Annotated in this window: 119 protein-coding genes, 2 tRNA genes and 1 pseudogene (2 of these 122 cut by a window edge); 46 read left to right on the top strand and 76 right to left on the bottom strand. The window is 68.7% G+C overall.

All coding sequences use genetic code 11. The features are described from left to right. From ACX1D0_RS03565 to ACX1D0_RS03555, 3 genes are all read right to left on the bottom strand, one after another. On the bottom strand, positions 1–818 hold the 5' end (the start) of the coding sequence (locus tag ACX1D0_RS03565) for a vitamin B12-dependent ribonucleotide reductase (RefSeq protein WP_459019527.1). 2,035 nt of this gene lie to the left of the window's left edge; only the first 818 of its 2,853 coding nucleotides appear in the window; it begins with the start codon at positions 816–818; its stop codon lies beyond the left edge, outside the window. A 42-nt stretch (positions 819–860) separates the two neighbouring features. Next, positions 861–1,376 carry a transcriptional regulator NrdR gene (nrdR, locus tag ACX1D0_RS03560; protein WP_459019526.1) on the bottom strand — a complete coding sequence of 172 codons (516 nt, stop codon included), beginning with the start codon at positions 1,374–1,376 and terminating at the stop codon, positions 861–863. Positions 1,377–1,546: 170 nt separating this feature from the next. After that, on the bottom strand, positions 1,547–1,873 hold the full coding sequence (locus ACX1D0_RS03555) for a hypothetical protein (RefSeq protein WP_459019525.1): 327 nt from the start codon (positions 1,871–1,873) through the stop codon (positions 1,547–1,549). Positions 1,874–2,074: 201 nt separating this feature from the next. On the opposite strand from ACX1D0_RS03555, the gene lexA reads away from it, so the two are divergent. Continuing rightward, entirely contained in the window at positions 2,075–2,809 is a 735-nt protein-coding gene (gene lexA, locus ACX1D0_RS03550) for a transcriptional repressor LexA (protein ID WP_459019524.1), read from the top strand. Positions 2,810–2,816: 7 nt separating this feature from the next. On the opposite strand, the gene ACX1D0_RS03545 is transcribed toward lexA, so the two are convergent. The 4 genes from ACX1D0_RS03545 to miaA all read right to left on the bottom strand — a co-directional run bounded on the left by ACX1D0_RS03545 (position 2,817) and on the right by miaA (position 8,038). Then, positions 2,817–4,802: an ATP-dependent DNA helicase gene (locus tag ACX1D0_RS03545; protein WP_459019523.1), complete on the bottom strand. Its 1,986-nt coding sequence runs from the start codon at positions 4,800–4,802 to the stop codon at positions 2,817–2,819. After that, on the bottom strand, positions 4,795–6,198 hold the full coding sequence (hflX, locus tag ACX1D0_RS03540; RefSeq protein WP_459019522.1) for a GTPase HflX: 1,404 nt from the start codon (positions 6,196–6,198) through the stop codon (positions 4,795–4,797). Before hflX ends, ACX1D0_RS03545 begins: the two co-directional genes overlap by 8 nt. Positions 6,199–6,282: 84 nt before the next feature. Further along, positions 6,283–7,098, bottom strand: a complete 816-nt coding sequence (gene dapF / locus ACX1D0_RS03535; RefSeq protein WP_459019521.1) for a diaminopimelate epimerase — start codon at positions 7,096–7,098, stop codon at positions 6,283–6,285. Beyond that, positions 7,076–8,038 (bottom strand): tRNA (adenosine(37)-N6)-dimethylallyltransferase MiaA, encoded by a 963-nt coding sequence (gene miaA, locus ACX1D0_RS03530; protein ID WP_459019520.1) that lies wholly within the window; start codon positions 8,036–8,038, stop codon positions 7,076–7,078. The genes dapF and miaA overlap by 23 nt, the downstream gene beginning before the upstream one ends. Positions 8,039–8,123: 85 nt before the next feature. Here miaA and ACX1D0_RS03525 point away from each other — a divergent pair, with 85 nt between their 5' ends. Continuing rightward, complete coding sequence (locus ACX1D0_RS03525) at positions 8,124–8,333, top strand: antitoxin (protein WP_459019519.1); 210 nt, start codon at positions 8,124–8,126, stop codon at positions 8,331–8,333. Between the two features lie 5 nt (positions 8,334–8,338). Here the strand turns inward: ACX1D0_RS03525 and miaB are convergent, their stop codons facing one another. After that, a complete protein-coding gene (miaB, locus tag ACX1D0_RS03520; RefSeq protein ID WP_459019518.1) occupies positions 8,339–9,835 on the bottom strand; it encodes a tRNA (N6-isopentenyl adenosine(37)-C2)-methylthiotransferase MiaB in 1,497 nt (498 codons plus the stop codon). A gap of 66 nt (positions 9,836–9,901) precedes the next feature. Here miaB and ACX1D0_RS03515 point away from each other — a divergent pair, with 66 nt between their 5' ends. Continuing rightward, the gene (locus tag ACX1D0_RS03515) at positions 9,902–10,780 is read left to right on the top strand and encodes an aldose 1-epimerase family protein (protein WP_459019517.1); all 879 of its coding nucleotides are present in this window, start codon (positions 9,902–9,904) and stop codon (positions 10,778–10,780) included. Here the strand turns inward: ACX1D0_RS03515 and rny are convergent, their stop codons facing one another. The 4 genes from rny to ACX1D0_RS03495 all read right to left on the bottom strand — a co-directional run bounded on the left by rny (position 10,781) and on the right by ACX1D0_RS03495 (position 14,544). Further along, complete coding sequence (gene rny / locus ACX1D0_RS03510; RefSeq protein WP_459019516.1) at positions 10,781–12,388, bottom strand: ribonuclease Y; 1,608 nt, start codon at positions 12,386–12,388, stop codon at positions 10,781–10,783. Positions 12,389–12,640: 252 nt separating this feature from the next. After that, positions 12,641–13,165 (bottom strand): regulatory protein RecX, encoded by a 525-nt coding sequence (locus tag ACX1D0_RS03505; protein WP_459019515.1) that lies wholly within the window; start codon positions 13,163–13,165, stop codon positions 12,641–12,643. Beyond that, positions 13,149–14,192, bottom strand: a complete 1,044-nt coding sequence (recA, locus tag ACX1D0_RS03500; RefSeq protein ID WP_459019514.1) for a recombinase RecA — start codon at positions 14,190–14,192, stop codon at positions 13,149–13,151. Before recA ends, ACX1D0_RS03505 begins: the two co-directional genes overlap by 17 nt. Positions 14,193–14,349: 157 nt before the next feature. Further along, positions 14,350–14,544 (bottom strand): DUF3046 domain-containing protein, encoded by a 195-nt coding sequence (locus tag ACX1D0_RS03495; RefSeq protein WP_459019513.1) that lies wholly within the window; start codon positions 14,542–14,544, stop codon positions 14,350–14,352. Positions 14,545–14,708: 164 nt separating this feature from the next. Here ACX1D0_RS03495 and ACX1D0_RS03490 point away from each other — a divergent pair, with 164 nt between their 5' ends. Continuing rightward, positions 14,709–15,467, top strand: a complete 759-nt coding sequence (locus tag ACX1D0_RS03490; protein WP_459020376.1) for a DeoR/GlpR family DNA-binding transcription regulator — start codon at positions 14,709–14,711, stop codon at positions 15,465–15,467. Positions 15,468–15,496: 29 nt separating this feature from the next. Here the strand turns inward: ACX1D0_RS03490 and ACX1D0_RS03485 are convergent, their stop codons facing one another. The 9 genes from ACX1D0_RS03485 to ACX1D0_RS03445 form a co-directional block, all read right to left on the bottom strand. Continuing rightward, positions 15,497–15,772, bottom strand: coding sequence for a helix-turn-helix domain-containing protein (locus ACX1D0_RS03485; protein ID WP_459019512.1), 276 nt, complete (start codon positions 15,770–15,772; stop codon positions 15,497–15,499). Positions 15,773–15,859: 87 nt separating this feature from the next. Further along, the gene (locus ACX1D0_RS03480; protein ID WP_459019511.1) at positions 15,860–16,339 is read right to left on the bottom strand and encodes a CinA family protein; all 480 of its coding nucleotides are present in this window, start codon (positions 16,337–16,339) and stop codon (positions 15,860–15,862) included. A 29-nt stretch (positions 16,340–16,368) separates the two neighbouring features. Continuing rightward, complete coding sequence (gene pgsA / locus ACX1D0_RS03475) at positions 16,369–16,986, bottom strand: CDP-diacylglycerol--glycerol-3-phosphate 3-phosphatidyltransferase (RefSeq protein WP_459019510.1); 618 nt, start codon at positions 16,984–16,986, stop codon at positions 16,369–16,371. Then, positions 16,983–18,398, bottom strand: a complete 1,416-nt coding sequence (gene rimO, locus ACX1D0_RS03470) for a 30S ribosomal protein S12 methylthiotransferase RimO (protein WP_459019509.1) — start codon at positions 18,396–18,398, stop codon at positions 16,983–16,985. Before rimO ends, pgsA begins: the two co-directional genes overlap by 4 nt. A gap of 16 nt (positions 18,399–18,414) precedes the next feature. Then, positions 18,415–20,925, bottom strand: a complete 2,511-nt coding sequence (locus ACX1D0_RS03465) for an FtsK/SpoIIIE family DNA translocase (RefSeq protein WP_459019508.1) — start codon at positions 20,923–20,925, stop codon at positions 18,415–18,417. A gap of 66 nt (positions 20,926–20,991) precedes the next feature. Next, positions 20,992–21,915 carry a thiamine-phosphate kinase gene (locus ACX1D0_RS03460; protein WP_459019507.1) on the bottom strand — a complete coding sequence of 308 codons (924 nt, stop codon included), beginning with the start codon at positions 21,913–21,915 and terminating at the stop codon, positions 20,992–20,994. A 1-nt stretch (position 21,916) separates the two neighbouring features. Further along, positions 21,917–23,032 carry a D-alanine--D-alanine ligase family protein gene (locus tag ACX1D0_RS03455; RefSeq protein WP_459019506.1) on the bottom strand — a complete coding sequence of 372 codons (1,116 nt, stop codon included), beginning with the start codon at positions 23,030–23,032 and terminating at the stop codon, positions 21,917–21,919. A gap of 31 nt (positions 23,033–23,063) precedes the next feature. Beyond that, positions 23,064–23,858, bottom strand: a complete 795-nt coding sequence (locus ACX1D0_RS03450; protein ID WP_459019505.1) for a lysophospholipid acyltransferase family protein — start codon at positions 23,856–23,858, stop codon at positions 23,064–23,066. Positions 23,859–23,884: 26 nt separating this feature from the next. Beyond that, the gene (locus ACX1D0_RS03445; RefSeq protein WP_459019504.1) at positions 23,885–25,099 is read right to left on the bottom strand and encodes a cytochrome P450; all 1,215 of its coding nucleotides are present in this window, start codon (positions 25,097–25,099) and stop codon (positions 23,885–23,887) included. A 425-nt stretch (positions 25,100–25,524) separates the two neighbouring features. On the opposite strand from ACX1D0_RS03445, the gene ACX1D0_RS03440 reads away from it, so the two are divergent. Then, positions 25,525–25,911, top strand: a complete 387-nt coding sequence (locus ACX1D0_RS03440) for a YchJ family protein (protein WP_459019503.1) — start codon at positions 25,525–25,527, stop codon at positions 25,909–25,911. Here ACX1D0_RS03440 and ACX1D0_RS03435 read toward each other — a convergent pair. Beyond that, positions 25,908–26,564 carry a metalloregulator ArsR/SmtB family transcription factor gene (locus tag ACX1D0_RS03435; protein WP_459019502.1) on the bottom strand — a complete coding sequence of 219 codons (657 nt, stop codon included), beginning with the start codon at positions 26,562–26,564 and terminating at the stop codon, positions 25,908–25,910. The genes ACX1D0_RS03440 and ACX1D0_RS03435 overlap by 4 nt on opposite strands. Positions 26,565–26,673: 109 nt before the next feature. Here ACX1D0_RS03435 and ACX1D0_RS03430 point away from each other — a divergent pair, with 109 nt between their 5' ends. Together ACX1D0_RS03430 and ACX1D0_RS03425 are read left to right on the top strand one after the other, a co-directional pair. Beyond that, the gene (locus tag ACX1D0_RS03430) at positions 26,674–27,024 is read left to right on the top strand and encodes a DsrE/DsrF/TusD sulfur relay family protein (protein ID WP_459019501.1); all 351 of its coding nucleotides are present in this window, start codon (positions 26,674–26,676) and stop codon (positions 27,022–27,024) included. A gap of 4 nt (positions 27,025–27,028) precedes the next feature. Next, the gene (locus tag ACX1D0_RS03425; protein ID WP_459019500.1) at positions 27,029–28,201 is read left to right on the top strand and encodes a cysteine desulfurase family protein; all 1,173 of its coding nucleotides are present in this window, start codon (positions 27,029–27,031) and stop codon (positions 28,199–28,201) included. Positions 28,202–28,233: 32 nt separating this feature from the next. On the opposite strand, the gene ACX1D0_RS03420 is transcribed toward ACX1D0_RS03425, so the two are convergent. Continuing rightward, the gene (locus ACX1D0_RS03420) at positions 28,234–28,569 is read right to left on the bottom strand and encodes a YnfA family protein (protein WP_459019499.1); all 336 of its coding nucleotides are present in this window, start codon (positions 28,567–28,569) and stop codon (positions 28,234–28,236) included. A 138-nt stretch (positions 28,570–28,707) separates the two neighbouring features. On the opposite strand from ACX1D0_RS03420, the gene ACX1D0_RS03415 reads away from it, so the two are divergent. The 6 genes from ACX1D0_RS03415 to ACX1D0_RS03390 all read left to right on the top strand — a co-directional run bounded on the left by ACX1D0_RS03415 (position 28,708) and on the right by ACX1D0_RS03390 (position 32,860). After that, entirely contained in the window at positions 28,708–29,238 is a 531-nt protein-coding gene (locus tag ACX1D0_RS03415) for a dihydrofolate reductase family protein (protein ID WP_459019498.1), read from the top strand. A 33-nt stretch (positions 29,239–29,271) separates the two neighbouring features. Beyond that, positions 29,272–29,511, top strand: a complete 240-nt coding sequence (locus ACX1D0_RS03410) for a ribbon-helix-helix protein, CopG family (RefSeq protein WP_459019497.1) — start codon at positions 29,272–29,274, stop codon at positions 29,509–29,511. Beyond that, positions 29,498–29,845 (top strand): type II toxin-antitoxin system PemK/MazF family toxin, encoded by a 348-nt coding sequence (locus ACX1D0_RS03405; protein WP_459019496.1) that lies wholly within the window; start codon positions 29,498–29,500, stop codon positions 29,843–29,845. Before ACX1D0_RS03410 ends, ACX1D0_RS03405 begins: the two co-directional genes overlap by 14 nt. Positions 29,846–29,980: 135 nt before the next feature. Then, entirely contained in the window at positions 29,981–30,877 is an 897-nt protein-coding gene (locus ACX1D0_RS03400; RefSeq protein ID WP_459019495.1) for an alpha/beta hydrolase fold domain-containing protein, read from the top strand. Positions 30,878–30,951: 74 nt separating this feature from the next. Further along, entirely contained in the window at positions 30,952–31,848 is an 897-nt protein-coding gene (locus ACX1D0_RS03395) for an aldo/keto reductase (RefSeq protein ID WP_459019494.1), read from the top strand. 325 nt (positions 31,849–32,173) lie between these two features. After that, positions 32,174–32,860 carry a class I SAM-dependent methyltransferase gene (locus ACX1D0_RS03390; RefSeq protein ID WP_459019493.1) on the top strand — a complete coding sequence of 229 codons (687 nt, stop codon included), beginning with the start codon at positions 32,174–32,176 and terminating at the stop codon, positions 32,858–32,860. Between the two features lie 20 nt (positions 32,861–32,880). Here ACX1D0_RS03390 and ACX1D0_RS03385 read toward each other — a convergent pair whose 3' ends face one another. Further along, entirely contained in the window at positions 32,881–33,042 is a 162-nt protein-coding gene (locus ACX1D0_RS03385) for a dihydrofolate reductase family protein (protein ID WP_459019492.1), read from the bottom strand. A gap of 107 nt (positions 33,043–33,149) precedes the next feature. Between ACX1D0_RS03385 and ACX1D0_RS03380 the strand changes: the two genes are divergently transcribed. After that, positions 33,150–33,488, top strand: a complete 339-nt coding sequence (locus ACX1D0_RS03380; RefSeq protein ID WP_459019491.1) for a DUF1294 domain-containing protein — start codon at positions 33,150–33,152, stop codon at positions 33,486–33,488. 52 nt (positions 33,489–33,540) lie between these two features. On the opposite strand, the gene ACX1D0_RS03375 is transcribed toward ACX1D0_RS03380, so the two are convergent. Then, positions 33,541–34,191 (bottom strand): GNAT family N-acetyltransferase, encoded by a 651-nt coding sequence (locus ACX1D0_RS03375; protein ID WP_459019490.1) that lies wholly within the window; start codon positions 34,189–34,191, stop codon positions 33,541–33,543. An 85-nt stretch (positions 34,192–34,276) separates the two neighbouring features. Further along, positions 34,277–35,281 (bottom strand): NADP-dependent oxidoreductase, encoded by a 1,005-nt coding sequence (locus tag ACX1D0_RS03370; RefSeq protein WP_459019489.1) that lies wholly within the window; start codon positions 35,279–35,281, stop codon positions 34,277–34,279. Positions 35,282–35,380: 99 nt separating this feature from the next. On the opposite strand from ACX1D0_RS03370, the gene ACX1D0_RS03365 reads away from it, so the two are divergent. Then, entirely contained in the window at positions 35,381–35,800 is a 420-nt protein-coding gene (locus tag ACX1D0_RS03365) for a winged helix-turn-helix transcriptional regulator (RefSeq protein WP_459019488.1), read from the top strand. 451 nt (positions 35,801–36,251) lie between these two features. Here ACX1D0_RS03365 and ACX1D0_RS03360 read toward each other — a convergent pair whose 3' ends face one another. Beyond that, positions 36,252–36,851 (bottom strand): malonic semialdehyde reductase, encoded by a 600-nt coding sequence (locus ACX1D0_RS03360; protein WP_459019487.1) that lies wholly within the window; start codon positions 36,849–36,851, stop codon positions 36,252–36,254. Between the two features lie 210 nt (positions 36,852–37,061). On the opposite strand from ACX1D0_RS03360, the gene ACX1D0_RS03355 reads away from it, so the two are divergent. From ACX1D0_RS03355 to ACX1D0_RS03345, 3 genes are all read left to right on the top strand, one after another. Further along, on the top strand, positions 37,062–37,826 hold the full coding sequence (locus tag ACX1D0_RS03355; RefSeq protein ID WP_459019486.1) for an SDR family oxidoreductase: 765 nt from the start codon (positions 37,062–37,064) through the stop codon (positions 37,824–37,826). A 114-nt stretch (positions 37,827–37,940) separates the two neighbouring features. Further along, on the top strand, positions 37,941–38,186 hold the full coding sequence (locus tag ACX1D0_RS03350; RefSeq protein ID WP_459019485.1) for a type II toxin-antitoxin system Phd/YefM family antitoxin: 246 nt from the start codon (positions 37,941–37,943) through the stop codon (positions 38,184–38,186). After that, positions 38,183–38,587 (top strand): type II toxin-antitoxin system VapC family toxin, encoded by a 405-nt coding sequence (locus ACX1D0_RS03345; protein ID WP_459019484.1) that lies wholly within the window; start codon positions 38,183–38,185, stop codon positions 38,585–38,587. The genes ACX1D0_RS03350 and ACX1D0_RS03345 overlap by 4 nt, the downstream gene beginning before the upstream one ends. Positions 38,588–38,640: 53 nt before the next feature. Here ACX1D0_RS03345 and ACX1D0_RS03340 read toward each other — a convergent pair whose 3' ends face one another. From ACX1D0_RS03340 to ACX1D0_RS03315, 6 genes are all read right to left on the bottom strand, one after another. Next, positions 38,641–39,459 carry a GntR family transcriptional regulator gene (locus tag ACX1D0_RS03340; protein ID WP_459019483.1) on the bottom strand — a complete coding sequence of 273 codons (819 nt, stop codon included), beginning with the start codon at positions 39,457–39,459 and terminating at the stop codon, positions 38,641–38,643. Between the two features lie 106 nt (positions 39,460–39,565). Then, complete coding sequence (locus tag ACX1D0_RS03335; RefSeq protein ID WP_459019482.1) at positions 39,566–40,540, bottom strand: substrate-binding domain-containing protein; 975 nt, start codon at positions 40,538–40,540, stop codon at positions 39,566–39,568. A gap of 81 nt (positions 40,541–40,621) precedes the next feature. Then, positions 40,622–41,644, bottom strand: coding sequence for an ABC transporter permease (locus tag ACX1D0_RS03330; protein WP_459019481.1), 1,023 nt, complete (start codon positions 41,642–41,644; stop codon positions 40,622–40,624). Between the two features lie 3 nt (positions 41,645–41,647). Further along, positions 41,648–43,216, bottom strand: coding sequence for a sugar ABC transporter ATP-binding protein (locus ACX1D0_RS03325; protein WP_459019480.1), 1,569 nt, complete (start codon positions 43,214–43,216; stop codon positions 41,648–41,650). A gap of 223 nt (positions 43,217–43,439) precedes the next feature. Continuing rightward, positions 43,440–44,213, bottom strand: coding sequence for a TIM barrel protein (locus ACX1D0_RS03320; RefSeq protein ID WP_459019479.1), 774 nt, complete (start codon positions 44,211–44,213; stop codon positions 43,440–43,442). Further along, a complete protein-coding gene (locus ACX1D0_RS03315) occupies positions 44,210–45,265 on the bottom strand; it encodes a Gfo/Idh/MocA family oxidoreductase (RefSeq protein WP_459019478.1) in 1,056 nt (351 codons plus the stop codon). Before ACX1D0_RS03315 ends, ACX1D0_RS03320 begins: the two co-directional genes overlap by 4 nt. A 171-nt stretch (positions 45,266–45,436) precedes the next feature. On the opposite strand from ACX1D0_RS03315, the gene ACX1D0_RS03310 reads away from it, so the two are divergent. The 3 genes from ACX1D0_RS03310 to ACX1D0_RS03300 all read left to right on the top strand — a co-directional run bounded on the left by ACX1D0_RS03310 (position 45,437) and on the right by ACX1D0_RS03300 (position 47,503). Then, positions 45,437–46,549: a LacI family DNA-binding transcriptional regulator gene (locus ACX1D0_RS03310; protein WP_459019477.1), complete on the top strand. Its 1,113-nt coding sequence runs from the start codon at positions 45,437–45,439 to the stop codon at positions 46,547–46,549. A 383-nt stretch (positions 46,550–46,932) separates the two neighbouring features. Further along, complete coding sequence (locus ACX1D0_RS03305) at positions 46,933–47,067, top strand: hypothetical protein (protein ID WP_459019476.1); 135 nt, start codon at positions 46,933–46,935, stop codon at positions 47,065–47,067. Between the two features lie 40 nt (positions 47,068–47,107). Continuing rightward, positions 47,108–47,503 (top strand): hypothetical protein, encoded by a 396-nt coding sequence (locus ACX1D0_RS03300; RefSeq protein ID WP_459019475.1) that lies wholly within the window; start codon positions 47,108–47,110, stop codon positions 47,501–47,503. 70 nt (positions 47,504–47,573) lie between these two features. On the opposite strand, the gene ACX1D0_RS03295 is transcribed toward ACX1D0_RS03300, so the two are convergent. Further along, positions 47,574–48,143, bottom strand: a complete 570-nt coding sequence (locus ACX1D0_RS03295) for a P-loop NTPase family protein (RefSeq protein WP_459019474.1) — start codon at positions 48,141–48,143, stop codon at positions 47,574–47,576. A gap of 114 nt (positions 48,144–48,257) precedes the next feature. Here ACX1D0_RS03295 and ACX1D0_RS03290 point away from each other — a divergent pair, with 114 nt between their 5' ends. Both ACX1D0_RS03290 and ACX1D0_RS03285 read left to right on the top strand, forming a co-directional pair. Then, complete coding sequence (locus tag ACX1D0_RS03290) at positions 48,258–48,797, top strand: DUF1697 domain-containing protein (RefSeq protein ID WP_459019473.1); 540 nt, start codon at positions 48,258–48,260, stop codon at positions 48,795–48,797. 357 nt (positions 48,798–49,154) lie between these two features. Next, positions 49,155–49,382, top strand: coding sequence for a hypothetical protein (locus tag ACX1D0_RS03285; protein WP_459019472.1), 228 nt, complete (start codon positions 49,155–49,157; stop codon positions 49,380–49,382). A gap of 29 nt (positions 49,383–49,411) precedes the next feature. Here the strand turns inward: ACX1D0_RS03285 and ACX1D0_RS03280 are convergent, their stop codons facing one another. Both ACX1D0_RS03280 and ACX1D0_RS03275 read right to left on the bottom strand, forming a co-directional pair. Then, positions 49,412–50,005, bottom strand: coding sequence for a hypothetical protein (locus ACX1D0_RS03280; protein WP_459019471.1), 594 nt, complete (start codon positions 50,003–50,005; stop codon positions 49,412–49,414). A 60-nt stretch (positions 50,006–50,065) separates the two neighbouring features. Beyond that, entirely contained in the window at positions 50,066–51,019 is a 954-nt protein-coding gene (locus ACX1D0_RS03275; RefSeq protein ID WP_459019470.1) for a GlxA family transcriptional regulator, read from the bottom strand. Between the two features lie 104 nt (positions 51,020–51,123). Between ACX1D0_RS03275 and ACX1D0_RS03270 the strand changes: the two genes are divergently transcribed. The 3 genes from ACX1D0_RS03270 (at position 51,124) to ACX1D0_RS03260 (ending at position 53,030) form a co-directional block, all read left to right on the top strand. Further along, complete coding sequence (locus ACX1D0_RS03270; protein ID WP_459019469.1) at positions 51,124–51,759, top strand: isochorismatase family protein; 636 nt, start codon at positions 51,124–51,126, stop codon at positions 51,757–51,759. A gap of 184 nt (positions 51,760–51,943) precedes the next feature. Continuing rightward, positions 51,944–52,246: a HigA family addiction module antitoxin gene (locus ACX1D0_RS03265; RefSeq protein WP_459019468.1), complete on the top strand. Its 303-nt coding sequence runs from the start codon at positions 51,944–51,946 to the stop codon at positions 52,244–52,246. A 274-nt stretch (positions 52,247–52,520) separates the two neighbouring features. Next, positions 52,521–53,030 (top strand): hypothetical protein, encoded by a 510-nt coding sequence (locus ACX1D0_RS03260; RefSeq protein ID WP_459019467.1) that lies wholly within the window; start codon positions 52,521–52,523, stop codon positions 53,028–53,030. A gap of 233 nt (positions 53,031–53,263) precedes the next feature. Here ACX1D0_RS03260 and ACX1D0_RS03255 read toward each other — a convergent pair whose 3' ends face one another. The 3 genes and pseudogenes from ACX1D0_RS03255 to ACX1D0_RS03245 all read right to left on the bottom strand — a co-directional run. After that, the gene (locus ACX1D0_RS03255) at positions 53,264–53,620 is read right to left on the bottom strand and encodes a nucleotide pyrophosphohydrolase (RefSeq protein ID WP_459019466.1); all 357 of its coding nucleotides are present in this window, start codon (positions 53,618–53,620) and stop codon (positions 53,264–53,266) included. Positions 53,621–53,637: 17 nt separating this feature from the next. Further along, positions 53,638–55,473 (bottom strand): DNA/RNA helicase domain-containing protein, encoded by a 1,836-nt coding sequence (locus tag ACX1D0_RS03250; RefSeq protein WP_459019465.1) that lies wholly within the window; start codon positions 55,471–55,473, stop codon positions 53,638–53,640. 50 nt (positions 55,474–55,523) lie between these two features. Then, a pseudogene (locus tag ACX1D0_RS03245) lies at positions 55,524–56,003 on the bottom strand (helicase); the annotation flags it as partial. A gap of 137 nt (positions 56,004–56,140) precedes the next feature. Between ACX1D0_RS03245 and ACX1D0_RS03240 the strand changes: the two are divergent. Further along, entirely contained in the window at positions 56,141–56,269 is a 129-nt protein-coding gene (locus ACX1D0_RS03240) for a hypothetical protein (protein WP_459019464.1), read from the top strand. A gap of 68 nt (positions 56,270–56,337) precedes the next feature. On the opposite strand, the gene ACX1D0_RS03235 is transcribed toward ACX1D0_RS03240, so the two are convergent. After that, the gene (locus ACX1D0_RS03235) at positions 56,338–56,568 is read right to left on the bottom strand and encodes a ribbon-helix-helix protein, CopG family (RefSeq protein ID WP_077342021.1); all 231 of its coding nucleotides are present in this window, start codon (positions 56,566–56,568) and stop codon (positions 56,338–56,340) included. Between the two features lie 286 nt (positions 56,569–56,854). Between ACX1D0_RS03235 and ACX1D0_RS03230 the strand changes: the two genes are divergently transcribed. From ACX1D0_RS03230 to ACX1D0_RS03190, 9 genes are all read left to right on the top strand, one after another. Beyond that, positions 56,855–58,618 carry a hybrid sensor histidine kinase/response regulator gene (locus tag ACX1D0_RS03230; protein WP_459019463.1) on the top strand — a complete coding sequence of 588 codons (1,764 nt, stop codon included), beginning with the start codon at positions 56,855–56,857 and terminating at the stop codon, positions 58,616–58,618. Positions 58,619–58,719: 101 nt separating this feature from the next. Next, positions 58,720–59,577, top strand: coding sequence for a class II fructose-bisphosphate aldolase (locus ACX1D0_RS03225; RefSeq protein WP_459019462.1), 858 nt, complete (start codon positions 58,720–58,722; stop codon positions 59,575–59,577). Positions 59,578–59,580: 3 nt separating this feature from the next. After that, complete coding sequence (locus ACX1D0_RS03220; RefSeq protein ID WP_459019461.1) at positions 59,581–60,354, top strand: HAD-IA family hydrolase; 774 nt, start codon at positions 59,581–59,583, stop codon at positions 60,352–60,354. Positions 60,355–60,356: 2 nt separating this feature from the next. Then, entirely contained in the window at positions 60,357–60,992 is a 636-nt protein-coding gene (dhaL, locus tag ACX1D0_RS03215; RefSeq protein WP_459019460.1) for a dihydroxyacetone kinase subunit DhaL, read from the top strand. Positions 60,993–61,038: 46 nt separating this feature from the next. After that, the gene (dhaK, locus tag ACX1D0_RS03210; RefSeq protein ID WP_459019459.1) at positions 61,039–62,034 is read left to right on the top strand and encodes a dihydroxyacetone kinase subunit DhaK; all 996 of its coding nucleotides are present in this window, start codon (positions 61,039–61,041) and stop codon (positions 62,032–62,034) included. A 118-nt stretch (positions 62,035–62,152) separates the two neighbouring features. Continuing rightward, a complete protein-coding gene (locus ACX1D0_RS03205; RefSeq protein WP_459019458.1) occupies positions 62,153–63,487 on the top strand; it encodes a transaldolase family protein in 1,335 nt (444 codons plus the stop codon). A 219-nt stretch (positions 63,488–63,706) separates the two neighbouring features. Beyond that, complete coding sequence (locus tag ACX1D0_RS03200; RefSeq protein WP_459019457.1) at positions 63,707–64,615, top strand: metallophosphoesterase family protein; 909 nt, start codon at positions 63,707–63,709, stop codon at positions 64,613–64,615. 604 nt (positions 64,616–65,219) lie between these two features. Beyond that, positions 65,220–65,606, top strand: coding sequence for a bleomycin resistance protein (locus tag ACX1D0_RS03195; protein ID WP_459019456.1), 387 nt, complete (start codon positions 65,220–65,222; stop codon positions 65,604–65,606). Further along, a complete protein-coding gene (locus ACX1D0_RS03190) occupies positions 65,603–65,998 on the top strand; it encodes a (R)-mandelonitrile lyase (RefSeq protein WP_459019455.1) in 396 nt (131 codons plus the stop codon). Before ACX1D0_RS03195 ends, ACX1D0_RS03190 begins: the two co-directional genes overlap by 4 nt. A 152-nt stretch (positions 65,999–66,150) precedes the next feature. On the opposite strand, the gene ACX1D0_RS03185 is transcribed toward ACX1D0_RS03190, so the two are convergent. Further along, positions 66,151–67,071 (bottom strand): LysR family transcriptional regulator, encoded by a 921-nt coding sequence (locus ACX1D0_RS03185; RefSeq protein ID WP_459019454.1) that lies wholly within the window; start codon positions 67,069–67,071, stop codon positions 66,151–66,153. 70 nt (positions 67,072–67,141) lie between these two features. Here ACX1D0_RS03185 and ACX1D0_RS03180 point away from each other — a divergent pair, with 70 nt between their 5' ends. Together ACX1D0_RS03180 and ACX1D0_RS03175 are read left to right on the top strand one after the other, a co-directional pair. Then, positions 67,142–68,140: a YeiH family protein gene (locus tag ACX1D0_RS03180; RefSeq protein ID WP_459019453.1), complete on the top strand. Its 999-nt coding sequence runs from the start codon at positions 67,142–67,144 to the stop codon at positions 68,138–68,140. 93 nt (positions 68,141–68,233) lie between these two features. Continuing rightward, entirely contained in the window at positions 68,234–68,524 is a 291-nt protein-coding gene (locus tag ACX1D0_RS03175; protein ID WP_459019452.1) for a hypothetical protein, read from the top strand. Positions 68,525–68,746: 222 nt separating this feature from the next. On the opposite strand, the gene ACX1D0_RS03170 is transcribed toward ACX1D0_RS03175, so the two are convergent. After that, positions 68,747–70,018, bottom strand: a complete 1,272-nt coding sequence (locus tag ACX1D0_RS03170; protein ID WP_459019451.1) for an MFS transporter — start codon at positions 70,016–70,018, stop codon at positions 68,747–68,749. 138 nt (positions 70,019–70,156) lie between these two features. On the opposite strand from ACX1D0_RS03170, the gene ACX1D0_RS03165 reads away from it, so the two are divergent. Further along, positions 70,157–70,564, top strand: coding sequence for a nuclear transport factor 2 family protein (locus ACX1D0_RS03165; RefSeq protein WP_459019450.1), 408 nt, complete (start codon positions 70,157–70,159; stop codon positions 70,562–70,564). Between the two features lie 45 nt (positions 70,565–70,609). Then, positions 70,610–71,461, top strand: coding sequence for a DUF427 domain-containing protein (locus ACX1D0_RS03160; RefSeq protein ID WP_459019449.1), 852 nt, complete (start codon positions 70,610–70,612; stop codon positions 71,459–71,461). Between the two features lie 537 nt (positions 71,462–71,998). Here the strand turns inward: ACX1D0_RS03160 and ACX1D0_RS03155 are convergent. From ACX1D0_RS03155 to leuC, 3 genes are all read right to left on the bottom strand, one after another. Then, entirely contained in the window at positions 71,999–72,391 is a 393-nt protein-coding gene (locus tag ACX1D0_RS03155) for a hypothetical protein (RefSeq protein WP_459019448.1), read from the bottom strand. Between the two features lie 198 nt (positions 72,392–72,589). Beyond that, the gene (gene leuD, locus ACX1D0_RS03150) at positions 72,590–73,204 is read right to left on the bottom strand and encodes a 3-isopropylmalate dehydratase small subunit (RefSeq protein ID WP_459019447.1); all 615 of its coding nucleotides are present in this window, start codon (positions 73,202–73,204) and stop codon (positions 72,590–72,592) included. Positions 73,205–73,206: 2 nt separating this feature from the next. Continuing rightward, complete coding sequence (gene leuC / locus ACX1D0_RS03145; protein ID WP_459019446.1) at positions 73,207–74,613, bottom strand: 3-isopropylmalate dehydratase large subunit; 1,407 nt, start codon at positions 74,611–74,613, stop codon at positions 73,207–73,209. Positions 74,614–74,723: 110 nt separating this feature from the next. On the opposite strand from leuC, the gene ACX1D0_RS03140 reads away from it, so the two are divergent. Next, positions 74,724–75,449, top strand: coding sequence for an IclR family transcriptional regulator (locus ACX1D0_RS03140; protein ID WP_459019445.1), 726 nt, complete (start codon positions 74,724–74,726; stop codon positions 75,447–75,449). Between the two features lie 59 nt (positions 75,450–75,508). Here the strand turns inward: ACX1D0_RS03140 and ACX1D0_RS03135 are convergent. Next, positions 75,509–75,584, bottom strand: a tRNA-Glu gene (locus ACX1D0_RS03135). 28 nt (positions 75,585–75,612) lie between these two features. Beyond that, positions 75,613–75,684 (bottom strand) — tRNA-Gln (locus ACX1D0_RS03130). Positions 75,685–76,033: 349 nt separating this feature from the next. On the opposite strand from ACX1D0_RS03130, the gene ACX1D0_RS03125 reads away from it, so the two are divergent. Beyond that, positions 76,034–76,885, top strand: a complete 852-nt coding sequence (locus ACX1D0_RS03125) for an endonuclease domain-containing protein (protein WP_459019444.1) — start codon at positions 76,034–76,036, stop codon at positions 76,883–76,885. Between the two features lie 216 nt (positions 76,886–77,101). Here the strand turns inward: ACX1D0_RS03125 and ACX1D0_RS03120 are convergent, their stop codons facing one another. Together ACX1D0_RS03120 and ACX1D0_RS03115 are read right to left on the bottom strand one after the other, a co-directional pair. Beyond that, the gene (locus ACX1D0_RS03120) at positions 77,102–78,028 is read right to left on the bottom strand and encodes a CPBP family intramembrane glutamic endopeptidase (protein WP_459019443.1); all 927 of its coding nucleotides are present in this window, start codon (positions 78,026–78,028) and stop codon (positions 77,102–77,104) included. Further along, complete coding sequence (locus ACX1D0_RS03115; protein ID WP_459019442.1) at positions 78,025–78,828, bottom strand: fumarylacetoacetate hydrolase family protein; 804 nt, start codon at positions 78,826–78,828, stop codon at positions 78,025–78,027. Before ACX1D0_RS03115 ends, ACX1D0_RS03120 begins: the two co-directional genes overlap by 4 nt. Positions 78,829–78,939: 111 nt before the next feature. On the opposite strand from ACX1D0_RS03115, the gene ACX1D0_RS03110 reads away from it, so the two are divergent. Beyond that, positions 78,940–80,349: an IS1380 family transposase gene (locus ACX1D0_RS03110; RefSeq protein ID WP_459020375.1), complete on the top strand. Its 1,410-nt coding sequence runs from the start codon at positions 78,940–78,942 to the stop codon at positions 80,347–80,349. Between the two features lie 163 nt (positions 80,350–80,512). Here the strand turns inward: ACX1D0_RS03110 and cimA are convergent, their stop codons facing one another. Further along, positions 80,513–82,096: a citramalate synthase gene (gene cimA / locus ACX1D0_RS03105; protein WP_459019441.1), complete on the bottom strand. Its 1,584-nt coding sequence runs from the start codon at positions 82,094–82,096 to the stop codon at positions 80,513–80,515. A 129-nt stretch (positions 82,097–82,225) separates the two neighbouring features. On the opposite strand from cimA, the gene ACX1D0_RS03100 reads away from it, so the two are divergent. After that, the gene (locus ACX1D0_RS03100; protein ID WP_459019440.1) at positions 82,226–83,281 is read left to right on the top strand and encodes a 3-isopropylmalate dehydrogenase; all 1,056 of its coding nucleotides are present in this window, start codon (positions 82,226–82,228) and stop codon (positions 83,279–83,281) included. Positions 83,282–83,337: 56 nt separating this feature from the next. Here the strand turns inward: ACX1D0_RS03100 and ACX1D0_RS03095 are convergent, their stop codons facing one another. From ACX1D0_RS03095 to ACX1D0_RS03085, 3 genes are all read right to left on the bottom strand, one after another. Continuing rightward, positions 83,338–83,604, bottom strand: coding sequence for an HPr family phosphocarrier protein (locus ACX1D0_RS03095; RefSeq protein WP_459019439.1), 267 nt, complete (start codon positions 83,602–83,604; stop codon positions 83,338–83,340). Between the two features lie 40 nt (positions 83,605–83,644). Continuing rightward, positions 83,645–84,631, bottom strand: coding sequence for a 1-phosphofructokinase family hexose kinase (locus tag ACX1D0_RS03090; RefSeq protein WP_459019438.1), 987 nt, complete (start codon positions 84,629–84,631; stop codon positions 83,645–83,647). Positions 84,632–84,716: 85 nt separating this feature from the next. Beyond that, on the bottom strand, positions 84,717–85,487 hold the full coding sequence (locus ACX1D0_RS03085) for a DeoR/GlpR family DNA-binding transcription regulator (protein WP_459019437.1): 771 nt from the start codon (positions 85,485–85,487) through the stop codon (positions 84,717–84,719). Between the two features lie 135 nt (positions 85,488–85,622). Between ACX1D0_RS03085 and ptsP the strand changes: the two genes are divergently transcribed. Beyond that, entirely contained in the window at positions 85,623–87,287 is a 1,665-nt protein-coding gene (ptsP, locus tag ACX1D0_RS03080) for a phosphoenolpyruvate--protein phosphotransferase (RefSeq protein WP_459019436.1), read from the top strand. A gap of 68 nt (positions 87,288–87,355) precedes the next feature. Here ptsP and ACX1D0_RS03075 read toward each other — a convergent pair whose 3' ends face one another. From ACX1D0_RS03075 to ACX1D0_RS03005, 15 genes are all read right to left on the bottom strand, one after another. Continuing rightward, entirely contained in the window at positions 87,356–88,402 is a 1,047-nt protein-coding gene (locus ACX1D0_RS03075; protein WP_459019435.1) for a zinc-dependent dehydrogenase, read from the bottom strand. Between the two features lie 4 nt (positions 88,403–88,406). After that, the gene (locus tag ACX1D0_RS03070; RefSeq protein ID WP_459019434.1) at positions 88,407–90,374 is read right to left on the bottom strand and encodes a PTS mannitol transporter subunit IICBA; all 1,968 of its coding nucleotides are present in this window, start codon (positions 90,372–90,374) and stop codon (positions 88,407–88,409) included. Positions 90,375–90,571: 197 nt separating this feature from the next. Further along, on the bottom strand, positions 90,572–91,600 hold the full coding sequence (ilvC, locus tag ACX1D0_RS03065) for a ketol-acid reductoisomerase (RefSeq protein WP_459019433.1): 1,029 nt from the start codon (positions 91,598–91,600) through the stop codon (positions 90,572–90,574). A gap of 23 nt (positions 91,601–91,623) precedes the next feature. Continuing rightward, positions 91,624–92,130 (bottom strand): acetolactate synthase small subunit, encoded by a 507-nt coding sequence (gene ilvN / locus ACX1D0_RS03060; protein ID WP_459019432.1) that lies wholly within the window; start codon positions 92,128–92,130, stop codon positions 91,624–91,626. Then, positions 92,127–93,869, bottom strand: coding sequence for an acetolactate synthase large subunit (locus ACX1D0_RS03055; RefSeq protein WP_459019431.1), 1,743 nt, complete (start codon positions 93,867–93,869; stop codon positions 92,127–92,129). The genes ilvN and ACX1D0_RS03055 overlap by 4 nt, the downstream gene beginning before the upstream one ends. 255 nt (positions 93,870–94,124) lie before the next feature. After that, positions 94,125–94,610: an aromatic ring-opening dioxygenase LigA gene (locus tag ACX1D0_RS03050; RefSeq protein ID WP_458993661.1), complete on the bottom strand. Its 486-nt coding sequence runs from the start codon at positions 94,608–94,610 to the stop codon at positions 94,125–94,127. A 117-nt stretch (positions 94,611–94,727) separates the two neighbouring features. Beyond that, complete coding sequence (locus ACX1D0_RS03045) at positions 94,728–95,141, bottom strand: HIT family protein (RefSeq protein ID WP_459019430.1); 414 nt, start codon at positions 95,139–95,141, stop codon at positions 94,728–94,730. Next, complete coding sequence (gene hisF, locus ACX1D0_RS03040; protein ID WP_459019429.1) at positions 95,138–95,899, bottom strand: imidazole glycerol phosphate synthase subunit HisF; 762 nt, start codon at positions 95,897–95,899, stop codon at positions 95,138–95,140. The genes ACX1D0_RS03045 and hisF overlap by 4 nt, the downstream gene beginning before the upstream one ends. 9 nt (positions 95,900–95,908) lie before the next feature. Further along, positions 95,909–98,656: a DEAD/DEAH box helicase gene (locus tag ACX1D0_RS03035; RefSeq protein WP_459020374.1), complete on the bottom strand. Its 2,748-nt coding sequence runs from the start codon at positions 98,654–98,656 to the stop codon at positions 95,909–95,911. Positions 98,657–98,704: 48 nt separating this feature from the next. After that, positions 98,705–99,619: a diacylglycerol/lipid kinase family protein gene (locus tag ACX1D0_RS03030; RefSeq protein ID WP_459019428.1), complete on the bottom strand. Its 915-nt coding sequence runs from the start codon at positions 99,617–99,619 to the stop codon at positions 98,705–98,707. After that, on the bottom strand, positions 99,616–100,464 hold the full coding sequence (gene tatC / locus ACX1D0_RS03025) for a twin-arginine translocase subunit TatC (RefSeq protein ID WP_459019427.1): 849 nt from the start codon (positions 100,462–100,464) through the stop codon (positions 99,616–99,618). The genes ACX1D0_RS03030 and tatC overlap by 4 nt, the downstream gene beginning before the upstream one ends. A 29-nt stretch (positions 100,465–100,493) precedes the next feature. Next, a complete protein-coding gene (locus ACX1D0_RS03020) occupies positions 100,494–100,727 on the bottom strand; it encodes a Sec-independent protein translocase subunit TatA/TatB (RefSeq protein ID WP_459019426.1) in 234 nt (77 codons plus the stop codon). A gap of 52 nt (positions 100,728–100,779) precedes the next feature. Continuing rightward, complete coding sequence (locus ACX1D0_RS03015; RefSeq protein WP_459019425.1) at positions 100,780–100,965, bottom strand: hypothetical protein; 186 nt, start codon at positions 100,963–100,965, stop codon at positions 100,780–100,782. Between the two features lie 10 nt (positions 100,966–100,975). Continuing rightward, a complete protein-coding gene (locus tag ACX1D0_RS03010) occupies positions 100,976–101,908 on the bottom strand; it encodes a WYL domain-containing transcriptional regulator (protein ID WP_459019424.1) in 933 nt (310 codons plus the stop codon). Continuing rightward, complete coding sequence (locus ACX1D0_RS03005) at positions 101,905–102,837, bottom strand: helix-turn-helix transcriptional regulator (RefSeq protein WP_459019423.1); 933 nt, start codon at positions 102,835–102,837, stop codon at positions 101,905–101,907. Before ACX1D0_RS03005 ends, ACX1D0_RS03010 begins: the two co-directional genes overlap by 4 nt. Positions 102,838–102,905: 68 nt before the next feature. On the opposite strand from ACX1D0_RS03005, the gene gluQRS reads away from it, so the two are divergent. Further along, the gene (gluQRS, locus tag ACX1D0_RS03000; protein ID WP_459019422.1) at positions 102,906–103,823 is read left to right on the top strand and encodes a tRNA glutamyl-Q(34) synthetase GluQRS; all 918 of its coding nucleotides are present in this window, start codon (positions 102,906–102,908) and stop codon (positions 103,821–103,823) included. Here the strand turns inward: gluQRS and ACX1D0_RS02995 are convergent. From ACX1D0_RS02995 to ACX1D0_RS02960, 8 genes are all read right to left on the bottom strand, one after another. Continuing rightward, positions 103,807–104,817 (bottom strand): FKBP-type peptidyl-prolyl cis-trans isomerase, encoded by a 1,011-nt coding sequence (locus ACX1D0_RS02995; protein ID WP_459019421.1) that lies wholly within the window; start codon positions 104,815–104,817, stop codon positions 103,807–103,809. The two genes, gluQRS and ACX1D0_RS02995, sit on opposite strands and share 17 nt — an antisense overlap. 31 nt (positions 104,818–104,848) lie before the next feature. Continuing rightward, complete coding sequence (locus ACX1D0_RS02990; RefSeq protein ID WP_459019420.1) at positions 104,849–105,586, bottom strand: pseudouridine synthase; 738 nt, start codon at positions 105,584–105,586, stop codon at positions 104,849–104,851. Further along, on the bottom strand, positions 105,579–106,172 hold the full coding sequence (gene scpB, locus ACX1D0_RS02985) for an SMC-Scp complex subunit ScpB (protein WP_459019419.1): 594 nt from the start codon (positions 106,170–106,172) through the stop codon (positions 105,579–105,581). The genes ACX1D0_RS02990 and scpB overlap by 8 nt, the downstream gene beginning before the upstream one ends. Continuing rightward, positions 106,169–106,996, bottom strand: a complete 828-nt coding sequence (locus tag ACX1D0_RS02980) for a segregation and condensation protein A (RefSeq protein ID WP_459019418.1) — start codon at positions 106,994–106,996, stop codon at positions 106,169–106,171. The genes scpB and ACX1D0_RS02980 overlap by 4 nt, the downstream gene beginning before the upstream one ends. After that, positions 106,993–107,346: a hypothetical protein gene (locus tag ACX1D0_RS02975; RefSeq protein ID WP_459019417.1), complete on the bottom strand. Its 354-nt coding sequence runs from the start codon at positions 107,344–107,346 to the stop codon at positions 106,993–106,995. Before ACX1D0_RS02975 ends, ACX1D0_RS02980 begins: the two co-directional genes overlap by 4 nt. Then, entirely contained in the window at positions 107,331–108,254 is a 924-nt protein-coding gene (locus ACX1D0_RS02970) for a ParA family protein (RefSeq protein WP_459019416.1), read from the bottom strand. Before ACX1D0_RS02970 ends, ACX1D0_RS02975 begins: the two co-directional genes overlap by 16 nt. A gap of 448 nt (positions 108,255–108,702) precedes the next feature. Further along, the gene (gene xerD, locus ACX1D0_RS02965) at positions 108,703–109,617 is read right to left on the bottom strand and encodes a site-specific tyrosine recombinase XerD (RefSeq protein ID WP_459020373.1); all 915 of its coding nucleotides are present in this window, start codon (positions 109,615–109,617) and stop codon (positions 108,703–108,705) included. Further along, positions 109,614–109,871, bottom strand: the 3' end of a protein-coding gene (locus ACX1D0_RS02960; RefSeq protein WP_459019415.1) for an NUDIX domain-containing protein. 363 nt of this gene lie beyond the right edge of the window; the window shows 258 of its 621 coding nt (coding positions 364–621); its start codon lies off the right edge, out of view — the gene reads right to left on this strand; its stop codon occupies positions 109,614–109,616. The genes xerD and ACX1D0_RS02960 overlap by 4 nt, the downstream gene beginning before the upstream one ends.

Below are 109,871 nucleotides of genomic sequence, written 5' to 3'. Positions count from 1 at the left end.
CCGCCGAGGTCCATGTCGAAGCCGGCGTCGCGCAGGGCGCGGATCTTGTCCTCCTCACGCGCCTTCGTCTCCACGAATTCCACGATGTCCGGGTGGTCGACGTCCAGGACCACCATCTTGGCCGCGCGACGGGTGGCGCCGCCCGACTTGATGGTGCCGGCGGACGCATCGGCGCCCCGCATGAAGGACACGGGCCCGGAGGCGGTGCCGCCGGAGCTCAGGAGTTCCTTCGACGAGCGGATCCGGGACAGGTTGAGGCCGGCACCCGAGCCGCCCTTGAAGATGAAACCCTCCTCCTTGTACCAGTTGAGGATCGAGTCCATCGAGTCATCGACACTGAGGATGAAGCATGCGCTGACCTGCTGCGGCGAGGGGGTGCCGACGTTGAACCAGACCGGGGAGTTGAAGGAGAAGAACTGGTTCATCAGCATCCAGGTGAGCTCGTGCTCGAAAATCTCCGCATCCTGCTCCGAGGCGAAGTATGAGTAGTCCAGGCCGGCCTTCGCGTAGCTCTTGACGACACGGTCGATCAGGGTGCGGAGGCTGTCCTCGCGCTGGGGGGTGCCGAGCGCGCCGCGGAAGTACTTCGTGGTGACGATGGTAGAGGCGTTGACGCTCCACGACGCCGGGAACTCGACGCCACGCTGCTCGAAGACGTTCACGCCGGTCTTCCAGTTGGTCTGGATGACGTCACGGCGATCCCATTCCACCTCGTCGTAGGGATGAACCCCCTGCTTGGTGAAGACGCGCTCGATGACGAGCCCCTTCCCCTGTGCGGCGCCCTTCGTTCGCGTGGCGCGTGCTGCTGTCGCGGTCATGGTTCTTCCCCTCGATCTATTCCTGGTTATTGTGCTGATGCTCTAGCTGATGAGCGGTTGCTGGGCCGACGCGACCCCGATGGCCGCGGACTCACGGCTGAGCTCCTTCTCGGCGGAGCTGAGCCGGAGCAGATCGATCTCGCGCTGGAAATCGTCCACCGAGTCGTAGTTCTTGTACACGCTGGCGAACCGCAGGTAGGCGACCGAATCCAGCTCCTCGAGTGGACCGAGGATGGCCACACCGATCTGCTCGGCGGCGATCTCCGCCTGGCCTGAGGCCCTCAATGATTCCTCGACCCGCTGGGCGAGCGCCGCCAGTTGAGCGGCTGTGACGGGACGACCCTTGCATGCCTTGGACACGCCCTTGATGACCTTGTCCCTGGTGAAGGACTCCACCACTCCGGAACGCTTCACCACGGTGAGGACGATCTGCTCGACGGTGGTGAACTTCCGTTCGCAGACAGGGCACATCCTCCGTCGGCGAATGGCGGACCCGTCCTCGGTGGCGCGCGAGTCAGACACCTTGGTGTCTTCGTTGCGGCAGAACGGGCAGTGCATGACCGGCGGGCCTTCCCTGGTGAACAGCGGAGGGCCAACCTTGCCACGCTATGGCCGGGACCACAACTTATGGGGGAAAGACACCGCTGTAACTACTAGATGTAGGGACAGCCTAGATCTGGGGGCCTCCATGTTCAAGGGCGAATCGCCGATGCACGTCAAGTCGGTCTTCAGGGAGCGGCGACGTGCGCCCAGGCCGGATCCCCCGCCACGTAGCGGGTGGCCGGCTCCTGCGACATGTCCACAAACTGGGCCGCAGAGACGGCCGCACCCACGGACGCCAGCAACCCGACAGCCACCACCTTCAGCGCGAGAAAGGGTAGGACTGGGCGGGTGACTCTGCAGGAGGCGACGCCGCCGACCCGTCCGGGCGAGACGGGGCGGGACGGGCGAGCCAGCGGCCCTCCGAGCTCCGGCCGACCAGCGGGCGAGACCGTGACGACCCGACGGGCGCCGGCGTCGACAACCCGGAAGCTCAGTGCGCGTGAAGCGGTCATGACAACCTCTCTCCTCCGTAGAACGCTTGTTCTAAATAAACTCTAGCGCCTTCGCCTCCGGAATGAAACACCCGTTCGACCCTGGCGTGTCGCGGTAGGCGACACACGTAGTCCATCGGCACCCACTGACAATTTCTCCACAGTGCGCGACACGCCACGTTGATTTCGAACACACGTTCGCGGACCGGCTAATCTTGTTCCATGGTTGAAGAGACGAAACGCCCTCGACGGGGCCGCCCCACCAACGCTTCCATCGAGGCCGAGCTCGGGACCATGGCCTCGTTCCCTGACGGTCCGGAGGACGCGCACGGCCTCACCACGCGCCAGTTGGCCATTCTGCGCGTGGTGAAGCAATCCATCGAAGAACTCGGATATCCGCCCAGCATCCGCGAAGTGGCGACGCGGGCCGGCCTGGCCTCCACATCCAGCGTCACCTACCAGCTCAAGGTCCTGGAGGAGAAGGGATTCCTCCGCCGGGACCCGAACCGCCCCCGAGCTGTGGTGGTCACCATGCCGGGTGAGGAGGGCATGGATTCGGCGCAGGCGTTCGACGAGGCGCCCAGGTCCGTCGCGGCCCCGCTGATCGGCCGCATCGCCGCCGGTGGGCCCATCCTGGCCCAGGAGCAGGTGGAGGACGTGTTCGCGCTTCCGCGCCAGCTCGTGGGAGACGACCAGGTCTTCCTGCTGGAGGTGCGTGGGGATTCGATGATCGACGCCGCCATCTGCAACGGCGACTGGGTGGTGGTGCGCCAGCAGTCGGACGCCCACAACGGAGACATCGTGGCCGCGCTGCTGGACGACGAGGCCACGGTCAAGACCTTCAAGCGCAAGGACGGAAAGGTGTGGCTGCTCCCGCACAACCCCGACTACTCACCCATCGACGGCACCCACGCCACCATCATGGGCAAGGTCGTGGCGGTCCTTCGCAAGCTCTAGTGGTGCGCTAGTCAGCACCCCTGAGGCGGCGCAGTGCCTGCACCGCCACATCGCCGTCGGTGGTCATCCAGAAGTCCGGAAGCGAGGACTTGAGGAACTCGCCGTAGCGCTTCGTGACGAGTCTCGGGTCCAGCACAGCCACGACGCCGCGATCCTCGGTCCGGCGGATCAGCCGCCCGGCGCCCTGCGCCAGCAGGAGAGCCGCGTGCGACGCGGCCACCCGCATGAATCCGTTGCCGCCCGCGTCGTCGACGGCCTTCTTCCGAGCCTGCATAAGCGGATCGTCCGGACGCGGGAAAGGGAGCTTGTCGATGATGACCAGCTGGCACGTCTCCCCCGGCACATCCACGCCCTGCCACAGTGACATGGTGCCGAACAGCGAAGTGGCGGGATCCGCGATGAAGGTGCGTGTCAGCTCGGACAGCTGGGCCTCCCCCTGGCACAAGAGCGTGAGGTCCGGCAGCTCCCGGCGACAGTATTCAGCGGCCTGTTCCGCGGCGCGACGCGAGGCGAAGAGCCCCAGCGTGCGGCCGCCGGCCGCCCACATGAGCTGGGCGATCTCGGCCAGGGTCTCTGGGTTCATGCCGTCCCGGCCGGGGGGCGGAAGCCGCCTGGCCACGTAGAGGATCCCCTGCCTGGAGTAGTCGAACGGTGATCCGACGTCCACCCCACGCCATGCGAACTCGTCGTCCGGCTCCGCGTCCCCCGTGAGCCTGTCGTTGTAGTTGAGCCCCATGGAGCTGGCTGCGGCCTCGAACGAGCCGCCGAGCTCCAGTGTGGCCGAGGTGAGCACCGTGGTGGTCTCGGCGAACACCTGGTTGCGCAGCAGCCCGGCCACGTTCAGCGGCGCCACATACGCGGCGCGGCCGAGAATGTCGGATTCACTCACCCAGACCACGTCCGCCTCGGACAGCTTCGCGATCCGCTCGGCGACGTCGAAGATCTCCTTCACCGCGGAGGACGCCTGGATCCGTTCCGGGTCGTCGGTGACCTTGCCGAGGGCACTCACCACCTTGCGGGCGACGTCGCGCAGTTGAGCCGCGGCATAGGCCAGCGGCGCTGAGCCTGCCGTGATGCGGGTGAGCTCCGACTCCGCAAGAGCCTCGCGCAGCACGTCCGCCTGGTCCAGGAAATCCACTCCGAGGTCGTCGTCGAGCCAGGCCAGCGCGCGGCGGGCCGTGCGCTCGACAATGCCCGGGGTGAGTTCGTCCGTGGCCGCCGTGGTGATGCGGCTCACCAACTCGTGCGCCTCGTCGATGATGACGGCTGAGTGTTCCGGGAGGGCGGTGCCGCCGTGCATGGCGTTGATGGCCAGGAGCGCGTGGTTGGTGACCACCAGCTGCGCGCCGCGGGCCTCCTCGCGGGAGGCCTCGACGAAGCACTCGGACCCGAACGGACAGGTGGCGACGCCCAGGCACTCGCGGGTGGGGATGGAGACCTGCGCCCATCCTCGTGCGGTGTGCGATGGCGCATCGTCGCGATCTGCCAGACCCTTCCGCTCCGCCTCCTCCTCCACCCACTCCCGGAGCGCGAGGACCTCCGCACCCAGCTTGGAGGTTTCGTCGCCGGGGGCGATGGCCTCAGCCAGCGCGGCGCTGCCGACGAGCGAGTCCTGCTCCGGGCGGCCGCCCGAACGGGCCCGATACAGGCAGGCGTAGTTGGTGCGGCCCTTGAGGATGGCTGCCTTGGGACGGGTCCCGGTGACCTCCTCCACCGCGTCCAGAGCGGTGGGGATGTCCTTGGTGGCCAGCTGCGCCTGCAGCGCGAGCGTGGCGGTGGCCACGACGATGCGCTGATCCGAGCCCACACAGCGCGCCAGCGCGGGAGCGAGGTATCCCAGCGATTTACCGGTGCCGGTGCCGGCCTGCACAAGAAGGTGGACACCGGTCTCCAGCGATGCCGCGACCGCGTCCGCCATGGCCTCCTGCCCCGGGCGGGCCTGGCCGTGGATCTCGCCGACGGCGGCCGCCAGGATGCTGGAGTGATCACTCACGGACGAAGGCCGCCAGCTCGTCGGCGAGGTCACCGCGGACCCGGGCGGTGATGAGGGTGCCCTCGCCGGTGTGCTCCAGGGAATCGATCACGGCGGTCTTGTGTACCTTGTCCACCAGGTCACCGCGACCGTAGGGGACGAGCACGGTGAGCGGGATCTCCGGGCGGGGAAGCCGCTCGTCCACCACGGCGCGAAGCTCGTCGAAGCCGCGGCCGGTGCGGGCGGACACCACCAGGGCGTCGGGATGGTTGGCGCGCAACGCGAGGATGGCGGCCTCGTCCGCCGCGTCTGCCTTGTTCAGCACCAGCAGCTCCGGCACCTGCGTGGCACCGATCTCCCCCAGGACGGTCCGCACCGCCGCGATCTGGCCCTCCGGGTCGGGGTCCGAGGCGTCCACCACGTGAAGGAGTAGATCCGCCTGTGCCGACTCCTCGAGGGTGGACCGGAATGCCTCCACCAGATCGTGGGGCAGGTGCCGGACGAAGCCCACCGTGTCCGTGAGCGTGAAAACCCTGCCGTCGGAGGTCTCGGTGCGCCGCGTGGTGGGATCCAACGTCGCGAACAAGGAGTCCTCGACGAGCACGCCCGCCCCGGTGAGGCGGTTGAGCAGCGACGACTTACCGGCGTTGGTGTAGCCCACGATGGCCACCGACGGCACCTGGTTGCGCCGGCGCTCCGCGCGCTTGCCCTCGCGGGTGGCGTCCATGTCCCGCAGCCTGCGCCTCAGGATGGAGATGCGGGTGCGGATCCGTCTGCGGTCCGTCTCGATCTTCGTCTCGCCAGGACCACGGCCGCCGATACCGGCCCCGCCCGCGGCCCGACCGCCGGCCTGACGCGACAGATTGCCGCCCCATCCGCGCAGACGCTGCTTGAGGTACTGCAGCTGCGCCATCTCCACCTGGGCCTTGCCCTCGGCGCTCTTGGCGTGCTGGGCGAAGATGTCCAGGATGAGCGCGGTCCGGTCCACCACCTTGACCTTCACGCGGTCTTCCAGGTTGCGTAGCTGCGCCGGCTCGAGCTCTCCGTCGCAGATCACCGTGTCCGCCCCGGTGGCGCGCACCAGTTCCAGGACCTCCTCCACCTTGCCACTTCCGATGTAGGTGGCAGGATCCGGGTGGCTGCGCCGCTGCACCAGTTCCGCCAGCACCTCGGAGCCGGCGGTCTCGGCGAGGAGCCGCAGCTCGGCCATGGCGTTGTCCGCGTCCTCCTGCGAGCCGGACGTCCAGACGCTCACGAGCACTACGCGCTCAAGGCGAAGCTGCCTGTACTCGACCTCGGTGACGTCCTCGAGCTCGGTGCGCAGGCCGTCGACGCGCCGCAGGGAGTGCCTGGCCGCCAGGTCCTCCTGTTCGCCGTCGTCGAGATCGGGCTGCTGGTCCAGGAATTCGTCATTCATCGTTCAGCCATTCTCCCAGCCGACGCGCAGCCAGCCAAGCCGCGGTGCTAAGCCTGTGGAAAAACCGGAGCCGGAGGATGGGGCTCAGATCCAGAACTCGCCGCGACCGATGATGACGGCGGGACCCGTGAGCCGCGCCCTGTCTCCGGTCAGCTCGACGGACAGCTCGCCGCCGGGCACCGTGACGACGGTGGTGCCGGTGTGCCCGCTGCGGTCCCGGTAGGCGGCGGCCGCAGCCACCACGCCCGTCCCGCAGCTCATCGTCTCCCCCACCCCGCGCTCGTGGACCCGCATGCGCAGCCGGCCTGGTCCGTCGATGTGGACGAACTCCACGTTGACGCCCGCCGGATACGCCTCGGCCGGATCCCATGCGGGCGCATGGTGCAGCTCGAGCTCGTCGAGGACCTGCTCCTCGACGAAGACCACGGCGTGAGGATTGCCGACGTCCACCTTGGTGGCCGGCCACTCACTCCCCTCGTGGACGATGGTGACCTGCTCGTCGGTGACCGTGACCTGGCCGATGTCTGTGCCGATTAGACCGTGGCGAGCCACGTCCACGTGCTTGACGCCAGCTCTCGTGGCCACGTCGAAGGAGCCGGAATCCACCAGTTGTTCGTTGATCAGATGCCGGGCGAACACCCTCAGCCCGTTGCCGCACATCTCCGCGACCGAGCCGTCGGCGTTGTAGTAGTCCATGAACCACAGCGTCGGCTCACCGTCCCACTCCCGCACGCTGCCCGCGCGCACCACGCGGATCACACCGTCGGCCCCGATGCCGGAGTGCCTGTCGCACACTGCCTGGATGAATTGCGGATTCATGTCGTGCATGCCGTAGGAGTCATCGAGCACGATGAAGTCGTTCTTGGTGCCGTGCCCCTTATGGAAGCTGAACCGGCGCATCCTTGCCTCCTCCAGAGTGGTGGGTCAATCCTAGCCCCGCTAAGACTCGTGCCACGTTGGTCCGGTCCGTTGCGTCGAGCCATGTGATGCGCGGATCGCGGCGGTACCAGCCCATCTGCTTGCGGAAGTACCTGCGGGTCGACCGCTTGACCGCGGCTCGCGCCTCGTCCTCCGTGCACAACCCGTCGAGGTGGTCGACCACCTGTCGGTAACCGATGGCGCGCAGCGCGGTCACGCCGTCGCGCAGCCCCAGTGTCAGGAGGTGGCGCACCTCGTCGACGAGGCCCTGAGCCCACATGTCATCGACGCGTTGATCGATGCGTGCGTCGAGCTGGGACCGTTCCAGCGTCAACCCGAACTGGTACACGTCCGTCAGTTCGTAGGTCCACTCGGGCAGGTTCGGACGGTGGCCTCCCGTGAGCTCGGCCACCTCCAGCGCCCGAACGGTCCGGCGGCCGTTGCCCGGTTCGATCTTGGCCGCGGAGTCGGGCGCGAGCTCTGCCAGGCGCCGGTGGAGCTCCAGCGGGCCGACGCGCTCCAACTCCGCTTCCCACCTGGCCCTGACCTCGTCGTCGGAGCCTGGGAAGTCGAAGTGGTCGATGATGGCGCGCACGTAGAGCGCGGAACCGCCCACCACGATGGGAATCACGCCGCGACCCCGCAGCTCCGCGATCAGCTCTCGCGCCAGCACCTGGAAGTCGGCGACGGACGCCCGCTCGGTGACGTCGGCGATGTCGAGGAGGTGGTGGGGAACGCCCGCCCGTTCCTCCGCCGTGGGCTTGGCGGTGCCGATGTCCATGCCGCGGTAGACCAGCATCGAGTCCGCGTTGACCACCTCCGCCGAACGCCCGGAGGCGATGAGCTCGACCGCGAGCTCGACGGCGAGGCGGGACTTCCCCGTCGCCGTGGGACCGACGAGCACGATGAGCGGGAGCGACACTCCGCCAGTGTGCCACCCCGCGTTCCCGGCACATGCGCGGGAGGCCGGGCATGATGGAGCGGTCAACGACAGAAGGAGTTCAATCATGGGACTGTTCGACAACATCGGCGATCTCGCCAAGCAGCACGAGGACACCATCGAGGCGGGCATCGACCAGTCCGGCGACATCCTCGACGAGAAGACCGGCGGCAAGTACGCCGCGCACGTGGATCAGGCGCAGGACTTCGCCAACGACCGGCTCGACAGCGTGACGGGGGACCAGGATCCGCCGGCTCAGCGGGCCACCCAGCAGTAATCGCGTCAGGGGCAGCCGGCGCTCACCTCGAGGGGCGCCGGCTGCCCCATGGCGGGCATGCCGAGCCCCACACCCACGGGCCCGGGCTGCGTGGTGGCGGCCTCCCACGCGTCACCGCCGCGAGTCCGACGCAGCCGCGTGGGGAGTTCGTCCGAGTTGAGGTGGTGCGGCGCGGCGTGGGTGACCCTCACCATCGCGATGTCTCCTGGTCGTGGCCGGGCCCCCGGGTCCGCCGGCACCGCCACGTGCACGAGGCGGTTGTCCCTGGCCCGCCCGCTCATCCTGTTGGTCTCGGCGTCCTTGCGGCCCTCGCCGGTGGCGAACATGACCTCCACCTCCCGGCCCGCGAAGCGCCGGTTCTCCTCCCAGGACGTTTCGTTGACGAGTTCGACGAGGCGCTCATAGCGCTCCTGCGTGACGGCCTTGGGCACCTGGTCCGGCATGGTGGCCGCGGGCGTGCCGGGCCGGATGGAGTACTGGAACGTGAACGCCGCGGAGAACCGGGCACGGCGCACGACGTCCATGGTGGCCAGGAAGTCCTCCTCCGTCTCGCCGGGGAACCCGACGATGATGTCGGTGGTGATGGCCGCCTCGGGCATCACCTGGCGCACCCGGTCCAGGATGCCCAGGAAGCGGTCTGAGCGGTACGAGCGCCGCATGGCGCGCAGCACCCGATCAGAGCCGGACTGCAGCGGCATGTGCAGTTGGGGCATCACGTTGTGAGTCTCGGCCATGGCCTCGATGACGTCGTCGGTGAAGTCCTTGGGGTGGGGGGATGTGAACCGCACCCGCTCAAGGCCCTCGACTCCCCCGCACGCGCGCAGCAGCGTCGCGAACGCGTGCCTGTCGCCGAATTCCACGCCGTAGGCGTTGACGTTCTGACCGAGCAGCGTGATCTCCTGCACGCCCTGGGAGACGAGCATCTCGATCTCGGCGAGGATGTCGCCGGGGCGCCGGTCGGCCTCCTTGCCCCGCAGCGCAGGGACGATGCAGAACGTGCACGTGTTGTTGCAGCCCACAGACACCGACACCCATGCCGAGTACGGCGACTCGCGCCGGCTGGGCAGGTTGCTGGGGAACGTCTCCAGTGCCTCTTTGATCTCGATCTGCGCCTCGCGCTCGACGCGGGCGCGCTCCAGCAGCGTCGGCAGCGCGCCCACGTTGTGTGTGCCGAACACCACGTCCACCCAGGGCGCCTTCCGCAGGATCAGCTCGCGGTCCTTCTGCGCCATGCACCCGCCGACGGCGATCTGGAGCCCCGGGTGCCGCGCCTTGACACTGGCCATGTGGCCGAGGTTGCCGTACAGCCGGTTGTCGGCGTTCTCCCGGACCGCACAGGTGTTGAACACCACCACATCAGCGCCCGCCCCCAGGCCCGCGTCCGCCTCGGCCGCAGCGCGCGACAGGCCGGCCTCTTCGAGCAGGCCGCTGATGCGCTCCGAGTCGTGGACGTTCATCTGACAGCCGTAGGTGATGACGTGATAGGTGCGTGGGTCTGGCATGGTCCCACCATGGTAATGGGCCTCCTGGGGGGCGCCGAATCCTCAGCTGGGCGTAGGCTCGCACCCATGACGATCAACCCCACCGGCACCCAGTTCCCCATCGCGCACGGACGCTACGGCGCCGTCGTCACCGAGGTCGGCGCGACGCTACGCAGCCTGACCTTCGACGGCCAGGAAGTGCTGCACACCTTCGCTGAGGACGAGCCGCCGACGGGGTCGATGGGGCGTCAGCTCCTGCCCTGGCCCAACCGCATCCGCGACGGCCGCTACACCTTCCAGGGAACCGCCTACCAGCTCCCCATCACGGAGGTCCCGCGGCACACCGCCCTCCACGGCCTGGACGAGGGGAAGCCCTGGCAGGTCGTGCGGCACACGGAGGACGAGGTGGTGCTCACGGCCCGCTACTACCCGCAGCGCGGCTGGAACGCCGTGCTCGAGGCCAGCATCGGGCACCGCCTCGGCGACGACGGGCTCACGATCACCGTCGAGGTCACCAACGTAGGCGGCACCAGCGCGCCCTACGGCTACGGCGCCCACCCCTACGTGGCGGCCGACCTGGCCACGGCAGAGCTGACCCTGCCCTTCGCCCAGGAACTGCTGGTCGATCCCGAGAGGCTCCTGCCGGTCGAGATCGCAGAGGTCACACCCCGGCACGACTTCCGTCGGACGAGGGTCATCGGGGACACGGAGTTCGACACGGCGCTGGCCGGAGCGGCCGGGCCGTGGGAGTTGACCCTGACGTCCCGTGGCCGCACGGTCACCCTGTGGGCCGACGAGACCCTCCCCTGGGGCCAGGTGTTCACCCACCCGGAGCGGATCGCCCTGGCCGTGGAGCCGATGACGTGCGGGCCCGACGCGTTCAACGAGGGCCCCACCCACGACGGCCTCATCGTCCTGGAGCCCGGCGGTTCGTCGCGTTCCGTGTGGGGTTTCCGGGTCAGCTGATCAGTGGGCGGTCTCCGTGGCGCGCGACTCGCGCACCACGGTGATCCGGATCTGGCCGGGGTAGCTGAGGTTGTGCTCCACTTCTGAGGCGATGTCGCGTGCCAGAGCGTGCGCGCCTGCGTCGTCGACGTGGTCCGGCGCCACCATGATGCGCACCTCGCGCCCCGCCTGCATGGCGTAGGCGCGCATGACGCCCTCATGGGCCATCGCGATGCCCTCGAGGTTCTCCATGCGCTCCACGTAGGCCTCGAGCGACTCCCGCCGCGCGCCGGGCCGCGACCCGGAGATGGCGTCCGCCGCCTGGGTGAGAACCGCCTCGACGGTGCGGGGCTCCACCTCGTTGTGGTGCGCCTCGACGGCGTGGACGATGTCCTCGTGCTCACCGTGCTTGCGCAGCAGATCGGCCCCGATCAGCGCGTGCGGGCCCTCCACCTCGTGGGTGATCGCCTTGCCGATGTCGTGCAGGAAGGCGGCACGCTTGCACGTGGCCACATCCAGGCCCAACTCCGCCGCCATCACGCCGGCCAGGTGGGCGCACTCCACCAGATGGCGCAGCACGTTCTGTCCGTAGGACGTCCGGTACGCCAGCGAGCCGAGCACGGGGATGAGGTCCGGGTGCAGGTCGACGATCCCCACCTCGGCGAGCGCGTCCTCCGCCTCCCGCTCGATCCGCTCATGGATCCGGCGTTGGCTGCGCTCGAACACCTCCTCGATGCGCGCCGGATGGATGCGGCCATCCGCCACCAGATCGGTCAGCGTGAGGCGCGCCGTCTCCCTGCGCACCGGGTCGAAGCTGCTCAACAGCACCGATTCGGGGGTGTCGTCGATGAGGACGTTGACACCCGTGATCTGTTCGAAGGCCCGGATGTTGCGCCCCTCGCGGCCGATGATCCGGCCCTTCATGTCGTCGCTGGGGAGGTCCACAGTGGAGACCACCGACTCGCTGGTCTGCTCCGATGCCACCCGCTGGATGGCGGTGACGATGATGGTTCGGGCCAGCCTGTCCGCCTCACGCTTGGCCGTGGCCTCGATGTCGCGGGCGAGCGACGTGGCGGTCAGCTTCGCCTGACGCTCCGCCTCCGCGACGACCTCCGCCCGGGCCTCAGCCACCGACAGCCCGGCGACGCGTTCCAGCTCGGCGTCGACCTGCTCGCGCTCGGCCCGGAGCTGTTCGCGGTGCTCACGGAGCTGGGCGCGCTGCGCCTCCATCCGCTGCGAGCGGGCCTCCAGACCCTCGGCGTCCGCCGACACGCGATCCTCACGCTCATGCAGCCTGGATTCCCGGCGCTCCTGCGCCGCTCGGGCCTCGCGGAGCTCCGTGCGTTGAGCCACCAGAGATGCCTCCATCTCGGCCCGTCGGCGCTCGACATCCTCCATGGCCTCGCGGGCACGGTCCTGTGCCTGAGCCAGGAGGCGTTCGGCGTCCTCGCGGATCGAGTTCGCCGCCACCTGGGCGGACTCCCGAATGGACGCCATGTCGGCGCGGGAACGCAGCTCCCAGGAGTCCCGCTCGTCCTTGGACTGCTGCGAGACGCGCCACAGGAGCCACATCAGAACCAGGACGCCGACCAGGAGAAGCCCTGCGATGATCCAACCGAGCTGGGGCACGGCGCCTCCTTCACACTAGACAAACCAGTGGTCTGCGGACACCGCACGAGCTGCAGGCGGACACGACCGTCCAGACAGGACGGCAAGACGTGGAGGGCGCCAGCGCCATCCACGGATGGTGTCAATCGGCGGCAGAGCCGCCGTGGAATGTCAGTTCAGGTTCGCCGGGGTCACCGGCGAGATTCATGCGGGGTCCGAAAACCTTGACCCGAGCCTATGCCTGACCTGTGGAAAACTCAACAGTTGGCACGATCAACGCTCATCGCCGGCGTCCGGTTCCGGATGGTCTGCGAAGACCTCCTCGACGACGGAGACCACCACACCGCTGGCAAACCCACGCCTGGCGAGCACGCCGAACAGGCGACGCTTGCCGACGACCGGATCCAGCCCTGACAGGGAGCGCATCCGCCGCTTCGCGAGGGTGAGCGCGGCCTCCCGCTCGTCCTCGCGGCTCAGGCCCGACAGCGCCTCCTCGGCCGTCTCACGGTCGATGCCCTTGGACGAGAGTTCCTGCTGGATTCTCCTTCTCCCCCGCAACCCGAAGCCGGAACGTGACGCGGTGAGGGCGGCAGCGAAGGCTGCGTCGTCGACGAGGCCGACGTCGGAGAAGCGTTCGAGGATCTCGTCGGCCACCTCCTCCGGAACGTTGCGCTTGGCCATGGCCGCGCGCAACTCATGGGCGGAACGCTGACGCACCGCCAGCTGATCAAGAGCGATCTTGCGGGCCACCTCCACCTGGGTGGCGCGCTCCGCAGACGGGTCAGAAGTCAACTTCACCGGTCTCCGGGTTGACCCCCTCCGGCACCGCTTCCTTGTCCACGCCCAGATGCAGGCGGATGCGCCGCTCGATCTCTGCGGCCACGTCCGGGTGGTTCTTGAGGAAGGTCCGGGCATTCTCCTTGCCCTGGCCCAGCTGGTCCGCCTCGTAGGTGAACCAGGCGCCGGCCTTCCGGATCACGCCCGCCTCCACACCCATGTCGATGAGGCTTCCTTCGCGGGAGATGCCCTCGCCGTAGATGATGTCGAATTCCGCCTGCTTGAAGGGCGGGGCCACCTTGTTCTTGACCACCTTCACGCGGGTGCGGTTACCCACCATCTCCGTGCCGTCCTTCAGTGTCTCGATGCGACGGACGTCGAGGCGGATGGAGGAGTAGAACTTCAACGCCCGGCCGCCCGTGGTGGTCTCCGGGCTGCCGAACATCACGCCGATCTTCTCGCGGAGCTGGTTGATGAAGATCGCGGTGGTGTTGGTGGTCTTCAGGGCGCCGGTCATCTTGCGAAGCGCCTGCGACATGAGGCGGGCCTGCAGCCCCACGTGCGAATCACCCATCTCGCCCTCGATCTCCGCGCGGGGCGTCAACGCGGCCACCGAGTCGATGACGACGAGGGCCAGAGCGCCGGAGCGCACCAGCGTGTCCGCGATCTCCAGGGCCTGCTCCCCGTTGTCCGGCTGGGAGACCAGCAACTCGTCGGTATTGACGCCCAACCGCTGCGCGTAGTCAGGATCCAGGGCATGCTCGGCGTCGATGAAGGCGCAGATGCCGCCCTCGCGTTGCGCGTTGGCGATGGCGTGCAGGGCCACGGTGGTCTTGCCGCTCGACTCCGGGCCGTAGATCTCGACGACGCGCCCGCGGGGCAGGCCGCCGATGCCGAGGGCCACGTCCAGCGCGACCGAGCCCGTGGGAATCACGTCGATGGGTTGACGGTTGTCTTCACCCAGGCGCATGACGGAGCCCTTGCCATGGGCCTTCTCAATTTGGGCGAGGGCTGCCTCGAGTGCCTTATTGCGGTCCGCAACGGCCATGAAATGTTCCTCTCGGGAGTGGACCGCGAACGGCCAGTGGTGGTGTCAGGATCACTGTAGGAAACCCCACTGACGGTTTCTCATCCGTGGCGGCACCTGTGGAGAACTGCTGCGCACAAGTCTAGGCGAACAGGCGTTCTATTGCACCGCGACACGCTCAGCGGTAAGCGTCGGGAAGCTCGAGTTGCGCCCACACTGCGCGCCAGATCCGTTTACACGGCATGCCGGCGCCCAGCGCCTCGCGCACGGTGCGTCCGCCGAGATCCGCCAGCACCACCTGGTCCGCCCAGACGGGCGCATAGCCTCCGGGCAGCACGGTGCCCATCCTCTGCCACAGCTCGACCTCACGCACAGCGCCACGGTACCCCGGAACGCAACCGGTCCACGCACCGCACGGGGCGTGAGCGAACCTTGTAGACTCGCTCAAGTGGCTGAGCACATCGCTCACCCACCGGACGAAGGAGTCCCCAGAAAATGAACCTGCCCGGCATGCCCTCCCACGGGCGCGCGGATCGCATGGTCGCGCTCCTGGCCATGTTGAGCGAGCGCGGCCCTCTCCCGCTCTCCCAGCTTGCGCAGTCCCTCGGCGCCTCGGCCGCCACCATCCGGCGCGACGTCGCGCTGCTCGCGGCCCAGGGGCTACTTGAGCGGACGCACGGCGGGGCGCGTCCGGTCACCGGCAGGGAGCTGCCCGTGCGGCTCCGGGACGGGCGCAATCAGGACGCCAAGCGGCGCATCGCGCTCGCCGTCGCCGCCCTGATTCCCGAGGGGCGCCACGCCATCGGGCTGACCGGCGGCACCACCACCGCCGAGGTGCTGCGCGCCCTCCACCACCGCCGCGACCTGACGATCATCACCAACTCGATCAGCATCGGGCTGGAGGCCGCCGAGCAGGGGCAGGCGCGCGTGCTCATCGCGGGAGGCGTGCTCAGGCCGAGTTCCCTGGAGTTGGTGGGTTCCCTGGCCGAGTCCACCATGAAGCTGGTCAACGTGGGCACCGCCGTGGTGGGCGCCGACGGGGTGAGCGCCACGGGCGGCCTCACCACGCACGACGAGATCGAGGCGCGCACCAACTACGCGATGATCGAGCGCGCAGAACGCGTCGTGGTGGCCGTCGACTCCACGAAGATCGGGCACACCACCCTGGCCAAGATGGCCGACATCTCCGAGATCCACGCACTCGTCACCGACGCCGGCGCCCCGGAGGCCGAACTGCAGCACATCCGCGACGCCGGCGTCGAGGTTCATGTCGTGGACGGCCCGCCCAGCCGCTGAGCGGCCAGGGCCGTCCGACGGGGATCAGGTCAGGCAGCCACCGCCACGCGCGGCATCCGCTGCGCCTCGAGCGCCGCCAGCTTCCCGCTGATCGCGATCATCAACTCGGACAGCGACAAGTCAAGGGCCGAGGCGATGGCGAACAGCACCTCGCTGGAGGCCTCCTTGTGGCCTCGTTCGATCTCGGAGAGGTACCCCAGTGAGACCATGCTGGCCATCGAGACCTCACGCAGGGTCATGCCCGCAGACATCCGGGACTCCCGGAGCGTCTCGCCCATCACCTTGCGAATCAGAATCGTCTTCACGGCTACCTACCCAACCGGCGAACTGTATGCCCGCCCTCGGTGGTGTCAACCGTTACTGGTAGCCGTTTGTTCCCGAATCAGGACAATTCACAGAACTCGCAGCAGCATCTCGAAGGCGTGCTCGACGGCAGCCGCGCGCACCGCCTCCCGATCTCCCTCGAACTGCCTGAGCTCGGTGTACTGGGGTGCGGGCGACATGCCCACCCGCGGCCCGACCACCGCGAACCAGACGGTGCCCACCTTGGCGCCGTCGGTCTCGGTGGGCCCGGCCACTCCCGTGGTGGCCACCGCCCAGTCGGAATCGCACCGCGCCTTGGCCCCGACGGCCATCTGGAGGGCGGTGAGTTCGTTGACGACCCCCTCCGAGTCGATCAGCTGGGGGTCCACCCCCGCGAGGCGGGTCTTGAGGTCACGGGCATAGGTGATGAGGCCACCGCGGTACACCGCCGATGCCCCGGGCACGGAGGTCAGGGCGGCACCGATGCCCCCGCCGGTGAGGGACTCTGCCGTGGCGAGCGTCACCGAGCGGTGGGTCATCTTCTTGATCACATCGGCGGCCAGCGTCATCGCGGCTCCTCCTCGTCCGTTACGTCCCGTCAGCCTACCTGGCCCGCCCTCGCCTGGCGCCGGATGTTCCAGGCATGTCGCAGGTAGTCGGCGCCGGTCACGACGGTGAGGATCAGCGCCGCCCACATCACGATCCAGGCCGCCACCTGCACCGCGCCGGGGAGGAACTGCAACCCGAGGCTGAACGCGATGAGCGCCACGGTCTGGGTGAGGGTCTTCGCCTTGCCCCCCTTGTTGGCGGCCATGATCCCGTACTTGGCGATGGCGGCCCGCACCCAGGTGATGCCCCACTCGCGCACGAGGATGATGATGGTGAAGAACCACGGAAGGCCCACCTGGCCGGAGAATCCGTCCAGGACGCTGAGCGAGACGAAGGCCGCCCCCGTGAGCGCCTTGTCCGCGACGGGGTCCCACAGCTTCCCGAAGTCCGTGATGAGGTTGAATCTCCGGGCGATGTAGCCGTCTGCCAGGTCCGTCAGCATCGCCACGACGAAGATCGCCGTCGCGGCCAGCCGCCAGCCGGAGTCCGCCGGGGCGACGAACAGCACCACCACGTACACCGGGACGAGCAGGATCCGGATCACGGTCAGGACATTGGGCACGTTGAAGTTGCTGGGCCTGTCGAGGGCCCGCTTGGGTTCGCTCACTTCGCCTCCGCGATCAGATCGATTCCGGCCGAGTCGACCACCCGCGCGGCCACAAGATCACCGACAGACGCGTCATGATCGAGCGTGACCACACCGTCGGTCTCGGGGCCCTGGTGCATCGCGCGGCCGACGATCTCGTCGTCGACGCTCTCCACAAGTACGACGATATCCTCACCGATGCGGTCCGCGGCGCGCGCCTCGCAGACTTCCAGGGCGAGATCAGCCAACATCGCCCGTCTGGCCTCGATCTCGTCCTCCGGTAGATGGTCCGCGAGGGTGACGCCCTCGGTGCCCTCTTCGTCGGAGTAGCCGAACACGCCCATGACGTCCAGGTTCGCGTCGATGATGAAGCTGCGCAGGGTCTCGACGTCCGCCTGCGTCTCGCCGGGGAACCCGGCGATCACGTTGCTGCGGATCCCGGCCGCCGGCGCGTGCGCCCGGATGCGGCCGATGAGGTCCAGGAAGCTGTCCGGGTCCCCGAACCGTCGCATGGCCCGCAGTACGGAGCGCGACGCGTGCTGGAAGCTGAGGTCGAAGTACGGCACCACCTTGTCCGTGGTCAGCATGGCCTCCAGCATCCCCGGCCGGATCTCTGCCGGCTGCAGGTAGGACACCCGGATCCACTCCAGCCCGTCAACCCGCGACAGCCGCGACAACAGTGACTCGAGCCGCTGCTCAGCGCCCAGGTCCTTGCCGTAGGAGGAGGTGTTCTCCGACACGAGGAAGATTTCCTTGACGCCCTGTTCGACGAGCCACCGCGCCTCGGCCTCGAGCTCGTCGGCGGGGCGGGAGAGGTAGCTCCCGCGAAACGCGGGGATGGCGCAGAACGCGCAGCGACGGTCGCAGCCGGAGGCGATCTTCAGCGACGCCGAGGGTCCCCCGGCCAGGCGGCGCCGCAGCGTGCGGGGTCCGGTCGACGGCGCCACGCCGTCGGGCAGCGGTGCGTGCCCGGGGACCGCGACCCCACCCGAGGCGGCCGGCCGGGCCGACGGGGTGAGCGGCAGCAGCGTGCGGCGGTCCCGCGGCACGTGAGAGATGTGGCGCTCGCCGTCGAGGATGCCACGCAGCCGGTCCGCGATGTCGGCGTAGTCGTCGAACCCGAGGACGGCGTCCGCCTCGGGCAGCTCGTCGGCCAGTTGGACGCCGTACCGCTCGGCCATGCAGCCCACCGCGACGACGGAGCGGACGGTGCCACCGCCCTTGAGCTCGGCCGCCTCCAGCAGCGTGTTGATGGAGTCCTGCTTGGCCTGCTCGACGAACCCGCAGGTGTTGACCACCACCGTCTCCGCGGCCTCCGGGTCGTCGACGAGGACGAACCCCCCCACCTCGAGCCGGGCGGCGAGCTCCTCGGAGTCGACGTCGTTGCGGGCGCATCCGAGGGAGGCGATGTGGACGGAGTGTGTGGCAGTCATGTCCCGCCCATTATCCCTACGCAGCGGCGAGATTGGCCAATACCTCGTCCAGGTCCTCGGGCTTGACCAGCACGTCGCGCGCCTTGGAGCCCTCTGAGGGGCCGACCACACCCCTGCTCTCCAGGATGTCCATGAGCCGCCCGGCCTTGGCGAAGCCCACACGCAGCTTGCGCTGCAACATGGAGGTGGAGCCGAGCTGCAGCTCCACGACGAGGCGGCACGCGTCGAGCACGAGGTCCAGGTCGTCGCCGATGTCGTCGACCACCTTCTTCTCGCCCCCGCCGGCCACCGTGACGTCGTCGCGGTAGTTGGGCTGCAGCTGCGTGGAGACGAACGTCACCACGTCGCGGATCTCGGATTCGTTGACCCAGGCGCCCTGGACGCGGATCGGTTTGCCGGCGCCCATCGGAAGGAAGAGCCCGTCGCCCTTGCCGACGAGCTTCTCCGCGCCGGGCTGGTCCAGGATGACCCGGGAGTCCGTCATCGACGACGTGGCGAACGCCAGCCGGGACGGCACGTTGGCCTTGATCAGGCCGGTGACCACGTCCGTGGACGGGCGCTGCGTGGCGAGGACCAGGTGGATGCCGGCGGCGCGCGCCAGCTGGGTGATCCGCACCACCGACTCCTCCACGTCCCGCGGCGCCACCATCATGAGGTCGGCGAGCTCGTCGACGACGATCAGCAGGTAGGGGTAGGGCGCCAGGACACGTTCGGAGCCCTCGGGCAGCTTCACCTGCCCGGCCCGCACGGCCTTGTTGAAGTCGTCGACGTGCCGGAAGCCGAAGGCCGCGAGGTCGTCGTAGCGGAGATCCATCTCCCGCACCGCCCAGGCGAGCGCCTCGGCGGCCTTCTTGGGGTTGGTGATGATGGGCGTGACGAGGTGGGGGATGCCCTCGTAGTGGTTGAGCTCCACGCGCTTGGGGTCCACCAGCAGGAGGCGCACCTCGTCCGGCGTGGCCCGCATCATGATGGAGGTGATGAGCGAGTTGATGAAGCTGGACTTGCCGGAGCCGGTTGCGCCGGCCACGAGGAGGTGCGGCATCTTGGCCATGTTGGCCACGACGAAGCCGCCTTCGACGTCCTTGCCGAGCGCGACCGTGAGGGGGTGGTGGTCGTTCTTGGCCTTCGGGGAGCGCAGCACGTCGCCGAGGGAGACCACCTCCTTGTCCAGGTTGGGGATCTCGATGCCGATGGCGGACTTGCCCGGGATGGGGGTGAGGATGCGAATTTCGTTGGAGCCCACCGCGTAGGCGATGTTGTCCGCCAGGCCCGTGACCTTGCTCACCTTGATGGCCGAGCCGAGCTCCACCTCGTAGCGGGTGACGGTGGGGCCGCGGGTGTAGCCGGTGACGCGGGCGTCGATCTCGAACTCGCGCAACACGTCGCCGAGTTGGCGCACCACCTTGTCCGATGCCTCGGTGCGCGCCTTGGGCTTCGACCCCACCGCGAGGGTGCCGTCGTCCGGCAGCGTGTAGACCACGTCTCCGCTCAGCTGCAGCTGCTCGGCCCTGACTGGCGGGGGGGTGTGCGGCGGCGGGTCGAGCTCGCGGGACTTCTCGCCCTTGGGCTTGCCGGGGGCGCGCTCGGGCTGGGGGGCCGCGGGCAGCAGATAGTCGTCGGCGGCGTCCACGTCGTAGGCCTCGGACACGTCGTCCACCGGGTCCTCGATGATCGGGGTGTCGTAGGGCACGTCGACGCCGAGCTTCAGCCTGGGCTGCCTCGACGGCGCGCCACCGTCGGGCTCGACGAGCGCGCCCAGCAGGCCCTTCGCCCCGGCCGCCAGTTCGTGCAGGGGGCGCCCGATGACCACCACGATGCCGAACAAAGTGACCAGGGTGAGGATCGGCACGGTCACCCAGACCGTCAGCAGGTCCACCAGGACGCTTGAGGCCACGTGACCGATGATGCCGCCTGCCTCCCGCAGAGCAGCCATGTCGCTGGGGGCGGGCATGTCCTTGCTGATGTGGATGAGGCCGAGGGCACCCACGGTGATGAGCACCCAGCCGAGCCCGGTGCGCGGGGCCGCGTCGACGTCACGCGGGTGGCGCAGCACCCGCCACGCGCCGTAGAGCAGGACTGCGGGGATGACGACGGAGACCGATCCGAAGACGGTGGAGATGCCGGCATCGAGTGCCTCGCCGACCGTCCCGGGCAAGACGAACCAGAATCGCGCGGCCACGACGATGCCGAGGGCCAGCAGCAGCAGGCCCCACCCGTCGCGGCGGAGCTTGGGATCCACCTCCTGGGCCGCGCCGCCGAAGCTGCGCGCCACCCAGCCGACGCCGGCCGCCAGGCCGCGAAACGCGGATCCGATACCGCGGAGCAGGCCGCTCACGGCCCGGCCGAAGCCGCCCGGTCTCCTCGCGGGCGCCGCCTTGGCGGCTGCGGGACGGCGCGACGACGTGCCGGACCTCGACGGGGAGGCCGGCCTCTTGGTAGCCGTTGTCTTGCTGGAACGCGCAGCAGTGGCCGACGATGTCGACTTCGTGCTGGCGCTCCGCGTGGGGGAAGAACCGCGGGACGCCATGGGCCCAACTTATCCCAGGGCGGGCGGATGGCCCGTATTTGGCCCGGCCGTTCTGCGATCCGCCCGTCAGGCGAAGTGGTCCCAGCCCATGGCGCCGTCGAAGGGGGCGCCGTCGACGAGAATTCCGTGCCCCTCGCGCACCTCACCGACCCGGTACCAGCCGTCCGGCAGGCGTGCGCCCGCCGGGAAGGTCGCGGCGAGGGCGTGGTCCTCCCCGCCGGCCAGGATGTAGCCCAGCGCGGGCTTTCCGGTGGCGGCGGCCACCCGGGCGATGGCGTCGGGGACCTCGATCCGGGACGTGTCGACGTCGATGAGCACTCCGCTCTGATCCGCGATGTGGCCGAGGTCCGCCAGGAGCCCGTCCGAGACGTCCAGCATGGCGGTGGCACCGGCGCGCGCGGCCACCACGCCTTGGCCGTAGGGCACGCTGGGCGTCAGCTGCTCCGCCACCAGTTCCTTGGGTGACCCGAAGCCGCGCTGCAGCACCGCCAGGCCCGCGCCCGCCCAGCCGAGGCGTCCGCAGACCGCGACGACGTCGCCCGGGCGCGCCCCTGCCCTGGTCACCGCGACCCTGCCACCCAGGTCCCCGAGGGCCGTCACGGCGATGGCGATGTGGGCCGACGACGACAGGTCCCCGCCCACCAGGCTCACGCCCGCCCTGGCGCACTCGTCCTTGGCGCCCGCCTCGAACTCGACCACCCACTGCTGATCCAGATCCTTCGGGAAGCCGAGCGCCACCACGATGGCGCTGGGGCGCGCGCCCATGGCCTCCACGTCGGAGATGTTGACCGCCACCGCCTTGCGGCCCACCGCCCGGGGGGGCGACCACTGCCGCCTGAAGTGCACGTTCTCGATCAGCATGTCGGTGGTGACCACCACGTGGCCAGACAGCGCCAGGACCGCGGCGTCGTCGCCTACCGAGAGCACCACGTCGTCGCCGACGTCGAGGTCTGCCGTGATCCGTTCGATGAGCTCGAACTCTCCCGCCACGTCAGCGCAGCCCCACCGGGCGCGTGAGCGCCAGGTCGATGAGCCGGCCCACCAACTCGGGGTAGGTCATGCCGGCCTCCTGCCATAGCGTGGGGTACATGGAGATCCGGGTGAAGCCCGGCATGGTGTTGACTTCATTGATCCACTCCCCCTCGTCGGTGACGAAGAAGTCCGCGCGCACCAGGGCCTCGGCGTCGACGGCTGCGTAGGCCCGGCGCGCCAGTTCCTGAAGCCGGGTGGCGAGCTCCGGGGTGACGTCCGCCGAGGCGTCGAGGGCCGCCCCGGCCTCGTCGATGTACTTGGCCTCGAAGTCGTAGAAGCCGTCGTCGGCCTGGACCCGGATCTCGCCGACGCCAGAGGCGTCGCAGCCCTCCGGGGAGTCCGGGTTGCCCAATACCGCGACCTCGAGCTCCCGCGCCCCCACGAAGCCCTGCTCCACCACGAGCTTGGGGTCGAAGCGCTGGGCCTCGTCGATCGCGGCGTCGAGGTGCGCCGGGTCCGTGACGCGGACGATGCCGAGCGACGAGCCGCCGCGGGCGGGCTTCACGAACAGCGGGTAGCGCAGCTTCTCGTTGATCTCTCGGATCACTGCCGCCCTGTCGTGCCGGAGGCGGTGCCCGGACGCGGCCACGTACGGCCACACCGGCAGCCCGGCCGCTTCGAACGCCACCTTCATGAAGTGCTTGTCCATGCCGACGGCCGACGCCGTGACTCCGCTGCCCACGTACCTGATGCCCATGAGCTCGAACATGCCCTGGATGGTGCCGTCCTCGCCGAAGGGTCCGTGCAGCAGCGCGAACGCGACGTCGACGCCGTTGATGTCCACCAGCTTCTCACCGGTGCGGGTGGCCACCTCGCAGCCGTGCTCACCCACCATCCACACGGCATCGTGGTCCGGGTCCCGCACCTCGGGGACCTGGCCGTCGGCGATCTGGTAGCCCGCGATGACCTCCAGGGGCACCTGCGTCCAGCGGCCCGTCCTGCTGATACCCACGCCCACCACGTCGAAGCGAGCGCGGTCGATGGCGTTGAGCACGCTGGCGGCGGTCAGGCACGAGATGCCGTGCTCCGATGACTGGCCGCCGAAGATCAGGGCAACGCGGATGCGTTCGCTCACGGGTCCTCCTAGGGATGATGCGTGCGCGAGTCTACTGGGCGGGCCGGGGCTTCTTCGGCACGCGCCTGCGCACCCTGATGTCGTAGCGGTCCTCCGGGGGCGTCTCTCCGCGCAGCGTTCCCACCATGCCGGTCAGCACGTCGAGGATCTCGTCGGTGACCGCGTCGAGGACGTCCGGCGTGGGCTTCATGCCCATGTAGCGGCTCAGATCGATGGGTGGGCCGGCGGTGATCGCCACGTCCTTGCGGCGGCCGAAGATGCGGCCCAGTTCGATCTTCTTCTGGCCGAGGATGTGATTGGCCCCCACCTGCGCGACGGGGACGACGGTGGCGCCCGAGGTCAGGGCGAGCCTGGCGGCGCCGCGGCGCCCGGTCATCGGCCAGGCGTCCGGGTCCCCCGTGATGGTGCCCTCCGGGTAGATCGCCACGGCCTTGCCCTTGTCCAGCGCCTCGGCCGCGTAGGTGAGCGAGTCCCCCGCCCGGTAGGTGTTGCGGTAGACGGGGATCTGTTCGCACTGCCGGGCCACCCAGCCCAGCACCGGCGTCTTGAAGATGTCGGACTTGCCCAGGAACCGCGGCCACCGGCCGCTCCAAATGAGGTACTTGCCCAGGATGATGGGGTCGAAGTTGGAGATGTGGTTGGCCACGATGATGACGGCTCCACTGCGCGGGATGTGCTCCTGCCCACCCCACTTCTGGCGTGCGAAGAGCGGCACGCCGGCCCGCGCGAGGCGGCCGATCAGGTGGTAGACCCACGGTGCGGGCTCATGGTTGACCTCGCGCAGCGGGCGGCGCCAGGGCTTCTCGACGGTGACCGGTGTCGTCATTGGGTCATCATGACAGGTGGCCGCCCTCAGCCGTCGACACGCACGCGGAAGCCGCGCAGGAAATATCCGGCGATGAGGTCGTCCCAGCCCACTTCGGGCTCCCGCAGGATGCGGGGGTCGCGTCGGAGCAGGCGGGTGAGGAGCACGTCGGACTCCAGGATGGCCAGCGGCTGACCGGGGCACTTGTGGGCGCCGTCGCCGAAGCTGAGCCCTGCCTCGTTGACGCCGGTGGCGGTGCTGCGGCCCGGGCACAGGCTGAGCGGGTCCTCGCCCACCGCGTCGGGGTCCGCGTTGGCGTGGCGCACGTGGATGTCCACCAGGTCCCCGGGCGCCATGGTGCAGGCCTGGCCGCGGTCGGTGACCTCGATCTCCTCCTGCACCCGCCGGTAGAGGTGTCCGACGACGGGCTCGAGGCGGATGATCTCGTTGAGGATGGCGTGGCGCTCGGCGCGCCCGGCCGCCAGGTAGCGCTCGCGCAACGGCTCGTGGTTGAGCAGGTGCAGGGCGGCCATGCAGATGAACTCGCGCGTGGTCACCATGCCGGCCGTGCCGTAGGTGACGCACTCGATGAGGATCTCGACGTCGGAGTAGCCCTCGGCGATGAGGTGGCTGATGATGTCGTCCTGCGGCTCGCGTCGTCGCGCGCGGATGGCGGGTCGGGCGTCCCTGAGATGGAAGCGCGCGATGGGCAGCAGCCCGTTGAAGGCCGCCTTCGCCCACTGCAGGTTGGTGCGTCCCAGGCCGGGCTTGGTGATATCGAACGGCGGCTGGTTGAAGAAACTCACCAGCCGTTTGGCCATCTTCTTCGGTGGCGCCGCCGTGAGCCCCACCACCTCGGCCGTCACCTCGACTGTGTAGTGGAGCGCGAGCTCGTCGAGCGTGATCTCCGGGCCCGCCTCGTCGAGAAGCCTGTCCGCACACTCCTCCATCTGCGTCTCGTAGCGCCTGGTGACCACCACCGGGGCGAAGAAGCGGGCAACCTTCTTGCGCTGCTCGTCGTGCATCGGCCCGTCCGACATGAGGATGGGGTGGTGCGTGAGGCGCCCCTTGGGGATGGCCTCGGCGGTGAATCCGGCCTGGGTGGTGGCGTGGCGGGCGCGGAGCACCTGCTGTGCCGCGCCGAGTGACCTGATCCGCCACAGCGTGCCCTCGCGCTCGACGCGGGGCCCGTCGGCCTCGCCGGCGCGGACGATGCGACGGGTGGGCGCGGGCTGACCTGCCGTCGGGGCCTGGTCGGTCATCGGGCCTCTCCATCGGCGGAGCGCCCCGGCAGCGAGCTGCAGGCGCAGGGGTGCGGAAACGCCTTGATCTGCCGGGCCGTCGCGGGACGGGAATGGGTCTTGCGCTCGCACATGACGCAGAGGCACCTTTGCAGCGAAATCTTGCATAGCTTCTTCTGCATGAGACTACTGGAGGATCTCGTGGCCTAGCGCCCACCCGATCCACCACCCTGCGGGGTGAAGCCGATTCGCGAGACATGCATCACTGAGGGTCGCGGCTCAGGACGCCCGGCGGGTGCGGGTCACGAAAGTCCGCCACGTCGTCGAGCATCTCGACGAGGTGCTCAGGCTGCCCGGTCCCAGATCTGCCGCGACGTGGGCCCAGGTCCGCCCAGCCGGTCAGCCGAGCCGCCTGGTGCTAGCGTCGCCCGACGGAGGGAACCACGATGACAGATCCGGATCAGTGCCCCTGTGGGAGCGGACCATACGCGCGGTGCTGCGGACCATTCCATCACGGCCGGGCGGAGGCGCCTACAGCGGAGGCCCTCATGCGCTCGCGGTATTCGGCGTTCGCGCTGGGGCTCGAGCTCTACCTGTGGCGCACCTGGCATCCCCGCACGCGGCCGGAGGGGATCACCCTTGACGGATCATCCACCTGGACGGGGCTGGAGATCCTCGAGGTGGTAGACGGCGACGAACACGACCGCGAGGGGATCGTCGAGTTCGCGGCCCGCTTCCAGGACGGCAGACGCCGCGGCAGCCTGCGCGAGCGGTCGCGGTTCGAACGCCGTGCCGGCCGGTGGATGTATGTCGACGGCGACACCTACCCCTAGCGAACAGGGAGCCCAGCGTCCCGCCACTGGGGGTAGCCGCCCTCCAGCCGCACGGCGGCCCGTCCACCCTCGCGAAGCCGGGTCACGGCGGTGGCGGCCATGACGCAGTACGGGCCGCGACAGTAGGCCACGACGGTGGCGTCGTCAGGCAACTCGGACATCCGCGCGGACAGGTCGGCCAGCGGAATGTTGAGGGCGCCGTCGACGTGGCCGGTGGCGAACTCGCTGGCGGGCCGGACGTCGACGAGGACCACGTCGCCGGACCGGGAGAGCGTCTCGAACTCGTCGAACGCGACGGGGCGCGTGCCGTCGGCGGCGTTGAAGAAGGCCTCGCTCAGGGAGGCGACCTCCGCCACGCGGTCCTCGGCCAGTGAGACCAGGGTGCGGTAGGCGGTGTCGACACCAGGATCGGCGAGCCGATAGACCCGTGCGGTGCCCTCGACCCGCCGCGACACCAGACCGGCGGCCGACAGGATCTGCAGGTGGCGCGACGTGTTGGCCACGCTCGCGGAGATCTGCTCTGCCAGTGATTCGACGTTGCGCTCCCCCTGCGAGAGCACGTCGATGATCTCGACGCGCTTCGCGTGCCCGAAGGCGGCCCCCATGCGGGCGAAGTGGCCGAACACCTCGTCCTTGAACTCGCGACCGTCCATCTACCCACCTCCTCAACGATTCCTGCGAATAGTAGAGCAACTCGGGGCCAGACCTGCTAGCCTCCGTATTCAAGCGGATCCTTGAATATCTCCGACCTCAAAGGACACCATGAAGGCCCTCATCATCATCAACGGCTCGGCCTACGGGCTGGACTCCACCTACAACGCCATCCGGCTGGCCGCCTCCATGGCCAAGCGCGACGGCGTCGACACCACCGTCTTCCTCATGGGTGACGGCGTGACCGCCGCCATGGCGGGTCAGAAGACCCCCGACGGGTACTACAAGCTGGACCGAATGCTGGGTTCGCTCACCCGCAACGGCGGCGAGATCCTGTGCTGCGGCACCTGCATGGATGCCCGCGGCATCACCACCGAGATGCTGGTCGACGGCGCCCGTCGTTCCACGATGGAGGAACTCACCGACAACACCCTCGCGGCCGACAAGGTGCTGGTGTTCTAGAACCATGAACACAGTCCACCCGGCCACGGAGGGCCGCCCGGTCTACCTGGACTACAACGGCACCACGCCCATCGACCCGGACGTGCTCGAGGTCATGCTGCCGTTTCTGTCCCGGGAATTCGGCAACCCGTCGAGCAGCCACGCCTACGGCCAGGCCGCACGTGCGGCGGTCGAGGTGGCACGGGCGCAGGTCAGCGACCTCATCGGCGGGCGCCACGGCCGGATGGTGTTCACCGGGAGCGGCTCTGAGGCCGACGCCATGGCCATCAAGGGCGCTGTCCTGGCCAACCGACGCCCGGGTCAGCGCCCGCACGTCATCACCCAGGCCACCGAGCACCCCGCCGTGCTCGCGGCCTGCGCCGACCTCGCGGAGCTCCACGACGCCGATGTGACCATCCTCGGGGTCGACGGGCACGGGCTCGTCGACCCCGAGGCCGTCGCCGCCGCGATCACCGAGGCCACCGTGCTGGTCACCGTCATGCACGCCAACAACGAGACCGGCACCATCCAGCCGGTCGCAGACATCGCCCGCGTGGCCCACGCACGCGGGGTCCTGGTCCACAGCGACGCCGCGCAGTCGGCGGGCAAGGTGCGTATCGACGTCAAGGAGCTGGGCGTCGACCTCCTCACCGTCGTCGGCCACAAGATGTACGCCCCCAAGGGCGTGGCCGCGCTGTGGGTCCGCGACGGCGTCAGGCTGCGTCCCCTCGTCGGCGGTGGCGGACAGGAGGGAGGCCTGCGTGCCGGGACTGAGAACGTCGCCTACATCGCCGGACTCGGGCACGCCGCACTCCTCGCGGGCCGGGCCCTCGGCGACGGCGAGACCGAACGCCTCACCGGTCTCCGCGACCACCTCCAGCGCGCGCTCGAGCAGCTCCTCCCGGGCCGCGTTCAGCTCAACGGGCACCCCACCACACGGCTCCCGAACACGCTCAACGTCAGCCTCGACGACGCCCGAGCCCTCACCGTGCTCAGCGAGGCGACGGGGATCGCGGCCTCCGCCGGCTCGGCGTGTCACGCCGGGCACGACACGCCGTCGCCGGTCCTCAGCGCAATGGGGATCGAGACCGGCCGCGCGCTGAGCGCGATCCGGCTCTCCCTGGGCCGCTGGACCAGCCTTGCCGACGTCGACCACGCTGCCGCAGCCATCGAGGCCGCCACCCAGCGTTCGCGGTGACCGCTACGCGCCCCGCCGGCGGGTGACCCGAGTCAGGCGGCCCTTGGCGCGTACATGATGACGGCCACTCCCAAGAGGCACACGAGCGCCCCCGTAACGTCGTAGCGGTCTGGCCGGAACCCGTCGACCACCATTCCCCAGGCCAGAGAACCGGCGACGAACACCCCGCCGTACGCGGCGAGGATGCGGCCGAAGTTCGCGTCGGGTTGGAGGGTCGCAACGAAGCCGTACAGGCCGAGGGCGACCACCCCGGCCCCCATCCACACCCAGCCCTTGTGTTCCCGGACTCCTTGCCAGATCAGCCACGCGCCGCCGATCTCAGCGACGGCGGCGAGGACGAACAGCACGACGGACCTCAGGGTGATCATGCGCTGATGCTGCCATGCAGCCAGCCTCAGCCGCATCCCACTCGGCAGGTGGATGAAGGTGGGTCTGTTCCGCGCACCGATGCCCAGCCATAGTTGTGGTGTGGACGCCACAGGGGCACACCAGGGAAGGATCCGAGCATGGGCAAGCTTGTCTTCGGGATGAACCAGTCGCTGGACGGCTACGTCGACCACGAGGCGTTCGCACCCGCCCCCGCCCTCTTCCGCCACTTCATCGAGGAGGCGAGGACCCAGGCCGCCTCGATCTACGGCCGGCGCATCTACGAGATCATGAGCTACTGGGACGAGGACGACCCTTCCTGGAACGATGACGAACGAGACTTCGCCACGGCCTACAGAATCCAGCCCAAGTGGGTCGCCTCCCACACATTGACCTCGGTGGGCCCCAACGCCAAGCTCATCGACGGGGACCTGGAGAGCGCCGTACGCCGCCTGAAGTCCGAGTACGACGGCGAGATCGCCGTCGCCGGCCCCCGCCTGGCGAACGCCCTGACCGGTCTGGGCCTCATCGACGAGTACCGGATCTACCTCCACCCCGTCGTGCTGGGTCACGGCGATCCGTACTTCGCCGGCCCTCGTCCTCCGCTACGCCTGCTGAGTGCCGACCGCATGGACGACGACATCCTCCGACTGAGCTACGTGCCGGCCTGAGGGCGAAGCTACCAATAGTGCTACCGTGGTAGCATGACGCAAGTCAAGTTGAGTATCAGCCTCTCCGCGGACGACGTCGCCGCCCTCGACAAGTACAGCGTGAGGGCTGGATTGAAGTCACGCTCCGCTGCTATCCAGCAGGCGATCAGGTTGTTGGGCGACCAGGAACTCGAAGAGGCCTACGCAGCCGCATGGCGCGAATGGGAGGAGTCGGGCGACGCGCGGGACTGGGAGCCCGCATCGTCGGACGGGTTGACCGATGCTGCGCGGTGAGATCCGTCTCACGGACCTCGACCCGGCCTGGGCGGGTGAGGCCAACAAGCGCCGACCCTCCGTTGTGGTGAGCAATGACCACGCCAACGCCGTCGCCGCACGACTGGGCCGCGGAGTCGTCACCGTTGTCCCCCTGACAAGCAACATCGCTCGCGTGTATCCATTCCAGGTGCTACTGCCGGCCGATGACACGGGAACGAGCATCGACTCCAAGGCGCAGGCTGAGCAGGTGCGATCCGTCTCGATCGAGAGGCTCGGTCCTGCGATCGGACGAGTCCCCCTGCACCTCATGGCCGAGCTCGACGAGGCGCTCAGGCTGCACCTCCACCTTTAGGTCGGTCAAGCCTCGCCAACGTGACTGAGGACAACACGACGCCCAACACCCGGGTTGAGGTGCCGGGACAGGGACGCCCGCGCGTGCTGCGCCGGCCGCGCGATGGTGAGCCGCCCGTTGTGGTGGGATGAGTGGGTGAGCGCACCTTGGCCTGCCGGTACCCGAGTGATCCAGGCGGCACCCGACCGCACCAACGTCTACGTGCATCTCGATGTGACATACGCCTCGCGCGCGGACCGCGATCTGCGTCTGCACATCATCCAGCCCAGCGGTGACGCTGCGCTGCTGGGCTGGGAGGCAGCCTTCGCGCGCCGCTATCCGTGCGTGGTCTTCGTCCAGGGCTCCGGATGGCGGGACCAACCCATGGGCAGCGCCATCGCCTTCTGGAGCCGGTTCGCCGAGCGCGGATATGTGGTTGCCCTCGTCGAGTACCGACCCTCCCGCGTGGCCGTTCATCCGGCTCAAGTGCACGACGCCAAGGCCGCGGTGCGTTGGCTTCGACGCAACGCCGACGCGTACGCGATCGATCCGCACCGTCTCGCCATCTCCGGCGACTCCTCGGGTGGCCACGTGGCACTGCTGGTCCACGCGACGGTCGGCATTCCCGAGCTCGATGACGCCCCGGACGCTGATCCGGCAGACGTGCGCGCCGCCGTGGCGTTCTACGCGCCGACCGATCTTGAGCAGATCGGGAACGACGAGGCGGTCCGCCTCCTGTTCGGTGGACGCAGTCCAAGCGAGGTGCCAGACCTGGCGCGCACCGCCAGCCCCGCGCACTACCTGACGCCTGGCCGCGTCCTGAGTCCCGTGCTGCTGGTCCACGGTACTGACGACGACGTGGTCCCGGTTGGGCAGAGCGTCGAGTACGCACGGGCCCTTTCCGAGGCCGGTCAGCGGGTCCAGCTCGTGGTGGTCGAGGGTGGCGGCCACGGCGTGTGGCCGTCGTTCTTCACCGACGACCTCGCCGATGTGGTCGACGATTTCCTCGCCGCGAGCCTGAGCCCGGCCTCAGAATCCCCCGTCACAATCTGACTCCGCCAAGTGAGGGGTGCTCTCCCGGTACCCGTTCCAGCAGGCACTCCCAGGCGCGGCGAACGTCGGGTTTGATGGGATACACACCGCAAACGAAGAGGCGAACCTTGACCACCACACCCATCCCGACCGTGACCCTGAACAACGGCGTGCAGATGCCGATCATCGGCTTCGGCGTCTTCCAGATCCCCGCGGAGCAGACACAGCAGATCGTCGAGGAGGCCCTCGCCGCCGGCTACCGGCACCTCGACACCGCGGCCTCGTACGGCAACGAGGAGGCGGTCGGCCTCGCCATCAAGGCCAGCGGCCTGGCCCGCGATGACCTGTTCGTGACCACGAAGCTGTGGATCCAGGCCAAGCCCGGCGAGGACGTCGTCAAGCGCGCCTTCGACGCCTCCATGCGACGCCTCGGCCTCGACCGGCTGGACCTGTACCTGATTCACCAGCCCTACGGCGACTACTACAGCGCCTGGCGCGCCATGCAGGACCTGAACCGCGAGGGCGCCATCCGCGCCATCGGGGTGTCGAACTTCCACGGCGACCGGCTCGTCGACCTGATCGAGCGCAACGAGATCGCCCCGGCCGTCAATCAGGTGGAGACCCACCCCTTCCATGCCCGGTTCGCCGACCAGGAGCTGATGCGCGAACGCGGCGTGCAGATCGAGTCCTGGGGCCCGTTCGCGGAAGGCAGGAACGATCTGTTCACCAACCCGACCCTGGCCGAGATCGGCGACGCCCACGGCAAGTCGGTCGCGCAGGTTGTGCTGCGGTGGCTGGTGCAACGCGAGGTGGTGGTGATCCCCAAGTCGGTCCGGCCGGAACGGATGGCGCAGAACCTCGACATCTTCGGCTTCGACCTCACCGACGAGCAGATGCAGGCGATCGCGGCGCTCGACACCGGCGCCTCGCTGTTCTTCGACCACCGCGACCCGGCCATGGTCGCCTGGCTCAACGGCCGCGCCGAGGGCTGACCCGGCCCCTCCTGCGACGACTCCGCAGGCTGGGGCGCACGCATGAGAACCACCCTGCTGCGGCCGTCGCGACCTCACGACCGGCCACACAGTCATAGGCCGAGTCCCTCGTGCGGGCAGTGCTCGGCGGCATCCAAGTGTGACGTCTCGATCCCCAGAAGTGCTCCCGGTGGCGCCGATTGACCGTCAGCATGGCGCCGCCGAACCTTCCGAGCCAATCGGCAGATGAGTCACTGAAGGCCCCCGAAGGTGGGGCCAACACCGGCCTGACGGCCGCGTTTGCGCGTTACGCTCGACGCAGACGATCAGACTGGAGCCTGAACCGATGCAGACCGACTATGACGCCTTCGCCGCGCACTACAACGAGGAGAACGAGCGCAGTCTCCTCAACGCCTACTACGAGCGCCCGGCCATGCTGGACCTCGCCGGGGACGTGGCCGACAGGGATGTGCTCGACATCGGCTGCGGCGCAGGCCCATTATCGGAGAAGTTCGTGCAGCGCGGCGCTCGGGTGTCGGGGTTCGACCAGAGCGCAGCGATGGTCGAGATCGCCCGCAGGAGGCTGGGAGACGCCGTCGACCTGCGGGTGGCGGACCTGGCGGATCCCCTCCCCTACGACGACGACAGCTTCGACGTGGCGTGCGCATCCCTGGTGCTGCACTACCTGCGGGACTGGGTGCCCCCGCTGTCCGAGATCCGACGGGTGCTTCGGCCTGGAGGAAGGTTGGTGGCCTCGGTCAATCATCCTCTCGCCTTCGCCATGACTGAGAACAGGTATTTCGGGATCGAGCAGTACGAGTTCACGCACACGTTCGCCGGCCGTGAGGCGAGCCTGTTCATGTGGCATCGCACGCTCGACGACATCTATCAGGCAGTCAACGCGTCCGGGCTGCGCATCGCCTCGCTCCATGAACCGGCCGTGGCCGACGACACCCCCCAGGAACTCCTGCCGCCCTCCGGAACGAGGCGATTCATCAGCTTCCTCTTCCTCGTCATGGAGAGCCGCACGTGATGCAGCCGACGCCGCGCCTTCTACGCGTCGACCCTGCGCGTGAACGTGAGATGGGTGACCCCGCTGGGTGAGGAGACGGCCTCGATGTCGAAGGACTCCTCCAGTCCCTCCAACCCGTCCCAGAGGCGGACGCCGCGGCCCAGAACGACGGGCACCTGGTTGTGCACTCTCGTCAGGGACATCTCGCGCCTCCAGTGGTGATCGCCCTGTGGGCCTGAACTCTACCGGCCGCGTCTCCCCCAAGGGGTAGCCCCAGAACGCACCGCTGCCGCAGGGATCAGTCGCCGCCATGATTGTGGCGACGCTGTTCATCGGGGGTGTGGGTGTCCTCGCGGTCATTGATGTGCTGCCGCGTGTGGCTCCGGGCGTTCTACTTCTTCTGAGCGCCGTCGCCTATTTCATGTATCGGTTCGACAAGTTGGCAGCCGTCCGCGGTGAGCGCAGGGTCCCGGAATCGACCCTCCATCTCGTGTCGCTGATCGGCGGCTGGCCCGGCGCGCTTGTTGCCAGGCATGCGCTGCGTCACAAGACCCGCAAGCAGCCGTTTCGGACTGCGTACTGGCTCACGGTCGTCGCGAACTGCGCCGTGACCGCGTGGATCGGGGTCGTTCAGCCTTTGCCGTTCTGATGGCCTGCCTCCCCAAGCAGGATGACGGGCGGCGGCGACGGGTTCCGCCAGGTCACGCGAGGTCCAGGAAGACCCTGAGTTCAGCGGCGCCATCGACGTGGACCGGGTCTCCACGGACGAAGGTGCTGGGCGTGAGCAGCAGCCGTTCCTGCTCGGCGGCCTTCCCGCGCCGCGACACCCACTGGCGCCCGTTGGGCCGGTAGCCCACCTTGCGACTGACGGCCAGGGACGCCGGGTTGTCGAGGAAGGCGGAGGACGTGATGTGCTCAGCCCCGAGGTGGTCGAACGCGACGGCGCACACAGCCTGACGCATCCGGGTGCCGATGCCTTGGCCATGGAAGCGGCGGCCGAGCCACGAACCGGTTTCCAGAGTCCGGGTCACCGGAAAACCCTGTCCTTCGAGCGCCTGGATCCCGACTACCCGGCCCGACCGTCGGACCACCAGCTGAAGGCTGATGGTCTCGCGTGACTGCCCGGCCAGAGTGCGCCCGAAGTAGCGCACGTAGTTGGCGGGCAACTCGTCTGCCGGTGCGTCTGTCCACGGGAACAGGAACGGCATCTGTGTTGGGTCATGGACGCCGTCCAGGACGAGTTCAAGGAGCTCTGGCAGATCACCCTCGCGGACGACGGTGAGCTGAAGGTCCCCGGCAGTGATCCCGAGCGCGAACGGTGGCCAGATCTGTTCAAGCGACAAACGAGACATGCCCCCAGTCTGGCGCCTGGCGTGCCGATCGCGGAGGAAGGGCGCCGCAACTTCAGACGACGGCAGCCTGACCGCCCAGCGCCCATCAGAGCCGGGTCGTGACGACGACCTTCCCTCTGGTTCCGCCCGCCAGGACCTGCCTCAGCGCCTCGGGTGTCTCGTCGAACGGCAGGACGCGGTCGACGATGGGCCGCAGGACGCCCTCGTCGACCATGCCGGCGATCGTGCGCAGCGCCTGGCCGTCCGGCCGGATGAACAGGAAGCGGTAGGAGACGCCGAGTTTCCTGGCCCGTCGGCGAAGCGGCAGGCTCAAGGCGGCCAGGACCAGCTTGACGAGCTTGCCCGCGCCGGCTTGGTCGGCCAGGTGGGGATCGGGGGTGCCGGCGATCCCGATGACGGTGCCGCCGGGGCGCAGCACCCGAAGCGACTTGGCGGTGGTGTCGCCGCCCTGGGTGTCCAGGACGAGGTCCACGGGGTTGCCCGCGAGGCGGGCGACAAAGTCTTCGGTGCGGTAGTCGATCACCTCATCAGCGCCCAGTTCGCGCACGAACCCGGCATTGCCCGCCGAGGCGGTGGTGATCACGGTTGCGCCGAGGTGCTTGGCCAGTTGGATAGCCACCGATCCGACACCGCCGGATCCGCCGTGCACCAGCACCCGCTGTCCAGGCTGCAGGTGCCCGATCTCGACCAGAGCCTGCCAGGCGGTCAACGCCACCACCGGCAGCGACGCCGCCTCAACCAGATCAGTGGACGCCGGCTTCGGGGCCAAGGCGTCGACATCGACGGCAACAACCTCAGCGAACGTGCCCATCGCGATCACGCCGGTATAGGCGTAGACCTCGTCCCCGACGGTGACCTCCGTCACCTGCTCACCGACCGCGACCACCTCACCGGACAGTTCCCCACCCATCACCTGGGGCAGCGCGAGCCGGAACACGGCCTTGAACTCCCCCGCACGGGTCCGCTCGTCCGCATGGTTGACGCCCGATGCAACCATCCGCACCAGCGCCTGCCGGGGGCCCGGAGCAGGCACTGGGATCGACACCTCCCGCATGGGCGCGCCGTACTTCTCCAGGACGAATGCCTTCACGATCTGCTCCTCGTTGCGAACCAAGTAGTTCTTGTTTGTTACTACTTCGACAGCGTAGACTCACTGATAACAGAACGCAACTACTGAACTGGAGGTGCGATGATCCCCGATCCACGCTCGGACTGCCCCATCAACCGCAGCCTCGAGATGCTTGGCGACCAGTGGAGCCTGCTGATCCTGCGCGACATCGCCGTGCACGACCGTCGCTCGTTCCGGGACCTGCTCACTGGCAGCGGCGAGGGCATCAGCGCCCCCGTACTGTCGCGGCGACTGGCCGACCTGGTCGCATCGGGGTTCCTGACCAAGACGGCGGTTGCGCGCGGCAAGCAGGGCCGCTACTCCCTCACCGAGCTCGGGCTGTCGACGGTGCCGCTCCTGGTGGAGCTCGGCCACCTGGGCGCCCGCATCGACCGCACCACCAGTCGCTTTGCACCCAACCTCGGAGACACTGGCGAGGAGAGACAGGCCCGTCTCGACGCGCTGCGCCAAGCCCACCTTGAGAATGCAACCGCCGGCTAGCCGGCGCGCGCCCAGATGGCGGCGCTGCGCTCGATCAGCTCGTCGAGGCTGTGCTCCGCGTACTTGTCGCGGGCGCCGCGGGCGTCCGGATCATCCCAGCCTGGGGGTCGGGATCATGTGGGCAGAGTGGTGCCCCGACACGGGGTGCGAGTTGCTGGAGCCGGTGGCGTTGATGCCGCCTCGGCCGGCGGGCAGGATCGATGTGACGCGGCGGGGTGAACCACGGCAACCCAGTCACCTCGTCGAGGTGCACCCGCCACTGCGACTCCTCCGACTGCAACGGATCCGGCTCAACCAACCGATAATGGAAGGGACACAGCAAAACGCCGTTGGCTAGGCACGTTGCCCCGCCCTGCCGGCATCAACGCGTCCAACTGCGCCGACAACAACGTGGCACCCGCTACCACCGACGGGAGTCGCGAATGGGTGCGTCGCGGGCCGAGCCAGGGGCTCAGGCCAGAGCAACCGCCTGGTCAAAGGTCAGCCGAGGGTTGCGGGGATAGGTTCCGTCCTCGGCCGCGTGGCCGATGTTGACCACCATGATCGCGCGAAGAGACGAGCCCGCGAAGAACGCCCGATCGATGCCGGCGAGGTCCACCCCACCCATGGGTCCCGCGTCGAGGCCGGCCGCGCGCACGGCGAGGATGAAGCCGCCCGCCTGAAGCCACGCGTTGTTCACCGCCATGGCATGCCGCTGATCGACGTTCGCAGCGAAGCGCTCCCGGGCGCCCGAGTGCTGCGGCGCGACGAGGGCCAGGTGCTCGTGGAAGTCGGTGTCCGCGGCAAGGATCGCCACCACGGGCGCCGAGGCCGACTTGGCCCGATTCCCTTCGGCGATCAACGGCAGCAGCCGCTCCTTGGCCTCCGCCGACCGCACGAACGTCACCCGCAGAGGCTGGCTGTTCATCGCTGTCGGCGTGTACTTCGCCAAGTCGTACACACGGGCCAACTCCTCGTCGGTGACCGGCTCGGAGGTGAACCGGTATGCGGTGTGCATGTCGGTGAAGATGCGGTCGGCGGTGAGGTGCTCGGAGGCAGCCAGCGGAGTCATCAGGGATTCGATCCTTAAAGTAGTTGACGTTTCTACTATATCAGGACCAGGCTACGAGTCCCCCATCGCAGTCGACGCACGGGCGCGACTTGCCATTGCCCTCTACCCGCCTTCCGAGAACGGGCACAAGAGCCGGTCATCGCGGTTCACCAGGGGCCCGGTGATAATGGAATGGCACAGACGTCGTACAGGGTCGGAGGGGTGGGCCACATGGCCAAGGGCACAGTACTGGTGACCGGTGTCGGCCGGGCGCGAGGGATCGGGGCCGGCATCGCGCTGCACCTCGCCGAGCAGGGCTGGGACCTCGCGCTGGGATACCTCTCCGACTACGACGACCGCGTCGGACTCGAGCACGACCCCCAGGACCCGCACGACATCGCCGAACGTTGCCGTGCGGCCGGCGCCACCGTCGACCTGCTGCCGGCGGACCTGGCCGACCCGGACGTGCCCGCTCACCTCATCACCGCGGCCAACCGCCGCGACGACCTGACCGCCCTCATGCTCTCCCACACCGAGAGTGTCGACTCCTCCATCCTCGACACGAGCGTCGCGAGCTGGGACCGGCACTACGCGGTCAACGCCCGGGCGTCGTGGCTCCTCATCAAGGCGTTCGCCGAGCAGCTCCCCGAGCAGGTCCGCGCCGCCCGGGCCGGACGCGTCGTCGCGTTGACCAGCGACCACACCGCCCACAATCTGCCCTACGGCTCAAGCAAGGGCGCCCTTGACCGCGTCGTCATCGCCGCGGCCATCGAGCTCGCCGACCGCGGGATCTCCGCGAACGCCCTCAACCCCGGCCCCATCGACACCGGATGGATGGACGACGAGCTGCGCGACCTCCTCACCCGGCAGACACCGGCAGGCCGCCTGGGCACGCCGCAGGATACCGCCGACTTCGTGGGGTTCCTGCTCTCCCCTGCTGGGGGCTGGCTCACCGGGCAGTTGCTGCACAGCAACGGAGGCTTCGCCGCAAAGTAGCCCATGGTGTCGGCGCAGTCAGCGGGCCTGTGCGTCCAGGACCTCCCGGAGCCGCGCCGCGAACGCTTCGGGCTGCCCACCGCCCGGAAGTAGCACAAGTGCTACCCTGGTTCCATGACGAGAGTGGGCTTGCGGGAACTCCGCCAAGACGCGTCCGACCTGGTACGCCGCGTCCAGACCGGCGAAGAGATCACCATCACGGTGTCCGGCCGGCCCAGCGCCCGGCTCGTCCCAGCACACGCCACACAGTGGCGATCCTGGAGCGACATCGCCGAACTGTTCCGCGGCACTGACAGTGACTGGGAGCAGGATCGGGAACTTCTCGACGGCGACCTGCGCGACCCCTGGGCCCACCGGTGAACGGCAAGAACGATTCGCCCGACCGAGGCATCCTCGACACCAGCGTGATCATTGCCGGCGCTATTGCGCCCATCCCTGGCGTTCTCGCCATCAGCACGATCACACTGGCCGAGTTGCAGTTCGGCGTGCTCGTCGCCAAGACAGCTGGCATTCGCGCTGAACGACTCCGCCGCCTCAGCATCCTGCAGACACATTTCGACGCACTGCCGGTCGACGAAGCAGTAGCGGTCAGCTATGGCCGACTCGCGGCGGCCGTCGTCGATGCCGGCCGCCAACCACGCAGACGGGTGATGGACCTGCTCATCGCAGCCACCGCACATGCCCACGACGCTCGCCTCTACACCCGCAACATCGAGGACTTCGCAGGGCTCGAGGATCTCGTCGACATCGTCGCCCTCTGACGAGTCGGAGAGAGCGCGGTTGTACACGTCGAACGTCAGGGCTACGACTCTAGTCAGAGCGGCTTTCGGAACGGCCCCCGAAGTGGACCCTCATCAGGCCGGCCGGACCCGCCGTCGCCTTGCCCAGCCCAAACGGTCAGGTCGAACTCGTGGCGGTCCGCCCGGTACGTGTGTTCCCCGCATTCGACGGCGCGGCCGATCCTGTCGACGCTCATCCGCATCAGGGTCAGCACCGGGTCCAGTGCGCCGATGTTCAACAGGTCGCGCTCGACCGGAGTGGGGTGCCGGGACCCGATCGTCTGGGTCGCCACGTGCGGTTCGATCCCATGGCGTTGCAGCGAGGCGTACAGGCCCTGGTTCTCCAGGTCCAGGAACCTCATCGAGGAACTCGACGGCGGCAGCCAGTTGCGGAGGATGGCGAGCGGGGCGCCGTCGGCAAGCCGGAGCCGCTCGAGGTAGAGCAGCGGAGTCTTGCTTCCCATCCCCATGCGCCGAGCTATGTCGGCGCGCGTGACGGGGTAGTGCATGGCCAGCAGCGTGGTGGTCGGGGTGTGTCCGGCGGCCGTGAGGTCGCTGTGGAGGCTGGTCAGCCCCCCGGGGCGCTCCTGCTCACGATGGGCCACGACGGTGCCCAGCCCCCGTCCCCTGAGCAGCAGGCCGTGGTTGACGAGCTCGGCCAGGGTGCGGCGGATGGTGAGCCTGGACAGGCCCAGGCGTTCGGCCATGGACAGCTCGGCCTCGACCCGTTCCCCGGGGCTCAGCCTGCCGTCGAGGATGGCGGCGGCCAGCTGGTCGTAGAGCTGTTGGTAGAGAGGGATGGGGCTCTCCCGGTCCAGCGATACCGGAACCTCGAGCGGCTGGATCCGGAGCACTTGGTTCGAATGATTCGACGCGACACTCACGACGGACCGCCTCTCGGATGGCGTGAGGCCCGTCCTGAGCTGACTCTGGCCGGGCCTCACGCGGGGTGGATTCGGGTCAGCCGGTGATCTGCTTGATCTCCGGGTCGTCCATGTTCTCCGCGGTGACCCAGGCCGAAGGAGACACGATCTTGTCCGACGACGGCGTGGTTCCTTCGATGGCCTCGATGAGTGACTTCACCGTCTGGTAGCCCATGTTGTAGGGGTTCTGCGTCACCACACCGTCGATCTTCCCCTCAGCGATGAGAGTGAGGACGTCCGGATTCGAGTCCACTCCGACCACCCTGGTGTCCATGCCCATGGCGGCGACCTGATCGGCGATCGCGATGGTGGGGTACTCACCGGTGCCGACGAGTGCGTCCAGGTCCGGGTTCGCCTGAAGGATGCCCTGGGCCTTGTCGCGGGCCTTTGCCGGATCCGCCTCCCCGTTCTGGATGTCGACGATCTCGATGTCGGGTGCGTTGGCCTCCATCCACTCGACGAATCCGTCGCGACGGAGGGCTGCCGTGCCGACGACGCCGTTGACGACGAGAGCGACCTTGCCCTTGTTGCCGATGAGGGCTGCGGTCTCCTCGGCCGCCAGGGCGCCGATCGCGGTGTTGTCCGACGCGATCGTCACGATCGGGAGTTCAGACGACGACAGAGGCGTGTCGTAGACGGCGATCGGAATGCCGGCCTCCTCAGCCTGTTCGAGAATAGTTGGAGCGCCGTCCTGGGCCCCGTCCTGGGGGGCGAACCCGATGCCGTCGACCTTGTCGTTGACGGCGGTCTGCAGCATGTTGAGCTGGCGGTCGCCTTCGCTTTCGGTGTCGGGGGCGTTCCACGTCACGTCAGCGCCGAATTCCTCGCCGGCGGCCAGTGCCCCGTTCTTGATCAGCGTTCCGAAGTCCGAGATGCCCTTGCCGACGATCGAGATGCGGATCTTGGCTTCGCCCGAGTCGGCCACGCCAGTGGATGCGGTGGAGTCGGCGCATCCGGCCAGGGCGGTCGCCATGAGCGCGGTGGCCGCGCAGTACGTGAACAGCTTCTTCATTGAAGTTCTCCTTCTTGATGTCCCTGAGGGACGGTGAGTTTCCGGGATCGGCGCTTGTCCGATCACGATGGGGGGGATGGGTCACTCTTCTTTGCCGCCGCGGCGCATGATGTCGACGATGACGGCGATGAGGACGACGACGCCGAGGACCACCTTCTGCCATTGGTCGGGGACGCCCATGACGGTGAGTCCGTTGAAGATGGTCTGGATGGTGACGGCGCCGATCACAGCGCCGAAGATGGATGCGCGTCCACCACGCAGCGAGGTGCCGCCGATGACGGCCGCGGCGATCGCGTACATCTCGTAGCCCTGCCCCAGCGTGGGCTGGGCTGCGGAGAGGCGCGACGACATCAGCACGCCGGAGATGCCGGTGAAGACGCCGCAGATCACGTACGCCAGCACCTCGTAGCGCTTGGTGTTGACGCCCGAGATGCGCGTGGCCTCCTTGTTGGAGCCGATGGAGAGCGCGTACCTGCCCACCACGGTCTTGTTCATGACCACGCCGGCAACGATGGCCAGCAGGATCAGGATCACCACACCGTTGGGGATGCCGGGGATGGCCTGGCCCATGGCGATCTGGTCGTAGCCCTCCACGGAGCGCAGCGAGACGGTCTTGCCATCGGCCAGCACCAGGGCGGCCCCGGCGCACACCATCATCATGGCCAGCGTGGCGATCATCGGCTGCATCTTCACGTAGGCCACCAACGAGCCGTTGATGAGGCCCAGAAGTGCGCCGGCAGCCAGACCACCGAGAATGCCCGCCCACATGGGCAGCTGCAGCCCGCTCTCAGCGATGAGGAGGGCGGTGATGACGGAGGTGAACGCCATGCCGAGGCCTGGTGTGAGGTCGATGCCGCCGGTGGCGATGACGAAGCACAGCCCGATCGCCTGGACGCCGGTGACGACGGAGGCCAGCAGCAGGGAGGAGATGTTCGCCCAGCTGGCGAAGTTGGGCTGCATGATCGTGAAGAACACGCCCAGCCCCACCACGACGAGCAGCACCATGCCCTGCTGGATGAACACCTTGTATCTGTCGGGAACCGCCCACTTCGGTGCTGCGGTGGTGGCGGTGGGGACTGTGGGAAGGGTGGTGTCGATGCTCATGGCTCACGCCTCAATCTGGTGTTGGGTCGGGTTGAATCGCGTGGCCAGCTCCATGATCTTTTCCTGGGTGGCCTCGGCGTTGGTGAGGACGCCGGTGATGCGTCCGTCGCACATGACGACGACGCGGTCTGACATGCGCAGGACTTCCTCCATCTCGGAGGAGATCATGATGATCGACTTGCCCTCCTGCTTGGTCAGGCGGTCGAGCAGCTCGTAGATCTCCTGCTTGGCGCCCACGTCGATCCCGCGCGTGGGCTCGTCGAAGATGAGGACGTCGCAGTCCCTGAGCAGCCACTTGGCGAGGACCACCTTCTGCTGGTTGCCACCGGAGAGGTTGCGCACCAGTTGGCGGACGGTGGGGGTCTTCGTCGACAGGGCGGCCGCCCACTTCTCCCCCGCCTTGCGCATGGCTCCGTCCTGCAGCAGGCCGAACCGGCTGAACTTGCCGATGGACGCCAGGACGGTGTTGGCGGCGACGCTCTGCTGGAGGATCAGCCCGTACCGCTTGCGGTCCTCCGAGAGGTAGCCGATGCCTAGGCGCACCGCGTCGCCAGGGTGACCGATGCGGGCGACCCGCCCGTTGATCTTCACGGTTCCGGCCGTCTTGCGGTCGGCGCCGATGAGCGCACGGGCCGTCTCGGTGCGGCCAGCGCCCATGAGCCCGGCGAAGCCGAGGATCTCACCCTTCTCCAGGGTGAAGCTGACGTCCTTCAACAGCTCGGCCGTGGACAGGTGCTCCACCTCCAGGACCGGGGCAGTGGGGGTCCGCGGGCTGGGTCGGATGTCCGTGGCGATCGTGCGGCCCACCATCAGCTGGATGATCTCGTGGATGGTGAGCTCGGCCGCCGGCCTGGTGCCGACGAGCTCACCATCGCGGAGCACCGTGACCTGCGTGGCGAGCCGGCGGATCTCCTCCATGCGGTGGGAAATGTAGACAACCGCGGTCGACGGGGTGATGAAGTTGTCGATGATGCGGAACAGCGTCTCCACTTCGGCGTCGGTCAGGGCCGCGGTGGGCTCGTCCATGATCAGGATGGAGGAGTTGAACGACAGAGCCTTGGCAATCTCGACCATCTGCTGCTGGGCCACGGTCAGCAGCCCGACGGGGACCTTCGGGTCGATGTCGACGCCGAGCCGGTCCAACAGCTCGGCGGCCCTCCGGTTGAGGGCACGGTCGTCGTTGATCACTCCACCGGGCAGCTTCGGCTCACGGCCGATGAAGATGTTCTGCGCCACAGTGAGGTGGTTCATCAGGAAGAACTCCTGGTGGATGACGCTGATGCCCGAGTGGTGCGCGGACAGCGGCGTGGGCAGGGTCACCTTCTCCCCGCGGAGCCGGATCTCGCCGGAATCCGGCTGATACAGGCCTGCGAAGATCTTCATCATGGTCGACTTGCCGGCGCCGTTCTCGCCCACCAGGGCGTGAACCTCACCGCCGCGCAGGGTGAAATCGACGTTGTGCAGGGCCCGGACACCGGGAAACACCTTGCCAACCCCCCGTGCCTCGAGCAGGATCTCGCCTGGCCCGGTGGGCGGGACCGCCCTCACCTCTGTCATGAGGTTCGTCATCATCAGCCTCCTTGCTGTGTGGATGCCCCGCTGAATACTGGGGGCCGTGGTTCGGCGCCTCCACCGCCCTGAGGCGGTGGAGTGCCCGGTGTGTGCTGCGCCTGGCGTCGTTGCCCGGCCGTGGGCCCCTTCTGGGGCGGGGGTGCGGCGGTCACCTCTGTGGGCCGCCAGCCCGGCGGCTCGACCCATCTCGATATTCAGCTTGCAGCGGCCGCCGCACATCCGCTCAGGCGAATGCGGCCTGGAAGGCGTCGAGGGCTGCGTCTGAGTCGCTCTTGGCGAACGCCTCCATGGCGACGACCCCGTCGTATCCGATGGCCTTGAGGGCCGCCGCGACGGCCTCGTAGCGGATCTCACCGGTCCCGGGCTCACAGCGCCCCGGCACGTCGGCCACCTGGATCTCGCCGATCCACGGCTGGCACTCCCTCACCAGCTCGACGAGGTTCCCCTCGCCGATCTGCGCGTGATAGAGGTCCAGGTTCATGCGCAGGTGCGGGGAGTCGACGGCTGCCACGAGGGCGCGGGTGTCGGCCGCCAGCGCGAAGGGGGTGCCTGGATGGTCGACGGGGAGATTGAGGTTCTCCAGGGTGAAGACCTTGTCGTGGCGTGCCCCGAGGTCCGCGAGGCGACGCAGCGTGTCCGCCGCCCGCAGCCACATGGTGGGCGTGACCACCTGGACCGGCTTGACGGGGAGCCCGCCCTCGCCGAGGCCGGTGCCATGCACGTTGAGGCTCGGGCAGCCCAGGCGCTTGGCCACTTCGACAGACTTCTCGGCGGTGGCAAGGAATTGCTCGATGCCGTCGTCGTCGGTCAGCGTTCCGGTCAGGTAGCCCGTCATCGACACGATGGTGGCCCCGCTCTTCGCGAGGGCATCGATGTCCTTGTTGGACCAGTCCCAGATCTCGACCAGCAGACCGCGCTCGTCGATACGCTTGACGCGCTCGAGGAACGGCAGATCCAGGTAGATCATCTCGGCGCTGGCGGCCAGGCGGTAGCTCATCGCTCGACCTCCTCGACGAGCACGGCCCGCTTCTCCTCAACGCTCTTGATCGCGGCCAGGGCGATACCCAGCGCCACGCGTGCCGCAGCGCCCGGCACCGGCGACGGCCCGCCGCTCCGAACAGCCTCGGCGAACGCCTCGAACTCTCCAAGGTAGGCATCGCGCAGCAGGTCGGAGTCCATCCTGGAGGTGTCGACGGAGATGCCGTCGGCGGTGTAGGCGGTCATGTTGGTGGTGCGCACGTCACCGGCGGTGCACATGCCGGCGGAGCCGAACACCTCGCCGCGGACGTCGTAGCCGTACAGGGCTGAGAAGTTGGCCTCCGCCACCGCGATGGCGGCGTTGTCGAACTCGATGGTGACCACGGCAGTGTCCAGGTGGCCGAGCTCCTTGGCGTCGGGCCGCACAAGGGCGTCGGCCAGGGCCGTCACGCGGACCGGCGCAGCACCGGGGTTGAGCCAGCACAGGGTGTCGAAGTCGTGGATCAGAGTCTCGAAGAAGATGGTCCACTGGGGGATCCTCGTCGGGTCCCCCGTGAAGGGGCCGGGATCCCGGGTGAGGGAGCGCAGCAGCTGCGGCGTCCCGATCCGGCCGGCGTCGACGGCGGCCCGCGCAGCGGCGAAGGCGGGTGCGAAGCGGCGGTTGAAGCCCACCTGAAGAACCACCCCGGCCTGTTCAGCGGCGGCGATCGCCCGGTCCGCGTCCTCGAGCGTCACGGCCATCGGCTTCTCCACGAAGACGTGCTTGCCCGCCTGGGCGGCAGCGACGACGAGCTCAGTATGCGAGCGGGCCGGGGCCGCGATGACGACGGCGTCGATGCCGGGGTTGTCCCAGATGTCGTTGACGTTCTGGGTGGCGACGGGGACCCGCAGGGCGGTCGCGAGCCGAGCCGCGGCACCCTCGACGGGGTCGTAGATGGCGGCGAGTTCGACGCCGGGTACCCGGTGGGCGAGAAGCTCGGCGTGGCTGGCGCCGATGCGACCGGCCCCGAGCAGGGCCACCCTCACAGCCCACGGGTCTTCGGTTGTCGTGACTTCGTTGTCAGTGGTCATGGTGTGCAGTCTCCCTTGGCTAACACGTGCTACTTACACGTGCTAGATTGGCACAGTCGCAACCGAGAGTCAAGAATTTGTCCGAACATCTTTCGGAGTCTCGTGGACCGAGTGCCGATAGATTGTCCGTGCAGCACAGACGCTGCTCCGTTAGCCGGGAAGGAGGATGTCGTGAACGAAACGCCCCTGGGCTCCGCCCTCGACGCAGCCCGGCCCTCCGGCGGTCATCGGCCCACCATGGGAGATGTGGCCAAGGCTGCGGGTGTGTCACGGCCCCTGGTCTCCATGGTCATGCGAGACGCACCCGGCGCGAGCGACGCCACACGCGAACGCGTCAAGCGAATCGCCCGAGAGATGGGGTACGTCCCTGATGAGCGGGCGCGCAAGCTGCGCCAGAAGTCGTCGAAGCTGATCGGCATCGCGTTCGAACTGCAGCACCCGTTCCACGGCGATGTCGTGGAGCAGCTCTATCTCGCAGCCGCAGAGCGCGGCTACGACGTCGCCCTGTCGGCTGTCTCGCCGTCGAGGGACGAGGTCAGAGCCGTCGAGTCACTGATTCGTGAACGATGCGAGGCACTGATCGTGCTCAGCCTGCAACCAGACGCCGAGCATCTCTTGGCCATCGCCGAGACGCTCCCTGTGGTGACAGTCGCCCGCCGGCTCAAGACGCCAACCATGGGCATCATCCGCGGCGACGACCGGGCAGGCATGCGGCTCGCCGTCAAGCACATGGCCGAGCTCGGGCATGTGCGCATCGCGCACATCGACGGCGCACGAGCGCCTGGCAGCGCGGATCGCCGCGCCAGCTATCGGAAGTCGATGCAGCACCTCGGCCTGGCCGCGCACATCGACGTGGTGCCGGGCGGCCCCACGGAGGAGGACGGCGCGCAGGGGCTAGAAGAGTTGCTGTCGCGGCCGATCCCACCCACCGCCGTCCTCGCGTTCAACGACCGGTGCGCGGCGGGCGCGCTTGAGTACGCGGTCCGCTCGGGGCTGCGGGTCCCCGACGACATTTCGCTCATGGGCTACGACGATTCCAGGCTGTCGCGCAGGACCCACGTGCAGCTCACCACCATCTCGCAGGACACCCACGAGCAGGCCGCAAGAGCCGTGGAGTTGGCCATCGAGCAGATTCACGGGAAGCCGCCCCGAGAGGTTGTGGTGCAACCCCACCTGGTCGTGCGCAACACGACGAAGGCGCCGCCGGACGCAGGCAAGGACCTTCCAGTCACCCCAGGGCCCGAGAGTAGAGCAGTGAGCACACCGCGACCTGCTCGCCGCTGAGCGATACGTTGATCGCCATGGAGGGAGATTCGGGGGCCGTCATGGACGTCAAGCGGATGCGGCTGCGGTACGCAGGCTGCTGCGCGCTCTGCGGCACGTCGTTGAGCGCCAGCGTCATCGCGGACTACCACCGCGACAGTAAGACTGTGACGTGCGTGACATGCGTGCATCCTCCAATCGGCCGGACGGGACCGCTCGCTCACGATGCAAATGCCGACTCGCCAGCCCGGGAGACTTCGCCCGACCCGGCAGCTCAGCCGGTGGACGCCGAGGGTCCCCCAAACCTGGGAGTTGTCGACGGGCACGGAGGGGCTTCCGCGGCGGCAGAGTACCGACGGCGCCACGATGCCCGCCGCGAGCGCGTCCTCAACAACCATCCGCGCATGGGCCGCTTCCTACTCGCCGTATTCGACGATCCACAGTCCATCCGTGCCTGGTCCGTCGGCGCGGAGGGCGAACGGATGCTCAGCGAGATGCTGGCCTCCATGGCAGGGCACTCGCTGCGCGTCTTTGCATGACCGACGGATCCCGCGCACTCGGGCAAACATCGACCACCTGGTGGTCTGCCCCACCGGCATCGTGGTGGTGGACGCCAAGCGGTACCGCAACGCCCGGCCAGCGCTTCGGGTCGAGGGCGGCCTCCTCCGGCCTCGGGTCGAGTCGCTAATGGTCGGGGGTCGTGATCGCAGCGCCCTGGTGACGGGGATGCAGAAGCAGGTCGCTCTGGTCCGGGCGGCGCTGGCCGATCACCCCGAGGTGCCGGTGCGTGGCGTTCTGTGTTTCGTCGATGCGGACTGGCCGCTCATCGGAGGCTCGTTCGCCATCAACGACGTGGCGGTGGTGTGGCCCAAGAAGCTCAAGGCGATGTTGACCGAGCCCGGACCCTTGGATGAGGCCCAGATCGCCGACCTGCAGTGGGAACTCCACGAGGCGTTCCCTCGAGCCCGGGGGTGACTCGAACAGCAGTACGCGCTGGAGCAGCCGACGTTTGACTCAAGGTGCTTGGAGGCGGTACGCCGCTGCGTCAGCGCGACGACGCCGCGAGCGGCCCCGCGAGCCATGCGCGCACCTCCCGGTGCGACTGCAGTCGGACAACGGGCAGTTCGGGGCGTTGGCCCATCAGAGCGACGATTCGCTCGGCTGTCCGACGACGGGTCTTCCACGCCCAGCGGATGATGTGGTCGGGCTTGGTGAACGCGGTCCATAGCGACGGTTCACGATTGCCGTTCCAGAGCACCTCGCGTCGCAGCTGTCGACGCAGCGTCCTCACCGTGACCTGACGCATCACTGTGGCGACAGGCAAGTCGAGCCAGACCACCAGATCGGCTCGGGCAGCGAGGGCGGCGCGGGCACTGCTGTACTGCCATTCGGTCACCCACTCATCCTCCGCCACGAGCGCAGACACATCGGCCAGAAACGACTCCCGAGGAGTCCAGTTCGGACCGTGATAGAGCGCATCGATCTCGACGTGCGGGATGCCCAGCTGACGTGCGATTCGAAACGCCAAGGTCGTCTTCCCCGATCCGGACGTCCCCGCCACCAGCACGCGGTGCGGGCACGCCTGAAGTGACTGGGTGGAGGTGAGCACAGGCACGCCGACAGCTTGACACACAACCCGGTTCCTACGTCGCGCTGGCTCTGTCCACGGCCACAATGTCAGCGCCATTAGCGGATGTTCGACCGGTGCCCGCATGAGACGATCGGGCACGTGGACATCCAGGTGGCGTTCTTCCGGAACATGAACCTCGGCCAGTCGCGGAGCCGATCACCGCGCAACTCCGAGCTCCTTGACGCATTCGCAGCCGCCGGCGCGACCAGCGCCGTGAACTTCCAGACCAACGGCACCGTGATCTTCACCGGTGATGAACCAGCAGCACTCGCGGAGTCCGTCGTGACCCGCCTCACCACAGCCACCGGCTATGCCGACCTCGTCGTCGTCCGCTCCGCTGCCTTGCTTATCGACACCGTCGGACAGATTGACCCCGGCCTGACCGCAGGGGAGGTCGCCCTCTTCGACGCCCCCCGGCTCCCGGTGCTCGTGCTGCCTCACCTCGAACGCGCTCGTACCGGCGAGCTCGTCGTGCACGCACTCACCTGCCGGCACGCGGTCACGAGTGCCACCGGCGCAGGAGTCTCCGCCGGACCGGTACTGACCCGGCTGATCGGCGTCCCGGTCACCTGCCGCGGGATTCCCACGATGCGGCGACTCGTCGCTCGGCTGACGACGCTCAGCGCGCAGGCTGAGTAGGCCCTGGATCGACCATCACCTGAGACCCGCCCTGCACCGCGGAGACGGGCCCCCAGTGCAGCCCCCCACGCTCAACCGGGTCACAGGCCACCGCCACTACGGGCGCGTTGCCGCGCACGGGCCCTGAGCCAGTCTTAGGTACCGAACCACGCGGCGCGGAAACCTGCCCACAGCGGCACCCTCTGGTCTACCGCCGAGCGTGAACGCCAGGACTAGAGTCCCGCTGCCGCGGACCGTGCTGGGATGTGCGGCCTATGACCTCCGGATACCGGTCACCACCACTGACTACCGCGGTGGATAGCCGCGTGGCTGCAGGTCGCTGCTGAAGGCCGGCGGCCAGTCCACGAAGACGTCGACATGGCCGACTGCGACGGCGGCAAGTTATGCATCTACTCGGATTCCGCGCAGGACTGCACCGGATCGGGCTACGAAGGGGGCGAGCGCGCCACCTACCGAGCGGTCAACCTGAACGGCGAGTGGGCCGTGATCGTGCTGGGCCTACCCGACGAGGCAATCAATCCGGCGCTGGCGAAAGAGGCACGCGTCGTGTTCGACTCGATCGCGTTCCTTGGAACCGGCGAGTGACGATCGGTCACGACCGCATTCTGGACGCCTCACCCGAACTCCGACCGGGGCGGGCGCGAACTACGTCGGCGGAACCGCGCTGCGATGGCGATGACAACGCCGATCGCCAGCAGCATGAAGCTCGCCGATAGGGCCAGCCACTTGCCGGCGGTGAAGAAGGGCGCCAGGTCGGGCAACAGCGGCGTCCGCGCCGGATAGCGTGCCATCACCGTCGCGGTGCAGATGTTTTCGGCATAATCCAGCGCCACCGCGACGACCGGAAGCAGGGCCACCCCTCGCCACCGACTCTCGGGAGCTGCCCCACGCGCCCAGACCCAGGCGAGCGTCGTCACCAGGAACGCCCCGTACACCAGCGGCCAGATGACGTCGAACGTGACGCGCGCGTGGACGTAGGCCGCTCGACCATCCGGCCCCCACGCCTCGGCCGCTGCGTACAGGTCGTCCGCGGAGTACCACAGGGATGTGTCCGGGGCTGGGTAGCGGACCGTGTAGAAAGCCCCGGCCTCTGCCTGGGCTGGCAGCACCATGGCGGTGAACACCGCGAACACCACCACTGCACCTATGGCCATCCACCCCCGCACTCCGCGGGCCAGGGCCGCGGCTACCCGGTCCACCACCTTCATCGCACACCTCGTCCCTTGTGATGCAGCGATGCTATGCGGTTCTCCACGGTCGGAAGCGCGTCACTTCGAGGAAGCTGAGAATCGCTGGCGATAGGAGGTGGGCGTGGTCGCGTAAGTGGCGGTGAAGTTCTGCCTGAACGTCACGGCGCTGGTGAAGCCACAGGCGGCGGCGATGCGCGTGACGGGCCAGGCCGTCGTCTCCAGGAGGCGCCGGGCCTCGTCGAGGCGGCGGGCCAGGACCCAGCGCGCGGGAGTGGTGCCGGTGGCCTCGGCGAACCGTCGGGTGAAGTTGCGGCGGCTCATGCGCGCGTGGGCCGCGAGGTCGTCGACCGCGAGCTCGTGGTCGAGGTGGGCCAGTGCCCAGTCGATGGTCGGTCCGAGATGCCCCACGCCGCCGTGCTGGGGCATCGGGCGATCGATGTACTGGGCTTGGTCCCCGTCGCGGTGCGGTGCGACGACGAGGTTGCGGGCGACCGTCGCTGCGGCGGCGGAGCCCAAGTGGGACCGGACAATGTGCAGGCAGGCGTCGATGGCCGACGCGGTGCCGGCCGAGGTGAGGACGTCCCCGTGGTCGACGTAGAGCGCGGCGGGCTGGACTTTCACGGCGGGGCGACGGCGTGCGAGCTCCCCCGCTGACCCCCAGTGGGTCACGGCCTCGCGTCCGTCGAGCAGGCCGCTGTCCACCACAGGGAAGGCCCCCAGGCACAGGCCGGCGATCCGGCTTCCGCGTGCGTGTGCGGCGCGGATCCTGGCCGCCAGCGGCGCGTCGGTCAGGGGCAGATCGGCGGGCCAGGACGGCAGGACCACCAGGTCCGCGTCCGCCACCGCGTCGGGGCCCCTGACGTCCTCGATGCGGGGCCCTTCGGCGGTCCGGATGCCGCGGCCATCCCCGGTCCACACGACGGGATCCCACCCAGCGGCCAGGCTCTGACGGCCGACCTCACCGAAGACCAACAACGGCGCAGCCAGGTGGAACATCGTGATGCCGTCGAAGGCATGAACGGCAATGCGCATGATTGGCCTGATTCCATCGAAGAACGTCTTTCGCGCCACTCACGATAGCCGCTGCGCGGCACGATGCTGGATTGCGTCAGTTCCGCCAGCACAAGGAGAAAACCATGACCGCCCCCCGCCGAGCACTCATCGTCGTCGACGTCCAGCAGGAGTACTTCACCGGGATCCTCCAGATCCAGGCCCCGCCGCGCGACCAGACGCTCGCCAACATCGTGGCCGCCCTCGAGGTTGCACAGCAGCAGGAACTGCCCGTTGTCGTCGTGCAGCACGAGCTGCCGCAGGGTGCACCCGTCTTCGCCGCCGGCAGCGACAGCTGGTCGCTGCACCCGGAGATCGAGGAGCGCCTGAACCCGTCCTGGAAGCGCGTCAGCAAGGACAAGGGCAGTGTCTTCGCCGGCACCGACGTCGCCCAGTGGTTGGCCGCACGTGAGGTCGACACCATCACGATCGTCGGCTACATGACCAACAACTGCGACATCGCCACGGTCGTGGGCGCCGAGGGGCTCGGCCTGGCGGCAGAGATCCTCTCCGACGCCACCGGTGCCATCCACTTGGCCAACGAGGCCGGCCAGGTCTCCGCGGAACAGCTCCACGAGACCCTGCTCGTGCTCCTGCACTCCAACTTCGCCGCCGTGGCTTCCACCCGGGCATGGGCTACGGCAGTCACCGCCGGCCACGCCCTCCCCAAGAGCGATCTGGGGGCCTCCGCCACACAGGGTCGCGCTGCCTTCGGCGCCTGACCTGACCGCGAGTGCATGGGGTCCCCACGCACGTCCCAGCGCGGGGGCCCCACCCGCCCCACATCCAACGCCGGGCGCCAGCTATGACGCGTCGCGTTATAGTGGAGGCGTGATCAGATCCTTCAGGGACCCGGCAACCGAACTGACGTCGAAATCGTCGACCACCACTGAGGAGGTGCCACCCATGACATCAGCAACAACGATCCCGCCGATCCACCCGGGCGAGATCCTGATGGACGAGTTCCTGGAGCCGCTACAGATCAGCCAGAATCGGCTGGCCGTCGCGATCGGCGTACCCCCACGTCGGATCAACGAGATCGTGCACGGCAAGCGTCGGATCACCGCCGACACAGCGCTCCGGCTGGCTCGCTACTTCAGCACCACCGACAGGTTCTGGCTCAACCTCCAGACCCGCTTCGACCTCGAGGTCGAGAAGGACCACCTCGGCAACGCCCTCGACCGGATCGAACCGCTTCAGGCTGTCTGACTTCCCCGGAAGGGCAGATCCGTGCGCTCAGGCGGAGGCGGGCAGCAGCGGCGACGGCGCCCAGCTGTACGCCACCACCTCACCGCCAGCCACCCAGGACCCGACCAGGTCCGCGGCGAAGTCCAGCTCCGCCGTCAGCGTCAGCAACGAGGCATGGGGATCGATGCTCGTGGTCCTCCGGTGCCTCGCCACCCACCCCCGTATTGATCCACGAGAGAGTTATGCTCCGGTCAGGGCCCCTCAACGGGGCATTCCTCCTGACGAAAGGAAGCCCATGAACCGCAGCATCCTCTCCTCTGTCGTCGCCATGGTGGCCTCCCTCGCCATGACAGCCTGCTCCGGGAGCCCAGCCGACACCGCCTCCACCACACCGGACGACGCGCCGACGACGACGGCGGCAGCCAGCGCGGCACCCGCGACCAGCTCAGATGCGGACACTGGCACGGAGCAGTCAGTCGCCGAGGCATGCATGAGCATGGCTGAGCCGATTGCGGAGGCCGGAGAGAAACTGTCAGAGATCGCGTCAGTGGGCACCGGTGATCCCCAGAGTGCTGTCGACTCGTGGTCCACCCTGGTAGATGCCTATCGCTCGGTCGCTGACACGGTGACCAACCCGGAGGTCAAGGCTGCCGCAATCGCCGTCCGCGACGATCTCGCGACGCTGCGGGACGCCATGGAGAAGGCGTACGTGGATCAGGACATGGGCGCCATGAGCGAGTTCACTGACGCCACGTCTGCCTGGCAGGCCTCACAGACTGAACTGCAGACCCTCTGCGCGAGTTAGCATTGCGATCATCATGCAAAGCCGTGGGCAGAGACACTCGCACGACGCGCACCAACACATCTCCGCTGGTCGCGAGGAACAGTGCCTTCCCACAAGAGTTTCGAGGATGATGACTCCGCCTGCTGGCTGCTGACGGTATTCACTGCGACGCGACAGCAGAGGATAGACCGCTTGGCCGCCCACCGAGCGCGGCCGGCCTATTGGCCTTGCGTTGCTTCTGACGTGGCGCGGCTTCATTGCTTGTCTGGCGCGATCCCTGAGAACTCGCTAGGAGCATAACGTCGTCCGGCGCTCTCCAGCTTCGCAACCGCCGCATCAGCAAGATCGACACCAAGGACGTCAGCGAGTCGCAGGAGATAAATCAACACATCACTGAGTTCCTCCGCAGCTCTTATATTCCGCGCTGGTTCAGCGAATCGTGACGCTGCTTCATCCGCAGGCACCCACTGAAAAAGCTCGGCCAATTCCCCGACCTCCCCGACGAGTGCCAGTATTAGTGACTTCGGATCGTGGAACTGCTCCCAGTTTCTCTCTCGTGCAAAATCGCGAATCGCATCTGTCAGGGTGGTGATCGAATCAGTTCCAGTCATTCCAAGGATTCCTTCAGTCAACTACTGGCGAAGTAGGTTCGTAGGTAACCACGCAACGCGTCGTCGCACACGTAGATATATGTTCCCAGGATTCCCCGAGTCAGCAGGACCACGTAGATATTTCTGACCATCTCAGCGATATCTGCATCCGTGAACTTCCTGCCAAGCAAATTGTTATTGAGGGCCTTCCCCTTCGAGTCGAAGTAGTTCGCTCGGTCGAAGACAATCGACCTGTCTTGAAGGTCGTACCGCAGGTCTTTGCCGATGATCACACCTGCATAGTTGAGGTCGTATCCTTGGACCGTGTGTATCGATCCGACCTCTTCAATAGAGGTTCGGCTGCTTATCCAATCAGTTGGCGTCCTGTTCCAGCACAACCGCACGGCATCTATCTCGATGTCAAATATCTCATCGCCACCCAGGCGTTGCTTAGTGCGCGACACCCACGGCCAAGCATATCCGGCCACGAGCCTCGCCAGACCGCGCTCACGGTCGCGAGCGATGATGTCATTTCGCATCGCGACGAAGCTGTCGTAGAAGCGTAGATCGTAGTCCCCGAAGCCGCGCAGTGGGGCTGGGTCGCGCCCCGACATCACCTCGCGGACATACTGCACGTAGTCATCACCCGCCTGAACCCGCATCTGCGACAGGAGGCGGTAGCCACGCTGCTCTGCGCGGGCGATACCTCGCAGCCGATCAAGGGATGCGGCCGTCACATCTATGGGACGGACGCCCTGTCCCTGGTCCAGCAGGAAGATCTTGTGCCGGCTTCTCCGCATCACCCAGTCGATCTGCGTGAGTTGCTTCCAGTCCTCGTGTCCGAGAGCAAGTCTCATGCTGTTCTCACCAAACCTTTTGGTCAGCGTACCCATCGCTTGGGCCCCATACTGCGTGAGGCGGTGTGTCTCATCCACGACCAAGATGTCGTAGTCACGCGCATCGCTGGCGACATCGTAGGGCGTGAGCACCATGTCTCCCGAGAGACCGGGCGTCTTGTCGAAGACACGCCTGATGGACTGCCGCAGGGACTGCTGGGGCACAACGAGTCCTATGCGAGCTCCGGCGAGCATTTCGGGATGTCCTGGCGTGAAGAAGTCGCTGAAGACAGACTCGGCGTCGGGATTGTCTTGATCGTTTCCGTCGCGGATGTCTACGAGCAGCTTGATGAGGTAGATGGCGACGATCGTCTTGCCAGTCCCCGGGCCTCCCTCTACGACCGACACACTTCCCTTCTGCTTGGCCATGTCATAGAACAGCCCCTCGACAAGATCCTCGATCACCGCGGCCTGATCCTGGTTGAGTGCCTTGAATGGCGAAAGCTTGAAAAGGTCCGAATTCTGGATCTCCGGAATGCTCTTGTTGAAGAGTCCATGTTGGCGCAGTCGTGTGAAAATCTCACTGAACTTGGATTGGTACCGGTCTCGTTGGTAGTATTCGGCATTCGTGACCCCGTCGTTCCTGTTGAGGACCTCATAGCGGCCGTCACCGGAAAACATACGGATGAGAAAAGACTCAAGATCCAAGCAAGCGGACTTGTTAAATGTGTCGTCGATTACGACCCGAGCCACCTCGAGGCCGCGCTTGGCTTCGGACTCTAGATGCTGGTTGAGACGCCCCACAGCGTTGAGCGACTCGCCCACATACACGTTCTTGTTGTTGTTGAGAGTGTAGACGACAGGCCAATTCCGGTGACGCCCCTGCATGTCCTTCCATCCGCCCACACCGTCGGGAGCGAAGCTGAGAATCTCGATCCTGGTATCGCTGCCCAAAGCGACCCTTGGCTCAGAGGAAGCGGCAGCTGTCTCGGCGCGCGAAAAGGGAGACTCGGAGCCGAGGGGATCTGATTCGGGCATGGCTACTGCTCCGGGCTCTAGCTGACCTGGGCTCGGGCGGTGTGCCAGGCGAGGGCGCGTTCGCCTCGGCTGCGGCGGATGAGTTCGGAGAGGATCATGCCGATCTCGAGCGTCTTGCCGAGGCCGACGGCGTCGGCCAGGAGGATGCGGGGCCGCAGCGTCGCGGGGTCGAGGGCCTTGGCGACGGCCTTGTGCTGGTAGCCGAGCTGCCGGGCGAGCATGCGGGGCGAGACGGTGAGCGAGTCGTCGCTGAGGGGGACGGCGGTCTTGCGGAGCGTGGACTCCACCCAGAGGCGGGAGCGTCGGTACTTGGGTGAGTCGTCGGCGCGGACTTGAGTGTCGCGGGGGTCGTTGAGCCTGATCTGGTCCAGCGAAGGGTAGAAGACGGCGTCCTGGCCGCGGACCAGGTCGGAGAGGCCCTGGGCGTTGAGGACGGGTCCGTCGGACGACTCGTCCACCGAGGTGATCAGCCAGTCCTCGTCGCGCACCACGACGACGTTGCCGGGTGCGAAGGTGTCGGTGCTACTCATCGTGAGATGGAGCCTATCGGCTGGGCTGGTCACGTTGGTCGCGGGAGTCCAGGAGTCTGGGCGTCACCCACGTGAGATGCCTGACGGTCGGCGATCTAGGGCAGGAGGTCGAGGTACTGCTTCCTGGCAGGCATCGCATGGATGACCAACTCGTCACCGCCAACGAGGACGAGGACAACCGTCTCGAGCAGGCGCGCACGGGTATCGAACCCCAACCGGAGCTCTCGGTAGGGAGGTTCGTCGTCGGCAAGCGGCTCAATCCATAGTGCCCACTCTGCCGCCTGGACTGCGTCCTCCGCCGAGACTCCGTGCTTCAGAGGGCTCGTGTGGACCTTCACGCGGCGAAGTGGGTGAGCGCAAAGCGGATGGCCTCGGACCGAGTCATGTGACTCTTGGCAGCAGCAGCATCCAAGGCCTCCAGTTCCTCGCTCGTCAGTCTGACCGCGACAACCTGCATTGGCTCCGCTCCCCGCCCAGGGCGACCTCGCCCGCGTCGCTTGAGCTGATCGACGTCGTAGCCGCGCTCAGCCTCGTCGGCCCACTTCTGGATCTGCTCGTCACTCATGCGCAATAGTGTATGACGAAACTACCATCCGGCCCAGGGGGAGAAGTGCGCGCGCCCCACCGACATGCCCTACTTCAACTCCGGCAGCTGCGTCTACCGTCGGCGAGCCACTGAGCACGCCGCTTGCCGCTACCACTACGGGTAGCCCGGCATGCCGCGACCTCTCGGACGACTGGTGTCATGCGACGACAGATTTCGCCTCCACGATTGAGGACCGGTTGGCGAACGCCCCTACGCGCAGCGTGCCCGCGTAGACTGAGACGATCCCCTGATCACCAGGAGCGCAATGAGGCAGCCGGAGCAGCGTGACCTTGCGTCGCTGGATACCCTCAGCCGCGTCGCCAACGACCTGGCGGGCGAGTTCCGGCTGGAGCCACTGCTGGAACTCATCCTGCGCAGTTCGGTCACGCTGTTGGGATGTGAGAGCGGCTCCCTCTGCCTTGTGGAGCCGCACACCCACACCTACCGCAAGCAGATCGACATGCAGGCGGGATGCCAGGCGGGGCGGGTGTTCCCGCTCGACGAGGGCGTGACGGGCGCCGTCGCTCGCGCGGGACGGCCGATCATCTTCCGCCACTACGCCGACGTACCCGGGGGCCACGTCTCCCCCGACAGCCCGCTGTACACCAGGGCGGTGATCGGCGTCCCCATCCGCCTCAAATCGGACCTGCTCGGCTCCCTCGTCGTCTTCGCCCCAGATGCTGAGCACTGCTTCGGCGAAGCCGACGCGCAGCTCCTGCAACGCTTCGCCACCCACGCGGCCATCGCCATGGCCAATGCCCGGCTGCACGCCGAGGCGGCGGACCGCGCGAAGGCGGCCGCGGTGTGGGCCGAGCGGGAGCGCTCGATGCTCGACGTCCACGACGCCCTCGGGCGCGGGCTCGCCACGGTGCTGCTGGAATTGGCCCACGCGGAAGAGCTGGCCCTCGCGGATCAACCGGTGGGCGCCGCCCTGAAGGCGGTGCGGCGAGAGGTGGAGTGGGTGCTGCGCGACGGTCGGCGCGCGGTCTGGGGGCTGCCGGATTCGTTCGACGGCCGCTCGGTCGAGGAGGCGTTGGCGCTGGAGCTGGAGTGGACCGAGGCTATCGCCGGGGTGGCGACGTCGTTCCGCACCTTCGGCGACCCGCAGCCGCTGCGCCCGGAGGTGGCCACTCAGCTGGTGCGGATCGTCAAGGAGAGCCTCACCAACGTCGCCCAGCACGCCGATGCGCGCACCGTCCGGCTCGGGCTGGTCTACCTGAGCGAGGGAGTGGCCGTGATCGTCGAGGACGACGGCCGGGGGTTCGACCTCAATGACCGCAGCGCCACCGGCATGGGCCTGTCCGGGCTGGCCTCCCGGGCCACCCAGATGGGCGGGCGCGTGCACCTGGACTCGACGCCCGGCTGGGGCACCCGCGTCCGGGCGGACCTGCCCTACCGCGCCACCCCCGAGGTAGCCGATGCCGCCAGGTTGCGGGTGGTGGTGGTCCATGACCAGCCGGCGCTCCGGGCCGGGGTCGTGCGGCTTCTGGACCTCGGCGAGCCCGGTGTTCAAGTGGTGGCGGAGATCGCCGAGTCCCGCGCCGCGGCGGATGCGGTGAGGTTGCTGGCACCCGACGTCGTGCTGGCCGGGAGCCGTGTCTGCCGCACCGACGGCGCGGGGCTGATCACGGAGCTGCGCCAGGTGGACCCCGAACTTCCGGTGGTGGTGCTGCTCGACGACGACGGAGACCAGGCAATGCGCGAGTTCAGCGCCGTCGGGGTGAAGTGCATAGTGCCTCGCGACGCGGACGGCACCGCGCTGGGCAGGGCCGTCGTGGCCGCCGCGCAGGGCGACGTGCTGGTGTTCAGCGGCATCCTCGAGCAACTGGACCAGCGGCCCACTCCGGCGAGGCCCAACCACCTGACCGCGCGGGAGCACGAGATGTTGGAGTTGCTGCGCGAAGGTCTCGCGGACAAGCAGATCGCCACTCGGCTGCAGATCTCGGTGAAGACCGTGGAGAAACACGTCGGTTCGGTGCTGCGCAAGAACGGCGTGCACAGCCGCACCGAGCTGCTGGTGCAGGCCTGACCCCACCAGGCCCCCCATACAGGGGTGGGGGAATTCCCCATATCGCCTAGCCGCGCCGCTGCCTAGGGTGGAAGGACCGCAGGTTCTACCCAGGAGCAACGATGCCCACCACTCCTCTACCGGAGATCCTCGCGCCGGCCTTCAAGGAGCGCTACGGCGTGCCCGCCATCAACGTGTTCAACGAGCTGAGCATGGCCAGCGTGCTGGCCGGTGCGGTGGAAGCGCGTTCCCCGCTGATCGTGCAGACGTCGGTCAAGACGGTCAAACAGGTCGGCGCGCCGGTGTTGTTCGCGATCTGGGAGTCGCTGACCAGGAACATCGACATCCCGGTGGCGCTGCACCTGGACCACTGCCCGGACCGCGCGGTGATCACCGAGTGCCTGGAGACGGGCTGGGACGCGGTGCTGTTCGACGCGCACGAGTTGCCGGTGGAGGAGAACCAGCGCCAGACGATCGAGGTGGTGGCCGAGGCGCGGCGCCACGGGGCCGCCGTCGAAGGCGAGATCGAGGCCATCATGGGCGTCGAGGACGGGCTCGGCAGCGACGCCCCCAGCGAACGTCAGACCCTTGACGTGCAGTTGCGCTACCTCGAGGCGACGGGCGTGGACGTGTTCGCGCCCGCGCTGGGGAATGCGCACGGCGCCTACAAGACGGCCCCGGTCCTGGACTTCGAACGCGTCAGCGCCATCGTCGAAGCCCACCCGGTGCCGATCGCGCTGCACGGCGGCAGCGGGCTCTCCGATGATCAGTTCCGGGAGATGATCGCGCGCGGGTGCGCGAAGGTGAACATCTCCACCGCTCTGAAGCAGGCCTTCATGAAGTCCGGCCTGGAGTACCTGAAGGAGTGCGAGAGCAAGGACAAGTGGGAACCCGTCAAGCTGTTCGACGTGCAGGCCGACGCCATGCGCAGGCTCGCCATCGACATGGCCACCATCTTCGGAAGCGCAGGGAAGGCCTGAGCGATGACCGCCCTCATCTTCGACTGCGACGGCGTGCTCGCCGACACCGAGCGCGACGGCCACCTACCCGCGTTCAACCAGACCTTCCGGGAGTTCGGCCTCCCGATCACCTGGTCCCAGGAGCGTTACGGCGAACTCCTCGAGATCGGCGGCGGCAAGGAACGCATGGCCAGCGAGATCACCCCCGAGTTCGCCGCGGAACACGGCCGCGCTGACGAGGAGGCCCGCGCTGAGCTGATCGGTCAGCTCCACAAGCGCAAGTCGGCCCTCTTCCAGGAACGGGCGCGCGCGGGTGAGCTGCCCGCCCGGCCCGGGATCCACCGCATCATCACGGAAGCCCTCGCCGAGGGCTGGACGGTCGCCGTCGCCTCCACCTCCGCGGAGCCGTCGGTGCGTGCCGTGCTGGAGCACGCCGTCGGCGCGGAGGCAGCTGCGAAGTGTCACGTCTTTGCCGGCGACATCGTCGCTCACAAGAAGCCGGCGCCGGACATCTACCTGAAGGTCCTCGATGACCTGGGGCTTGACCCGGCCGACTGCCTGGTGGTCGAGGACAGCGGCATCGGCTGCGCGTCGGCCCTCGCCGCCGGCCTCACCACGTTGGTCACCGTCAGCACCTACACCCACAACGACGACTTCACCGGAGCGGTCCGCGTGGTGGAGCACCTTGGGGATCCGGGTAACCCGGTCCCCTCCACCGACTTGGCGGGCGATCTCGGGGGGCGCATCGTCGAGCTCTCCGACATCGTCCGCCTCATCCCCACCACCGAGAAGGAGTAGCAATGCCGGGAAACATCGCCGACGTCGAACGCGTCGTCCACACACTCGCGGAAGCCATCTGTGAGAACGAGAAGTACTTCGGTGAACTGGACGCGGTCGTCGGCGACGGCGACTTCGGCTACTCACTGGCCCGCGGATTCGAGATCGTCCTGGAGAAGTGGGACGAGTTCGACCGCACCGACCCCGGAGTGCTCATCACCAAGGTCGCGATGGCATTCTCGGCGCGTGTCGGGGGCACCTCCGGGCCGATCTGGGGTACCGCCTTCCTCCGGATGGGAAGCGCACTCAAGGGCTCCGACGAGTTCACCGCCGCCGACGTGGTGCGCGGGCTGCGCGCCGCCGTCGAAGGGATCAAGGCCAGAGGCCACGCCGAGCTCGGGGAGAAGACCCTCCTCGACGCTCTGTGCCCCGCGATCGACACGTTGGAGGCCGAGATCGAGAAGGGGTCCACGGCCGCCGCGGCGATGCGAGCCTTCGCCGACACCGCACGACGCGAGGCCGAGGCCACCGCGCAACTGCAGGCCCGCCGTGGCCGCGCCAGCTACACCGGCGAACGCAGCATCGGATCGGTGGATGCGGGGGCGATGGCTATCGCCGTCCTCGCCGAGCGGCTCGCCGACACCTGGCCCACCGACTGACCCAGAACCCACACCACCACCAGCAGCCACCAGCAAAGGGGAGACAATGAAGAAGTTCGTCAACGATCCGAAGCAGTTCGTTCCCGAGATGCTCAAGGGAATCGCGCTCGCCAACCCGGACACGATCAAGTACGTACCCGAGTACAACCTGATCATGCGCGCTGATGCGCCCAACAACAACAAGGTCAGCATCGTCCAGGGCTCCGGCTCCGGCCACGAGCCCGCACACGTGATGGTGGTGGGCAAGGGAATGCTCGACGCCGCGTGCCCCGGTGACGTGTTCTCCGCCCCACCGGCGGACTACGTCTACGAGACCGCCAAGCTCGTCGCCTCTGACAAGGGCGTCCTGCTGCTGGTCAACAACTACACCGGTGACCGGATGGCGTTCGAGATGGCCCAGGAAATGGCCGAGGCCGACGGCGTGACCTGCGACACCCTGTTCATCGACGACGACGTCGCCGTGCAGGACTCGCTCTACACCGTCGGACGCCGCGGCGTGGCCGGCAACTTCTTCGTCATGAAGGCGTGCGGCGCGCTGGCCGAGGAGGGCGCGAGCCTGGCCGAGGTCAAGGCGATCGGCGAGAAGGTCAACTCCGTGGCACGCACCATGGGCGTGGCGCTCACCGCGTGCACCCCGCCGGCCAAGGGTGAGCCGCTCTTCCAGCTCGGAGACGACGAGATGGAACTCGGCGTCGGCATCCACGGCGAGCCGGGCCGTCGTCGCGCGAAGATGGTCTCTGCCGATGAGATCGTCGAGGAGATGCTGGATGCGATCGTGCCCGACCTGCCCTACGAGTCCGGCGACCGCGTCGCGTTGATGGTCAACGGCCTGGGCGGCACCCCGATCAGCGAGCTGTACCTGCTCTACGGCATCGCCGCGGAGAAGCTCCAGGCCAAGGGCTTGACCATTGCCCGCAGCTACGTCGGCGAGTACTGCACCTCGCTGGAGATGGCCGGCGCATCGATCACCCTGGTGAAGCTCGACGATGAGATCGAGCGCCTGCTCGAGGCACCAGCGGAGATTGTGAACCGCATCTTCTGATCCCCTCGGCTCAGCGCCTCTACCCGCCGCTCGTTCCTCGCGGGCTGCCCAGCAAGGCAGCCACGCGAGGAACGGGCGTCCCGACGTCGCCATCTCCTCACAGAACAGGAGCACCACCATGACTGCCCCGGCCATCGGGAGGCCATCACTGAGGTCGACGCTGGAGGCGCTGGGGGCACCTCCGGTGCGGGGGGAGGATGAGTACGTCGCACGCGTGGCGCGCATGCCCATCGATGCGGCGCTGTACCGCGAACTCGCCGGCACGGTCAATCACGTGGGCGTCACCGACGAGTTCCGGGCCGTGGTGGACCACTTCGGGACCCCCGCTGGACACACGCCCGCAGGCTTCCGGGTGGAGTTGGAGCGGCACGCCGCCGGCGTCCTGCGGGCGGACCTGGTCCGCGACATCTCGCGAGACGTCGACGGCGTCCCGCGCCCGACGAAGGTCCTGCTCTCCGCCGACACGGCCAACCCCTACGAGCTGGCGCCGATCGCCCCTCTGGTGGCCAACCTCACCTGCAACCCCGGCATCATCTACGACCTGTTCATCAACAACGAATCGGCCAACGTCGGACACAAGTTCCACACGCGCGACGAGGTGATGGGCGAACTCGGCAGGATCCTCGGCCCCGGCGCCGACATCAGCGTGGAGCTGAACAATCCCTTCGATCCCGATTTCGAACGGGTGTTGGCGGAGGCCGAGGCGATGCGGGAGGTCCTGTCACGCTGGCGGGTGGTCATCAAGGTCCCGCACACCGGCCCGGTCAACGGGGCCAACGTCGAGCAACTTCTGGGTGGTTCGACGAGGCTCACCCAGCGCTGGTGGGAGCCCGCTACCAGGGATGCCTTCCTAGGTCACGATCTGGCGCTCAGGCTCCGCGACCACGGCTTCCGGGTGAACTTCACGCTCATGTTCGAACCCCATCAGGCCCTGCTCGCCTTGCAGGCGAAGCCGGCGTTCATCAATTCCTTCGTGCGCCACCGGCTGATTCAGACGCAGCGGATGGCGGCCCTGCTGGAGGAGCACTCCAACTCCGGCGACGAGTCGATACTGGAGCAGCTCCGCGACTACATGATCGCCAGCGACATGCTCGCCGAGGGGGACGACGGGTTCGAACTGTCGACGGTGCGGGAACGCGCCGAGTGGCTCGTCCGTTACCGCCGCTACCGCGAGCCTGAGGGCTCCGACGGCCTGGACTGTGTCCGACACAACCTGCGGGTGCTGCGCGCTGCCAACCTGCCTGAGACCAGGCTGATCATCTGCTCGATGGAGGGCGATTCGATGTACCCCGACATTGACCGCCTGCTCACCGAACCGGAGTTCACCGACATGACCGGGCAGGTGGTGGTCACTGCGGAGCCCCGCTACCTCGCCCGCTTCGCCTCCGCGAGCCTGGTGGTCAGCTACCAGCGCCGCTTCATGAAGGCCGCCCGAAGCGCGCCCACCGGTTGACCCGACGCGACGCGGGCCGCCGGCCTCCACCAGCGGCCGAGGCCCTGCGCGTTGCGGTCTGGTCTGACGTTGCCGGGTGCGAAGGTGTCGGTGCTACTCATCGTGGGGGGCGCGGGAGTCCAGGAGTCGCGGCTCGCAGCCACCTCGGCGATTGGCGGACGCCCCCGTCGCCACCGACCTATGATCGGAGGCACACGACCGAGCATGGCGGTGATTGCTGTGAAGACGATGACACGGCTGACGGAGGCCTACAGGGACGCCCGCGTCGAGCTCATCGACGACACCTCCCGCTACGTCATCATGAGCGACTGCCATCGCGGGGACGGCTCCAAGTCCGACGAGTTCCTCAAGAACAAGAACTCGTTCACGGCCGCGATGAACTACTACTGGAAGAACGGCTTCACCTACGTGGAGGCCGGCGACGGCGACGAGCTCTGGGAGCACGACTACAAGCACATCATCAGGGCCAACCGCGCCGTGTGGGAGCAGCTGCTCCAGTTCCACCACGCGGGCAGACTGATCCGGATGTGGGGCAACCATGACCTGGTCTTGAGAGAGCCCGGGTACGTCCGTGAGCACCTGTGGACCGCGAAGGACGCGGTGACCGGCGAGATCGAGCCGTTCTTCCACGGATTGGAGGCGGTGGAGGCGGTCGTGTTCCGGCACCGGAAGACCGGGCAGGACATCCTGCTCGTGCACGGGCACCAGGGCGACTTCCCCAACGACCAGGCCTGGAGGTTCAGCCGGTTCATGATGCGCGCGTTCTGGAGGTATGCGCACGCGTTCGGGTTCCACAGCCCCACGAGCCCCGTGGCCAACTCCGACAAGCGGCACAAGGTGGAGCGCAACTACGTGAAGTGGATCCGCAACAACGGCATCGCACTGATCTGCGGCCACACCCACCGCGAGAAGTTCCCGCGCGCCAACCAGATGCCCTACTTCAACTCCGGCAGCTGCGTCTACCCGTCGCACATCACCGCACTGGAGATCGAGAACGGCTCCATCTCTCTCGTCCGATGGCGCGTGGACCCCAACGAGGACGCGATCCTGCAGGTCACCCGCCGAGTGATGGCGGGACCGGAGCCGCTGTCCACATACGATCTTCGCCGCTCGTCGACGAGCCACTGACCCGGTACTTATTCGCTACGCGCTCGACTGCTCCGACGGCACGGCTTGATACCGAACGTCGCCGACCACGAGAACGTTTAGTTCTATTCGCCGCGGCAACCGCTGAACAAGGTGCCTGGAGGCTCGACTTTGTTTAGTTCATTTTGCTGTTCATTCGAGTGAACAAAGTCAGGAGAGACGATGGCCCGAGGACGCCCTTCCCGGGCCACGGTCCATGCCCGGCTCGACAGCCAACTTGCCGAGCTACGCACCAGACTCGGAGGGCTCCCCTCTCCCGAGGAGTCCGCGTACGCGTGGACCGACATCTGGCACCTGGAAGCCCACCACTCCACAGCCTTGGAAGGCAACACCCTGGTCCTGCGCGAGGTGGATTCCCAACGTGGCCGGGCCCGCGAAGCTCGTCCCCATTGCGGCCCTCGTCGACGCCGACCTCAGCCTCGTCGCGATCCGAGCGGCCGCCCAACGCGGACGACTCGTTGCCCACCAACGCAGCGACGGGCTATGGCTCAGCTCCGCAGGGAGTGGACACCTACAAGGAATCACGCCACCGCGGAGCGCGCCCTACCACCGACTGAGCGCACCAGCCGAGTGTTAGGGTCCGAGGATGGTCGACCACGCCACGCCGAACCTCCCGTCGCGCAGCTTCGCCGCGACGGTCACGTTCTACTCACGGCTCGGGTTCTCGGTCGCCTTCCAGGACTCGGGCTGGCTGATGCTTCAGCGAGGCGGGGTCACTCTCGAGTTCTTCCCTCACGCGGATCTGGATCCGGCGACGTCGTCCTTCGGAGCGTGCCTCCGCCTGGACGACGTGGACGCCTTCCATGCCGAGTGCCGGACCGCCGGCATTCCCGAGTCGACGATGGGCTGGCCGCGCGTGCACGGGCCCAGACTTGAGCCATCCGGCATGAGGATCGGCGCCCTGCTCGACCCCGACGGCTCACTGCTCCGGCTGGTCCAGAACCCTGACACACGAAAGGAAGCCACCCCATGAAGTTCACCCACAGCGGCGGCCAGACAACGCAAGGACCGGCGGACTGGTTCACCGGCACCGTGTTCCTCGACGCCATCCGCACCCCGGACGAGCAGTCCGCCGTCGGCTCGGCGCACGTGAGGTTCACCCCGGGCGCGAGGACGGCCTGGCACAAGCACCCGAAGGGACAGACCCTCTACGTCACCGACGGCATCGGGTTCGTCGCCCGGCGTGGCGGCGAGGTGCAGGAGATCCGCCCCGGCGACGTGGTCTACATCGAGCCGAACGAGGAGCATTGGCACGGCGCCACCGCCGACCGGTTCATGGCGCATGTCGCCATCCACGAGGCCGACGACCAGGGCGAGGTCGTCACCTGGCTCGAGCACGTCATCGACGACGAGTACCGCGCCTGACAGGATGGTGAGCCCCATGGAAATGCAGGACTTCCGCCTCCTTCTCGGAAGTGGGCGGGGCTGACTTGCAGCTGTGAGGACGCGAGGGTCGCGGGTGACTCATGACGGCCAGGGCAGAAGGTGCGTGAGCGTTCGCACGGCTCCGCGGGGCGCTAGGAGGTCTGCGTTGACGCGGCCACGTCGACCAGCCGGCCGGCGACACCCCGAGGGGCCGGCCCACCCATCCACACGGCGCGCAGTTCCCGCTCGATGGATCCACCCTCGACGGGGACAGCGAGCACCCGGCCGTCCATGAGCGCACCGCGGACGGCGTGGTTGCTCAACACGGCCGGGCCCAGCCCTGCGGCCACGGCGGCGACGATGGCGGCGTTGCTCGACAACTGCGCCACTGGGGTGGCCCGCGCTGCCACACCTGCGGACGCGGCGGCCCGGTCGAGGAAGCGACGCGTCCCTGAGCCGGGCTCCCGTTCGACGAGTGCTGTGCCGGCCAGCTCCTCCAGCGTCACGGCACCGCGACGCTCGGCCCACGCATGCTCGGGAGGGATGATCACGACGAGGCGGTCGCGGCCCACCAGCCGGCTGGACACATCCTCAGGCACATCCGGCGACTCGATGAACCCGACGGCCACCCGCGCGTGCCGCACCGCCTCGATCACCGCGTCGGAGTTGAGGATCTCCAGGGAGACGGCGGCCTCAGGGTGGCTGCGCCGCAGCGCCGCCAGCCACACGGGCGCGAGGTACTCCGCGATCGTCATGCTCGCCGCCACCGTCACCGCTCCCCCGGCGGTGGCCGTCACCGCGCCGGCGCCCGCCATCAGCCGGTCCATGGCCTCGACCACCTCCCGCGCCCAGCCCACCACCAGCGCCCCCTCGGGAGTGACGTCGGAGCCGGCGGCGCTGCGCCGCACGACGGCGAACCCGAGCCGTCGCTCCAGCCCGGCCAGGGCGCGGCTCGCGTTGGATTGCGCCATGCCGATCTCCCGGGCGGCGGCGCCCAGCGACCCCTGCTCGGCGACGGCGACCAGCAGCCGCAGGGCAGGGAGGCCGGGCTCGTCGGGCGTTATGGCGGTCATATCGCGATCATATGGGTTGCTGTCCCGATCGGGTTACCGTCACGGGTTCCCGACGGCGCACCGTAGAGGGGTGAACTCCCTCCGCACCGTCGCCCCCGGCCTTGCCGCCTGCCTGGTGGCCGCCGTCGCGTCGGTCGCTGTGGGCTGCGTGGTGCCGCTCGCCAGCCCGCTGCTGGTGGCGATCCTCGCCGGCGTGGCCTGGCGGTCGGCGCGCGGCACGACGGCGGGGTGGGCCCCGGGTGTCGCGGTGGCCGGCCGGCAACTGCTGCGGGTTGGGATCGTGCTGCTGGGGCTGCAGGTGTCGCTGGTGACGGTGGCCGGGCTCGGGCCCGCAACCCTGGCCCTCGTCGCGACGGCGGTCGGCGTCACCTTCGCCGCGACCGCCTGGCTGGGGCGACGCCTCGGGCTGGGCGCCGAGCAGTCGCTGCTGGTGGCCGCGGGGTTCTCGATCTGCGGCGCCGCGGCGGTCGCGGCCGCCGAGGGGGTGACCGACGCCGACGAGGAGGAGGTGGCCACGGCCGTGGCGCTGGTGGTGGTGTTCGGCACCGGGATGATCGTGGCGCTGCCTCTCCTCGTCGTCCTCCTCGGCCTGACGCCGACCGCCGCGGGACTGTGGATCGGCGCCTCCACGCACGAGGTGGCCCAGGTGGTGGCGGCCGCGGGCCTGGTCGGGGCCGAAGCCCTGGCTGTGGCGGTCACGGTCAAACTGGCCCGGGTGGCGCTGCTGGCCCCGGTGATGGGGGTGCTCGCCGTCCGGGAGCGACGGCGCGTCCGTGCGCTGCCCGGCGGTGGGGCGCGGGATGTGCGGCTGCCGCCGGTGGTACCGGTGTTCGTCGTCGGCTTCCTGGTCGCGATGGCCGCGCGGACGACGGGGCTGATCCCGGAGCCTGCGCTCGCGGGCCTGGGGCACGTTCAGCAGCTGCTGCTGGCCGCGGCGATGTTCGCGCTCGGGCTCGGCGTGGACCTGCGGGCCCTGGCGACGGTCGGACGCACACCGCTGGTGCTGGGCGCCGCCGCGACCCTCCTCATCGGCGCCATCGGCCTCGCGGGAGCGGTCGCGCTCGGCTAGGGACGCCGTCGACGATCAGGCACCCCGCCCTCGTGGGCCTCCCGCACCGCGGCCGCCCTGTCCTCTCGCGCTGACTGAGAGTAGCGTTGAAGGATGAGTCAATCGTCCCCCGCGCTGCCAGCCCGATCCGGCTGGAAGCGCGCGCTGGGGATCCTTGGGATCGTGCTTCATGTCGTTGTGGGCTACTTCTATGTGGCGGCGGGGCTCGTCACGCCCGCACCTTGGCTGGTTGGCTTCCTCATCCTCTGGGTGGTGCTCCTGGTCGTCGCCATTTCCCTCGTGCGCCGGCACCCGTTGTGGGTGCTGGTGGTGCCCGTTCTGGCGCTTGGTCTCCTGGTGGGTGGAGTCTCGCTCGGCGAAGCCCTGCTCGGTTGGACCGCCTAGTGTCGACACCCTGAGCCATCCCTGATCTCCATCGGCGCCATCGATATCGAAGCCAGAGACCCGGCTGCGCTGGCAGCGTTCTGGGGGGCCGTCACCGGCGCCACCCCGTCCCCGGGGCGCGGACGGCGGGCCAGTCGCCGTCGGTGATCGAGTACTGCGCGGTGTCGATCACTTCGCCGCTGCGCAGGATCCGGTCCCTGGGACTCGCCGGCGCGGTCGCGATCAGCTGGTGGTCACGATCGGCGCTGTCGCCGGTGAGAGCTTCAACGCACCGAGCCAGGCCGCAGCCGCCCCCATCGCCGCCAGAGCGGGAATGAGCAGGAACGCGGTGTGCACGCCCGCGGCGTCGGCGAGCACGCCGAGTATGAACGGCACCACGCCGACGGCGACGCCGAGCGCCACCATGACCAGCCCTTGGGCTGCATCCTTGGACCCGCGCGCGGTGGAGAGCATGATGCTGGACGCAAAGGGGTACAGCAGGCCGCAGCCCATCCCCGACACCGCAAGCCCCAGGATCGCAACCGGCGGCACCGTGGCCAGCCACAGCGCCAGCCAGCCGACGGCGGTGACGCCGAAGGCCACAACCACGAGCCGGCTCGGTGGGTAACGGGCCGTGAACCACCACGAGATCAGCCGCGAGGTCGCCATGCCCCCGATGAAGGCGGCCACCGCGGCCGCGGCCACGGCCGTCCCCGCGCCGGTGCGCTCGGTCATCAGAGGGAGCGCCCAGAACGTTGTGGCGTTCTCGATGGCCACCCCCATCAGCATGGCCAGCAGGAACCACCAGCCAGCGGCGGGCAGCTGGTCCAATGAACGCCCCAGGACCCCAATCCTCTCGGCGCCGCGAGGAGGATCGGCACTGGTCGGCCCGGACTGACCACGTGGCGTCATCGCACGCGACGCCGGCATCCGCAGCCAGACGACGGCCATGACCACACTCATCGGCACCGTCACCAGGACCACGGGGCGCCAGCCGAACCCCGCCGCCACACCGGCGCCGATCGCCACGGGGCCCAGTAGACCCACCAGCGTCCCCAGCCCGTTAGCGGTGGTGACGGCGTCCGCCGGCTTGAGCCAGTGATAGAGGACGAGCCCGGCCTGGGCCGCCGCGATGGCCATGTTGCCTCCGAGGGCGAGCACCACCGCCGCGGTCATCGTCTCAGGCAGGGACGACAGCACCGTCAACCCAACAGCGCCGGCCGCGACCAGGCCCGCCCCGAGCAGGAGGGCCCCGCGTCGGCCGAGCGCCTGGACGACGGGGGCCAGGACCCCGCCCGCCAGCGCCGTCCCGATCGCCAGCGCGGTCCCATGCAGACCGATTTCCGCCGCGCTGAAGCCCAGCTCGCCGCCCAGAATCTGGATCACCGGGCCGAACGTGTAGAGCAGCCAGCCCCACAGCACGAAAGCCCCGTAGAGACCGACGCTGAAACCGTCGAACCGGGCCGGCGCAGACGGGTCGTCGCGAGGGGTCGACACATCGTCTGGGGAGGTCACTGTCGCAGTGTAGAGACCTCGACACCAGACCCGCCTCGCGGGCCGGTGGTCGGCGTAGGTGAGCGGCGCCGACATCGTCGGCGTCGTGGGCTCGCGGAATATGCCGAGAGCCACCGAGTTGCCACTGATAGCCGATCAATGAAGGGTGCGCAGGTGTCTGGATACGAGCGCGAGCAGATCAACAAGCGGAACGTGCAGGAGTTCTACGACCTCATGTTCAACCAGTGCCGGCCGGCCGAGGCGATCCAGCGCTACGCCGGCGACACCTACACCCAACACAATCCCCATGTCGGCGACGGCAAGGAGGCCTTCGTCGAGTACTTCGAGCGGATGGGCGCCCAATACCCCGGCAAGAGGGTCGAGTTCGTTCGTGCGATCGCCGAGGACGACTACGTCGTGCTGCACTGCCGCCAGACCTGGCCGGGCGACCACGACTACGCCGGGATCGACATCTTCCGCCTCGACGCGAACGGAAAGGTCGTCGAGCATTGGGACGTGCTGCAGGTGGTGCCCGACCATTCGGCGAACGCCAACGGCATGTTCTGAGCTCACAGCGGGGGCTGGGTGGAAACTGGTGTCATGGCGACGCGGATGAGTCAGTTGTGGTGGAGCGCGATCGGAGACCTGCGCATCCATCCGGTCCGGAAGTGGATCCGAGCCACCGTCGGGGCCCAGACCGTCGTCGACACCCGCCGGGCCCTCCTGGTCTGGGAGCCGCGGCGTGCGGTGGGGTCGTACGCCGTTCCTGAGGATGACGTCGTCGGGCACCTCGTCGCGGTGGAGACCATGGGAGCGCTCGAGCGGCCGGTGTCGCTGGAGGACGGCCCACCCGTCGTCGATCCGAACACCCCGTTCACCGCGCACACGGCGCCTGGCACTCCCCTGACGATCCAGACGCCCCACGCCAGCCTGACAGCTGCGGCCTTCAGGCCTGACGATCCGGACCTGGCCGGGTACGTCGTCCTGGACTGGAACGCATTCACCCAGTGGTACGAAGAGGACGAGCCTGTCATGGGTCACCCGCACGACCCCTTCGACCGGATCGACTGCCTTCGTTCGAGCCGCCGCGTGCACATCGCACACGCCGGCATCAGCCTCGCCTCCACCAACCGGCCCATCCTGCTCTTGGAGACACACCTTCCGCCGCGCTTCTACGTTCCGCGCGAGGACGTCGCGATGAATCTCCTCGAGCCTTCCGAGACGCGCACCATCTGCGCCTATAAGGGTCGCGCGTCGTACTGGTCCGCCCGGGTCGGGGACACCCTGTTGCCTGACATTGCGTGGTCCTACGAGGATCCGCTCCACGACGGGGAACCTGTTCGGAACCTCATCGCCTTCTTCACCGAGCGACTCGACCTCACCCTCGATGGCGAGAGCCAGCCTCGGCCGCGCACCCCCTGGTCTAGCGCGGGCCCACCCCCGGCCACCCCGCCAGGGCAGTGAACATGGGGCTGAAGTAGGGAACCAGCCAGACAGCGGGCAGGCGGCGGTGGTGAGTGCCCGCAACGGCGACTTCGTGGTGTGCGCCGTGAACGGGGCCCAGTGCGCGGACCTGCCCTCCCACCGTGGACAGCACGAAGGCCGAGCATTGAATCAACGCTCGGCCTTCGCAAATGGTTCGGGGGAGGACGGCTCCCGGACTCGTGTGGCTCTGAGACCTACCCGTCCGTCTCGGCGGGCGTCGGCGATGATCGTCGGCAATGCATCTGGAAACCACTCGACCGCTTGTTCCATCGTGGCTCTTCTCTGTGGGTTCGGCTTCCGATGGCTTCTGCGTACCCACCATTACACGCTTCTTGCGGCACCTGCGCAAGGCCCATATCAGAAGAATCTCGTAAGAATTTCTCACAATGCCCGGCGCGTGGCTGCTCAGGATGATCCTCGACGGCGACTGGCACGGTGTGGTCGTCACCAGCGCCGGGGGTGACCTGCAACTTCCTACGCATACAGCGGTATCTGTGCATATACGCAGAAGCCGCTCTATAGGTAGAAAGTTGCTGAGGCGAGGCCGACACCACGTCGGCCAAGGGCACGCGACGGTGTACTCACCGGCAGAGCCATCGGCCTGCAACACACGGCAGCGTCGGGTTGCGGGCCGCTCAAGCGCACCTGCAGCGTCAGTGAGATGCCGCCGAGGCAGAGAGGCGCGCAGCGCCCAGCCAGGCGCTGCGCGGCCGCGATGACCATGTTGCAGCCCGATCTCGGCCGCACCGAAGCGGCCTCCGCACCCAGGAGCCGGATCACCGCGCCGAACGCGTAGAGCAACCATCCCCACAGCAGGAACGCGCCGTACATCCCGCGGCCGAAGCGGTCGAAGCGGCGCGGGGCCGACGCGTCATCGCGGGTATTCAGCGCACCGTCAGGGGAGGTCACAGTCGAAGTGCAGGGACGTCCCCTCGCCCCATTGACGACGCGCGTCCCATGGGCGGCCGATGACCCACCACCCTGCCTGCGCGGCCGGACGTGACCTGCATCGTCCTACGCAGAGAGCGGCATCTGCGAATATTCACAGATGCCGCTCTCCAGGAAGAAAGTTGCAGAGGTCGGCGACACAGTCGCCTCAGCTCGGGCTCAGGCGACCGTGTCGGCCGTCCGCACCGGCAGCGTCTTCGGCTTGAACGACGGCCGCGTCGCCTCGTAGGCGGAGATCGAGTCCGCCTGCATCAGGGTCAGCGAGATGTCGTCGAGGCCGTTGAGGAGGCGGTGCTTGGTGTACTCGTCCATCTCGAAGCTCACCACCACGTCGCCGCGGGTGATCGTCTGGCTCGGGAGGTCCACCGTGGTGGGCACGTTCGGGTCCGCGTCGATGGCGTCCCAGAGCCGGTCCACGTCGGCTTCGGAGATCTGCGCCACCAGCAGGCCGGCCTTGCCGGAGTTGGAGCGGAAGATGTCGCCGAAGCGGCTGCCGACGACCACCTTGAAGCCGTAGTTCTGCAGCGCCCACACCGCGTGCTCGCGCGACGAGCCGGTGCCGAAGTCGGGGCCGGGGATCAGGATGGTGCCGGTCTTGAACGGCTCCTTGTTGAGCACGAACTCGGGGTCGTTGCGCCAGGCGGCGAACAGCCCGTCCTCGAAGCCGGTGCGGGTGATCCGCTTGAGGTACACCGCCGGGATGATCTGGTCGGTGTCGACGTTGGAGCGGCGCAGCGGGACGGCCACGCCGGTGTGGTTGACGAAGGGTTCCATGATCAGCGTCCAATCAGGTCGGCGGGAGCGGCCAGGTGGCCGACGATGGCGGTGGCGGCGGCAACTGGCGGCGACACCAGGTGAGTGCGGCCACCCTTGCCCTGGCGGCCCTCGAAGTTGCGGTTCGACGTCGACGCCGCCCGCTCCCCCGGCGCCAGCTGGTCCGGGTTCATGCCCAGGCACATCGAGCAGCCGGCGGCACGCCACTCGGCCCCGAAGTCCAGGAAGATCTTGTCCAGGCCCTCGGACTCGGCCTGCAGGCGCACCCGGGCCGAGCCGGGCACCACGAGCATGCGCACGCCGTCGGCGATGTGCTGGCCCTCCAGGATGGATGCGGCCAGGCGCAGGTCCTCGATCCGGCCGTTGGTGCAGGAGCCCAGGAACACGGTGTCGACGGTGATGTCGCGCATCGCCGTGCCGGGGGTCAGCGCCATGTACTCCAGCGCGCGCTTGGCGGTGGCCTGCTCCACCTCGGACTCGAAGTCCTCAGGCGCCGGCACCACGCCGGCCAGCGGCACGCCGTGGCCGGGGTTGGTACCCCATGTGACGAAGGGTGAGAGCAGGGTGGCGTCGATGTCCACCTCGACGTCGAAGGTGGCGTCGTCGTCGGTGCGCAGCGTCTTCCAGTACTCGACGGCGGCGTCCCAGTCCTCGCCCTCGGGCGCGTGCGGGCGGCCCTTGAGGTAGGCGAACGTGGTCTCGTCGGGGGCCATCATGCCCGCCTTGGCGCCCCACTCGATCGACATGTTGCAAATCGTCATGCGGCCCTCCATCGAGAGCGCCTCGACGGTGGAGCCGCGGTACTCGACGATGTAGCCCTGGCCGCCGCCGGTGCCCACCTTGGCGATGAGCGCCAGCACGACGTCCTTGGCGGTGACGCCGTCGGGCAGCTCGCCGTTGATGTTGACCGCCATGGTCTTGGGCTTCTTCTGCGGCAGCGTCTGGGTGGCCAGCACGTGCTCCACCTCGGAGGTGCCGATGCCGAAGGCCAGCGCGCCGAACGCGCCGTGGGTGGAGGTGTGCGAGTCGCCGCAGACGATGGTCATGCCCGGCTGGGTGACCCCCAGCTGGGGGCCGATGATGTGCACGACGCCCTGGTCGCGGTCACCCAGCGAGTGGATGCGGATGCCGAACTCGGCCGCGTTCTTGCGCAGCGTGTCCACCTGCGTGCGCGACACCGGGTCTGCGATCGGCAGGTTGATGTTGAGGGTGGGCGTGTTGTGGTCCTCGGTGGCCAGGGTGAGGTCCGGGCGGCGGACGGGGCGGCCGGCCAGGCGCAGCCCGTCGAACGCCTGCGGGCTCGTCACCTCATGGACGAGGTGCAGGTCGATGTAGAGCAGGTCAGGCTCCCCCTCCACCGCGCGGACGACGTGTGCGTCCCAGACCTTTTCGCTCAGGGTCTTGCCCATGGTTCCTCTTCTCAGGCGAACAGCGTGCAGAAATTCTGGGCCCAAGTATGTCCGATGCATTCAGGCCCGCCGGGTTGCGTGTCCACATAGTGGATTGATAATCTCACCATATGGACGACACAAGTGGAGTTGGCGTGCTCGACAAGGCCGCCTCGGTACTGGCGGCGCTCGAGCGCAATCCCCTGACCCTCGCGGGCCTGGTCACGGCCACCGGGCTGGCGCGCCCGACGGCCCACCGGCTCGCGGTGGCACTCGAACATCACCGCCTCGTCGGACGGGACCTTCAGGGGCGTTTCGTGCTGGGGCCACGCCTGATCGAGCTCGCGGAATCCGCGGGCGAGGATCCCCTGCTGTCCACCGCCGGCCCCATCCTCACCAGGCTGCGCGACATCACCGGCGAGTCGGTCCAGATGTTCCGGCGCCAAGGCGACACCCGCATCTGCGTGGCCTCCGTCGAACGGCCCACCGGGCTCCGCGACACCGTGCCCGTGGGTTCCCAGCTGCCGATGACGGCCGGCTCCGCGGCGCAGGTGCTCCTGGCGTGGGAGGAGCCGGACAAGCTGGAGAAGCTGCTGGAGGGCGCGTCGTTCACCATGTCCACCCTGCAGGGGGTGCGACGGCGCGGCTGGGCCCAGTCCGTGGCCGAGCGGGAGGCGGGCGTAGCGTCCGTGTCGGCCCCCGTGCTGGCGCCGTCGGGCAAGCTGATTGCGGCGGTGTCCGTCTCCGGCCCCATCGAGCGGCTGACCCGCTCCCCCGGCCGCCTCCACGCCCCAGCGGTGCTCGCCGCGGCGGAGCGGCTCAGTGAAGTGCTGCGACGCAGCGGGGCACCCGAGTAGCGGCAGCGGCCGAGAACGACGAAGTCCCCCAGCCGTTTCCGACTGGGGGACTTTCCATCTGGTAGCCCCGACGGGATTCGAACCCGCGCTACCGCCTTGAGAGGGCGGCGTGCTAGGCCGCTACACAACGGGGCCCTAGCGAGAAGGAGTTTAACACCTTCCGCAGGGGTACTAGGACTCGAACCTAGACTGACGGAACCAGAATCCGGCGGGCTGCCAATTACCCCATACCCCTGTGCGCCCGGTCACCCGAGCACGAAGATGAACCCTACACCAGGGCTTCACCGCCCCGCAAACCGACTCCCCACGTCGCTCCGCCGGCCGCCGTGGGGCAAGCGTCCCGCGTAGCCCGCCGCGGCCGGCCCCTCGCCGCCGTCGCTGTGAGCTGGGCTCGGGTAGTGAGTTGAGCCGATGGATGGGTTCGCGGCCGTCCCCACACGTGCGTTGAGCGTGGCCCCCTTCTCGAACCCATCCATCGGTTCAACTCCCCCCCAATCCGCAGCCACGCCCCCGTTGCTGCTGAGTTATCCACAGGCGCGGCCCGGGCCCTTGGCTGCGGCCCGGGCGCTGCGGAGACTGGTCACATGGATCCCGAGATCATCCGGGGAGTCGCCGACGGCGTGGTCACGGCCCGGCTCGCCCCACACAAGGCACGCGCGCTGAACTCCTCCGCCTTCCGCGGCCAACTCGAACGGCTCCTCCCGGGTGTCTACGGGAGCCTGGGTGCCAGCACGACAACTGCGGGGCGGCTTCGCGCGGTGAAGGCCTACGGAGACGACATCGCCCTGGTCCGGCGCAGCGCCGCCGCACTCACCTTCTGGCCGGAGATCGACCAGAAGCCCACGCTCGAACTCGCCTGCCGCCGCGCGATCCGCCCCGGCTACGGAATGGAAGTGGAAGAGCGCCTCATCCCCAAGCAACTCCTGACCAGGCGCGACGGCGTGCTGTGCACCGTGCCAGCGCTGACCGTGCTGGATCTCATCCCGGACCTGGGTGCGGAGCCGATTCAGCAGGCCCTTCGGCGTAGTGCATGCACCCTGAAGCAGATGAAGCACGCGCTGTCACTCACGCCGCGCCGTCGCGGCAACAAGCTTCGCCGCGACCTCCTCGAGCAGTCCGCTGACTCGCCCTGGTCTGCGCTCGAGTTGTCGGCACACGCCGCGCTTCGCGCTGCTGGCATCACGGGGTGGCGCGCGAACCTGCCCGTCTTCATCGGCGGGCGCAAGTACTACGTCGACGCCGGCTTCCGCGAGCGAAAGATCGCTCTGGAGTTTGACGGCTACGCGTTCCACAGCTCACCGGAGGCTTTCCATGCAGATCGCGCCCGCGACCTCGCCCTCATCAAGGCTGGGTGGCTCGTCGCCCACTTCACGGAGAAGAGCCTGCCCAGCCTGGTGGAGACAACCCTCGGACTTCTTCAGCTGCGCCCACTCTGACCCCACTCCGATCACCCTCAACTCCCTAAAGGGCCGCGGCGGGACTTCGTGTTGAGCCGATGGATGGGTTCGCCAAGGGTCTCACGCTCAAGCCAGGTGTGGGCCACACCGCGAACCCATCTATCGGCTCAACGCACCCCCACGCCGAGCCAAGCCATGCTCATCGCCAGGCACGGATGGCAGACGGCGACGGCGTGAACGAGTACGACGGTGGAGTCAGGGGGTGACCGTCGCGACCCGGAGTCGGCGGCCCAGCCACCACGCCGCGACCCCGAACACCGCGAACCCCGCGACGTTCCACGCCGCCTCCGCCCAGGTGATCGACGTCACGCCCCGCAACTCCGCCACCGATGAGGTGAAGATCGCGTATCCGTACGCCGCGACATTGTTGACCACGTGCGCCGCGATCCCCGCCTCCAGCCCCCCGGTGACCACCACCAACGCCCCGGCAACCAGCCCGAACGCCAGCCGGTGAGCGAACAGAGCAGGATTCTGCACCCCGTGCAGCAGCGCGAACACCAGCGCGGATCCGACGACGCCGGCCCACGCCCGGCCTGTGGCCGAGCCGATCACCTGCAGCAGATACCCCCGGAAGAAGACCTCCTCGGCGGCCACCTGCAGCGGCGCCGTAAGCGCCACCATGACCGCGAACGCCACCCAGCCCTCCTGGCCCCCGTGGAAGACCGGCATCTCCCCGGTGGCGAACGAGGCCCACAGCACCGCGTTGAGCACCACGGCGGCCACCACCAGCGACATGGCCAGGTACCGCCACCGCATTCCCGGCTGGACGGAGGCCAGCCACCGAGGCCGCACGCCGTGCACGTAGCGCACCAGGAGGATCGTCACCGGGATCAGGGCGGCCAGCGCCAGGTGACCTGCCGCCGGCCCCTCGGGCAGCTCATACGCCGACGCCGCGGCCGAGTACTGCGCGAAGTCGCCCCCGCCGCGCATCAGGAAGCCGACGCGGAGCACCAGCGCGGACACCAGCGGCACCACCAGCGCGAACGCGCTGAAGGCCAGCAGGCCCCCGAACACGTCGGTGAACGTCGAGAACCCCGGCCGCCGGAGTGCCAGCGGATACGACAGCCCCGACGGCGGGTCCAGCGGCTCGCCGAACAGCGCCAGCTGCGGCGGCTGGGTCACGCGTCGGCGACGGGGTTGCTCAGGACGCCCAGGCCGTCGATCTCGACGCTCACCACGTCTCCCGGCACCATCGACCCGACACCGGCCGGCGTGCCCGTCAGGATGAGGTCACCCGGCAACAGCGTCGTGAACGAGGAGATGTAGGTGACCAGCTCGACGATGCCGCGCACCATCTGGGACGTGGAGCCCTGCTGGCGCACCTCGTCGCCCAGGCGGGTCTCCAGCGTCAGGTGCTCGGCCTCCTCGATGGTGAGGTGGGTGTTCATCCACGGCCCGAGCGGCAGGAACGTGTCCGACCCCTTGGCCCGGGCCCACTGGCCGTCGGTGCCCTGCCAGTCGCGGGCGGTCACGTCGTTGGCGATGGTGTAGCCGAAGATCACCTCGGGCACCCGCTCCGGCGGCACCTGCTTGCAGATGCGCCCGATGACGATGGCCAGCTCACCCTCGTAGTGGAGGTTCTCGCAGCCGGCCGGGCGGAGGATGGTCTCGTCGGGGCCGATCACGGAGGTGTTGGGCTTGAAGAACAGCAGCGGCGCCTCCGGCACCTCGCCGCCCATCTCCTTGGCGTGATCGGCGTAGTTCCTCCCGACGCCGACGATCTTGCTGCGCGGGATCACGGGCGCGAGCAGGCGGACCTCGTCGAGGTCGTGGCGCTCACCGGTGTAGTTGACCGCGACGCCGGCCAGGGGGTCACCGGTGAGCGCCGCGATGGTGTCGGGATGGTCCCCCCCGTCCACGGCGAGTTCGATGATCCCGTAGGCGGGGTCCTGGCCATCCTTGACGAAACGTGCGATGCGCATGGCCCCAAGCCTAGCCTCGATCGTTCATGGCGTGTGGGCGACCTGTGCCGTAAATGAGCCAGAGTGCCTTCTGACTACGGGATACTTGGAGTTGCGAAGCTCAAAAGACCCATAGCGGAAGGCACTCGGCAAGTGAAGGATACTGCGTGGTCGTCGGGGTTGTCAGTCACAGGTGACGGGACCGGGGTGGTCGCCCACGCAGGCAGCATCGGGCTTCGCTTGTTGGCTGACCGGGTCGGGCTGACCGGTGGTCTCTCGACAGCGATGGCCAGGCGCGGTTTCGTCCCCTCGGTCCATGACCGCGGCCAGGTGCTGACCGATGTCGCGGTGCTGCTCGCCGACGGCGGTGAGGCGATCTCCGACATCGACGTCCTGCGTCACCAATCCCAAGTGCTGGGGCCGGTCGCCTCAGCTCCGACGGTGTGGCGGGCGCTGGATGAGGTCACGGACGCCAGGCGTAGGAAGATCGCCACGGCCCGGGCCCGTGTCCGGCGCCACGTCTGGGCCCAGCTGACAGGCGCTGGCGGAGTTCCGGCCTCTCGGGTCGCTGGCACCGATCTCGGCAGCACCGTGGTGTTGGATGTCGATGCCACGATCGTGGTCACGCATTCGGAGAAGGAACTCGCGTCGCCGACGTTCAAACGAACCTTCGGGTATCACCCGATCGGTGTGTGGTGCGACAACACGCACGAGTTCCTCGCCGCCGCGCTGCGAACCGGTCGGGCGGGGTCGAACACCGCCGTGGATCACATTCAGGTCCTGGGCGAGGCGATCACCCAGATCCCGATGCCGTATCGCCGCAACCTGTTGATCCGCTGTGACGGGGCCGGCGCCTCCCACCAGTTGCTGGACTGGCTCCATGCGCAAGGCCAAGTCAGAGGCCGGATCTTGCACTACAGCGTGGGGTTCACCATCGGCGAGAACGTGCGCGATGCGATCACGCAGTTGCCGGTCGGGTCATGGTCTCCGGCGCTGAAGGCCGATGGTGAGGTTCGAGAGGGCGGGGAGGTCGCCGAGGTCACAGGACTGCTCAATCTCGATGGTTGGCCGGCGGGGATGCGGGTGATCCTGCGCCGGGAACGCCCGCATCCGGGGGCGCAGTTGTCGCTGTTTGAAGAGGCCGACGGGTGGCGGTATCAAGCGTTTGCCACCAACACAGCCGCGGGGCAGTTGCAGTTCCTTGAGGCCCGGCATCGGGCGCATGCCCGGGTTGAGGACCGGATCCGTCACGCCAAGGACTCGGGCTTGGGACGTTTCCCGTCGCGCGAGTTCAGCATCAACCAGACCTGGCTGACCCTGACGATGATCGCCGCCGACCTGGTCGCCTGGTTCAAGATGCTGGCCCTCGACGGTGACCTCGCCAAGGCCGAACCCAAGGCACTCAGGTATCGGCTGCTGCACGTCCCGGCCCGACTGGTCCACGGCGCCCGGCGGCGACGGCTGCGCCTCCCGAAGAGCTGGCCCTGGGTTGAGCACCTCGTGGCCGCGTTCGCCCGGATCGCCGCGATCCCACCAGCCTGACCCCAACCGACCGCCACTACCCGAGGAAACCTGGAGAACCGCCGCCCGGCAGCGTCAGCCGGCCAACAGTCACGCCCTCAACCGGCCCAGTGTTCAAATCGGGCTCCGACAGCCCAGCTGACAGCTCTCAAGCCGCCTCATGAAAGAGGGAGGCTAGTGGAGGCTACTCGGCCGCCACGTGCGTGAGGATGCCGTAGGCCAGGGAGTCCATCAGCGCCTCCCACGAGGCCTCGATGACGTTGGTGCCCACACCCACCGTCGTCCAGGTCGAGCCGTTGTACGACGTGTCGATGAGCGTGCGCACGGAGGCGTCGGTGCCGTGTCCCTCGTCCAGGATCCGCACGCGGTAATCCGTCAGCTCGAACTCGGCAACCTCCGGGAACGGTGCCGCGAGGGCCTGTCGCAGGGCGCCGTCGAGGGCGTTGACGGGGCCGTTGCCCTCCCCCACCACCATGTGCCGCTCCCCCTTGGCGGTGAGCTTGACCGTGGCCTCGGAAATGTTGATTCCGTCGCGCTCCTCGGTGAAGACGCGCCACGACTGGACCTGGAACGGGAGCTCCAGGATGCCCAGCTCGTCGCGCAACAGCATCTCGAACGACGCGTCCGCCGACTCGTAGGAATACCCCTCGGCCTCGCGCGACTTGACCCGCGCGGTGATGGACGCGGCGAGCTCGCGGTCCGCGAGGTCGAAGCCCAACTGCTCGCCCTTGATCTGGATGTTCGCGCGGCCCGCCATGTCCGAGATCAGCATGCGCATGTCGTTGCCGACGAGGGCCGGGTCGATGTGCTGGTAGAGGTTCTCGTCCACCTTGATCGCCGAGGCGTGCAGCCCCGCCTTGTGCGCGAAGCTGGAGTGGCCGACGTAGGGCTGGCGCCCGAGCAGCGGCTGGTGCGCCACCAACGCAATGGCGTGCGCCACGCGCGTCAGGTCCCCGAGCTGCTCCGGGGGCAGGATGTCCCACCCGTACTTGAGCTGCAGGTTGGGGATGAGCGCGGAGAGGTCCGCGTTGCCGGTGCGCTCGCCGTAGCCGTTGAAGGTGCCCTGGACGTGCATCACGCCGGCCTCGACGGCGGCCAGGGTGTTGGCGACGGCGCACGCGGTGTCGTTGTGGCAGTGCACGCCGAGCTTCGCACCGGTGGCGGCGGCTGCCTCGATCACCTCACCCATCCAGCTGGGCAGCATGCCGCCGTTGGTGTCGCACAGCACCACCACCTCGGCGCCGGCGTCGTGGGCGGTCTGCACCACCTGGATGGCGTACTCGGGGTTGGCGCGGTAGCCGTCGAAGAAGTGCTCACAGTCCACGAACACCCGCTTGCCCTGCGAGCGCAGGTACTGCACGGTGTCGGTGACCATCGCGAGGTTCTCCTCGAGCGTGGTGCGCAGCGCGCGGAACACGTGCTCGTCATGCGACTTCGCGACGATGCAGATGACCTCGGTGCCGGCGTCCACCAGCGCCTGTGCCAGGGCGTCCTCCGACGCCTTGGCGCCCGCCTTGCGGGTGGCGCCGAAGGCCACCAACTGGGAACGCTGGAGGTTGAGCTCCTTCGCGCGGACGAAGAACTCCGTGTCGTTGGGGTTGGCGCCGGGCCAGCCGCCCTCGATGAAGGTGACGCCCAGCTCGTCGAGGTAGCCGGCGATCTTCAGCTTGTCCGGCACCGTGAGGTGAAGCCCCTCCTGCTGCGCGCCGTCGCGCAGTGAGGTGTCGAAGACGTGGAACTCGGCCGGGCGGGTCGGCAGCATCGGCATTGATCTCTCCCAAGGGTGGTCAGTCAGAGCGAAGGATACCCCGAGCGGACGGACCCGCCCTGTCTCAGCCAGTGGACGGGCACCCCTCACCCCTACCCTGACAAATCGGCGACGCCGTAGGGTCCTGCCATGACTCACACCAGCACCATCGCCGTCATCGGCGGCGACGGCATCGGCCCCGAGGTGACCGCCGAGGCCCTCAAGGCGCTCACCGCCGTCGCGGGCGCAGACGCCTTCAGCTTCGTCCACTACGACCTGGGCGCCGAGCGCTGGCAGCGCACCGGTGAGGTGCTCCCGGACTCGGTGCTGGAGGAGTTGAAGGGCGTCGACGCCATCGTGCTGGGCGCCGTGGGCGCCGCGCCTGGTTCGAAGGCGATCCCGAGCGGCCTACTGGAGCGGGGCCTGTTGCTGAAGCTGCGCTTCGCGTTCGACCACGCGATCAACCTGCGCCCCTCGAAGCTGTACCCCGGCGTGCCCACGCCGTTGGCGCCCCGGATCGTCGAGGGCAAGACCGTCGACTTCGTGGTGGTGCGCGAGGGCACCGAGGGGCTCTACTGCGGCAACGGCGGCGCCGTGCGCGTCGGCACACCGCACGAACTGGCCACGGAGGTCTCCGTCAACACCGCCTACGGCGTGGAGCGCGTGGTTCGCGACGCCTACCGCCGCGCCAAGGCCCGCCGCGGCCAGCTCACCCTGCTGCACAAGCACAACGTGCTGGTCAACGCCGGCAGCCTGTGGAACCGCATCTTCACCGAGGTGGGCCAGGAGTTCCCGGACGTGGAGCGCCGCTACCTGCACATCGACGCGGCGATGATCGCCATGGTGGTGGACCCGAGCCAGTTCGACGTCATCGTCACCGACAACCTCTTCGGCGACATCGTCACCGATCTCGCGGCCGCGGTCACCGGCGGCATCGGGCTCGCGGCGTCGGCCAACATCAACCCCACCGGCGAGTACCCGTCGATGTTCGAGCCGGTGCACGGCTCGGCCCCGGACATCGCGGGCCAGGGAATCGCCGATCCGACGGCGGCCATCTCCTCGATGGCGCTCCTGCTGGACCACCTCGGCAGGCCCGAGCTGGCACAGCGGATCGACGACGCGGTCAGTGCGGACATCACCGAGCGCGGTGCCTCCAGGTCGCGTACCACGGAGACCGGCGATCGGATCGCGGCCCGCCTGGCCTGACGACACCCAGCACGAGGCCTGCCCTCGTCGCCTGGCCCTCGCCGTGCTCGCGAGTGTCAGGCGTCGAGATCCTGCTCGATCAACGCCCCGAGCGCCGCGACGGCCTCCGCGTTATCGGACTCGACGGTGACCTGAGCGCCCGCGGAGGCCCCCAGCGTCATGATCATGAGGCTCGACGCTGCGTCGACGCCCTCGTCCTCGGGGGTGCCCGCGATCCGGAGGGTGATGTCGTCGTCGTAGGCGCCGGCCGCCTCGGCGACGATCGCCGCCGGACGGGCGTGGAGGCCGACGGAGGAGCCGACGGTGACTGTGATGGATGCCATGGTGGTGTCTTCCTGTGTGGTGCGTGTGCGGCTCGGCCGGTCAGCTGAGTGCGACGACGTCGATCTGGTGGGCCGTCACGTCTGCCGGCGTCGGCAGCGTCGTGCCGGGCAGCTCCGCCGCCGCGGAGCCGTAGGCGACGGAGGAGGCGAGGCGATGAGCGGGGTCCGCTCCGGCAACCTCCGCGAGGATGTATCCCGCGACCGCCGAGTCCCCTGCCCCGACGGTGCTGCGCACGTCGATGCGCGGCGCTTGGGCGAACCAGGCCCCCTCGCCGGTGACGAGCACGGCCCCGGCGCCACCGAGGGTGACGAGGACGGCGCGGATGCCGCGCTCATGGAGGCGCCGGGCGGCCGCGACGACGCCGCTCACATCGCCCCTGTCCGCGGCGTCTTCGAGCGCTGCCGGGTCGCCGCCGGTGAGCTGGGCCAGTTCCTCGGCGTTGGGCTTGATGAGGTCGAGGTTCACCGACGGTGCGGCGAGGAGGGCATCGAGCGCAGGACCCGACGTGTCGACCGCGATACGGCACCCCAGACCGGCCAGGCGGCCGACCAGGCGCGCGTACCAGTCGTCCGGGACGCCGGGGGGCAGAGAGCCGGCCAGTGTCACCCATGCCGCGCCCTGGGCGACGTCGACCAGCATGTCAGCGGCCACCTCGAGCTGCGCGTCGGTCAGCGCGGGGCCGGGCTCGTTGAGCTTGGTGGTGGTGCCGTCGGGTTCGGTGACGGTGGTGTTCATCCGCACGCGGCGGCCGTCGTCGAGCATCTGGCCCAGAACGGTCAGGGGCCGCTCAGCGCGTTCCGCCAGCGCCCGGAAACCCCGGTCCAGGGCGGCCGCGACCACCGTGACGGGCAACCCGGCCGAACTGACCACGCGCGCCACGTTCACCCCCTTGCCGGCGGCCTGTTCCGTGACGCCGCTCGCGCGGAGGACCTGCCCCCGCTCCAACGGCCGGTCGAGGGTGAGCGTCCTGTCGATGCTGGGGTTGGCCGTGAAGGTGACCACTCTGCGTGCGACGTTGTCGACCATGTCCGCTCCCTTGAGGCTTCGCTTGTAGACGTTTATACGCCACTTCCGGAAGCAAAGCAAGGGAAACCGACATAAACCCACATTCTCAGGGGGCGACGACGACGCGCAGGTCAGCCGCCTCCAGGGCACTCCTGGAGGCTTCAGCCAATCGGTCATCCGTGACGAGGGCGTCCACGTCCCCGAGAGCGGCGAACTGCACCAGGTAGTCGGCTCCGAACTTGGTGGCGTCGGCCAGCACGTAGACCTCCCGTGCAGCACTCATCATCGCGCTCTTGATCGCGGCCTCGGCCGGGTCCGGTGTCGAGAAACCGTGGTCCACCGAGAAGCCGTTCGTCCCGAGGAACGCGACGTCCACCCGCAAGCGCGCCAGCATGGCCTGCGCCTCGGCGCCGACGGTGGCCTGCGTGAGCCCCCGGACCTGACCCCCGAGCAGCAGCACCTCCACACCCGCGCGATCGGCCAACGCCGAGGCCGTCGGCACCGAGTTGGTGACCACCGTGGAGACCCACTCCGGCAGGAGCGCCCCCACCCTCGCCGTGGTCGTGCCCGCATCGAGCAGCACCGTGAGTTGATCGCGGCGCGGCAGCATCGTCACCGCGTGGGCCGCGATCGCGAGCTTCTCGTCCTGCGACGTGGCCTCGCGTTGCCCCACTGGTGCCTCCGTCAGCCACAGCTTGTCCGCCGGCACCGCGCCGCCGTGGACCCGGCTCAACAGTCCACGCGTGGCCAACGCGTCGAGATCGCGCCTGATCGTCTCCGGCGTCACGGCGAACCGGACGGCGAGTTCGGTCACCGCAACCCTGCCCAATCCCCTGGCCAACGTGACGATCTCGTGCTGCCGCTCCTCCGCGTACATGCGAACCCCTCCACCCATGGGAGCCCGCGGGCTCCAGTCCAAGCCGATCCAACATCATCGGACCTGTGTTTATGTTGACTTCGTGCCGTTTGGAGGCGACGATAGTCGTACAACACCCCTCATTGTGGAGGAAACATGGAATCGATATCCCTTCGGGGCACCGGTGTCGTCGCCGGTGTCGCCTACGCGCCAGCCGCCTGGACGCGCCCTGCCGTCGCCACACCCCCGGCGCGCCCTCAGATCGAAGAGCAGGACCGCGCCCCGGAGGAGCTGCGGTTCGCCGCCGCCGCCTCAGCGGTGGCGGCACGCTACGAGGAGCGCGCGACGCTCGCCACCGGTGTCGCGGCTGAGGTCCTCGCCGCGACGGCGGGCCTGGCCAAGGATCGCGGCTGGCTTCGCGCCGCCAAGAAGCTCATCGCCGCCGGAACACCCGCCGAATCGGCGGCGGCCACGGCGCTCGAGGGCTTCGTCGCCCAGCTCCTCCAGCTCGGCGGTCTCATGGCCGAGCGCGCCACCGACCTCCGCGACATCCGTAACCGCGTCGTGGCCGAGCTGCTTGGCCTCCCCGAGCCGGGCATCCCGACACCGTCGGCGCCGGTGGTGCTGTGCGCCGACGATCTGGCCCCCGCCGATACCGCGGGACTGGATCCGGCACTGATCACGGCGCTCGTCACCCGGCTCGGCGGGCCCACCAGCCACACGGCGATCATCGCCCGGCAGCTGGGGATCCCGTGCATCGTGGCCGCCGCCGCGCTGGACACTGTCGAGGAGGGCACACCCCTGCTCGTCGACGGCACGACCGGCATCATCACGATGCATCCCGACGCCGACGCGGCCGCGGAGCGCATGCGCCGTGACCGTCAGCTGCGCGCCGAGATCCGCTCCTGGCGCGGCCCCGCGCGGACAGCGGAGGGCGCACGCGTCACACTGCTGGCCAACGTGCAGGACGGTGCCGCCGCGCGGGTCTCGGCCAGGTCGGAGGCTGAGGGCGTGGGACTGTTCCGCACGGAGCTGTGTTTCCTCACCGCGCAGACCGAGCCCAGCATCCAGGAGCAGGCCCGGATCTACGGCGAGGTGTTCGCCGCCTTCAGCGGCCGCAAGGTGGTGGTCCGCACCCTGGACGCCGGCTCGGACAAGCCCGTGCCGTTCGCGAACCACGACGACGAGGCCAACCCCGCGCTCGGGGTGCGCGGCATCCGGCTGGGCTGGACGAATCCGGGACTGATCGAGCGCCAGCTCGACGCCATCGCGCTCGCCGCGGACGACGCAGGCGTGGCGGAAGCGTGGGTGATGGCACCCATGGTGGCCACCGTCGACGAGGCGTTCGAGTTCGCGGCCCAGTGCCGCACCCGTGGCCTCAAGCCCGGCATCATGGTCGAGGTGCCGTCGGTGGCCCTCCTGGCCGAGCAGTTCCTCGCCGAGGTGGACTTCTTCTCCATCGGCACCAACGACCTCACCCAGTACGCGCTGGCCGCGGACCGGATGTCGAGCTCCCTGGCCCTCCTCACCGATCCGTGGCAGCCCGCAGTGCTGCGCCTGATCCAGCTGGCGGCCGAAGCCGGGGTGTCGGCCGGAAAGCCCGTCGGGGTCTGCGGCGAGGCCGCCGCCGATCCGCTGCTCGCCTGCGTCCTCGTCGGACTTGGCGTGTCCTCGCTGTCGATGGCCGCGACGGCGATCCCGTCGGTGGGGGTGCAGTTGGGCCGGGTGACCGCAGATCAGTGCCGGGACGCGGCGCTACGCGTGGTGGCCAGCCGCAACGCGCGCGACGCGAAGGACCTCGCGCTGTCGCTGCTCGGCTGAGCGAGCCACCACGCGAAGGGGCCGGGCACCAGACGGTGCCCGGCCCCTTCGCGTCGGCCGCAGTGCGGTCAGGGCTCGACGGTGACCTTGATCGCCTCGCCGCGGGCGACGATGTCGAAGGCCGTGAGCGCGTCGGTGAGCGCGACGCGTCGCGTGATCAGGTCCTTCACCGGGATCTGACCAGAGGCGATGTACGCGAGCGCATCCCGGTGATGCCTCGGCGCAGAGCCGTTGGCACCGTGGATGTGCAGCTGGCGGTAGTGCACCAGGTTGCTGTCGCACGTGATGGTGGGATCCGTCTTCGGCAGGCCGCCGAAGAAGGAGATCCGGCCGTTACGGGCGGCCATGGCGATCGCCTGCTCCTGGTTCACGTTGGCCGGGGTGGCCGTGATCACCACGTCCGCGCCGCGCCCGTCGGTCATCCGCATGACTTCGGCGACGACGTCGGTACTGGACGCGTCGATCGTCGCGTCCGGCTGCACGGCCTCGGCCGACATGGCGAGGCGTTCGGCGTTGATGTCGACCAGGACGATCGTGCCCACCTTGTGCACCCCCCGCGCGATGCGGATGTGCATGCAGCCGATGGGTCCGGCGCCGAACACCACGACGAAGTCCCCCTCCTCGATGCCGAGCTGTTCCTGCGCGTTGATGGCGCAGGCGAACGGCTCGACCGCGGAGGCCTCGTCGAAACCGACGCCCTCCGGGATGCGGTTGAGCCCATCGACCCGGAGTACCTCGCGGGGAACGATCATGTACTCGGCGAACCCCCCGTCGTACTGGTAGCCCACGGAGGTCTGATTCTGGCACACGGCCATCCAGCCCTTGCGGCACTCGTGGCAGTCGCCGCACGGCACGGCGGCGATCACCTGGACGCGGTCCCCGACGGCGAAGCCGCCCAGCGACTGCTCCCCCACCTCCACCACCTCGCCCGCGATCTCATGGCCCATCGTGGTGACGCGGGTGATGTTGACGTGCCCGTTGGCGCGGATCTTGACGTCGGTGCCGCAGGTGGAGCAGTTGCGGACCCGGATCTTGACCTCTTCCGGGCCACAGTCGGGCTCGGGAACATCCTCGAGCCGGACGTCTCCGGGGGCGTGGAATCGCAGTGCTTTCATCGGTTCAGTCCTCGGGGGTCAGGAGGCTCAGGACCTCGTCGACGGTGGTGGCAGCGCGGAGCCGCTCGGCGCGGGCCTTGTCCGCCAGCGTGGTGGCCAGTGCGGCGAGGAGCGAGACGTGCTCGTCGCTGTTGGAGGCGATGGGGATGACGACGTTGACGACGTGGCCGTCCCAGTCGACGCCCTCGGGGTACTGGAGGAACCCTAGCGCCGCCGACCTGATGTGGGCGCGTGCCTCGTTGGTGCCGTGCGGGATCGCGACGCCCTGGCCGAGGAAGGTCGTGGTCTGCAGCTCGCGGGCGAGCATGCCGTCCACGTAGGCCGGATCGGCAGCACCGCAGGCCACCAGGACCTGCCCGGCCTGGCGGATGGCATCGTCCTTGCCGGCGGCGGAGAGGCCGAGGCGCACGTTCTGTCGCGGCAGGAGGCCGGGAGCGAGCCGCTTCCTGGGGCGGGCGAGCGTCGCTGTGGTGGCGGCGGGTGCGGCTGACGAGATGGGCTCCCCCTCCGGTTCGCCGACGCCGGTCGCGGTGAGGGTGCGTCCCTCGCGGATCGCGAGCTCGACACGATCGAAGGCCGGGTCGCCGAGGTAGGAGGCGAAGGGGACGACGACGGTGCCGGGGACGCGCTTGGCGGCCCGGTCCGCGAGGCCCTCGTGCGTCAGCACCACCTGAGCGTCGGTGGGGATCTGATCGACCGGCGTGTGGATCACCTCGACGCCGTAGGGGGACAGGCGCTTGCGCATCTGGCTCGCCACCATGACCGAGGAGCCCATGCCCGCGTCACACGCGATGACCACCTTGCGGACGGCGGAACCGAGGATGCTCACGCCGTCGCCGAGGGCGCCGGAGGACGCCAGTGCCGCCTCCGCGGCCTCGACGGTGTCGTCGGAGCCCCGGCCGAACTTCAGCAACGCGGAGGCCACCAGGAACGACACCACAGCCGCGGTGAGCACGGTGAGGATCATCGGGAGGTGCCCGCCGGGAGGTGTCACGGCGAAGTAGGCCAGGATGGAGCCGGGCGACGGCGGGGCGACCAGCCCCGCGTTGAGGGTGGTGGCGACGAACAGGCCGGACATGGAGCCCGCGATCATGGCCAGCAGCATCACCGGGCGCATCAGGATGTAGGGGAAGTAGATCTCGTGGATGCCGCCGAGGAAGTGGATCACGATGGCGCCTGACGTGGAGGCGCGCAGCGACCTGGGGCCGAAGAGCATGAAGGCGGTCAGCAGACCCAGGCCGGCGCCGGGATTCGACTCGACCATGTAGAGGATGGACTGGCCGGCGGTCTGGACATCCATGGCCGCGAGCGGTGTGAAGATGCCGTGGTTGATCGCGTTGTTGAGGAACAGCACCTTGCCGGGTTCGACGAAGAGCGACGCCAGCGGCAGCAGGTTCGCGGCGACCAGCCAGTTCACGCCGGCCGACAGCACGGTCACGATGGCGGCCACCACGGGGCCCACGCCGAGGGTCCCGAGCAGCGCGAGCAGCATCCCGATGATGCCGAGCGAGAAGTTGTCCACCACCATCTCGAATCCGGGGCGCACCTTGCCCTCGATGGCGCGGTCGAACACGCGGAGCGCGTAGGCCGCGGCGGGGCCCATGATCATCGCGCCGAGGAACATCGGCGTGCCGCTGAGCGTGGCGAACTCGGTGATACCGCCGATGATCACACCGGCGGTCGCGATGGCGCCGATCACCGCGCCGCGCTGGCCGTGCACCATCCGGCCACCCGTGTGGCCGATGAGGATCGGCAGAAGGAAGTACAACATGGGGCCGACGAGGCCCGCCAGGGTGGCATTCGGCAGCCAGCCCGTCTCGATGAACAGAGCCGTGATCAGGCCCCAGGCGATGAACGCACCGATGTTCGGCATGATCATGCCGGCCAGGTAGCCACCGAATTTCTGGATCCCTGCCCGCAGGCCGGGACCCTCCAAGTTCTTGTTGACGCGTGCGTCAGGAAGAGCGGTCATCATCTTCTCCCGTGATCGGCCGGTCGACGCTTCGATGCGCAGCCGGGTGGGCGCTGACCCACGTGGCAATCCTGAAGGCAAACCAACCCAAAGTCAAGTAAACACCACAGATATTTGTGGGATCGTGTTGTTTTAGTGGGTGCCGCGCAACAAGAGGGGCCCGTGACCGTGGTCACGGGCCCCTCTTTCGTGCTAGATCAGCGGGCGGCGGAGCCCTCGACGTAGTCGGTGTCGTCGGTCTTGACCCAGCTCATCAGCCCACGCAGTTCGCGTCCGGTCTCCTCGATGGGGTGCGCCTCGCCCTTGGCCCGCAGCGCCTTGAACTCCGGAGCCCCGGCGTCCTGATCGTCGATGAACCGCTTGGCGAAGGTCCCGTTCTGGATGTCGGTCAGGACAGCTTTCATGTTCTCCTTGACCCGGGCGTCGATGACGCGCGGACCGGAGACGTAGTCGCCGTACTCGGCGGTGTCGGAGACGCTCCAGCGCTGCTTGGCGATGCCGCCCTCGTACATGAGGTCCACGATGAGCTTCAGCTCGTGCAGGCACTCGAAGTAGGCCACCTCAGGCTGGTAGCCGGCCTCCACCAGGGTCTCGAAGCCCGCCTGCACCAGGGCGGAGGCGCCGCCGCACAGCACGGCCTGCTCGCCGAAGAGGTCGGTCTCGGTCTCCTCGGTGAAGGTGGTCTTGATCCCGCCGGCGCGGAGGGCGCCGATGGCCTTGGCGTAGCTGAGTGCCAGGGGCCAGGCGTTGCCGGTCTCGTCCTTCTCGACGGCGATGATCGCCGGCACGCCGCGACCGTTGGCGTACTCGCGGCGCACCAGGTGCCCCGGGCCCTTGGGGGCCACCATGCACACGTCCACGCCCTCCGGCGGGGTGATGTAGCCGAAGCGGATGTTGAAGCCGTGGGCGAAGAACAGCGCGTCGCCCTTGGTCAGGTGCGGCTCGATCTCCTCCTTGTACACGGTGCGCTGGACCTGGTCAGGGGCCAGGATCATGATGAGGTCCGCCTCCTCGACGGCCTCGCCCACCGGGAGAACCCGCAGGCCTTCGGCCTCGGCCTTCGCGGCCGACGGCGAGCCGGGGCGCAGCCCCACGCGCACGTCGACGCCCGAGTCACGCAGGCTGAGCGCGTGGGCGTGGCCCTGCGAGCCGTAGCCGATGACGGCGACGTGGCGACCCTGGATGATCGACAGGTCGGCGTCGTTGTCGTAGAACATTTCTGCCATGGGTTCTCCTTTTGAGTGCTGTGTTACTTCGCTTTGTGTTCTGACATGCTCCGGGCGCCCCGGGTGAGCGCCACCTGTCCGGACTGCACCAGCTCGATGATCCCGTGCGGCGCGAGCATCTCGAGGAGGGCGGCGAGCTTCTCGTCGCTGCCCGTGGCCTCGACCGTGATCGATTCGGCCGACACGTCCACGGCCTTGCCGCGGAACAGGCTGACCACGTCGATGACCTGGCTGCGGGAGGTGACGTCCGCCCGGACCTTGACCAGCATCATCTCGCGACGCACGGCCGAGGTACCCAGCTCGAGGACCTTGCGCACCTCGATGAGCTTGTTCAGCTGCTTGACGATCTGCTCGAGGGTGGCGTCGTCCTCGACCTGCGCCACCACCGTCATCCGCGACACCTCCTCGCGCTCGGTGGGCCCGACCGCGAGTGACTGGATGTTGAACCCGCGACGCGAGAAGAGCGCAGCTATCCGGGTCAGCACGCCTGGGCGGTTGGACACCAGGATGCTCAGGGTGTGGTTCTTCACAGCACTTCCTCTTCCCACTCGGGGGCCATGTCGCGGGCCACGCGGATCTCATCGTTGCTGACACCGGCGGGCACCATCGGCCACACCATCGCGTCCTTGTGGACCACGAATTCGACGACGACCGGGCGGTCGTTGATCTCCAGCGCCTGCTGGATCGCGGCTTCCATCTCCACCTCGTTGGTGGCCCGCAGACCCACGCATCCCATCGCCTCAGCGAGCTTCGGGAAGTTGGGCAGGGAGTCCGTCGACAGGTCCGTGTTGGAATACCGGCCCTCGTAGAACAGCGACTGCCACTGGCGCACCATGCCGAGCGCGTTGTTGTTGATGATGGCGATCTTGATCGGGATGTTGTTGAGCGCGCAGGTGACGAGCTCCTGGTTGGTCATCTGGAAGCAGCCGTCCCCGTCGATGCCCCACACCGTCGTGTCCGGGTTGGCCACCTTGGCGCCCATGGCGGCGGGCACGCAGAATCCCATGGTTCCGGCTCCGCCGGAGTTGATCCAGGTGCCCGGCTTCTCGTGCGGTAGGAAGTGCGCGCACCACATCTGGTGCTGGCCCACGCCGGAGACGTAGATGGTGTCCGACGGGCTCAGTTGACCGATCCGCTGGATCACCTCCTGCGGGGACAGCCGGCCGTCGGGCGCCTCGTCCCAACGGGGCTGGTAGCGAGCCTTCATGGTGGCGAGGCGGTGACGCCAGGCGTCCGCCTCAGGGGCCGGGTACGCCTGGATGGCCTCGTTGAGTTCCTTGAGGGTCTCCCTGACGTCTCCGACGATCGGGACGTCGACGGCCTTGTTCTTCCCGATCTCGGCGGGATCCACGTCGGCGTGGATGACCTTGGCGTGCGGGGCGAAACTGTCCAGCTTGCCGGTGACGCGGTCGTCGAAGCGGGTTCCGAGCGCGATGAGCAGGTCCGACTTCTGGAGCGCCCCCACCGCCGCGACCGTGCCGTGCATGCCCGGCATTCCCATGTTCAGCTCGTGGCTGTCCGGGAACTGGCCGCGGGCCATGAGGGTGGTGACGACGGGGATGCGGGTCCTCTCGACGAATTCCGCCAGTTCGGGGGCGGCCTTCGCGAGCGCGACGCCGCCGCCCACGTAGAGCACCGGCCGCTTCGACTCCGAGATCATCTTCGCAGCGGCCCTGACCTGGCGGGAGTGCGGCTTGACCGTGGGACGGTAACCGGGAAGGTCCAACTCCTGAGGCCACACGAACGGGCCCGATCCGGCGAGGGCGTCCTTGGCGATGTCCACCAGGACCGGTCCAGGACGGCCGGTGGCCGCGATGTGGAACGCCTCCTGGATGGCCAGCGGGATGTCCGCGACTCGCTTGATCAGGAAGCTGTGCTTCGTGATCGGCATCGTGATGCCGCGGATATCGGCCTCCTGGAAGGCGTCGGTACCGATGGAGTGGCTGTTCACCTGGCCGGTGATCGCCACCAGCGGCGTGGAGTCCATGTACGCGTTGGCGATGGGCGTGACCAGGTTGGTGGCGCCTGGGCCGGACGTCGCGATGCACACGCCCACCCGGCCGGAGCTCATGGCGTACCCCTCGGCGGCGTGGCCGCCGCCCTGCTCGTGGCGCACCAGGATGTGGCGGATCGTCGAATCGAAGAGGGGGTCGTAGAGGGGAAGAATGGCGCCGCCCGGAATGCCGAAAGCTACGTCGACACCCATCCGTTCCAGCGATTCGACGAGCGCCTGCGCCCCCGTCATGACTTGACCGTCCTTCTGCGTCATTGCCTCTCCCTTCCGTGATTGCTCGCCTGGGTCATCCCAAGAAAAAACCCCCGCCGCCCGTATCGGGCACACGAGGGAGCGCTTCGGTCTGTGGTGACGTGAAGCGCTTAGGGAATTACGACGAGCCAGCTCATGGGCATGGGTACACCTTTGCCCGTGATCGGCACCCTGTCAAGCGATCCCGGCGGGTCTTCCACAATGTAAGACGGCGACCCGGACGCATGTCCGGGCCGCCGTCTCACGGGGTCGACAAGGTCACTCGGTGACGGGGCGACCCTCGACGGTGCGGATGGTGGTCAGGGCCCAGCCGATGACGGCGAAGAGGAAGCCCAGCCCGATGACCAGTGCGGCCACGCCGTAGGACACGACGGAGGTGAACAGCGACGCGCGGAGGAAGGAACCGTTCATGGCTCTGGTTTTCTGAGCGGTGTAGGCCTCGGCTGCCTCGGTGTCACCGGCCTCCTTGGCTTCCCGGGCCAGGGCGCCGAGCTCGGCGTAGGTCTTGCCGTCGGCGCCGGCGAGGGAGTGGACGTTGATGATCTCCGCCTGCGCATACGCGGTGACCGGACCGGAGACGGTCTTGCCCGCGTAGGCGCCGCCCATGAACGTGGAGTCGCCGGGCACCGTGATGTTCTCGGCGGCGAGCTGCGAGCTGACGGTGCCCCAGGTGAGGGCGCCGGCAACAATCATGACGATGCCGGCGACGATCGAGACGATCCCGGCGATCTTGGTGGCCTTCATGTGAGGTCCCCTTCTGTATCTGTGGGGGACGCGTCGGCGTCCCGATGACAGACGTCAATCTAGTACAGCCTCTCTTGACCCCAACGGGGGGGGTGGTATTAAGACGCGCAGCGGGTGTTACCCCCTCCGGGTCACCGTCGCCCACACCGCGTCGAGGTCGGAGGCAACAGGGCCCCGCATCCCGCCGATACCGGGATTGTCCGCGTACCGCGGTAGTACGTGCACGTGGGTGTGCAGCACCTCCTGCCCGGACACCGGCCCGGCGTTGGAGAGGATGTTGCACGCATCCGCCCCGAGGCGCTCCTTCAGGAGCCTGCCCACGCGCGCCACGGCCGGTCCGATCTCGGCGAGGACCGCATCGTCGGAGAGGGCGTCGACGGTGTGGCGGCGCGGCACCACCAGCGCGTGTCCCTCCTGCCAGGGCTGAATGTCGAGGAAGGCGATCGCCGCATCGTCCTCGTAGATCATCCGCGCCGGGATCTCCCCCGCGACGATGGCGCAGAACAGGCAGTCCATGCTTCCCTCTCTCATCTCACCTCGAAGCCCGCCGCGCGCAGGCCCGCCTTGACCTCGTCGATCGTGAGCGTGGCGTAGTGGAAGACGCTGGCAGCGAGCACGGCGTCGGCGCCGGCCTCCGCCGCGGCGACGAAGTGCTCCACCGTCCCGGCCCCCCCGGAGGCGATGAGCGGCACGTCGACCACCGCCCGCACGGCCCGGATCATCTCGATGTCGAACCCGTCCGTGGTTCCGTCGGCGTCCATGGAGTTGAGGAGGATCTCCCCCACCCCCCGCCCACAGGCCTCCTTCGCCCAGGCGATGGCGTCCACGCCGGCGGAGCGCCGGCCCCCATGCGTGGTGACCCCGAAGCCCGACGGCATGCCCTCCTCGCGGCGCGCGTCCAGGGAGAGCACAAGCACCTGGTCTCCGAAGGTCCGCGAGATCTCGTCGATCACGCCCGGACGCGCCAGCGCACCGGTGTTGATGCCCACCTTGTCCGCCCCGCTGCGGAGAAGCAGATCCACGTCCGCGACCTCGCGGACCCCACCGCCCACCGTCAGAGGGATGAACACGGTCTCGGCGCACCGCGCCACCATGTCGCGGGTGGTCGCGCGCCCGTCCGACGACGCGGAGATGTCCAGGAACGTCAACTCATCGGCCCCGGCCGCCGAATAGCGCGCGGCCAACTCGACAGGGTCGCCCGCATCCCGCAGGTGCCGGAAGTTGACGCCCTTGACCACCCTGCCGTCGTGAACGTCGAGGCAGGGAATCACGCGCAGGGCTACGGCCATGCGCCTAACCTAATCCTCCGTCAGGTCGGCCGCCACCACGCCGCGGCGCATCGCGTCCGCCGCCTCGTGACACGTCCGGCGCAGATCGCCTGGGCCCGTGGCCGTGGCCAGCTGCCCGGCAAGGTCGATCACCTGGCGCACCCACCGCACGAAGTCACCCGCCGAGAGGCTCGTGTGCCGGAGGACCTTCGCCAGGTCCTGTCCGCTGGCCCACCGCCACGCCGCCTCGGCGAACCCGATGTCCGGCTCGCGCCCGCGGTCGCGCTGGTGCTGGCGCTCCAACAGGCCCACCTCGCGCCAGACCGTGCGCAGCTCGGACTGGGCCCGCTCCGACGCGGCGTCCGGCATCCGCGGCGGCGCCGCGTCCCGCGTGGGCCGCGACTCGTACAGCAACGTGGACAGCACCGCGGCCAGCTGCGGGGGCGTGAGCCCGGCGAAGATGTCGCGGCGGACGCACTCGGCGGCCACCAGGTCCAGCTCGTTGTAGATCCGGCGCAGCATGCGGCCGGCATCGGTCAGCTCATCGCCGTCGAGGTAGCCCAGGTCTTCCAGCACCGCGGTCACACGGTCGAACTGCCGCGCCAGCGAGTTGGCCCGGCCACTCACCTCGGCCTCCGCACGCGTCGCCTCGCGCTCGAGGCGCAGCACCCGTGCGGCCTCCACGGCGTGCAGCTCGCGCTCCGGGCACTCGTGGCATGGATGGGCCCGGAGGTCCGCCCGGAGCTGCCTGATCTCCCGCTCCACCGCGTCGTCGCTGCGCTGCGCCCTGACGGGCACATCAGGATCCAGCGCCTCCACCTTGGCCGACATCGCCGACAGCAGCGAGCGGCGGTCCTTGCGGTCCCGCACCGAGAAGTCGCGTGGCACCCGAACCCGTCCCACGGGGCTGATCGGGCCGGTGAGGTCGTGCGGCTGCAGCTTCAGCACGGTGTGGTCCCCCGAGATGATCTGCGCCCATGGTTCGGCGTCGCGGTGGGCCTTCTGGCCCACGCGCAGCACCACCGACCACCCCTGCCCGGGCACGTGGACGATGTCGCCGGGCAGGAGGGTGGTGAGGCTCTCCGCCGCGACCTCGCTCTGCTCTACCCGGCGCGACTTGGACGAGGAGGCCTCGAGCCGAGAGATCTCGTCCCTGATGCGCGCGTAGCTCATGAAGTCGCCCAGGTGGCATTCGAGCGCGACCGCCGCGCGGTCCAGGTCCGCCTGGAGCTGCCGACCGACGCGCGCTGCCGTGACCACCGACTTGTCCGTCTGGAACTGGGCGAAGGACTGGTTGAGCAGGTCCCGCGCCCGCTCGCGTCCCAGCGTGGCCATGAGGTTGACGGCCATGTTGTAGGTGGGGGCGAAGCTGGATTTCAGCGGGTAGGTGCGGCGCGAAGCCAGGCCGGCCACCGCCCGCGGGTCCATGCCGGGCTGCCACAGGACGACGGCGTGACCCTCCACGTCGATGCCGCGACGCCCCGCGCGCCCGGTGAGCTGCGTGTACTCCCCAGGGGTGATGTCCGCGTGACTCTCGCCGTTGTACTTGACCAGCTTCTCCAGCACCACGGTCCGGGCCGGCATGTTGATGCCCAGGGCGAGGGTTTCGGTGGCGAAGACCACCTTGAGGGCCCCGGTGATGAAGGCCTCCTCGACGATGGCCTTGAACGCGGGCAGCTGGCCCGCATGGTGCGCCGCGACCCCGGCGGTGAGCGCCTCGCGGAACTCCTCGTAGCGCAGCGCCTCCAGGTCCTCGGCGCTGAGACCCGCCACGTGGCGGTCCGCGATGATTCCCAGGAGGCCGGCCTCCGCCCTGTCGGTCAGCATGATGCCGGCGTCGTAGACCTGCCGCACGGCCGCGTCGCAGCCCACGCGGGAGAAGATGAAGTAGATCGCCGGAAGCAGGGACGCCCGCTCGAGCGCGATCGCCACCTCGCCGCGGCTGGTGGGGCGCCCGGCGAACTTCGGATGGGTGGCCCCCCCGTACTGGCCCGATCCCTGACCCAGCACGGACTTGCCTCTGCCGCTGCGCCCCCGGGGGCGCCGGGAGTCGTCGCGCACGCGGGTGGCCTCGGACCTGCTCACCTGGAGGAGTTCGCGGTTCACCCTGGCCAGGCGCTCTGCCGGGAGCTCGGAGGCCGTCGGCGCCACACCGTCGAACAGGTCGATGAGGCGCCGCCCCACCAGGACGTGTTGGTACAGCGGGACGGGTCTGCGCTCGGAGACCACGATGGAGAACTCGCCGCGCACGGTGCGCAGCCATTCGCCGAAATCCTCGACGTTGCTCACGGTGGCCGACAACGCCACGATCTGCACCGATTCGGCCAGCCCGAGGATGACCTCCTCCCACACGGGTCCGCGGAATCGGTCCGCGAGGTAATGCACCTCGTCCATGACTACGAAACCGAGGTTGCCCAGCGTCGGGGATGCCGCGTAGATCATGTTGCGCAGCACCTCGGTGGTCATCACGACGATCTGGGCGTCGCCGTTGACGGACGTGTCGCCGGTCAGCAGGCCGACCCTCTCCGGTCCGTAGCGGTCCACGAGGTCGTGGTACTTCTGATTGGAGAGCGCCTTGATGGGCGTGGTGTAGAAGCACTTGCGCGACTCGGCGATGGCCAGGTGCACGGCGAACTCACCCACCACGGTCTTGCCCGCCCCCGTCGGGGCGGCCACCAGAACCCCACGGCCCAGGGCCAGCTCGCGGCACCCGTCGAGCTGGTACTCGTCCAGGCCGAACGGGTAGAGGGCGGCGAACTCGCGCACCTCGTCGGGCAGGGCGTCAGTGCTCACCCACCCAACCTAGCAGCGTGCCGTGCGCCCTGGTCAGGCGACGATGAGGCGCAGCACCCCGGGGCGGCACTCGACGGTGGCCGGCACCTCGCCCATCTCCTCGCCGTCGCCCATGAGGAACAGCCCTGCCCCGTCCACCTCGACGGTGCGTGCCTGGAACCTCTCCACCACCGGTGAGGAGACGAAGCCGCCCGTGTAGGTGAGGGGCAGCAGCCGCAGCAGTTTCCCGCGTGACGCCTTGTGGATGATGGTGACATCCAGGAGCCCGTCCGCGGGGTCGGCGTCCGGAGAGATCTGCATGCCTCCGCCGAACACGCCGGTGTTGCAGACGGCCACCAGCATGGCCTCCACCGCGCGGGGAGTGCCGTCGATCACCAGCCGGTACCTGAGCGGCGAGAAGTGCGCCAACTCGCGCAGGGCGATGTAGCCGTAGCTGAGTGGCCCGAACCGGAGGTGGATGTCGTTGGTGGCGCGGTTGACCCGGGCGTCGTAGCCGCTGGAGACGACCGCACCGACGTACCGGGAACCAGCGGAATTGGTGAGCAGGGACAGGTCCATCGTGCGCGTGGTGCCGTGCACCAGAGCCTCGGTGGCCTCCTTGATCGAGCCGGGAACGCCGGCGCCCCGGGCGAAGTCGTTGCCGGTGCCGGCCGGAATGATGGCCAAGGTGGCGTCGGTGTCCGCGCACGCGTTGAGACCGAGGTGGGCCATGCCGTCACCGCCCATGACTGCCACAACGTCGCCCGGTCTGGCCTCGAGCGCGGCCGTGCGGGTCAGGTCTCGGGCCTGCTCGTAGGAGGTCGACATCACCACGTGCAGCTCCGAGCCGGGCAGCCCGTCGTGGAGCCGCCGGATGACCTTCGGCAGGGCGCGCCCTGCACGGCCTCCACCCGAGCGCTCGTTGCACACGACGGTCACGAGCCGCCGCTTGGCGAGCTCGTGGCTCACTTGCCGTCCTCCAGGTCCACGGCGAACTCGGCTGCGGTCTCCTCGGTGATGCCGCGCCTGCCGTCCCAGACCCGGCAGATGATCTCGGCGATGAAGAACATCACCGACAGCGGCACGGCCAGAGCCAGCATCGAGAACGGGTCCGTCGACGGTGTGGCGATGGCCGCGAACACCACGCTGCCGAACAGCACGAACTTGCGGACACGCTTCAACTGGTAGCCCCGCACGACGCCCGCGAGGTTGAGCCCCACCAGGACCACTGGCAGCAGGAAGGACAGTCCGAACACCAGGACGACCTTGAGCTCCATCCCGAGGAAGCTGCTCATCTCCAGCAGGTTGACGATGTTCATGTCCTCGGGCGTGAAACTCAGCAGCACGCTGATGCCCTTCGGCCACACGAAGTAGCCCAGGGCCGAGCCGCCGAGGAAGAGCGGCACGGCAGCTCCCAGGAATCCGAAGGCGTACTTCTTCTCCTTGGACACCAGCCCGGGGGCCACGAAAGCCCAGAGCTGGTACAGCCAGATGGGGCTGGTGAGGGCGATGCCACCCGCCATGCAGGCGATGACCGCCAGAGTGAACGGAGCCACCACCCCGTCGTTGACGATGAGGGTCTGGGCGTCCGGCCGCGTGGCCTTCAACTCGGCGACAGCGCTGTAGTAGGGCGCCATGATCACTTCGATGAGTTCACGGTAGAAGAAGATGCATGCCACCGCTCCGAGCGCAATGGCCAGCGCGGCGACGGTGACGCGGTAGCGCAACTCCCGCAGATGATCCGTCAGCGACATGGTGCCGCCGGGGCCCCCACGCGGGGGCCGCAGCCACGCCAACCGGCTCGGCTTCTTCATCGCCGGTTCAGTGGGCGCGGAGGCCACGGTCAGTGCTCGGGGTTGTTCTTGCGGTCGATCTCGGGCTGGACGATCTCCGCATCGACCACCTCGTCCGTCGAGCCTTTGGGCTCCACGACCTTGACCTCTTCCTTGAACTCACGGATTGAGCGTCCGACGCCCTTGCCCAGGCCGGCCAGCCGGGATCCGCCGAACAACAGCAGGGCCACGATCAGGATGATGACCCATTCCATCCCACCGAGGGCGAAGAGCAGCGTTGGCATAGCGAGAACCTTTCGTCTGCAGCGGCGCGCCACTGCGGGGTTACGGACCAGTCTAGTCGCGCACGTGGTGGGCTAACCGCACCTGGCCGATGAGATCGCTCATCTCGGCGGCGCGCTCGGCGACGACGGCCACCTCGGCCATCACGTCGTCGGCCTTGTGCTTGAGCGTGACGGCGTACGCGGCCAGAGCCGCCAGCCCCAGCAGGGCGATTCCGCCCACCACCGCAACCCAGATCACGGGGCAGATGCTACCCGACCGAGTCGCCGTACAGCTCCAATGCCGCCGAGGCCCGTCTCCGCGCGGCGTCGAGCACGGTGGCGTCGGAGACCGAGAGCACCTGTGGGCCCAGCCGCAGCAGCAGCGCGACCGCCCACTGGAGGGAGGCCACCGGGAAGGTGACCGTGAGCCGCTCCCCCTCGTCGACCACGGATGTGGTGGGGTAGTACTCCGCCACCCACCGGGCCGACGGCGCCAGGGTGAGCGTGAGCTGTGCCGCCGCGTCCCCGAACCAGGAGGACGGGGGATCACCCCGGTCAGGGGCGGGCTCCCCGAGCTCGTCGACGGCCTCAACCCGGTCCAGCCGGAAGGAGCGCCACGCATCCCGCGGCCTGCTCCACGCATCCACGTAGCTGTAGCCGTCGACGAAGCGCAGCCGTGCAGGTTCGACGACGGCCTCCGAGGTGCCAGCTCGGCCGGGCGTACGGTAGGTGAGCCGGACGGCGAGGCGCCCGGCGATCGCTGCCGCCAGCGCCGCGCGATGCCCCGGGTCCGAGGGGGCGACGGCGACGCTCACGCCGCGGACCTCACCGCCGACCGCGGCCTCGAGCTTGGCCAGAGCGGACCGCGCCGCGGCGGAGTCCGCGGCCACCTCCACCACGACCCGCAGCGCCGCAAGCAACCCTGCCGCCTCCGCGGGCCTGAGCCTGAGGGGCCGGCCGAGCACGTCGGCGTTGCGGAAGAAGATGTGCCCGTCCTCCCGCGCGCTCTCGATGTCGACGTCGAACAGGTCGTCGTAGTAGCCACCCGGCAGCCCACAGAACTGCAGCACCTCGAGATCCTTGACCACCTGGCCGGGCGTGGTCCCGAAGACCCTGGCCACCTCCGTCGCGGTGACCCCCTGATGGGCGGACAGGTAGGGCACCATCCGCAGCATCCTGCCCAACTGCTCCTCCGACTTCACGACGCCACCGCCCTCAACCGTTGGATGACCATGTCCCGCAGCCTCTCCGGTTCGAGGAGCACGGCGTCCGGCCCGGAGGCCGCCACCTCGTCGACGATGGCCGCCTCGCTGTTCAGGCGCACGCGGTGCGCGGAGAAACCGCTGGGGATGTCTCCGGGCCAGTCGACCGGCTCCACCGACTGCCAGGCGTGCGCCGCCTCGTCCCGCAGCGCGACGACGGCCGTGGCCTCGAACGAGGGCTCCAGGCGTGCGGCCCGCTCGTCGGCGTCCTCCGGCACCACGAACGCCCCGGGCCGGCCCACGGGCTGGGCAGGCGCCGTGAGACGGCTGAGCTTGAAGAAGCGATCGTCCTGCCGCTGCGGGTCGAACCCGAAGACGTACCACTGGCCGCGCCGCTGGATCAGCTTCCACGGCTGCAACAACCGTGACTCCCCCCGGTAGCCGAACCCCACCACGGTGCGTGAGAGCACGGCCTCGTAGACGACATCGAAATTGGGATCGTGCACCTCGACGCGCGGGGCGATGGTGGGAACCAGGGCGGGATCCGGCGCGGCGCCGCCGGCATGCAGTGCCTCGAACGCCTGCGCGGTGTGATCCGCCGCCACGGAGTCCTGCCACACCTGCCCGGCCACCCCGAGAGCGGCGAGCTCCTCGGGGGTGAAGGACAGCGGCGGGAGTTCGAACTCGCTGCGCAGGATGCGGTACCCGTTCTCCTCGTCGGAGTCCGGGTCGTTGGAGCCAGTCTCGATCGGCACGCCGAGGCCGCGAAGCTCATCCTTGTCCCGCTCGAACTGCCTCTCGAAGCCTCCGATCGAGCCGCCGCGATAGCCCTCGACCATCTCGCGCAGCTCGTGCTTGGTCAGGTACCGACGCGTGCTGAGCAACGCGATCAGCAGGTTGAGCAACCGCTCCGACTTCCTCGCCGACATGACACCTCCGCTTCCAGGCTATCGGCCCCCCGGCCCAGACAGCCGCGACCCGCCACACAGCTGGCAGCATGGTGCCCGTGCCCCACGTCGACCGCTACGCCCCCAGCCCCACCTCAGATCTGCACCTGGGCAACCTGCGCACCGCCCTGGCAGGGTGGCTCCTGGCGCGGCACGCGCGCGGCTCGTGGCTGCTGCGCGTCGAGGACCTCGACCAGGAGCGGGTCCGGGCCGCCGACGGGATCGAGGCGCGGCAGCTCGACGACCTGCGCCGCCTGGGGCTCGACTGGGACGGCCCGGTGCTGCGCCAGTCGGAGCGCCTCGACCTGTACCGCGACGCGCTGTCAGGGCTGCCCACCTACGAGTGCTTCTGCACCCGTCGGGAGATCGCCGAGGCGTCGTCGGCGCCGCACGACGGCTACCGCTCCTACCCCGGCACGTGCCGCAGGCTCACCACCGCCCAGCGAGCGGAGCGACGCGCCGGCCGCCCACCCGCGCTCCGCGTCGACTCCGCAGGGGCGGCCTTCACCGTCGAGGACAGGTGGGCCGGCCGGGTCACCGGGACGGTGGACGACTTCGTGCTGGTCCGCAACGACGGGCAGTACGCCTACAACCTGGCGTCGGTGGTCGACGACATCGCCTCGGGGGTCACCCACATCACGAGGGGTGCTGATCTGGTGAGCTCCGCACCCCGCCAGGCGTGGCTGACCGAGCAGCTCGGCGGGCGGCCCGCCACCTACGCGCACGTCGGACTGGTCCTCAACGGGGAGGGACAGCGGCTGGCCAAGCGCGACGGCGCGGTCTCGCTCGCGGACCTGCTACCGCTTCACGACGCGGCGGACGTGTTCGCGGAGTTGGCGGCGTCGCTCGGGCTGGGCCCCTGCCGCACAACGCGAGAAGCGCTGGCGGCCATGCCAGGCGACCAGCGCTTCTTCCAGGGTGCGGTGTGGAGCGACGCGGCGCTCCGGCCGCTCAGCCCTGCACGTTGAGGACGTCGATGACGTAGATAAGCGTCTGCCCGGGTGCCAGCGGGGGGGTGGCCTGCGGCACACCGTCCGGATAGGCCTTGGCCGGCGGCACCACCAGCATGACGCGGGAGCCTCCGGTCTGGCCCGCCAGCCCCTCGGTCCAGCCGGCGATGAGATTGGCCAGGGGACCCTCCTGCGGCTGCCACGCGTCCTGCCACAGCGCGCCGTCGTAGGTCCATGCCCGGTAGCGCACCTGGATGGTGGAGGCCTCGGTGATGGCGGCGCCGGGGCCCTTGACGAGCGGCTGCACGACGAGCTCCGTCGGGGCCGCCGCTCCGGCAGGCACCGCGACCTCGGGCTTGCCGTCGGTCATCGTCACGGCGGGCAGGCCGGCGGCGGGGGCCACCTCCTCGCCTGTCACGTCGTCGAAGTTGGCCGACAGGATGTCCACCACGAACACGATCGAGTCGCCGGCAGCGATGCTGCCGTCCTGGGTGCCCTCGGGATAGCCGTCCTCGCTGGGCATCGCGATCAGCACGCGGGACCCGACGGCCTGGCCCACGAGCCCTTCCTGGAAGCCGGCCACCACGCCGTCGAGTGAGAACGTGGCGGGCTCCCCGCGCTCGTAGGAGCTGTCGAAGATCTCCCCGGAGGTGCCGTTGACGCCGACGTAGTTGAGGGTGACGATCGAGGTGTCCGTCAGCTGCTGGGCGCCGCCCGGACGCAGCACCGACGACTGGGTGGAGGTGATCCCCCACGGTGCCGGCACGGTGACCACCGGAGTGTCGTCGTCGCTGACCTCGATGAGGCTCAGGTCAGCCGACGGGGTGACGGACGCAGCGGCGCTCGCGGATGCGCTGGCGCTCACGCTGGGCGAGGCGCTGGCGGACGCGGACGGCGCCGGCGCGGACGGCGAACTCGAGGCCTCCGGGTCTGCGCAGGCGGTCAGGGCGATCAGGGATGCGGCGCCGATGGCCAGGACGGCGCGGCGCAGCGAGCGGGCGGAGAAAGTCACGCCGGAATGCTAACGCAAGCGCCCAAACCGCTCACATCCCCACCAGGTCGAGCAGCGCGCCCAACTCCTCGCGTGTCAGCTCGCGGGAGTCCCCCACGCGAAGGTTGCCGAGGCGGATGGGCCCGATCTCCGTGCGGGCAAGCCTGTCGACGGGGTGGCCGACGGTGTCCATCATGCGGCGCACCACCCTGTTTCGGCCCTCGTGCAGCGTGATCGCCAGCAGGGTGCGGTCCTGTCCGCGGGAGATCAGCTTGACCTTGTCCGGCCGCACGGGCCCGTCCTCGAGGGTGACGCCCTTTTCGAGCCGCCGGATGATCCGGTTGTCCATCACCCCGGCCGCCTGCACGGTGTAGGTCTTGGGCACCTTGTAGCTGGGGTGGGCCAGCCGATGGGCGAAGTCGCCGTCGTTGGTGAGGACGATCAGTCCCTCGGTGTCCACGTCGAGCCGCCCGACGTGGAACAGGCGCTCCTTCGTGCGGGGCAGGTAGTCGCTGAGCGTGGGGCGCCCCTCCGGGTCCTCCATGGTCGAGACCACCCCGAGGGGCTTGTTCAGCACCATGTACAGGTGGTGCCGCGGCGGCGGGATGCGGGAGCCGTCGACGCGGATGTGGTCCGTGTCGGGGTTGACCCGCCGGCCCTGTTCCGTGACCACCTGGCCGTTGACCTCGACCCGACCCTCCTCGATGAGGATCTCGCTGGCGCGCCGGGACCCCACCCCCGCCGCTGCCAGCACCTTCTGCAACCGGATGCCCTCGATCTCGTCAGCCATCGCTGCTCTCCTTCTCCTGCCCGACCGTGGCCGCCTCGGCGGCGGCCAGCTGACCGAGCTCAGCCTCCAAGGCTACGGCGTCCGGCAACAACGGCGCCAAGTCTGGCAGTTCCTTCAGTGACCGCAGGCCCAGTTTCTGCAGGAACAGGGGCGTGGTGACGAACGTCATGGCCCCGGTGACGGGGTCCGCCCCCTCCTCGCGGATCAGCCCGCGGACCGCCAACGTCCTGACCACCCCGTCGACATTGACCCCGCGCACCGCCGCGATCCGGCCGCGGGAGACGGGCTGCAGGTAGGCGATCACCGACAGCGTCTCGAGGGCGGCCTGGGTGAGGCGGGAGCGCTGGTCAGAGACCAGCCAGGCCTCGATCACCTCGGACACCTGGGGATCCGTGCCGAACCTCCACCCCCCGGCGACGGCCCGCAGCCTGATTCCCCGCTCGTGGGACTCGTAGAAGCGCGCGACACTCTCCAACGCCGACTCCACTTCGGCCGACGGCACGCCCAGGGCCGCCGCCAACTCGTCGGTGCCCACCGGCTCGGTGGCCATCAGCAGCATCGCCTCCAGGGCGCCGGTCAGGCTCATTCCTGCTCCAATTCCGGTTGGGGTCCGTAGTCGTCGGTAACCTCGGCCGTGCGCTGATCCCCCGCGGTCCAGCGGACGGTCAACTCACCCAGGGGCGCCATCTGGTCCAGTGTGACCTGTTGGGCGCGGAAAAGCTCGAGCACCGCCAGGAAGCGGACCACGAGGGTGAGCCGGTCGCAGCCGGCGACGAGGGAGCGGAACGAGACCGCTCCGTCGCGACGCAGACGGTCAGCGACGAGGGCGGCCTGCTCTGTCACGCTGACGGTGGAGCCGTGCAGGTGTGACAGCTCCACCACGGGCGCTGGCCGGGGGGCCATGGCGCCTGCCGCCAGCCGCGCGACATCGTCAGGCGTGAGCGGCAGCTCCACCTCGGGCATGACGGCACGGAACTGGTCCTCCAGTCCGCCCGGCCGCCAGTGTGTGGTCTCGGCGGCAGTCATGGTCTCGGCCAGCCATGCGGCCAGCGACTTGAAGGCCCGGTACTGCAGCAACCGCGCGAACAGCAGGTCCCTCGCCTCGAGCGCGGCGATGTCCTCGTGGTCTGTGACCTCACCCCCCGGCAGGAGCCGCGCCGCCTTGAGGTCCAGCAGCGTCGAGGCGACGACGAGGAAGGCGCTGGTCTTCTCCAGGTCCCAGACCTGGCCGCCCACCTTGACGTAGGCGATGAACTCGTCCGTCACCCGGGACAGGGACACCTCGGTGACGTCGAGTTCGTGACGCGAGATCAGCTGCAGGAGAAGGTCGAACGGACCTTCGAAGTTGGCCAGGTGCACCTCGAACCCCGCCACGCCGTCGTGGCGCTCCGAGGCCTTGGCGCGGCTCACTGGTCCGTGAGATCGCTCACGAGGAAGCTGTCTGCCCCGTTGGCGGTCAGGTCCGCGATGGCGCGGGACACCGCCAGCCGCACGATCCGGCCACGGTCCACCCGGATGCCGTGGGCGCGGCGCAACTCGAGGTTGGCGTCCTCCAAGGCGATGAGCTCGGCGTCGCTGAAGTACACGGTGATCTTCTGGTCGTGCTTGACCCTGCCGCTGGCCGCGGGGGCCGCGCCTTCCTCGGCCGGCTCCGGCGGGGAGGTCTGCCGCGACGGTTCGACGACGACAGGCTCCCGGGTGGGGCGGAACAGCTCGGAGGCGCCAGGCAGCGTCGCGCGACGTCCTACTGGTCCTGACATCTCAGCAGCACCTCCCGGGCCAGCTGGCGATAGGCATCCGCACCGGGCGACGCGGAGGCATACGTGGTGATGGGCTCGCCCGCGACGGTGGTTTCCGGGAATTTGATGGTGCGCCGGATGACGGTGTGGAACACGTCGTCGCCGAAGGCCTGCACCACTCGCTCCAGGACCTCGCGGCCGTGCAGGGTGCGGGCGTCGTACATGGTGCCGAGGATGCCGAGCAACTGCAGGTCCGGGTTGAGGCGGTCCTGCACCTTGGAGATCGTGTCTGTCAGTAGCGCGATCCCGCGGAGGGCGAAGAACTCGCACTCCAGCGGCATGATCACGTAGTCGCTGGCCGTGAGCGCGTTGATGGTGAGCAGGCCGAGGCTGGGCGCGCAGTCGATGAGGATGAAGTCGTAGTGCGGCCTCAGCTTGGACAGCACGCGCAGCAGTGTCTGTTCGCGGGCCACCTCGCTGACCAGCTGAACCTCCGCCGCCGACAGGTCGATGTTGCTGGGGAGGATGTCCAGCCCGTCGACGCCGGTGCCGGTGATGACGTCCATGGCGTCGATGCCGCGGGTGAGGAGAAGGTTGTAGATGGACAGGTCGAGGGTGTGGGCGTTGACCCCCAGCCCCACGGAGAGCGAGCCCTGCGGGTCGAAGTCCACGAGGAGCACCTTGCGGCCCACCTCGGCCAGCGCGGCCCCCAGATTGATGGTCGTGGTGGTCTTGCCCACCCCGCCCTTCTGGTTGCACATCGACACGATGGTGGCGTGCTTCCTCCCCGGAGGCACCGGCCCGGGTTCGGGAAAGTCCGGCAACGGCCGGCCGGTGGGGCCGAGCGGCCCCGTCCCCAGCAGGGTCACCGCGCCGGGGCCCTCGGGCGCACCGGGTACCGGTTCCTCGAACAGCCCGTCATCCGCCACCTGTCGGCCTCCTCGTCTCGCGTCCGAACCACCCTAGTATGCCCCGTGGTCGCGCCGCGGCGGACAGCGGCATCGAAGCTGGCGCACAAGGCCGGTGACAAGGCGGTGGCCTGACCAAGTATGAGTTGGTCAGGCCACCTGTGTGATGCACGGCGGCGACTCCGCGCACCTGGAAGGACATCCGCGCTTCCTCTCCCCGACCTCGCCTTGGTGGGGTGCCGCAGGCAAGCCCGCAGCCAGTGGAAGATGAACCGATCCTTCCTCCGCTCTCCCTTGCAGGATCGCGTAGGACCGATTCTGCCACCCGATCTCCGCCGTTTGCCAGGTGTTGGCCCGAAATTCATCGGGGAATCCTCTTTGTCGGCGTGTCGCGCTGACAAAGTTGCCTTGGCTGCCGTGTGCTGGGCCACGAGGCCGGACCACGTATGAGGTGGTCCGGCCTTTGACGTCACCGGGCGCGCGGGTGAGCCGCGGCGTGCACCTCGCGCAGGTGCTCGATGGTGACGAGGGTGTAGATCTGGGTGGTGGCCACCGAGGCGTGCCCGAGAAGTTCCTGCACCACGCGCAGGTCCGCGCCTCCGTCGAGGAGGTGGGTTGCGAACGAGTGCCGGAGCGAGTGCGGCGACACCTCCACCGCGATCCCCGCCTGCTCCGCGGCCCGCCGCAGGATCGCCCAGGCGGACTGGCGGCTGAGCCGCCTGCCCCGTTGATTGAGCAGCAGCGCCGGATCGTGCCGGGTGGCCATCGCCGCCAGGGCGGGCCTGGACCGGACCAGATATGCCTCCAGCGCCGCCGTCGCGTAGGAACCCACCGGCACCACCCGCTGCTTGCCGCCCTTGCCCAGCAGTTTCAGCGCGGCCTCGGGCGCCGCGAGGGCCGCGGAGGCCTCGTCGACGTCGAGGCCGCAGATCTCGGACACTCGGGCGCCCGTGCCGTACAGGAGCTCCAACAGCGCCGCGTCGCGCAGGCCCACCACCTCGTCCCTGTCCGGCGCCTCCAGAATCCTGGTCACCTCGTCGACCGTGAGGGCCTTGGGCAGCCGCTGCTGCAGTGTCGGCGGCGACACCTCTGCGGCCGGGTCGACGGCGGCAAGACCCTCCTCCGCCGCGAACTGGTGCAGCATGCGGATACTGACGACGTGTCGGGCCACGGACGACCGCGCCTGGGTGGAGCTCAGATCCCGCACATATTCGGTGACCTCCACTGGCGTGACCTCGTCGATCCGGCGTATGCCGCGACCCTCGAGGAAGGCGACGTAACGGGCGAGGTCACGTCGGTACGCCGCGACCGTGTTCACCGCCAGCCCGCGCTCGGCGCGGACGTGGTTGAGGTAGTCCGACACAACCTCGGCGAGCGGGCTCAGCCCCGAATCGGCCACGGGGCGTCCGGGGCGCGCAGCCCGGTCAGGCGGCCGTCAAGGCGGGCGACCTCGAGTGCGAGCACGCCGGCGACGAGCGTGGGGCTCTGGCACCCGCCTGCCAGCACCGCGTCGACGAGCTGCGCCCGTGGTGCCCACTCCCACGTCATGTGCGCCTCTTCACCCTCGAGGACGAAACCGTCCGGGCGCTCGGCGGGCGACAGGTCGCGGGCCAGGAAGATTCTCAGCGACTCCTCACA

The organism is Tessaracoccus pujii, assembly GCF_054483895.1.
This window is presented reverse-complemented; position numbering and strand designations above follow the sequence as displayed.

What these genes read in the sequence shown, in the direction of transcription:
- nrdR (WP_459019526.1), bottom strand. Translation starts at nt 1,376, where the DNA reads ATGCACTGCCCGTTCTGCCGCAACGAAGACACCAAGGTGTCTGACTCG.
- ACX1D0_RS03555 (WP_459019525.1), bottom strand. Translation starts at nt 1,873, where the DNA reads ATGACCGCTTCACGCGCACTGAGCTTCCGGGTTGTCGACGCCGGCGCC.
- lexA (WP_459019524.1), top strand. Translation starts at nt 2,075, where the DNA reads ATGGTTGAAGAGACGAAACGCCCTCGACGGGGCCGCCCCACCAACGCT.
- hflX (WP_459019522.1), bottom strand. Translation starts at nt 6,198, where the DNA reads ATGAATGACGAATTCCTGGACCAGCAGCCCGATCTCGACGACGGCGAA.
- dapF (WP_459019521.1), bottom strand. Translation starts at nt 7,098, where the DNA reads ATGCGCCGGTTCAGCTTCCATAAGGGGCACGGCACCAAGAACGACTTC.
- ACX1D0_RS03525 (WP_459019519.1), top strand. Translation starts at nt 8,124, where the DNA reads ATGGGACTGTTCGACAACATCGGCGATCTCGCCAAGCAGCACGAGGAC.
- miaB (WP_459019518.1), bottom strand. Translation starts at nt 9,835, where the DNA reads ATGCCAGACCCACGCACCTATCACGTCATCACCTACGGCTGTCAGATG.
- ACX1D0_RS03515 (WP_459019517.1), top strand. Translation starts at nt 9,902, where the DNA reads ATGACGATCAACCCCACCGGCACCCAGTTCCCCATCGCGCACGGACGC.
- recA (WP_459019514.1), bottom strand. Translation starts at nt 14,192, where the DNA reads ATGGCCGTTGCGGACCGCAATAAGGCACTCGAGGCAGCCCTCGCCCAA.
- ACX1D0_RS03490 (WP_459020376.1), top strand. Translation starts at nt 14,709, where the DNA reads ATGGTCGCGCTCCTGGCCATGTTGAGCGAGCGCGGCCCTCTCCCGCTC.
- ACX1D0_RS03480 (WP_459019511.1), bottom strand. Translation starts at nt 16,339, where the DNA reads ATGACGCTGGCCGCCGATGTGATCAAGAAGATGACCCACCGCTCGGTG.
- rimO (WP_459019509.1), bottom strand. Translation starts at nt 18,398, where the DNA reads ATGACTGCCACACACTCCGTCCACATCGCCTCCCTCGGATGCGCCCGC.
- ACX1D0_RS03465 (WP_459019508.1), bottom strand. Translation starts at nt 20,925, where the DNA reads ATGGCGTCCCGCGGTTCTTCCCCCACGCGGAGCGCCAGCACGAAGTCG.
- ACX1D0_RS03450 (WP_459019505.1), bottom strand. Translation starts at nt 23,858, where the DNA reads ATGACGACACCGGTCACCGTCGAGAAGCCCTGGCGCCGCCCGCTGCGC.
- ACX1D0_RS03445 (WP_459019504.1), bottom strand. Translation starts at nt 25,099, where the DNA reads ATGACCGACCAGGCCCCGACGGCAGGTCAGCCCGCGCCCACCCGTCGC.
- ACX1D0_RS03440 (WP_459019503.1), top strand. Translation starts at nt 25,525, where the DNA reads ATGACAGATCCGGATCAGTGCCCCTGTGGGAGCGGACCATACGCGCGG.
- ACX1D0_RS03435 (WP_459019502.1), bottom strand. Translation starts at nt 26,564, where the DNA reads ATGGACGGTCGCGAGTTCAAGGACGAGGTGTTCGGCCACTTCGCCCGC.
- ACX1D0_RS03430 (WP_459019501.1), top strand. Translation starts at nt 26,674, where the DNA reads ATGAAGGCCCTCATCATCATCAACGGCTCGGCCTACGGGCTGGACTCC.
- ACX1D0_RS03425 (WP_459019500.1), top strand. Translation starts at nt 27,029, where the DNA reads ATGAACACAGTCCACCCGGCCACGGAGGGCCGCCCGGTCTACCTGGAC.
- ACX1D0_RS03420 (WP_459019499.1), bottom strand. Translation starts at nt 28,569, where the DNA reads ATGATCACCCTGAGGTCCGTCGTGCTGTTCGTCCTCGCCGCCGTCGCT.
- ACX1D0_RS03415 (WP_459019498.1), top strand. Translation starts at nt 28,708, where the DNA reads ATGGGCAAGCTTGTCTTCGGGATGAACCAGTCGCTGGACGGCTACGTC.
- ACX1D0_RS03410 (WP_459019497.1), top strand. Translation starts at nt 29,272, where the DNA reads ATGACGCAAGTCAAGTTGAGTATCAGCCTCTCCGCGGACGACGTCGCC.
- ACX1D0_RS03405 (WP_459019496.1), top strand. Translation starts at nt 29,498, where the DNA reads ATGCTGCGCGGTGAGATCCGTCTCACGGACCTCGACCCGGCCTGGGCG.
- ACX1D0_RS03395 (WP_459019494.1), top strand. Translation starts at nt 30,952, where the DNA reads ATGGGATACACACCGCAAACGAAGAGGCGAACCTTGACCACCACACCC.
- ACX1D0_RS03390 (WP_459019493.1), top strand. Translation starts at nt 32,174, where the DNA reads ATGCAGACCGACTATGACGCCTTCGCCGCGCACTACAACGAGGAGAAC.
- ACX1D0_RS03385 (WP_459019492.1), bottom strand. Translation starts at nt 33,042, where the DNA reads ATGTCCCTGACGAGAGTGCACAACCAGGTGCCCGTCGTTCTGGGCCGC.
- ACX1D0_RS03380 (WP_459019491.1), top strand. Translation starts at nt 33,150, where the DNA reads ATGATTGTGGCGACGCTGTTCATCGGGGGTGTGGGTGTCCTCGCGGTC.
- ACX1D0_RS03375 (WP_459019490.1), bottom strand. Translation starts at nt 34,191, where the DNA reads ATGTCTCGTTTGTCGCTTGAACAGATCTGGCCACCGTTCGCGCTCGGG.
- ACX1D0_RS03365 (WP_459019488.1), top strand. Translation starts at nt 35,381, where the DNA reads ATGATCCCCGATCCACGCTCGGACTGCCCCATCAACCGCAGCCTCGAG.
- ACX1D0_RS03360 (WP_459019487.1), bottom strand. Translation starts at nt 36,851, where the DNA reads ATGACTCCGCTGGCTGCCTCCGAGCACCTCACCGCCGACCGCATCTTC.
- ACX1D0_RS03355 (WP_459019486.1), top strand. Translation starts at nt 37,062, where the DNA reads ATGGCCAAGGGCACAGTACTGGTGACCGGTGTCGGCCGGGCGCGAGGG.
- ACX1D0_RS03350 (WP_459019485.1), top strand. Translation starts at nt 37,941, where the DNA reads ATGACGAGAGTGGGCTTGCGGGAACTCCGCCAAGACGCGTCCGACCTG.
- ACX1D0_RS03335 (WP_459019482.1), bottom strand. Translation starts at nt 40,540, where the DNA reads ATGAAGAAGCTGTTCACGTACTGCGCGGCCACCGCGCTCATGGCGACC.
- ACX1D0_RS03330 (WP_459019481.1), bottom strand. Translation starts at nt 41,644, where the DNA reads ATGAGCATCGACACCACCCTTCCCACAGTCCCCACCGCCACCACCGCA.
- ACX1D0_RS03325 (WP_459019480.1), bottom strand. Translation starts at nt 43,216, where the DNA reads ATGATGACGAACCTCATGACAGAGGTGAGGGCGGTCCCGCCCACCGGG.
- ACX1D0_RS03320 (WP_459019479.1), bottom strand. Translation starts at nt 44,213, where the DNA reads ATGAGCTACCGCCTGGCCGCCAGCGCCGAGATGATCTACCTGGATCTG.
- ACX1D0_RS03315 (WP_459019478.1), bottom strand. Translation starts at nt 45,265, where the DNA reads ATGACCACTGACAACGAAGTCACGACAACCGAAGACCCGTGGGCTGTG.
- ACX1D0_RS03305 (WP_459019476.1), top strand. Translation starts at nt 46,933, where the DNA reads ATGGGCCGCTTCCTACTCGCCGTATTCGACGATCCACAGTCCATCCGT.
- ACX1D0_RS03285 (WP_459019472.1), top strand. Translation starts at nt 49,155, where the DNA reads ATGGCCGACTGCGACGGCGGCAAGTTATGCATCTACTCGGATTCCGCG.
- ACX1D0_RS03280 (WP_459019471.1), bottom strand. Translation starts at nt 50,005, where the DNA reads ATGAAGGTGGTGGACCGGGTAGCCGCGGCCCTGGCCCGCGGAGTGCGG.
- ACX1D0_RS03275 (WP_459019470.1), bottom strand. Translation starts at nt 51,019, where the DNA reads ATGCGCATTGCCGTTCATGCCTTCGACGGCATCACGATGTTCCACCTG.
- ACX1D0_RS03270 (WP_459019469.1), top strand. Translation starts at nt 51,124, where the DNA reads ATGACCGCCCCCCGCCGAGCACTCATCGTCGTCGACGTCCAGCAGGAG.
- ACX1D0_RS03265 (WP_459019468.1), top strand. Translation starts at nt 51,944, where the DNA reads ATGACATCAGCAACAACGATCCCGCCGATCCACCCGGGCGAGATCCTG.
- ACX1D0_RS03260 (WP_459019467.1), top strand. Translation starts at nt 52,521, where the DNA reads ATGAACCGCAGCATCCTCTCCTCTGTCGTCGCCATGGTGGCCTCCCTC.
- ACX1D0_RS03255 (WP_459019466.1), bottom strand. Translation starts at nt 53,620, where the DNA reads ATGACTGGAACTGATTCGATCACCACCCTGACAGATGCGATTCGCGAT.
- ACX1D0_RS03250 (WP_459019465.1), bottom strand. Translation starts at nt 55,473, where the DNA reads ATGCCCGAATCAGATCCCCTCGGCTCCGAGTCTCCCTTTTCGCGCGCC.
- ACX1D0_RS03240 (WP_459019464.1), top strand. Translation starts at nt 56,141, where the DNA reads ATGGATGACCAACTCGTCACCGCCAACGAGGACGAGGACAACCGTCTC.
- ACX1D0_RS03235 (WP_077342021.1), bottom strand. Translation starts at nt 56,568, where the DNA reads ATGAGTGACGAGCAGATCCAGAAGTGGGCCGACGAGGCTGAGCGCGGC.
- ACX1D0_RS03230 (WP_459019463.1), top strand. Translation starts at nt 56,855, where the DNA reads ATGAGGCAGCCGGAGCAGCGTGACCTTGCGTCGCTGGATACCCTCAGC.
- ACX1D0_RS03225 (WP_459019462.1), top strand. Translation starts at nt 58,720, where the DNA reads ATGCCCACCACTCCTCTACCGGAGATCCTCGCGCCGGCCTTCAAGGAG.
- ACX1D0_RS03220 (WP_459019461.1), top strand. Translation starts at nt 59,581, where the DNA reads ATGACCGCCCTCATCTTCGACTGCGACGGCGTGCTCGCCGACACCGAG.
- dhaL (WP_459019460.1), top strand. Translation starts at nt 60,357, where the DNA reads ATGCCGGGAAACATCGCCGACGTCGAACGCGTCGTCCACACACTCGCG.
- dhaK (WP_459019459.1), top strand. Translation starts at nt 61,039, where the DNA reads ATGAAGAAGTTCGTCAACGATCCGAAGCAGTTCGTTCCCGAGATGCTC.
- ACX1D0_RS03205 (WP_459019458.1), top strand. Translation starts at nt 62,153, where the DNA reads ATGACTGCCCCGGCCATCGGGAGGCCATCACTGAGGTCGACGCTGGAG.
- ACX1D0_RS03195 (WP_459019456.1), top strand. Translation starts at nt 65,220, where the DNA reads ATGGTCGACCACGCCACGCCGAACCTCCCGTCGCGCAGCTTCGCCGCG.
- ACX1D0_RS03190 (WP_459019455.1), top strand. Translation starts at nt 65,603, where the DNA reads ATGAAGTTCACCCACAGCGGCGGCCAGACAACGCAAGGACCGGCGGAC.
- ACX1D0_RS03185 (WP_459019454.1), bottom strand. Translation starts at nt 67,071, where the DNA reads ATGACCGCCATAACGCCCGACGAGCCCGGCCTCCCTGCCCTGCGGCTG.
- ACX1D0_RS03175 (WP_459019452.1), top strand. Translation starts at nt 68,234, where the DNA reads ATGAGTCAATCGTCCCCCGCGCTGCCAGCCCGATCCGGCTGGAAGCGC.
- ACX1D0_RS03165 (WP_459019450.1), top strand. Translation starts at nt 70,157, where the DNA reads ATGAAGGGTGCGCAGGTGTCTGGATACGAGCGCGAGCAGATCAACAAG.
- ACX1D0_RS03160 (WP_459019449.1), top strand. Translation starts at nt 70,610, where the DNA reads ATGAGTCAGTTGTGGTGGAGCGCGATCGGAGACCTGCGCATCCATCCG.
- leuD (WP_459019447.1), bottom strand. Translation starts at nt 73,204, where the DNA reads ATGGAACCCTTCGTCAACCACACCGGCGTGGCCGTCCCGCTGCGCCGC.
- leuC (WP_459019446.1), bottom strand. Translation starts at nt 74,613, where the DNA reads ATGGGCAAGACCCTGAGCGAAAAGGTCTGGGACGCACACGTCGTCCGC.
- ACX1D0_RS03140 (WP_459019445.1), top strand. Translation starts at nt 74,724, where the DNA reads ATGGACGACACAAGTGGAGTTGGCGTGCTCGACAAGGCCGCCTCGGTA.
- ACX1D0_RS03125 (WP_459019444.1), top strand. Translation starts at nt 76,034, where the DNA reads ATGGATCCCGAGATCATCCGGGGAGTCGCCGACGGCGTGGTCACGGCC.
- ACX1D0_RS03115 (WP_459019442.1), bottom strand. Translation starts at nt 78,828, where the DNA reads ATGCGCATCGCACGTTTCGTCAAGGATGGCCAGGACCCCGCCTACGGG.
- cimA (WP_459019441.1), bottom strand. Translation starts at nt 82,096, where the DNA reads ATGCCGATGCTGCCGACCCGCCCGGCCGAGTTCCACGTCTTCGACACC.
- ACX1D0_RS03100 (WP_459019440.1), top strand. Translation starts at nt 82,226, where the DNA reads ATGACTCACACCAGCACCATCGCCGTCATCGGCGGCGACGGCATCGGC.
- ACX1D0_RS03095 (WP_459019439.1), bottom strand. Translation starts at nt 83,604, where the DNA reads ATGGCATCCATCACAGTCACCGTCGGCTCCTCCGTCGGCCTCCACGCC.
- ACX1D0_RS03090 (WP_459019438.1), bottom strand. Translation starts at nt 84,631, where the DNA reads ATGGTCGACAACGTCGCACGCAGAGTGGTCACCTTCACGGCCAACCCC.
- ACX1D0_RS03085 (WP_459019437.1), bottom strand. Translation starts at nt 85,487, where the DNA reads ATGTACGCGGAGGAGCGGCAGCACGAGATCGTCACGTTGGCCAGGGGA.
- ptsP (WP_459019436.1), top strand. Translation starts at nt 85,623, where the DNA reads ATGGAATCGATATCCCTTCGGGGCACCGGTGTCGTCGCCGGTGTCGCC.
- ACX1D0_RS03075 (WP_459019435.1), bottom strand. Translation starts at nt 88,402, where the DNA reads ATGAAAGCACTGCGATTCCACGCCCCCGGAGACGTCCGGCTCGAGGAT.
- ACX1D0_RS03070 (WP_459019434.1), bottom strand. Translation starts at nt 90,374, where the DNA reads ATGACCGCTCTTCCTGACGCACGCGTCAACAAGAACTTGGAGGGTCCC.
- ilvC (WP_459019433.1), bottom strand. Translation starts at nt 91,600, where the DNA reads ATGGCAGAAATGTTCTACGACAACGACGCCGACCTGTCGATCATCCAG.
- ACX1D0_RS03055 (WP_459019431.1), bottom strand. Translation starts at nt 93,869, where the DNA reads ATGACGCAGAAGGACGGTCAAGTCATGACGGGGGCGCAGGCGCTCGTC.
- ACX1D0_RS03050 (WP_458993661.1), bottom strand. Translation starts at nt 94,610, where the DNA reads ATGAAGGCCACCAAGATCGCCGGGATCGTCTCGATCGTCGCCGGCATC.
- ACX1D0_RS03045 (WP_459019430.1), bottom strand. Translation starts at nt 95,141, where the DNA reads ATGAGAGAGGGAAGCATGGACTGCCTGTTCTGCGCCATCGTCGCGGGG.
- hisF (WP_459019429.1), bottom strand. Translation starts at nt 95,899, where the DNA reads ATGGCCGTAGCCCTGCGCGTGATTCCCTGCCTCGACGTTCACGACGGC.
- tatC (WP_459019427.1), bottom strand. Translation starts at nt 100,464, where the DNA reads ATGAAGAAGCCGAGCCGGTTGGCGTGGCTGCGGCCCCCGCGTGGGGGC.
- ACX1D0_RS03020 (WP_459019426.1), bottom strand. Translation starts at nt 100,727, where the DNA reads ATGCCAACGCTGCTCTTCGCCCTCGGTGGGATGGAATGGGTCATCATC.
- ACX1D0_RS03005 (WP_459019423.1), bottom strand. Translation starts at nt 102,837, where the DNA reads ATGTCGGCGAGGAAGTCGGAGCGGTTGCTCAACCTGCTGATCGCGTTG.
- gluQRS (WP_459019422.1), top strand. Translation starts at nt 102,906, where the DNA reads ATGGTGCCCGTGCCCCACGTCGACCGCTACGCCCCCAGCCCCACCTCA.
- ACX1D0_RS02990 (WP_459019420.1), bottom strand. Translation starts at nt 105,586, where the DNA reads ATGGCTGACGAGATCGAGGGCATCCGGTTGCAGAAGGTGCTGGCAGCG.
- scpB (WP_459019419.1), bottom strand. Translation starts at nt 106,172, where the DNA reads ATGAGCCTGACCGGCGCCCTGGAGGCGATGCTGCTGATGGCCACCGAG.
- ACX1D0_RS02975 (WP_459019417.1), bottom strand. Translation starts at nt 107,346, where the DNA reads ATGTCAGGACCAGTAGGACGTCGCGCGACGCTGCCTGGCGCCTCCGAG.